Annotated in this window: 95 protein-coding genes and 2 tRNA genes (2 of these 97 only partly in view); 64 read left to right on the top strand and 33 right to left on the bottom strand. The window is 71.8% G+C overall.

Annotated elements, in window-relative coordinates:
* The 3 genes from AMOR_RS12785 to AMOR_RS12775 form a co-directional block, all read left to right on the top strand.
* Nucleotides 1–1,744, top strand: the 3' portion of a protein-coding gene (locus tag AMOR_RS12785; protein WP_248361633.1) for a S8 family peptidase. The gene continues 635 nt to the left of window position 1, outside the view; 1,744 of the gene's 2,379 nt are visible here — the last part of the coding sequence; its start codon lies off the left edge, out of view; the stop codon is at nt 1,742–1,744.
* Between the two features lie 285 nt (nt 1,745–2,029).
* Nucleotides 2,030–2,464 (top strand): ribosome-binding factor A, encoded by a 435-nt coding sequence (locus AMOR_RS12780; RefSeq protein WP_248361631.1) that lies wholly within the window; start codon nt 2,030–2,032, stop codon nt 2,462–2,464.
* Entirely contained in the window at nt 2,452–3,612 is a 1,161-nt protein-coding gene (locus AMOR_RS12775) for an RtcB family protein (RefSeq protein WP_248361629.1), read from the top strand. Before AMOR_RS12780 ends, AMOR_RS12775 begins: the two co-directional genes overlap by 13 nt.
* A gap of 101 nt (nt 3,613–3,713) precedes the next feature.
* Here the strand turns inward: AMOR_RS12775 and AMOR_RS12770 are convergent, their stop codons facing one another.
* The gene (locus AMOR_RS12770; RefSeq protein WP_248361628.1) at nt 3,714–5,378 is read right to left on the bottom strand and encodes a L,D-transpeptidase scaffold domain-containing protein; all 1,665 of its coding nucleotides are present in this window, start codon (nt 5,376–5,378) and stop codon (nt 3,714–3,716) included.
* Nucleotides 5,379–5,793: 415 nt separating this feature from the next.
* On the opposite strand from AMOR_RS12770, the gene AMOR_RS12765 reads away from it, so the two are divergent.
* A complete protein-coding gene (locus AMOR_RS12765) occupies nt 5,794–6,240 on the top strand; it encodes a hypothetical protein (protein WP_248361627.1) in 447 nt (148 codons plus the stop codon).
* A gap of 154 nt (nt 6,241–6,394) precedes the next feature.
* Here the strand turns inward: AMOR_RS12765 and AMOR_RS12760 are convergent, their stop codons facing one another.
* Complete coding sequence (locus AMOR_RS12760; RefSeq protein ID WP_248361625.1) at nt 6,395–6,856, bottom strand: hypothetical protein; 462 nt, start codon at nt 6,854–6,856, stop codon at nt 6,395–6,397.
* Between the two features lie 331 nt (nt 6,857–7,187).
* Here AMOR_RS12760 and AMOR_RS12755 point away from each other — a divergent pair, with 331 nt between their 5' ends.
* Nucleotides 7,188–7,574, top strand: coding sequence for a hypothetical protein (locus tag AMOR_RS12755; protein ID WP_248361623.1), 387 nt, complete (start codon nt 7,188–7,190; stop codon nt 7,572–7,574).
* Nucleotides 7,575–7,689: 115 nt separating this feature from the next.
* Here AMOR_RS12755 and AMOR_RS12750 read toward each other — a convergent pair.
* The 6 genes from AMOR_RS12750 to AMOR_RS12725 all read right to left on the bottom strand — a co-directional run bounded on the left by AMOR_RS12750 (nt 7,690) and on the right by AMOR_RS12725 (nt 13,871).
* Nucleotides 7,690–7,762: transfer RNA gene (locus tag AMOR_RS12750), tRNA-Phe, on the bottom strand.
* Nucleotides 7,763–7,871: 109 nt separating this feature from the next.
* A complete protein-coding gene (locus tag AMOR_RS12745) occupies nt 7,872–8,279 on the bottom strand; it encodes a hypothetical protein (protein WP_248361621.1) in 408 nt (135 codons plus the stop codon).
* 221 nt (nt 8,280–8,500) lie between these two features.
* Nucleotides 8,501–9,253 carry an MXAN_5187 C-terminal domain-containing protein gene (locus AMOR_RS12740; RefSeq protein ID WP_248361619.1) on the bottom strand — a complete coding sequence of 251 codons (753 nt, stop codon included), beginning with the start codon at nt 9,251–9,253 and terminating at the stop codon, nt 8,501–8,503.
* 59 nt (nt 9,254–9,312) lie between these two features.
* Nucleotides 9,313–10,395, bottom strand: a complete 1,083-nt coding sequence (gene lgt / locus AMOR_RS12735) for a prolipoprotein diacylglyceryl transferase (RefSeq protein ID WP_248361617.1) — start codon at nt 10,393–10,395, stop codon at nt 9,313–9,315.
* Nucleotides 10,396–10,413: 18 nt separating this feature from the next.
* A complete protein-coding gene (gene lspA / locus AMOR_RS12730) occupies nt 10,414–11,031 on the bottom strand; it encodes a signal peptidase II (protein WP_248361615.1) in 618 nt (205 codons plus the stop codon).
* Nucleotides 11,028–13,871, bottom strand: a complete 2,844-nt coding sequence (locus AMOR_RS12725) for an isoleucine--tRNA ligase (RefSeq protein ID WP_248361613.1) — start codon at nt 13,869–13,871, stop codon at nt 11,028–11,030. The genes lspA and AMOR_RS12725 overlap by 4 nt, the downstream gene beginning before the upstream one ends.
* 124 nt (nt 13,872–13,995) lie before the next feature.
* Between AMOR_RS12725 and AMOR_RS12720 the strand changes: the two genes are divergently transcribed.
* From AMOR_RS12720 to AMOR_RS12700, 5 genes are all read left to right on the top strand, one after another.
* Complete coding sequence (locus AMOR_RS12720) at nt 13,996–14,985, top strand: RimK family alpha-L-glutamate ligase (RefSeq protein WP_248361611.1); 990 nt, start codon at nt 13,996–13,998, stop codon at nt 14,983–14,985.
* A 97-nt stretch (nt 14,986–15,082) separates the two neighbouring features.
* Entirely contained in the window at nt 15,083–15,748 is a 666-nt protein-coding gene (locus AMOR_RS12715) for a DsbA family oxidoreductase (RefSeq protein ID WP_248361609.1), read from the top strand.
* 171 nt (nt 15,749–15,919) lie between these two features.
* On the top strand, nt 15,920–17,122 hold the full coding sequence (locus tag AMOR_RS12710; RefSeq protein WP_248362685.1) for a hypothetical protein: 1,203 nt from the start codon (nt 15,920–15,922) through the stop codon (nt 17,120–17,122).
* A 126-nt stretch (nt 17,123–17,248) separates the two neighbouring features.
* The gene (locus tag AMOR_RS12705; RefSeq protein ID WP_248361607.1) at nt 17,249–19,333 is read left to right on the top strand and encodes a (Fe-S)-binding protein; all 2,085 of its coding nucleotides are present in this window, start codon (nt 17,249–17,251) and stop codon (nt 19,331–19,333) included.
* A gap of 234 nt (nt 19,334–19,567) precedes the next feature.
* Nucleotides 19,568–20,029 (top strand): periplasmic heavy metal sensor, encoded by a 462-nt coding sequence (locus AMOR_RS12700; protein ID WP_248361605.1) that lies wholly within the window; start codon nt 19,568–19,570, stop codon nt 20,027–20,029.
* 692 nt (nt 20,030–20,721) lie between these two features.
* On the opposite strand, the gene AMOR_RS12695 is transcribed toward AMOR_RS12700, so the two are convergent.
* From AMOR_RS12695 to dnaA, 8 genes are all read right to left on the bottom strand, one after another.
* On the bottom strand, nt 20,722–21,528 hold the full coding sequence (locus tag AMOR_RS12695; protein ID WP_248361603.1) for a hypothetical protein: 807 nt from the start codon (nt 21,526–21,528) through the stop codon (nt 20,722–20,724).
* A gap of 47 nt (nt 21,529–21,575) precedes the next feature.
* The gene (locus AMOR_RS12690) at nt 21,576–22,097 is read right to left on the bottom strand and encodes an archaemetzincin (protein ID WP_248361602.1); all 522 of its coding nucleotides are present in this window, start codon (nt 22,095–22,097) and stop codon (nt 21,576–21,578) included.
* Between the two features lie 50 nt (nt 22,098–22,147).
* A tRNA-Gln gene (locus tag AMOR_RS12685) sits at nt 22,148–22,221 on the bottom strand.
* 106 nt (nt 22,222–22,327) lie between these two features.
* Entirely contained in the window at nt 22,328–23,323 is a 996-nt protein-coding gene (locus AMOR_RS12680) for a 3-oxoacyl-ACP synthase III family protein (protein WP_248361600.1), read from the bottom strand.
* A 47-nt stretch (nt 23,324–23,370) separates the two neighbouring features.
* Entirely contained in the window at nt 23,371–25,758 is a 2,388-nt protein-coding gene (gyrB, locus tag AMOR_RS12675; protein ID WP_248362509.1) for a DNA topoisomerase (ATP-hydrolyzing) subunit B, read from the bottom strand.
* Nucleotides 25,759–25,945: 187 nt separating this feature from the next.
* Nucleotides 25,946–27,055 carry a DNA replication/repair protein RecF gene (gene recF / locus AMOR_RS12670; RefSeq protein WP_248361598.1) on the bottom strand — a complete coding sequence of 370 codons (1,110 nt, stop codon included), beginning with the start codon at nt 27,053–27,055 and terminating at the stop codon, nt 25,946–25,948.
* 13 nt (nt 27,056–27,068) lie between these two features.
* A complete protein-coding gene (dnaN, locus tag AMOR_RS12665; protein WP_248361596.1) occupies nt 27,069–28,196 on the bottom strand; it encodes a DNA polymerase III subunit beta in 1,128 nt (375 codons plus the stop codon).
* A 361-nt stretch (nt 28,197–28,557) separates the two neighbouring features.
* Nucleotides 28,558–29,964, bottom strand: coding sequence for a chromosomal replication initiator protein DnaA (gene dnaA, locus AMOR_RS12660; RefSeq protein ID WP_248361593.1), 1,407 nt, complete (start codon nt 29,962–29,964; stop codon nt 28,558–28,560).
* 293 nt (nt 29,965–30,257) lie between these two features.
* Between dnaA and rpmH the strand changes: the two genes are divergently transcribed.
* From rpmH to AMOR_RS12610, 10 genes are all read left to right on the top strand, one after another.
* Nucleotides 30,258–30,407 carry a 50S ribosomal protein L34 gene (gene rpmH, locus AMOR_RS12655; RefSeq protein ID WP_248361590.1) on the top strand — a complete coding sequence of 50 codons (150 nt, stop codon included), beginning with the start codon at nt 30,258–30,260 and terminating at the stop codon, nt 30,405–30,407.
* A 9-nt stretch (nt 30,408–30,416) separates the two neighbouring features.
* Entirely contained in the window at nt 30,417–30,764 is a 348-nt protein-coding gene (gene rnpA / locus AMOR_RS12650) for a ribonuclease P protein component (protein ID WP_248361588.1), read from the top strand.
* Complete coding sequence (gene yidD, locus AMOR_RS12645; RefSeq protein WP_248361586.1) at nt 30,761–30,994, top strand: membrane protein insertion efficiency factor YidD; 234 nt, start codon at nt 30,761–30,763, stop codon at nt 30,992–30,994. The genes rnpA and yidD overlap by 4 nt, the downstream gene beginning before the upstream one ends.
* Nucleotides 30,995–30,998: 4 nt before the next feature.
* A complete protein-coding gene (yidC, locus tag AMOR_RS12640; protein ID WP_248361585.1) occupies nt 30,999–32,636 on the top strand; it encodes a membrane protein insertase YidC in 1,638 nt (545 codons plus the stop codon).
* A gap of 12 nt (nt 32,637–32,648) precedes the next feature.
* On the top strand, nt 32,649–33,149 hold the full coding sequence (locus AMOR_RS12635; RefSeq protein ID WP_248361584.1) for a Jag family protein: 501 nt from the start codon (nt 32,649–32,651) through the stop codon (nt 33,147–33,149).
* 5 nt (nt 33,150–33,154) lie between these two features.
* A complete protein-coding gene (locus AMOR_RS12630) occupies nt 33,155–33,370 on the top strand; it encodes a hypothetical protein (RefSeq protein WP_248361583.1) in 216 nt (71 codons plus the stop codon).
* An 18-nt stretch (nt 33,371–33,388) separates the two neighbouring features.
* Nucleotides 33,389–34,036, top strand: coding sequence for a 16S rRNA (guanine(527)-N(7))-methyltransferase RsmG (gene rsmG / locus AMOR_RS12625; RefSeq protein WP_248361581.1), 648 nt, complete (start codon nt 33,389–33,391; stop codon nt 34,034–34,036).
* Between the two features lie 522 nt (nt 34,037–34,558).
* Complete coding sequence (locus tag AMOR_RS12620; RefSeq protein WP_248361579.1) at nt 34,559–35,338, top strand: ParA family protein; 780 nt, start codon at nt 34,559–34,561, stop codon at nt 35,336–35,338.
* The gene (locus AMOR_RS12615) at nt 35,335–36,237 is read left to right on the top strand and encodes a ParB/RepB/Spo0J family partition protein (protein WP_248361577.1); all 903 of its coding nucleotides are present in this window, start codon (nt 35,335–35,337) and stop codon (nt 36,235–36,237) included. Before AMOR_RS12620 ends, AMOR_RS12615 begins: the two co-directional genes overlap by 4 nt.
* 182 nt (nt 36,238–36,419) lie before the next feature.
* Nucleotides 36,420–36,863, top strand: a complete 444-nt coding sequence (locus AMOR_RS12610) for a bactofilin family protein (protein WP_248362507.1) — start codon at nt 36,420–36,422, stop codon at nt 36,861–36,863.
* Nucleotides 36,864–36,972: 109 nt separating this feature from the next.
* Here AMOR_RS12610 and AMOR_RS12605 read toward each other — a convergent pair whose 3' ends face one another.
* The gene (locus AMOR_RS12605) at nt 36,973–37,389 is read right to left on the bottom strand and encodes an Hsp20/alpha crystallin family protein (RefSeq protein ID WP_248361575.1); all 417 of its coding nucleotides are present in this window, start codon (nt 37,387–37,389) and stop codon (nt 36,973–36,975) included.
* A 165-nt stretch (nt 37,390–37,554) separates the two neighbouring features.
* Here AMOR_RS12605 and atpH point away from each other — a divergent pair, with 165 nt between their 5' ends.
* The 15 genes from atpH to ychF all read left to right on the top strand — a co-directional run bounded on the left by atpH (nt 37,555) and on the right by ychF (nt 52,891).
* The gene (gene atpH / locus AMOR_RS12600; RefSeq protein WP_248361573.1) at nt 37,555–38,094 is read left to right on the top strand and encodes an ATP synthase F1 subunit delta; all 540 of its coding nucleotides are present in this window, start codon (nt 37,555–37,557) and stop codon (nt 38,092–38,094) included.
* A 50-nt stretch (nt 38,095–38,144) separates the two neighbouring features.
* Nucleotides 38,145–39,677 carry a F0F1 ATP synthase subunit alpha gene (gene atpA / locus AMOR_RS12595; protein WP_248361571.1) on the top strand — a complete coding sequence of 511 codons (1,533 nt, stop codon included), beginning with the start codon at nt 38,145–38,147 and terminating at the stop codon, nt 39,675–39,677.
* Between the two features lie 28 nt (nt 39,678–39,705).
* Entirely contained in the window at nt 39,706–40,581 is an 876-nt protein-coding gene (gene atpG / locus AMOR_RS12590; protein ID WP_248361569.1) for an ATP synthase F1 subunit gamma, read from the top strand.
* Nucleotides 40,582–40,598: 17 nt separating this feature from the next.
* Nucleotides 40,599–42,047: a F0F1 ATP synthase subunit beta gene (atpD, locus tag AMOR_RS12585; RefSeq protein ID WP_248361567.1), complete on the top strand. Its 1,449-nt coding sequence runs from the start codon at nt 40,599–40,601 to the stop codon at nt 42,045–42,047.
* A 3-nt stretch (nt 42,048–42,050) separates the two neighbouring features.
* Entirely contained in the window at nt 42,051–42,449 is a 399-nt protein-coding gene (locus AMOR_RS12580) for a F0F1 ATP synthase subunit epsilon (RefSeq protein WP_248361565.1), read from the top strand.
* Between the two features lie 269 nt (nt 42,450–42,718).
* On the top strand, nt 42,719–45,436 hold the full coding sequence (gene gyrA, locus AMOR_RS12575) for a DNA gyrase subunit A (protein ID WP_318653866.1): 2,718 nt from the start codon (nt 42,719–42,721) through the stop codon (nt 45,434–45,436).
* Nucleotides 45,433–46,284, top strand: coding sequence for a tetratricopeptide repeat protein (locus tag AMOR_RS12570; RefSeq protein ID WP_404800956.1), 852 nt, complete (start codon nt 45,433–45,435; stop codon nt 46,282–46,284). Before gyrA ends, AMOR_RS12570 begins: the two co-directional genes overlap by 4 nt.
* Before the next feature lie 105 nt (nt 46,285–46,389).
* Entirely contained in the window at nt 46,390–47,682 is a 1,293-nt protein-coding gene (gene hemL / locus AMOR_RS12565; RefSeq protein ID WP_248361563.1) for a glutamate-1-semialdehyde 2,1-aminomutase, read from the top strand.
* A gap of 7 nt (nt 47,683–47,689) precedes the next feature.
* The gene (locus tag AMOR_RS12560; RefSeq protein ID WP_248361561.1) at nt 47,690–48,835 is read left to right on the top strand and encodes an aminotransferase class V-fold PLP-dependent enzyme; all 1,146 of its coding nucleotides are present in this window, start codon (nt 47,690–47,692) and stop codon (nt 48,833–48,835) included.
* Between the two features lie 162 nt (nt 48,836–48,997).
* On the top strand, nt 48,998–49,264 hold the full coding sequence (locus AMOR_RS12555; protein WP_248361559.1) for an AtpZ/AtpI family protein: 267 nt from the start codon (nt 48,998–49,000) through the stop codon (nt 49,262–49,264).
* Nucleotides 49,261–49,629, top strand: coding sequence for a hypothetical protein (locus tag AMOR_RS12550; RefSeq protein WP_248361557.1), 369 nt, complete (start codon nt 49,261–49,263; stop codon nt 49,627–49,629). The genes AMOR_RS12555 and AMOR_RS12550 overlap by 4 nt, the downstream gene beginning before the upstream one ends.
* Nucleotides 49,626–50,753 carry a F0F1 ATP synthase subunit A gene (locus tag AMOR_RS12545; RefSeq protein WP_248361555.1) on the top strand — a complete coding sequence of 376 codons (1,128 nt, stop codon included), beginning with the start codon at nt 49,626–49,628 and terminating at the stop codon, nt 50,751–50,753. Before AMOR_RS12550 ends, AMOR_RS12545 begins: the two co-directional genes overlap by 4 nt.
* A 74-nt stretch (nt 50,754–50,827) precedes the next feature.
* A complete protein-coding gene (gene atpE, locus AMOR_RS12540) occupies nt 50,828–51,058 on the top strand; it encodes an ATP synthase F0 subunit C (RefSeq protein ID WP_248361553.1) in 231 nt (76 codons plus the stop codon).
* A gap of 90 nt (nt 51,059–51,148) precedes the next feature.
* A complete protein-coding gene (gene atpF / locus AMOR_RS12535) occupies nt 51,149–51,688 on the top strand; it encodes a F0F1 ATP synthase subunit B (RefSeq protein ID WP_248361551.1) in 540 nt (179 codons plus the stop codon).
* A gap of 90 nt (nt 51,689–51,778) precedes the next feature.
* A complete protein-coding gene (gene ychF / locus AMOR_RS12530) occupies nt 51,779–52,891 on the top strand; it encodes a redox-regulated ATPase YchF (RefSeq protein ID WP_248361549.1) in 1,113 nt (370 codons plus the stop codon).
* Between the two features lie 215 nt (nt 52,892–53,106).
* Here ychF and AMOR_RS12525 read toward each other — a convergent pair whose 3' ends face one another.
* The 6 genes from AMOR_RS12525 to mfd all read right to left on the bottom strand — a co-directional run bounded on the left by AMOR_RS12525 (nt 53,107) and on the right by mfd (nt 63,094).
* Entirely contained in the window at nt 53,107–54,339 is a 1,233-nt protein-coding gene (locus AMOR_RS12525; protein ID WP_248361547.1) for an alpha/beta hydrolase, read from the bottom strand.
* 602 nt (nt 54,340–54,941) lie between these two features.
* Entirely contained in the window at nt 54,942–56,009 is a 1,068-nt protein-coding gene (gene pdxA / locus AMOR_RS12520; protein WP_248361545.1) for a 4-hydroxythreonine-4-phosphate dehydrogenase PdxA, read from the bottom strand.
* Nucleotides 56,010–56,161: 152 nt separating this feature from the next.
* Nucleotides 56,162–57,166: a peptidylprolyl isomerase gene (locus AMOR_RS12515; RefSeq protein WP_248361543.1), complete on the bottom strand. Its 1,005-nt coding sequence runs from the start codon at nt 57,164–57,166 to the stop codon at nt 56,162–56,164.
* Complete coding sequence (locus AMOR_RS12510; RefSeq protein WP_248361541.1) at nt 57,163–58,110, bottom strand: peptidylprolyl isomerase; 948 nt, start codon at nt 58,108–58,110, stop codon at nt 57,163–57,165. The genes AMOR_RS12515 and AMOR_RS12510 overlap by 4 nt, the downstream gene beginning before the upstream one ends.
* Nucleotides 58,111–58,113: 3 nt before the next feature.
* Nucleotides 58,114–59,139 (bottom strand): peptidylprolyl isomerase, encoded by a 1,026-nt coding sequence (locus AMOR_RS12505; protein ID WP_248361539.1) that lies wholly within the window; start codon nt 59,137–59,139, stop codon nt 58,114–58,116.
* Between the two features lie 295 nt (nt 59,140–59,434).
* Nucleotides 59,435–63,094 carry a transcription-repair coupling factor gene (gene mfd, locus AMOR_RS12500; RefSeq protein ID WP_248361537.1) on the bottom strand — a complete coding sequence of 1,220 codons (3,660 nt, stop codon included), beginning with the start codon at nt 63,092–63,094 and terminating at the stop codon, nt 59,435–59,437.
* Nucleotides 63,095–63,502: 408 nt separating this feature from the next.
* On the opposite strand from mfd, the gene AMOR_RS12495 reads away from it, so the two are divergent.
* The 9 genes from AMOR_RS12495 to AMOR_RS12455 all read left to right on the top strand — a co-directional run bounded on the left by AMOR_RS12495 (nt 63,503) and on the right by AMOR_RS12455 (nt 74,903).
* On the top strand, nt 63,503–64,195 hold the full coding sequence (locus AMOR_RS12495; protein ID WP_248361535.1) for a tetratricopeptide repeat protein: 693 nt from the start codon (nt 63,503–63,505) through the stop codon (nt 64,193–64,195).
* A gap of 16 nt (nt 64,196–64,211) precedes the next feature.
* Nucleotides 64,212–65,282: a heat-inducible transcriptional repressor HrcA gene (gene hrcA / locus AMOR_RS12490; protein ID WP_248361533.1), complete on the top strand. Its 1,071-nt coding sequence runs from the start codon at nt 64,212–64,214 to the stop codon at nt 65,280–65,282.
* A 146-nt stretch (nt 65,283–65,428) separates the two neighbouring features.
* Nucleotides 65,429–66,145, top strand: a complete 717-nt coding sequence (locus tag AMOR_RS12485) for a nucleotide exchange factor GrpE (RefSeq protein WP_248361531.1) — start codon at nt 65,429–65,431, stop codon at nt 66,143–66,145.
* 34 nt (nt 66,146–66,179) lie between these two features.
* Nucleotides 66,180–68,003, top strand: a complete 1,824-nt coding sequence (dnaK, locus tag AMOR_RS12480; RefSeq protein WP_248361529.1) for a molecular chaperone DnaK — start codon at nt 66,180–66,182, stop codon at nt 68,001–68,003.
* Nucleotides 68,004–68,131: 128 nt separating this feature from the next.
* Nucleotides 68,132–69,268 (top strand): molecular chaperone DnaJ, encoded by a 1,137-nt coding sequence (gene dnaJ / locus AMOR_RS12475; RefSeq protein ID WP_449658179.1) that lies wholly within the window; start codon nt 68,132–68,134, stop codon nt 69,266–69,268.
* 100 nt (nt 69,269–69,368) lie between these two features.
* Nucleotides 69,369–71,453, top strand: a complete 2,085-nt coding sequence (locus tag AMOR_RS12470) for an ABC transporter substrate-binding protein (protein WP_248361525.1) — start codon at nt 69,369–69,371, stop codon at nt 71,451–71,453.
* A 70-nt stretch (nt 71,454–71,523) separates the two neighbouring features.
* A complete protein-coding gene (locus AMOR_RS12465) occupies nt 71,524–72,414 on the top strand; it encodes a site-2 protease family protein (protein WP_248361523.1) in 891 nt (296 codons plus the stop codon).
* Between the two features lie 33 nt (nt 72,415–72,447).
* The gene (locus AMOR_RS12460) at nt 72,448–72,873 is read left to right on the top strand and encodes a hypothetical protein (protein WP_248361521.1); all 426 of its coding nucleotides are present in this window, start codon (nt 72,448–72,450) and stop codon (nt 72,871–72,873) included.
* A 125-nt stretch (nt 72,874–72,998) separates the two neighbouring features.
* The gene (locus tag AMOR_RS12455) at nt 72,999–74,903 is read left to right on the top strand and encodes an ATP-dependent DNA helicase (protein ID WP_404800965.1); all 1,905 of its coding nucleotides are present in this window, start codon (nt 72,999–73,001) and stop codon (nt 74,901–74,903) included.
* A 182-nt stretch (nt 74,904–75,085) separates the two neighbouring features.
* Here the strand turns inward: AMOR_RS12455 and AMOR_RS12450 are convergent, their stop codons facing one another.
* Nucleotides 75,086–76,819 (bottom strand): sensor histidine kinase, encoded by a 1,734-nt coding sequence (locus tag AMOR_RS12450; RefSeq protein WP_248361517.1) that lies wholly within the window; start codon nt 76,817–76,819, stop codon nt 75,086–75,088.
* Nucleotides 76,820–77,046: 227 nt separating this feature from the next.
* On the opposite strand from AMOR_RS12450, the gene AMOR_RS12445 reads away from it, so the two are divergent.
* From AMOR_RS12445 to AMOR_RS12395, 11 genes are all read left to right on the top strand, one after another.
* Complete coding sequence (locus tag AMOR_RS12445) at nt 77,047–77,742, top strand: GTP-binding protein (RefSeq protein WP_248361515.1); 696 nt, start codon at nt 77,047–77,049, stop codon at nt 77,740–77,742.
* Nucleotides 77,739–79,130 (top strand): ATP-binding protein, encoded by a 1,392-nt coding sequence (locus AMOR_RS12440; RefSeq protein ID WP_248361513.1) that lies wholly within the window; start codon nt 77,739–77,741, stop codon nt 79,128–79,130. Before AMOR_RS12445 ends, AMOR_RS12440 begins: the two co-directional genes overlap by 4 nt.
* Nucleotide 79,131: 1 nt before the next feature.
* The gene (gene thiL, locus AMOR_RS12435; RefSeq protein WP_248361511.1) at nt 79,132–80,172 is read left to right on the top strand and encodes a thiamine-phosphate kinase; all 1,041 of its coding nucleotides are present in this window, start codon (nt 79,132–79,134) and stop codon (nt 80,170–80,172) included.
* Between the two features lie 83 nt (nt 80,173–80,255).
* Nucleotides 80,256–81,641, top strand: coding sequence for a methyl-accepting chemotaxis protein (locus AMOR_RS12430; protein ID WP_248361510.1), 1,386 nt, complete (start codon nt 80,256–80,258; stop codon nt 81,639–81,641).
* 13 nt (nt 81,642–81,654) lie between these two features.
* Nucleotides 81,655–82,071: a chemotaxis protein CheW gene (locus AMOR_RS12425; RefSeq protein WP_248361509.1), complete on the top strand. Its 417-nt coding sequence runs from the start codon at nt 81,655–81,657 to the stop codon at nt 82,069–82,071.
* A 100-nt stretch (nt 82,072–82,171) separates the two neighbouring features.
* Complete coding sequence (locus AMOR_RS12420; RefSeq protein ID WP_248361507.1) at nt 82,172–82,540, top strand: response regulator; 369 nt, start codon at nt 82,172–82,174, stop codon at nt 82,538–82,540.
* Nucleotides 82,541–82,654: 114 nt separating this feature from the next.
* Nucleotides 82,655–84,733, top strand: coding sequence for a chemotaxis protein CheA (locus AMOR_RS12415; protein ID WP_248361505.1), 2,079 nt, complete (start codon nt 82,655–82,657; stop codon nt 84,731–84,733).
* The gene (locus AMOR_RS12410; RefSeq protein WP_248361503.1) at nt 84,730–85,332 is read left to right on the top strand and encodes a chemotaxis protein CheC; all 603 of its coding nucleotides are present in this window, start codon (nt 84,730–84,732) and stop codon (nt 85,330–85,332) included. The genes AMOR_RS12415 and AMOR_RS12410 overlap by 4 nt, the downstream gene beginning before the upstream one ends.
* Nucleotides 85,333–85,344: 12 nt before the next feature.
* Nucleotides 85,345–86,088, top strand: a complete 744-nt coding sequence (larB, locus tag AMOR_RS12405) for a nickel pincer cofactor biosynthesis protein LarB (protein WP_248361501.1) — start codon at nt 85,345–85,347, stop codon at nt 86,086–86,088.
* A 12-nt stretch (nt 86,089–86,100) separates the two neighbouring features.
* Entirely contained in the window at nt 86,101–87,540 is a 1,440-nt protein-coding gene (larC, locus tag AMOR_RS12400) for a nickel pincer cofactor biosynthesis protein LarC (protein ID WP_248361499.1), read from the top strand.
* A gap of 43 nt (nt 87,541–87,583) precedes the next feature.
* Nucleotides 87,584–89,590: a two-component system sensor histidine kinase NtrB gene (locus tag AMOR_RS12395; protein ID WP_248361497.1), complete on the top strand. Its 2,007-nt coding sequence runs from the start codon at nt 87,584–87,586 to the stop codon at nt 89,588–89,590.
* Nucleotides 89,591–89,884: 294 nt separating this feature from the next.
* Here AMOR_RS12395 and AMOR_RS12390 read toward each other — a convergent pair whose 3' ends face one another.
* Complete coding sequence (locus AMOR_RS12390) at nt 89,885–91,558, bottom strand: hypothetical protein (RefSeq protein WP_248361495.1); 1,674 nt, start codon at nt 91,556–91,558, stop codon at nt 89,885–89,887.
* Between the two features lie 317 nt (nt 91,559–91,875).
* Between AMOR_RS12390 and AMOR_RS12385 the strand changes: the two genes are divergently transcribed.
* The 6 genes from AMOR_RS12385 to AMOR_RS12360 all read left to right on the top strand — a co-directional run bounded on the left by AMOR_RS12385 (nt 91,876) and on the right by AMOR_RS12360 (nt 97,660).
* Nucleotides 91,876–92,556 (top strand): MotA/TolQ/ExbB proton channel family protein, encoded by a 681-nt coding sequence (locus AMOR_RS12385; protein ID WP_248361493.1) that lies wholly within the window; start codon nt 91,876–91,878, stop codon nt 92,554–92,556.
* Nucleotides 92,557–92,639: 83 nt separating this feature from the next.
* Entirely contained in the window at nt 92,640–93,125 is a 486-nt protein-coding gene (locus AMOR_RS12380) for an ExbD/TolR family protein (protein WP_248361491.1), read from the top strand.
* Nucleotides 93,126–93,134: 9 nt separating this feature from the next.
* Nucleotides 93,135–93,716, top strand: a complete 582-nt coding sequence (locus AMOR_RS12375; protein ID WP_248361489.1) for an ExbD/TolR family protein — start codon at nt 93,135–93,137, stop codon at nt 93,714–93,716.
* Between the two features lie 189 nt (nt 93,717–93,905).
* Nucleotides 93,906–96,338: a sodium-translocating pyrophosphatase gene (locus AMOR_RS12370; RefSeq protein ID WP_248361487.1), complete on the top strand. Its 2,433-nt coding sequence runs from the start codon at nt 93,906–93,908 to the stop codon at nt 96,336–96,338.
* A gap of 88 nt (nt 96,339–96,426) precedes the next feature.
* Nucleotides 96,427–97,035, top strand: a complete 609-nt coding sequence (locus AMOR_RS12365; protein WP_248361485.1) for an LON peptidase substrate-binding domain-containing protein — start codon at nt 96,427–96,429, stop codon at nt 97,033–97,035.
* 151 nt (nt 97,036–97,186) lie between these two features.
* Nucleotides 97,187–97,660 (top strand): four helix bundle protein, encoded by a 474-nt coding sequence (locus AMOR_RS12360; protein WP_248361484.1) that lies wholly within the window; start codon nt 97,187–97,189, stop codon nt 97,658–97,660.
* Nucleotides 97,661–97,697: 37 nt separating this feature from the next.
* On the opposite strand, the gene AMOR_RS12355 is transcribed toward AMOR_RS12360, so the two are convergent.
* Both AMOR_RS12355 and AMOR_RS12350 read right to left on the bottom strand, forming a co-directional pair.
* Entirely contained in the window at nt 97,698–99,005 is a 1,308-nt protein-coding gene (locus AMOR_RS12355) for a UDP-glucose dehydrogenase family protein (RefSeq protein ID WP_248361481.1), read from the bottom strand.
* Between the two features lie 122 nt (nt 99,006–99,127).
* Nucleotides 99,128–100,051 carry a nucleotidyltransferase family protein gene (locus tag AMOR_RS12350; RefSeq protein WP_248361479.1) on the bottom strand — a complete coding sequence of 308 codons (924 nt, stop codon included), beginning with the start codon at nt 100,049–100,051 and terminating at the stop codon, nt 99,128–99,130.
* Between the two features lie 188 nt (nt 100,052–100,239).
* Between AMOR_RS12350 and AMOR_RS12345 the strand changes: the two genes are divergently transcribed.
* A complete protein-coding gene (locus tag AMOR_RS12345) occupies nt 100,240–101,499 on the top strand; it encodes a baeRF10 domain-containing protein (protein ID WP_248361477.1) in 1,260 nt (419 codons plus the stop codon).
* 46 nt (nt 101,500–101,545) lie between these two features.
* Here AMOR_RS12345 and AMOR_RS12340 read toward each other — a convergent pair whose 3' ends face one another.
* The 6 genes from AMOR_RS12340 to AMOR_RS12315 form a co-directional block, all read right to left on the bottom strand.
* Nucleotides 101,546–102,436, bottom strand: a complete 891-nt coding sequence (locus AMOR_RS12340) for an NAD-dependent epimerase/dehydratase family protein (protein WP_248361475.1) — start codon at nt 102,434–102,436, stop codon at nt 101,546–101,548.
* A gap of 90 nt (nt 102,437–102,526) precedes the next feature.
* Nucleotides 102,527–104,077 carry a glycosyltransferase gene (locus AMOR_RS12335; protein WP_248361473.1) on the bottom strand — a complete coding sequence of 517 codons (1,551 nt, stop codon included), beginning with the start codon at nt 104,075–104,077 and terminating at the stop codon, nt 102,527–102,529.
* Nucleotides 104,078–104,448: 371 nt separating this feature from the next.
* Nucleotides 104,449–105,912, bottom strand: coding sequence for a phosphomannomutase (locus tag AMOR_RS12330; RefSeq protein WP_248361471.1), 1,464 nt, complete (start codon nt 105,910–105,912; stop codon nt 104,449–104,451).
* A 37-nt stretch (nt 105,913–105,949) separates the two neighbouring features.
* Entirely contained in the window at nt 105,950–106,972 is a 1,023-nt protein-coding gene (gmd, locus tag AMOR_RS12325) for a GDP-mannose 4,6-dehydratase (RefSeq protein ID WP_248361470.1), read from the bottom strand.
* Nucleotides 106,969–107,919: a GDP-L-fucose synthase family protein gene (locus AMOR_RS12320; RefSeq protein WP_248361468.1), complete on the bottom strand. Its 951-nt coding sequence runs from the start codon at nt 107,917–107,919 to the stop codon at nt 106,969–106,971. The genes gmd and AMOR_RS12320 overlap by 4 nt, the downstream gene beginning before the upstream one ends.
* A 114-nt stretch (nt 107,920–108,033) precedes the next feature.
* Complete coding sequence (locus AMOR_RS12315; RefSeq protein ID WP_248361466.1) at nt 108,034–110,568, bottom strand: tetratricopeptide repeat protein; 2,535 nt, start codon at nt 110,566–110,568, stop codon at nt 108,034–108,036.
* A 130-nt stretch (nt 110,569–110,698) separates the two neighbouring features.
* On the opposite strand from AMOR_RS12315, the gene AMOR_RS12310 reads away from it, so the two are divergent.
* Nucleotides 110,699–112,891 carry a GumC family protein gene (locus tag AMOR_RS12310; RefSeq protein ID WP_248361464.1) on the top strand — a complete coding sequence of 731 codons (2,193 nt, stop codon included), beginning with the start codon at nt 110,699–110,701 and terminating at the stop codon, nt 112,889–112,891.
* Between the two features lie 466 nt (nt 112,892–113,357).
* On the top strand, nt 113,358–115,343 hold the 5' portion of the coding sequence (locus AMOR_RS12305; RefSeq protein ID WP_248361462.1) for a choice-of-anchor D domain-containing protein. 2,625 nt of this gene lie beyond the right edge of the window; 1,986 of the gene's 4,611 nt are visible here — the first part of the coding sequence; its start codon is at nt 113,358–113,360; its stop codon lies off the right edge, out of view.

Raw genomic sequence — 115,343 nt, 5'->3', positions numbered from 1 at the left:
CGCTGAGCTACGCCTAGCCAAGGAGACCCCCTACGAGTTCCTGGAACTCGCCGTCAAGGAGCAGGGCGACTGGGCGAGGGAATTCGCACGGCGAACCACGCCCGCGCCGGCGGACAGTCCTGCGGTCTGTATCCTCGACACTGGAATAAACCGAGGGCATCCCCTGCTGGCAGGCTCCCTCGCGGCAGTCGACTGCCACGCGCACAATCCCGCTTGGGGAACAGCGGACCACAACGGGCACGGCACGCAGATGGCGGGGCTCGCGTTGTATGGCGACCTGCTGGCGCCGCTGCTCTCGAGTGAGCGGATCATGCTGTCCCACCTCCTTGAGTCCGTGAAGGTTCTCCCGCCGGCGGGCAAGAACAACCCCGAACTCTACGGCGCGATCACCGCTGGTGCGATCGCGCGCGCTGAGGTGCAGGCACCCGCCCGCCACCGGGCTGTCTGCATCGCGGTGACGACCACCGACTTCCGTGACCGAGGCCAGCCGTCATCTTGGTCGGCAGAGATCGATAAGCTCGCCAGCGGATTCGACGACGACAGGCGGCGGCTCATCTTGGTATCGGCCGGGAACACCGATCCTTCGAAGCGGCACCATTACCCTGTGAACACGCTGAGCGAGGGAGTGCACGACCCTGGGCAGGCCTGGAATGCCGTGACGGTCGGCGCGTTCACGAACAAGGTGTCCATCAAGGAGAAGGACGCGAAGAAGGGATGGAAGCCCGTTGCGCCTGCAGGCGGGCTCAGCCCAAGCAGCACAACGGCACTGATCTGGGACCGAGAGTGGGCCAACAAGCCCGACGTCGTCTTCGAAGGAGGAAACGCCGGCCTCGATCCCTTTTCGGGGAAGGCCTTCTCGCTCGACAGCTTGAGTCTACTGACGACCGGCGCTCGATTCGCGCCGCCTGAACCGCGTCCGTTCATGGCCATGGGAGAGACGAGTGCCGCGGTCGCTCAGGGCTCGCGGTTCGCTGCCACGATTCACGCTCGGTACCCGCACTTCTGGCCGGAGACCATCCGCGCGCTCATGGTCCACTCGGCTCGCTGGACACCGCCGATGCTTTCGCTCGCCAAAGGCAAAAAGCTGAACTTGCTAAGGACGTGCGGCTTCGGTGTTCCGGACCTGCAGAGGGCTTCATGGAGCGCGTCGAACGCCTTGACGCTCATCGTTCAAGACGACCTGCAGCCATTCGAACGAGACGAGATGAAGGAGCTCAAGGTCTTCCCGCTTCCGTGGCCCAGGGCTGAGTTGTTGCGCTTGGGACCCGTCGACGTCGAGCTCCGAGTCACGCTCTCGTACTTCATCGAGCCGAATCCTGCGCGCCGCGGATGGCGCGATCGGCACCGCTACGCCTCCTACGGCCTGCGATGGGAGGTGATCCGACCCGCGGAAAAGCACGCGACCTTCCTGCAGCGCGTAAACAAGGCCGCACGCGAAGACAAGGCAGACCGCTCCCGGCAACGCGACACGGACAAGTGGACGTTGGGCCCGACGCTCCGGGAGCACGGGTCTATCCACTCGGATGTGTGGACCGGTTCGGCGGCCGAGCTCGCCACTCGCAATCACATCGCCGTCTTCCCGACTGGCGGCTGGTGGCGCGAGCGGCGCAAGCTCGGCCGGTCGGACCGGCGCGCCCGGTTCGCTCTCGTCGTCTCGATCGATACTGCGGCAACCGACGTAGATATCTACACGCCCGTCGAGGCGCTTGTCGGCGTGCCGGTCGCGCAGCCGATTCTTACTTAGGCACAACGCGTCCGAGGCAACGGCCCGCCCCCCGACAGACGACCTTGACTGTCCGATGGCGGGCGCAGTAGATCCCGCCGCGTCTCGGCGGTATCCGCGCCGGAGGAGGTGTCCCATGCCGATTCAGCTCGACGGTGTCCCGGGATGCTCCTCGGAGTGCGCGTAGCCGTCTCCCCGCTCGATCCTCGCTGACGGGTTCCGGTTCGCGCGCTCCGCTGGAGCGCTGCGTCCAGTGCACGTGTACCCGCGCCCTCGCTGGCGACGGCGCGGCAGGGAACCGTCTTCATGTCAAAAAGAACGCACCGATCCGGCGCGCGGTCGTCGCGCGCCCGGCAGTCCCCTCTCTACCCAGGAGATCCCGACGCCGATGCCACGGGGCATCGGCAAGCACGACTCGAACGCATCCTCCTCGAAGAGCTCCAGACGCTCATTCGCGACGAGGCCGCCGATCCCGCTCTCGACGGGGTGAGGCTCGTCTCCGTCCACCTGTCCGTCGACGACGGCCACGCACGCATCGGCTACGTCGTCCAGGCGGCGCTCGCGGCCCAGCGGCAGGTCGAGGGAGCGTCGCGTGATGCGCTGGCGCGCGCGACCGGATTCCTCCGCGCGCGCCTCGCGTCGCTCCTCGAGCTGAAGCGGCTCCCGAAGCTCTCGTTCACGTTCGTCGGCGTTCAGGAGCCCGGAGCGAGCACGCCGGGAGGTGAGCCATGGCACGAGTGATCCTGTCGCCCCCGGGGCGCCCGGCCGTTCCGGTCCACGTGTGGAGCCGCGAGCCGCCACCGGCTGCCGTCGCGCAGCTCGAGCGCATCGCTGCGCAGCCCTACGTCATCGGGCATGTGGCCGGAATGCCTGACCTGCACGTCGCCCACGGCGTCGCGGTGGGCACGGTGTTCGCGACTGACGGCGTGGTCGTGCCGTCGGCTCTCGGCGGCGACCTCGGCTGCGGTGTCATGGCGGTCCAGCTCGACCTCCCGGCGCAGGCACTCGGTCGCCGGGGCCTGCAGCGCATCCTGGCTGGCTGGGTCGCTCGCATCCCGGTGGGCGACGCCGTGCACCGCGGGAAGGGAGCGACCGCGCCGTCGGACCTCCTGACCCAGCCGCTCTCGACGAGCTCGCTCGAGCACGCACGGGAGCGGCTCGTGCGCCGCCAGCTCGGGACGCTCGGGGGCGGAAACCACTTCGTGGAGCTCGACCGCGACATGAGTGGAGCCGTCTGGCTGCTCGTCCACTCCGGCTCGCGCGGCCTTGGATCGGCGGTCGGCGCCCACCACCTCAGGGCCGCCGAGTCGTCGGGCCTCGGGGACGTCCCCGGCCTGTCGGTGGACTCCGACCCCGGACGCGCGTGCCTGGCGGACATGAGCTGGGCCCTCGCGTTCGCGTCGGCGAACCGGGAGGCACTCTTGGCGTCGGCCGCGTTGGTCGTCCAGGAGGTGGCTGGCGCGACCCCTGACCCGTCCACCCGCATCGACGTCCACCACAACTTCGTGCGGGAGGAGGAGCATCTCGGCTGCAAGGCGTGGATCCACCGGAAGGGCGCCATCGCGGCTCCTGCGGGCGCGCGTGTGCTCATTCCGGGCTCGATGGGCACGGCGTCCTACCTCGCGCTAGGGCTCGGCGAGGCGACGTCGTTCGCGTCGGCATCGCACGGCGCCGGCAGGGTGATGACGCGTCGGGAGGCCCGCGAGCGCATCCGCGTGGACCGTCTCGCGCGCTCGATGCGCAGGGTTGTCCACGACGAGCGTCGTGCCCCGGCACTCGTCGAGGAGGCGCCCGAAGCGTACCGGGAGATCACGGAGGTCCTCGAAGACGAGGTGGACCTCGTCCGGCCGATCCAGCGGCTCGAGCCGCTGGTCGTCCTCAAGGGCTAGTCACCGACCCGGGCCGTACAGGTTGCCGGCAATGTGCATGAACCCGCCGTGGACGAACTGGGCTCGACGCGGCCGGCGAGCCGATCCGCGACGGCCGCGGGTCAGCCGCCGCCACCCACGTCGACTGCCCCTGGATCCGCCTGGAACGTCGCTTCCCCGGGCTGCGCGTCCGCGGCGGCCGCGCCCTCGCGCGCCGCCGCCGCATCCCCGCCTTGCGCCGTGGCGGCGTCGCGCGCGCGGCGGCGTACGATCTCGCGCACGCGCGGCGGGTGCGCGCCGGGAGGGGGCCTCGACCGCGAGCGATCGCCGGAGAGCGCCCGCTCGAGCTGCGCGTCCGCGCCGTACAGGTCGGGCCAGAACCGGAGCGTGCCGTCCTCATCCGCCGTGGCGGTCGCGTACACGAGCAGCACCGTGGCCGGCGTCGCGAGCGAGACGCGCAGCGGCTCTGCGCGCATCATCGCCGCCTCGATGCGCGCGCGGTCATAGCCGGGCTGCCCCGCGAGCAGAAAGGCCGCGAGCGCGGCGGGCTCCGGTACGCGGATGCAGCCGTGCGACAGCGCCCGATCGTTCCGGTTGAAGAGCCTCGGCCTCGCGGTGCCGTGCAGGTACACGTCGCTCGGATTGGGCATCACCACCACCAGCGGACCGAGGGAGTTGCGCGGCCCGGGGCGCTGGCGCAGGCGCGCCTCGCCCCTGCGGACGAGCGCGAGCGTGCGCCGGCCGACCGGGAGCCGCGCGCCGTCGACCTCGACGAAGAACCCGTCTCCCTCGGCGAGGTCCAGTCGGCGAGCGAGCAGCCGCACGAGCTCCTGCGCGGCGAGCTTCTCCGGCACGTCCCAGTACGGGCTGAACATGAGCGCCTCGACTCGCGCGGCGAGGACGGGCGTGCGCCGATCCTCCTCCGTCGCGCCGACGATGACCTCCATGGCGAGGGTCACGCGGAGCGGCTCCGCCTCGACCGCCTCGAGCCGCTGCGCCGGTACGTTCACCACGATCCAGCGCGGCCCGAGATCGCGCGGCATCCAGCGCCATCGCTCGAGTGCGAGCTCCACCTGCGCGACGCGCCGGTCGAGCGGGACGTTCAGTGCCTCCACCGTGCGCCGGCCGACCACGCCGTCCTGGGGGAGGGCGTGCCTCGCCTGGAACCTGCGCAGCGCGTCGGCGAGCTCGGGCGAGAGAACCTTCGACGCCGCCGCAGCACGCTGCGGTTCCTCGAGATCGCCGAGCGTGGCGAGGAGCTCGGCGAGGCGAGGGGCGGCCGCGTACCGCTCGCCCGGGCGCAGGGGCCGCGTCGGGACCGGCAGCGGCGGCTGCCGGCGCCGGCGCTCGGCGAGCTCGCGCAGCCGCGGCAGCGCGCGGACGAGCCGGTTGTACGCCGGGTCGCGCGGCGCGAGGCTGTCGAGGAGCACGGCGGGGTCGGCGGCGATCGCGAGCGCGTCGACGAACCCCTTGGCATCGAACGGCTCAGGGGGAAGGGCGTACCCGAGCGTCTGCGGCCTGACGCGGCCGTGCCGGAGGGCCTCCACGAACCGGAGCGCTGCGGAGCGCAGGTCGGTCTCGAGCCGATCCGCTTGCTCGGGCGTCGCGTGACCGTCTTCGAGCGCCCGGAACCGCTCCGCCCACGCGGCGCCGCCGTACTCCGCGGGATCGAGGCCCACGTCCGCCGCCCCGGCGAGCGCGGCCGCGACGAGCCGCGCCTGCCGAGTCGACGCGCCGTCCCGCACGAACCTCGCCGGCACCGGGTCTGCGGCCGCGGCGGGGGTCACCGGCGGTGACGTGTCGCGCGAGACGAGGACCTCCTCCGGAGCCTCTGATCTCGCGCCTCCCGCCACCGCCTCGCTGCCTGGCGCCGGCGACGCATCGCCCGATCTCGCCGACGCGAGCGCCTCGGCCGCTCGGTCCGCGGCGCGGGCGGTCGCCGGGCGTTCCGGGGGCTGCTGCCCGCACGCGGCGAGAAGGACTGCGGCGAGGACTTGGACCCTCAAGGGCGCCAGGATCGCCCAGCCTCGCCGTGAAGGAAACCCGACAATGTGCGACGACCGCTACGCCGAGACGCGACCTGACGGCGCTCGTCATCCGGCTGCTGCACGGGTACCTGACGGACCTTCCATCGCAGTCTCGAGGTCCGCGAGCAGGGGCCCGGGTACGATGCGCCCGGGCGCGAGCGGGAGGCGTCGAAGCGTGGCGACTAGCTTCCAGAAGCTGAACGACGGCTGGAACGCGGACCCGAACGCACCTGCCGAGTCCGTTCATGTCCGCGGCGACACCGTGTTCCTCGAGTTCTACCTCAACGCATTCGTGTTCAAGGCCTTCGCAGAGGGCGATCGAGCGCGCCTGACGTTCACGCGGTGCTCTCGGTACCGGCTCGGCTCGACGAACGACGAGGGCTGGTACCGCGGCCAGTGCAGGGTCAGCAAGCTCGCGCCGGCGTGGGGCGAGCTCTACGAGGTCACCGGCGATCTGTTGGACCAGCAGGTCTCCGACTGGGTAGCGGTGCCGCCCGCGGCGCCCGGAGAGCGGCGCAGGTTCTTGTTCTACCTCCGAGACAGCACGTTCGAGGTCGACGCGCAGGACTGGAAGTTCGAGGTCCTCGGCCCGGGACCGCGGGTCCGACGCGAGCCGCGGTGAATGCCGATGACGTATTCGTCTCGTTCACGGAGGTCCGCCGCGCGCCGGTGGAACAACCTCCGCGTATCAGCCCGGATCCCGCGCACTCGGCGGACGAGACGGACACGCCGGCGCCGCCGTGGGGCCCCCGGCCTGTGCCGGCGGGGGCCCTTGTTCAACGCCGCTCCGTGAAGAGCGACGTGAGGCGAGTCACGCGGGCAACTAGATCCGGCAGAAGGCCCGGGTCGAGCTCGAACCCGCCGGTGAGCTGAACCGAGAGCGGACGCCCTCGGTCGCCGACGACGGTGAGGCGGGTCACCTTGAACTCCAGCAACATGTGCCCGACGCGATCCAGCGCCGACACCTTGAGCTCCAAGTCGTCCGGGTCCTCGCCTTGAAGTAGCGCCTCGCCGTTTCGGGTCTCCTCAAGGTTCCTCAAGGCGGAGGCGAAGTCGGCCACGGCCTGACGCTCGACCCACACCTCACAGCGGGCGCTGAATCCGTGAAGCTGCGCGTCGAGCCGCAGCTTCAAGCTGACAGCCTCGCCCAGCTTGTCCGTCGTCGGCACCACGGTCAGGAACTCGGACCGCGTCGGCGACCGGAACTCCACGATCCCTTGGTCGGCGTCCTGTTGCATGCGCGCGAAGCATACAACTCGGCGAAGGCCCCCGCTCATCGTGAGCGCGGGGCCTTCGTCGTTCATGGGCGCGCCCGCGCCCGAGGAGCAGCACGATGACACCCGATGGGAAGAAGAAGCTGTACCAGCAGCTCTGCGCTCCGTTCCCGCCGGAGGCGGTCGAGCGCACGAACGGGAAGCAGACCGGGCGCGGCTACGACACCGCCGGCGTGAAGGTGCAGTTGATCATCGACCGGCTGAACGAGGTCGTCGGCGTGGGCCGCTGGCGCGTGACCCGCGAGACGTTCGTCCACGCCACGACCACGGGCTCCGGCCGCAAGGTGTACGAAGCGTGGTCGGACGTGGCGCTCCAGCTCGGGAGTGGAGCGGGGACGCCTTCGTCCCGTTCGCCGAGGCGCGCGCCTACGGCGCCCACACCGCCTACCGCGGCGAGCTCGACGACGACAATGACTTCGGCGACGAGCCCGCCGAGCACGTCCACCAGTCGCCGTCGCGCCCCGTCCAGCAACAGAACGGGAATCGCCGCGTCGAGACCTCGCCCATACCCCGGCTTCCGAGCACGCCCAGGCCGAGGCTGACCAGCAAGCAGCTCGCCGCGCTCATCGCCATCTCGCGGAAGCTGGGGATGGACCTCGCCCAGTTTCGACAGGAGGTCCGCTCCCGGTACGGGACGCAGATCGAGTTCATCACGAACCGCCGCCGTCCGGGAGCGTCGTGAGAGCCGGGAGAACGCCCGTTGCCTCGACCGGCATGTCGAGCACGAGGGCCGAAAACAGTGAAGCCCCGCGGACTTTTCAGTCCACGGGGCTCCGGATGTTCGAGCTGGGATGGTGTGCCTGGGGGCGGAATCGAACCACCGACACGGGGATTTTCAGTCCCCTGCTCTACCGACTGAGCTACCCAGGCGTGCTGCGCTCCGCGCCCACCGGGTCGGCTGGGCGGGGTGCCCTTTTACGATCGCTCGGGCCCGAACGCAAACCGAAAACGCCCGCTTCGCCCGGGCGCGCCCGGAGCGCTACGGCGCCGGCGCGGTGGCGGCCCGCGCCGCCGGCGGCGGAGGGGCCGGCGCCTCGGCTGCCGCCGGGTGCACGCTCGCCACGCGCGCGCGATCGAGCGAGGAGCGGCGCGCGACCTCGCGGGACGAGCCGTCCCTGAGCCGCTTCAGCGCCATCTCCGTGGCGTGCTCCTCCATCGACGCGCACGCGATGGCGGTGACGCTCTCGTGCCGCTCCTTCATCTCGTTCCAGAAGCGGACGCGGGACTGGTTGAGGACGAGCCGATCCTCGAGCCGGTCGAGCGCGTTCTCGAGGTTGCGCCGCTCCGCCGTGACACGCGCCCTGCGGATGTCCGCGTCGCGGGGAGCACACGCGACGGCGAGGAGGCAGGCGGCGACGAGCGCCGGCATGGCGGCTTTCGATTGCATGGCGGTGGAACCCCCGCTCCTGACCGCTCCGTGGAGGGAGCTTGCGCACTTGCCCCTCCAGAGGAAACCTCCTCGCGGGAGTCCACACCCCGAGGGTGAGGCGAGGCGCGCAAGCGCTCTTCACGGCAGGCAAAACGCGATCGCGTGCGATCCGCTGTCGCGCGACCGTGGGATGCTTGGTGCACCAGTGAGGGGCGCGCGAAGGACTCGCGCGGGTTGGCCTAGAGCTTCGGGATGGCCTTCAGCACGGCCTTCCCGTCCCTGACCTCGACCTTGAAGTCCACCGACTTCGCCTTGTACTTCGCGATCAGCTCCGGAACCTGCTTCGACACGCTTCGGGCGACCGCGTCGTAGGTGAGCTTCGAGACGTCCTCGTTGCAGCGCTTCTTCGCGGCGATGTACGCGTCGTAGAGCGCGCGGAGCTGCGGATCGCTCGCGGCGGCCGAAGCGGTCGGCTTCACGGACGGTGACGCAGGCGCCGCCGGCTTCGCGGCGGGCGGCGCGGGAGGTGCCGCGGACGTCGCCGTCGCGCTCGCCGCCGGTGCGGCCGCAGCCGACGGCGCGTCGGGTGCCGGCGCGGCTTCCGGGTCGCGGGAGCGGAGCCGCGCCTTGAACACGTCGCGCCGGTAGGTGCCCTCCTCCTTCTCTCGCGCGCTCCGGAGCCAGAGCCGCTCGTACGAGAGATAGCGGGCGTGCAGCGACTGGATCTTGAACTTGAGCCCGGTGTTCCGGGTGAAGGCGCCCTTGAGGCGCAGCACCTTCTTCTTCACGTCGTCGCGCCACTTCGCGGGCTCGCGCCGCTCGACGCCGAGGAAGTACTGCTCGTACCGCGCCTTCAGCGCCTCGAGCTCCTCCTCGATCCGCTGCGCCTCGTCACCGAGCTCGTCGGTCTGGTGGCGGCGCGCCTGCGCCTGCTCCTCCGCGGACGGCGCGAGGCCCGGCCGGCCGGGCGGCTTCTGCGGGGGGAGCGGCACGCCTGCGAGTGTATCGGCGGGAGCGGCCGGCGATCAACGTTCGCGCCGCGCGGACGCGCCTACACCGCGCCGGCCGGCGCGAGGGATGCCTGGCGCCGGCGCAGGCCCGCCCAGAGCGCGGCGCCGACGGCGAAGATCACGAGCGACGTCCACTGCCCGGCGCCGAGGCCGAGCCACACGCCGCGCTCGACGTCGCCGCGGAACGTCTCGACCGTCCAGCGGAGCACCGCGTAGAGAAGGAGCCAGCTCGCGAGCACCTGCCCGTGGAACCGCTTCCGCGGCCGCACCAGGAGGACGAGGAGCAGGAACAGGCCGAGCTCGCCGAACGACTCGTAGAGCTGCGTGGGGTGGAGCGGGAGCGTGGTCGCGCCGCCCGGCGCGAGGAAGTCGGCGGGGTGGGCGCGCGCGGCGAACGTCTGGTACGCGAGCGACTCGGGCGGGAACCGCGCCGCCCAGGGCAGGTGGCCGTGAGCGACGCCGCCCCAGCAGCACCCGGCGCAGAAGCACCCGAGCCGTCCGAAGAAGTGGCCGATCGCCACCGACGGGATGAGGGTGTCCGCGTGGGCGAGGAACGGCATCCGGTGCCGCCGCATGTAGAGGAAGGCGGTGAGGGCGGCGCCGATGAACCCCCCGTAGAAGACGAGCCCGCCCTCCCAGACCGCGAGGAAACGCGGCATCCGTCCGAACGGCGTCACCGCGAGGAACCGCCCCGGGCCGAAGTAGTCGTCGAAGTTGACGAGGATGAAGTAGACGCGGCTGCCGACGAGGGCCGCGACGAGGATCCAGAAGGCGAGGTCCGCGATCCGCTCACCGTCCTGGCCGCGCCGCCGCGCCTCGCGCTGCGCGAGGAAGATGCCGGCGAGGAACCCCGTCGCGATGAGGAGGCCGTAGGCGTGGACGGGGAGCCGGATCTCCCCGTCGAGGAGGCCGCTCCGGAAGAGCGCGGCCGCGAGCACGACGAGGCCGCCGATCACCCACGCGTCGCCCTTGAGCGCCTCCCGGAAGGACACCTTCTCGCCGTCCCGCGCCGACCGGCGGACGTAGCCGACCGCCCGGGCGAGGACGACGGCGAGCGCGACGAAGACGAGGGCGGGCTTCCCGAAGCCCGCCGGGATCACGATGCGGAAGAGGACGGGCAGCATGGAGGTCCCGCTCTCCGATCAGGCGCGCGAGGCCGCGCCGCCGTCACCCGCCGCGCGCGCCGGCTCCTTCTTCGGGCCGGGGTGCAGCACGAGCATCGCGACGCCCACCACGATGAGCGAGTCGGCGATGTTGAAGGTGGGCCAGCGGATATCGGTCCGGTTCCACCAGTACCACTCGATGAAGTCGATCACGTAGCGGCGGGCGAGCCGGTCGACGAAGTTGCCGACCGCGCCGGCGAGCACGAACGCGAGCGCCACCTGGAGGAACCGCTGATCGTCCCGGAGCCGCCGGTAGTAGTAGAGGATGAACCCCACCGCCGCGACCGAGATCAGGGTGAAGAACCCGTTCCGCACGTCGGGCGGCAGCGAGCGGAACATCCCCCACGCCGCGCCCGGGTTCTCGACGTAGTTCATCCGCCAGAGGGGCCGGTACACGTAGTACGGGTCGGTCGCGAGCGGCTCGAGGTGCCGGTACCCGTAGAACGCCCGCACCTTCTCCGCGAGCGACTGCTCGCCGCCGCGGTCGAACGCGACGGTGAGGCGCTCGACGGCGAGGAACTTCGTCCACTGATCGGCGACGACGCAGAGGACGAACAGGAGGCCGAGGAGCCTCCACTTCGAGAGCGAGGTGGTCATGAGAGCGCGTCCGCGCACTTGCCGCACAGGGTGGGGTGCTTCGGGTCGCGGCCGACGTCGTCGCGGTAGATCCAGCACCGCTCGCACTTCACGCCGTCGGCGCGCACGACCTCCGCCGCGAGCGGCCCGTCGGCGAGCGTCACCCGGGAGACGATGAACAGGGCCGGCAGCTCCGCGCGCGCCTCCTCGAGGAGCTTCCGCTGCTCGCCCTCGGCGCGGATCGTCACCGCCGCCTCGAGCGGCGCGCCGATGAGCTTCGCGCGGCGCGCCTCCTCGAGCTTGCCCTGCACGACCGCCCGGACCTCGAAGAGCTTGCCGTAGCGCGCCTCGAGCGCGTCCGCGTCGGCCGGCCGCGCGCGGCGCGGCAGCCCGGCGAGGAAGACGCTCTCGGCGGACCGGCCGGGCAGGTACCCCCAGGCCTCGCTCGCCGTGAACGAGAGGATCGGCGCGAGCAGCCGGATCAGGTCCTCGGCGACGGCGTACAGGACCGTCTGGGCCGAGCGCCGGGCCTTCCCGTCCTTCTTCCAGGTGTAGAGCCGGTCCTTGATGACGTCGAAGTAGAGCGCGGAGAGCTCCACCGCGCAGAACTGCATCGTCGCGTGGTAGGCGAGGTGGAACTCGTAGTCCTCGTACGCCTTCGCGACCTTCTCGTCCCACGCGGCGAGGCGCGCGAGCGCCCAGCGGTCGATGGGGAGGAGCTCCTCGACCGGCACCGCGTCCCTCGCCGGGTCGAACCCGTCGAGCGCGCCGAGCGCCCACCGGATCGTGTTCCGGATCTTCCGGTAGCCCTCGGCGAGCCCGGCGAGGATCTCGTCGCCGATCCGCACGTCGTCGCGGTAGTCCACGGCCGACACCCAGAGCCGCAGGATGTCCGCGCCGTACCTCTTGATGACCTCCTCGGGCGCGACGGTGTTCCCGAGGCTCTTCGACATCGCCTTGCCCTGGCCGTCGAGCACGAAGCCGTGGGTGAGCACCGCCTTGTACGGCGCGGCGTCCCGCAGCGCGACGGAGGTGAGGAGCGAGGAGTGGAACCAGCCGCGGTGCTGGTCCGAGCCCTCGAGGTAGAGGTCGACCGGGACCCCGAGCCCCTCCTTCTCCGCGACGGCGGCCCAGGACACGCCCGAGTCCCACCACACGTCGAGGATGTCCTGCTCGCGCCGGAACTCGGTCCCGCCGCACTTCGGGCACGCCTCACCCTGCGTGTAGTCCTTCGGGGCCCGCCGGTACCACGCCTCGATGCCCTCGGCCTCGAACGCGGACGCGACGCGCTCCATCACCGGCTGCGAGAGGAGCGCCTCGTTGCAGCCCTCGCAGTAGAAGACCGGGATCGGTACGCCCCAGGTCCGCTGGCGGGAGAGGCACCAGTCCGGGCGGTTCTCGATCATGTTGTAGATGCGGTCGCGCCCCCAGTGCGGGATCCAGCGGACCCGGTCGATCTCGCGGAGCGCCGTCTTCCTGAGGCCGCCGTGCTCGAGGGAGAGGAACCACTGGTCGGTCGCCCGGAAGACCACCGGGTTGTGGCAGCGCCAGCAGTGCGGGTAGCTGTGCTTGAGCGACGCCCTCGGATCCGAGAGCAGGTGGCCCGAGGCGTGGAGGTCCTTCACGATCTCGGGGTTCGCCTCGAAGATCTTCCGGCCCACGTACTTCCCGGCCTCGGCGGTGAAGCGGCCCGCCGCGTCGACGGGGTTCAGGACCGGCAGCCCGTACTTCAGGCCCACCTCGTAGTCCTCCTGGCCGTGACCGGGGGCGGTGTGGACGAGGCCGGTGCCGGCCTCGAGCGTCACGTGCTCGCCGAGGATCACCGTGCCGTCGCGGTCCATGAACGGATGGCGGTAGACGAGCCCCTCGAGCGTCTTGCCCTCGAGGTACGCGAGCACCTTGTCCGGGTGGACGAGGTGCGCGGTCGGGACGGTCCCGCCGCCGCCGGTGGCCGCCTCGTGCGCCTGGGGCGAGTGCGGCACCGGGACGTCGTTCACGGCGAGCTCGCCCGGCGCCACGTCGGCGAGGAAGGACGCGAGGAGGTCCTTCGCGACGACGACGATCGTGCCGTTCAGATCGTAGGCGACGTAGGTGAGCTCCGGGTGCGCGGCCACCGCGAGGTTCGCCGGGAGCGTCCAGGGGGTCGTGGTCCAGATGACGAGGCGCGCCTTCCTCCCGGCGAGCTTCGGATCCGGGAGCGGCGAGACGAGGTCGAAGGCGACGTAGATCGACGGCGAGGTGTGGTCCTCGTACTCGACCTCGGCCTCGGCGAGCGCGGTCCGGTCGGTGACGCACCAGTAGACCGGCTTCTTGCCGCGGAAGAGGAAGCCCTTCGCCGCGGCGCGCGCGAACGTGCGGACGATCTCCGCCTCGTACCCGCGGGACATCGTCGCGTACGGCGTCGCCCAGCGGCCGAACACGCCGAGCCGCTTGAAGGACTCGCGCTGCTTCTCGATCCACTTCTGGGCGTACTTCCGGCAGGCCTCGATGATCGCCGGCCGGTCCATGTCCTTCTTCTTCGGACCGAGCTCCTTGTCGACCTTGAGCTCGATCGGGAGGCCGTGGCAGTCCCAGCCCGGGATGTAGTCCGCTACCTCGCCGTTCAGGTTGCGGTACTTCACCACGATGTCCTTCAGGACCTTGTTGAGCGCGTGGCCGATGTGGATGTCGCCGTTCGCGTACGGCGGCCCGTCGTGCAGGACGAACCGCCTCGCGGCGGGGCGCCCCGCGTTCAGGGCGACGAGGCGCTGGAAGATCGCCTGCTCCTCCCACTGACGCAGGATCTCCGGCTCGCGCTGCGGGAGGTTCGCCTTCATGGCGAAGTCGGTCTTCGGCAGGTTGACGGTATCTTTGTAGTCCACGGGTCTTTAGCCTCGGAAAGTCAAGGGTTCTAGCAGCCGGGGGGCCCCCGATCAACGAACCCGTGTGGCGGCCGCCGCGGCGCGTTGCGGGGCGCTCGCCCGGTGTTAACCTTCGGCACCCCAGATGCCGCCCGGAAAGAAGACCCCCGCACGCACCAGGCGTGGAAAGGCGCGCGCGCAGCCCGCGCCGGGCGCCCTGGGGATCGTGATCCTCTCGCGGAACGAGAAGCTCTACTCGACGCGCCGGCTCGTCGAGGCGGCCCTCGCGCTCGGGCACGCGCCGCGGGTCCTCGACACGCTCCGCTGCAACATGGTGCTCGGGCGGGATCGGCCCCGGATCCTCTACCGGGGCGAGGAGGTCCTCGCGACCGACGTCCACGTGGTGGTGCCGCGCATCGGCGCGTCGATCACCGGGTACGGGCTCGCGGTGGTGAACCAGTTCGACCTCATGGGCGTGCCGGTGCTGAGCAACGCGATCCCCATCGCCCGCTCCCGCGACAAGCTCCGGGCGCTGCAGCTCCTCTCGCGCTTCGGCATCGACATCCCGCGGACGGTCATGTGCCGCTACCGCGAGGAGGTGCTCCAGTCCGTCGAGATGGTCGGCGGCCTCCCCTGCATCATCAAGCTCATCCAGGGGACGCAGGGGGTGGGCGTGATGATCGCGAACACGATCTCCGAGGTCGAGGGCCTGCTCGACACGCTCTGGACGCTCGGGCAGGAGATCCTCCTCCAGGAGCTGGTCGCCGAGTCGAGGGGAAAGGACGTGCGCGCCCTCGTCGTCGGCGATCGCGTCGTCGCCGCGATGCGCCGCACCGCGCGCGCGGGCGAGTTCCGGTCGAACATCCACCGCGGCGGCGTCGCGGAGGCGCTCGAGCTCGATCGCGAGTACGCGGAGACCGCGGTGAAGGCGGCCCGGGTGATGGGGCTCGAGGTCGCCGGCGTCGACATGCTCGAGGCGCGCACCGGGCCGAAGATCATGGAGGTGAACTCGTCCCCCGGGTTCGAGGGGCTCGAGGCCGCCACCGGCCAGGACGTCGCGAGGGCCTACGTCGCGCACGCGGTGGAGTACGCGCACGCGCGCCACTCCGGTTACGGCGGCGGCCACCTCGTCTGACCTACACGCACCGCGTGGGTGCGCCGCGGCCGGGCGGGCGGGCGGGCGGCCGGCGCTTCTTCCGGCGTCGATCGAGCAGGTACAATCCGCGCCGACCGTGTCGCCCCGGACCCGCCCGACCGAGCCCGTGCGGCTCGTCCTCTACGAAGATCCGCTCTCGCCGTGGTGCCTCGTCGCCGAGCGTCGCGTCGTCGCGGCGATGGACGATCTCGCGGGCGCATTCACTCTGCGTCTGGAGCCGTTCCCGACGCGCCTCGAGGCGCGGGCGATGACGAAGACGGAGCGGCGCGAGCTCGCCCGCGCCGCGCGGAAGGCCGCGAAGGAGCCGGAGGCCGCCGGCACCACGCCGGACCTCTGGCTCTCGTCCGACCCGCCGCTCACCTCGCTCCCGGCGCTCAGCGCGCTCGCCGCCGCGCGGCTCCAGGGCGTGACGCGCGAGGCCGCCCTCCGCGCCGCCATCCGCGAGGCCGCCCTCGTCCGCGGGCTCAACGTCGCGCGCACCGACGTGCTCCTCGAGCTCGCCGAGCGCGCCGGGCTCGACCTCGGCCGCTTCTCCGGCGCCCTCTTCGCGCCCGCCACCGAGGCGCGGGTCCGCGAGGCGCTCGAGGAGGCGCAGGACAAGGGAATCCGCGACGCGCCCGCCCTCGTCATCGCCGACGAGTGGCTCGTCGCCGGCACCCGGAGCGCCGACGAGTACCGGGCCGTGCTCCTGCGCTACGTGACGGCGCGGGTCGGGCTCCCACCCGTGCGCACCTTGCACTAGCTCCGGAGACCGTGCCGGCACGGCACGGTTCGTGGCGCGCCGCGGCGCGGCCGCCACCAGCTTCCGCGGAGTTGGACGTGGCACGCGCGCTGCTAACATGGCCCGTGAATGCCGCGCGCGGCTGCTCCGTCGCTCCATCGCGTGCGTCCTCTCTGCCGTAGGAGCCTCCGCATGAAGCGACTGCTGCTGTTCATCCCGTTCCTCCTCCTCGCCGCGGGCTGCGTGGTCGTGCCCGCGCGCTACGGCACCACCACCACGACGACTGCGTACGTCCCGCCCCCGCCGCCTCCGCAGCGCGTGGAGGTCTGGTACGCGGGTCCGCACTTCATCCCCGAGGCGAGCGGCGGCGGGTGGTGCTACGAGGAGGGCGGCCACCGGCACGACTACTACCCGGACCAGCCCGACTACTACGTGCAGGAGAACGGCTACTACTACTACCGCGGCCCGTGGGAGTTCACGTTCTACGAGGGCCATCCGGTGCCCGGCGGCGGCTGGTGCTACGTCCGCGGCCCGCACGTGCACGAGTACAACCCGCCATCCGGTCGCGACTTTGCGTGGCGGCGCGGGCAGGGCTGGGTCTACCAGGGCCAGTACCGCGCGAACCGTCCACCCCCGGTGACGTACTGGCCGAGCCCCGCGCCTCGCCCCGTCCCGCGCCCGGTCGTCGCTCGCCCCGCCCCGGCGCCGTACCCTGGCTACGATCAGCGGCCCGCACCGCAGCCCGCGCCGCGCCCCGCGCCCTACCCGTACCCCGGGCAGCGCCCGCCGCCGGCGCCGGCCCCCGCTCCGGCGCCGTCGTACCCGCCGCGCGACGATCGCGGTCACTCCGGCGACGCGATCGGCCACGGCAACCTCCCGCCCGGCCACGGCGGCACGCCGCCCGGCCAGGTGGACCGCGACGACCGCGATGGCTCCCCCGGTCACGCGCGCTGGGAGGACCGCCGCGACGATCGGCGGGACGATCGAGGTGACGATCGGCGGGAGGATCGCCGCCACGACTGGCGGAACGATCGCGGCCGGAGCGACGAGGCACCGGGTCACGGCGGGAACCTTCCGCCGGGTCAGGGCGGCACGCCGCCCGGCCAGGTGATGCCGCCTCCCTCCGCCCCGCCTCCGTCCGCGCCGCCGTCCACGGGTCCGGGACGGAGCGGCGACGCTCCAGGCCATGGCGGCAACTTCCCGCCCGGCCACGGCGGCACGCCGCCCGGGCGCGCCGGCGCTCCGGTCGCCACCCCGGCCCCGGCCCCGGCCCCGGCCCCCGCGCCCGCGCCCTCGCCCTCGCGCGGCGGCGACAAGAAGAACGACAAGAAGGACAAGGACCAGAAGGACGACGACAAGGACAACGGCCGCGGGCGCTTCGGCCGCGGGCGCTAGGCAGCGCGCCGAGCCACATCCTGCCGTCCGCGAGGGCCGCCCGGCGACGGGCGGCCCTTCGCGTTGGCGCCCGCTCCCTTTCCGATTCCTTGCCGTCCCTCCGACGGGAGGGCTAGCGTCGCGGACATGAGCTTCGTCCTCACCGCCGGCATGCTCGTCGTCGCGGGCCTGGTGTTCGCGTTCACGATGACCCGTCGCATCGCGCCGCTCCTCGCGCTCCGCCGCGAGGACCGGCTCGACCGCCCCGGCGAGCGGCTCCGGACGCTGCTCCGCTTCGGCCTCGGCCAGAAGCGGCTCGTCGACCCGGAGGAGCGCGGCCCGGGCCTCCTGCACGTCGTGATCTTCGCGGCGTTCCTCGTCCTCGCGATCCGGACGATCACGCTCTTCGGCGTCGCGCTCGCCGGCGACGCGTTCCACCTGCCTCTGCTCGCGCCGGAGTCGGAGCTCGGGCAGGTTTATCTGTTCGTGAAGGACGTGGTCGTGCTCGCGGCGCTCCTCGCCGTCGCGGGGTTCCTCTGGCGCCGGCTCGTCACGAAGCCGGATCGCGTCACCCGCTCGGCCGAGGGGGTGGTGATCCTCCTCTTCATCGCCGGGCTCATGGTGACCGAGATCGCTTTCGACGGCGCGCTCCGGGTCTCCCGCGGGGAGGCGGCCACGTGGGCGGCGCCCGCGGGCTCGCTGGGCGCGACGCTCCTCGGGGGGTTCGCGAGGGACGCGGGCGCGCTCGCGGCGATCGCCACCGCCTCCCTCCTCCTCCACCTCGCCCTCATCCTCGTCTTCGGGAACGTCCTCCCGTACGGCAAGCACTTCCACATCATCACCGCGCTCCCGAACGTGTGGTTCGCGCGCCTGCCGCCCACCGGCGCGCTCGCGAAGCTCGACCTCGAGGCGGAGGATGCGCGGTTCGGCACCGCGACCGTGAAGGACCTCTCCTGGAAGGAGGGCTGGGACGTCTACAGCTGCACCGAGTGCGGCCGGTGCCAGACGCACTGCCCGACGTACGTGACGGGGAAGCCGCTCAGCCACAAGGAGGTGAACCGCGCGATCCGCCACCACCTCGTCGAGGAGGCGTCGCCGCTCACGGCGCTCGCGCGCGCGAAGGAGCCGGCGGCCCGGGAGGCCGCGCTCGCGGCGCTCCCGCCCATCACCTCGGTGGTCCCGCCCGACACGTTCTGGGCCTGCACGACCTGCGGCTGGTGCGAGACCGCCTGCCCCGTCCTCATCGAGAACGTCCCCCGGCTCGTCGACATGCGCCGCCAGGCGGTCCAGGTGGACGCGACGTTCCCCGACGAGGCGCAGCGCGTGTTCAAGGGGATCGAGACGCAGGGGAACCCGTGGGGCATCGGGTCGAACAAGCGGACGGAGTGGTGCGAGGACCTGGACGTCCCGCGCGCCGCCGCCGGCGGAACGTTCGAGTGGCTCTTCTTCGTCGGCTGCGCGGGCGCGTTCGACGATCGGCAGAAGAAGGTCTCGCGCGCGATCGTGAGGATCCTCCGCGAGGCGAACGTGTCCTTCGCGATCCTCGGCGAGGAGGAGACCTGCACCGGCGACGCCGCTCGCCGCCTCGGCAACGAGTACCTCTTCCAGATGCAGGCGACCGCGCTCGCCGAGACGCTGAACGGCCACGGCGTGACGAAGATCCTGGTGCAGTGCCCGCACTGCCTCAACACGCTCGCGAACGAGCTGCCCCAGTTCGGGGGCCGGTACGAGGTCGTCCACCACGCCGAGCTCATCGCCCGGCTCGTCGCCGACGGGAAGCTCCGCCCCGGCGCCGCCGCCGGCCTCGGCGAGGTGACCTTCCACGATCCGTGCTACCTCGCGCGCTGGAACGGCATCACCGAGCCGCCCCGGGCGGCGCTCGCCGCCGCGGGGGTCTCGGTGAAGGAGATGCCGCGGAACCGTCGCGAGGGCTTCTGCTGCGGTGCGGGCGGCGGACGCTTCTGGCTCGAGGAGCGGCTCGGGACGCGGGTGAACCAGAACCGGATCGCCGAGGCCGCCCTCACGCTCGGCGACGCGGGGGGCGTGGTCGCGACCGGCTGCCCGTTCTGCCTCACGATGATGAAGGACGCGGTGAACGAGACGGGCCGCGAGGAGAAGCTGAAGGTCCTCGACGTCGCGGAGATCGTCGCGCTCGGGTTGCCCGACCGGACCGCGCGCGCCTCCGCCGAGACGACGCCCGCAGTGCTCGCCGCGCCGAAGCAGGACCCGTGAAGGCGCTCGGCGGGCGACCCGCCGGTACGCCTCCCCGGGGCAGCATGTTCGCCGTGCGACAGCCGCTGCACGCGCGTGGAGTCCCCCCTCTCCCCCACCGGGGGAGAGGGACGGGGTGAGGGGGCCGATCTCCGGGGTTCACGCTTCTTCATCGGCGCTTCGCGCCCGCGCGACGCCCGGGAGGCATCTCTCCGATCGCGCGCGGCCGACCCGCGCGCCCGAAAGGAGCCGTTCATGTCCCCGTTCGTCTCCGGCGCGCTCGGCGCCGTCACGATCCTCCTCCTCGCCGGCCTGGCCCGCCGCGCCGTCTGGCACCGCCGCTTCCGGCGGTTCCAGGGAGGCCGGCCATTCCTCCTCCGCGGGCTCTTCCGCCGCCTCGGCACGCGGCCCGAGCAGGAGCAGGTGGTGACCGCCGAGGCGGACGCCCTCGCCGCCGCGCTCGGCGCGCTCCGGGGCGATGCGGTCGCGCTCCGGACCGATCTCGCGGCGCTGCTCGCCGAGCCGGCGCTGGACTCCGCCCGGCTCGACGCGGCCCTCGACGCGCGGCTCGCCCGCCTCGCCGAGGTGAAGGCGCGCCTCGCGGGCGCCCTCGCGCGGATCCACGCCACGCTCGACCCGGAGCAGCGCACCCGGCTCGCCGAGCTGGTCCGGTCGGGCCCGCACCGCCGCCACGCGCACGCGGGCGGCGCGTGCTGATCCGGCGGGTCCTCCGTTCACGGTGAGTGGCGAGTCCCCTCACACTGGCCCTCGCCCCCGCTGCGCTGCGCGGGGGAGAGGGAGGGATCTGGTGTCGGGCGAAGAGGACCAGCGCGAGGTCGGCGTCGGCGTCCGAGCCCGGAGTCGGGCGCGTGGTCGAGTCGGGCCGGGATCGCGAACGCCAACAGGCGCCGCGCCAACAGTCGGGGAGGCCCCCTCGCCCGCGCGCAGCCGCGTCGCTGCGTACGGACCCGATCGACAGTACTTCAGCCGCGGTGCACGCGACGTGACACGCGAGCGCCCCACGGAACCATTCGCCTCGCGCGACGCACGCCACGCCCGGGCGCGAGCGTGGCGCGTCCGGGCGTGCCGCGGCCCCGCGCGCTTCGGCGCCCGATCGACCTACGGCGCCCGGTCGCGAGTTCCGCGGCGAGCACGGACGAGGGGGCCTCCACGCCGGCGCGGCGCCGTACCCCGGAGCGCCCGGCCCCCGTCGCCGGGCGGAAGTGAAAGTGAATGGGGGGGAGAGGGAAGGATCCAGGCCTGGCTCGCGGCGGCGACCGCGCGTCCTGGAAACCCCTCGCGCTCGCGTCCTCGCGTCAGTGAAAGGCGGCCGCTCCCGTGTCCTCTCGAGACCCGTGGCCCGGCGCGTCCGCGCGGACGCCGCCTCGGCGCGAGCCTCCAGGGCCTGCTCAGCTCCCGTGCGTCCCGGCCGCGGGGAACGCACGCGCGCACGCGTCGAGCCGGGCCCGGACCTCGTCCTCGAGCGCGTCCAGATCGTTCCCGGATCGCGGATCGGCACCGACGCAGGTGAGGATCGTGTCGTACGGGGACGAGGCCCGGCCGAGCGCCTCGTAGTCGATCCGGCGCGGGACCTCGCCGCCGTCCGTGCCCGGCCGGAAGGCCCCGAAGAGCCCGTCCGATCCGGGCGCGAGCTCCTCCTTGAGCGCGAGGAGCCTCCGGAGCGCTGCCTTGAACGGCGCGTGATCCAGGTGCCGGAGCAGCACCGTCGCGCCGGTCCGCGCCGCGACGCCCTCCAGCGCGGCGCGGAGGAACGGCACGTCGGTGACGACGAGGCCGTACAGGTGGAAGTCGCCGGTCGCCGCCGACGCGATCTCCGCTTCCTCCTCGGTGAGCCAGGCGTGGCTCGGACAGAGGAACGCGTCGCAGGTGAGGACGTCGTAGACCCCGCAGTCGCGGAGGTCGGGGCCGCCCGTCGCCTTCGGGTGGGCGAGGCAGCCGATCCGGGTCTCGGCCGCGTCGAGGAAGCCGAGGAGCGGGCAGATCCGGACGGAGGGGAAGAGCGGCGCGGGCCCCGACGCGGCGAGCGCGCGGGCCGCGGCGCCGAAGGCCTCCGGCGTGCGCGGCACGCCCGCGAGCGCGCGCGTGCGCCGGGAGAGCTCGGCGCGGATCGCGGTCCGGGAGAGATCCTCGCGGTTGTAGAGCCCGCAGCAGGCGCCGCAGCTCGTCGTCCGGCGCTGGCACAGGTTGATGGGCATCGGCGTGAGCGAGGGCGCGCCGCGCGGGACCGGCGGGTCGCGCGCTCCTACGAGAGCCCCAGCGCCGCGCGGCAGGCCGCGCACAGCCCCGGCCCCTTCCGGTCCGAGTCGGCCGCGTCCTCCGACAGGAACATCGCGCACCGGAAGTCGCTGCAGTGCGAGAGCCCGAGCAGGTGACCGGCGGCGTGGACCGCCTCCACCTGCGCCCGGCGGCGGATCACCGGCACGTCGGGCGAGCCGAGGCGGAAGAGCGAGAAGATGGCCGAGCCCGCGTCGCGATCGGCGTCGCCGATCACGAAGCGGGCGTCGGGGAGGAAGAGGTCCACTTCGGCGATGCCGACGACGGGCGCGCCGCCCGCGCCCCCGCGGAGCGACGAGAGGCGCCGGAGGATCGCCGGCGTGTGGTACTGGGCGCGATCCTTGTTGAACGCGTACTCGGGGCGGTCGAGCGACGGGCCCGCGCGCGGCGAGACGGCGAGCACGTCCCGGAGCGCCTGCCCCGCCTCGGCGAGCACGCGGGGCGGGAGCGCGCCGAGCCCGACCAGCAGGATCTGCGTAGGCCTCGACAAGCTCTTCACCTCCGCGCGCTGGTTCACGGCCCGCTGCGCCGGCGAGGAGGTGGCTGAGGCGGAAGGATTCGAACCTTCATGAGCGGATCCAAAGTCCGCGGTCCTGCCATTAGACGACGCCTCAGAACCGTTGCGAGACACGGAGCGACCTGCCTCCCGAGAAACGCGTGCGCTCCCCCTGCGCGTTGCTTCCCGAGCGGGCCCCTCACCCGCTGACGGAGATCAAGCGCCTACCAGCGTACCAGGGCGCTCGCCCAAGTAAAGCCGGCCCCGAACGCGCACAGACCCACGAGGTCGCCCCGCTGGATGCCCCTCTCCTCGACGGCCTCCGCGAGCGCGATCGGAATCGAGGCGGCGGTGGTGTTCCCGTACTTCTGGATGTTGTTGAACACCTGGTCGTCGCGGAGCTCGAGCGACCGCTGCACCATCTGGGCGATCCGGAGGTTCGCCTGGTGCGGGATCAGGATCTTCAGGTCCTTCGGCTCGAGCCCGCTCTTCGCGAGCGCCTCCCGGAGCACCTCGGGCATCCGGACGATCGCGTTCTTGAAGACCCTCTGCCCTTCCATCCGCGGGTAGACGCTCCCGTCCTCGATCATCCGGGCCTGCACGCGCGGATGGTACTTCGACCCGGGCGCCTCGCAGGACAGCTCCGCCGTGTACCGCCCGTCGGCGTGGAGGTGGCAGGAGAGGACGCCGCGGTCCGGATCGTCGGTCGCCTCGAGGAGGGCGGCGCCCGCGCCGTCGCCGAAGATCACCGCCACGTCGCGTCCGCGCGTGGACACGTCGAGCCCGGTCGAGTGGATCTCCGAGCCGACGAGGAGGACCCGCCGGTACATCCCGATCCGGATCCAGGCGTCGGCGACCGCGAGGCCGTAGACGAACCCGGAGCACTGGTTGCGGATGTCGATGGCGGGGACGCCGGGGATCCCGAGCTTCGCGTTCAGGTAGCAGCCGTCGCCGGGGAACATGTGATCCGGCGAGAGCGACGCGTAGACGATCGCCTCGACGTCCTTCGGCTGCCAGCCCGCCTTCGCGAGCGCCTTCTTGGTCGCCTCGTAGGCGAGGTCCGAGTTCTCGGTCCCCTCGCGCACCCAGCGCCGCTCGCGGATCCCGGTCCGCTCCTGGATCCAGGCGTCCGAGGTCTCCATCACCTTCGTGAGGTCGTCGTTCGTGACGACGCGGTCCGGCACGTGCGCGGCGACGGCGGCGAAGGCGGCGCGGGGCATGGTTCGTTCCTTTCCTGCGATCGGCCGTCCGCTCCTCGGCGAGCGTCTCAGATGTCGAGGTTCTGGACGTCGAGCGCGTGCTTCTCGATGAACTCGCGGCGCGGCTCCACCGCGTCGCCCATCAGGATGGAGAACACCTCGTCGGCCTCGACGGTGTCGTCGACGCGGACCTGCAGCATCGTCCGGCGCGCCGGGTCCATCGTGGTCTCCCAGAGCTGCTCGGGGTTCATCTCGCCGAGGCCCTTGTACCGCTGGATGACCTGGCCCTGGGCGGCGGCCTTCTTGAGCGCCTCGACGGCGGCGAAGACGTCGTCGACCTCCTCGGTGCCCTCGGGCGTCTCGAGCTTGTACGGGCCGGGGCCGATCTCCGCGAGCGCGGCGTGGAGGGCGGCGAGCTCGCCCCACTCCGGGCCGGAGAGGTAGTCGAAGTCGAGCTTCGTGTCGCGCGGCGCCCCCGCCATGGTGGTCTGGTACACGAGCGCGTCGCAGCCGTGCTCCTCGTCCCGCTCGATCTTCGCGATGCGGACCTCGAGCTCGGGGTGGAGCTTCTGCGCCTTGTCGAAGATCTTCTGGACCTGCTCCTTCACCTGCTCGTGGTGCTTCAGGAGCTCGAGGTCGAGGTCACCGAGCTGGATCGCCGCGTCGATGATCCGGCTGTCGCGGCGCCGGTCGGCGCGGGCGAGGAGGGCCCGGTACGCGATGGCGTCGCGGGCGAGCCGCGCGAGGTCCTTCGCCTCGAGGACGAGGTCGCCGCTCGTGAGCTTCGCCCGATCGGTGCCGAGGGCGAGGAGGAACTCGTCGAGCGCCTCCTGGTCCTTCATGTAGCTCTCCTTCTTCCCCTTCGCGACCCGGTAGAGGGGCGGCTGCGCGATGTAGAGGTAGCCCTTCTCGACCACCTCCGGCATCTGCCGGAAGAAGAAGGTGAGGAGCAGCGTGCGGATGTGGCTCCCGTCCACGTCCGCGTCCGTCATGATCACGATCTTGTGGTAGCGGATCTTCTCGATGTCGTACTCCTCGGGGCCGATCCCGGTCCCGAGGGCGGTGATCATCGTCGCGATCTCCGCCGACGACAGCATCTTGTCGAAGCGCGCCTTCTCGACGTTCAGGATCTTGCCGCGGAGCGGGAGGATCGCTTGCGTGCGCCGGTCGCGCCCCTGCTTCGCGGAGCCGCCTGCGGAGTCGCCCTCCACGATGAAGATCTCGGACTCCTTCGGGTCGCGCGACTGACAGTCGGCGAGCTTGCCGGGGAGCGAGGCGCCGTCGAGGGCGCCCTTGCGGCGGACCGTCTCGCGCGCCTTCCGCGCCGCGATCCGGGCCCGCGCCGCCTCGGCGACCTTCCCGCAGATCCGCTTCGCGACGTTGGGGTTCTCCTCGAGGAACGCGCCGAGCCGCTCGTTGAGCATGGTCTCGACCATGCTCTTCGCCTCGGTGTTCGAGAGCTTCGTCTTGGTCTGGCCCTCGAAGCTCGCGCCCGGCAGGCGGATCGAGATGACCGCCGCGAGCCCCTCGCGCATGTCGTCGCCCGAGGGCAGCTCCTCCTTGAGGTCCTTGAAGAGGTTGTTCTTCTGCCCGTACGCGTTGATGGTCCGGGTGAGCGCGGTCTTGAAGCCGATGAGGTGGGTGCCGCCCTCGTGGTTGTGGATGTTGTTCGCGAAGGCGAAGACCTTCTCGTCGTAGCCGTCGTTCCACTGGAGGGCGATCTCGACGAGCGCCGTGCCGCGCTCGGTCTCGACCTCCTGGCGGAGCGCGATGGGCGGCTCGAAGAGCGGGACGCGGGCCTTGTTGAGGAACGCGACGAACTCGCGGATGCCGTCCTTGAAGAGGAACTCGTGCTTCTTGCCGGTCCGCTCGTCCTCGACGGTGATCTTGAGGCCGGCGTTCAGGAACGCGAGCTCACGGAGGCGCCCGGAGAGCGTCTCGAAGGAGAACTCGGTGATCTCGAAGATCGTCGCGTCCGGCTTGAAGGTGATCTTCGTGCCGCGGCGCTGCGTCTCGCCGATCGCGGTCACCTTGCCCGCCGGGTTGCCGCGCTCGTAGCGCTGCGCCCAGACCTTGCCCTCGCGGTAGACCTCGGCCTTCAGCCACTCGGAGAGCGCGTTCACGCACGTGACGCCCACGCCGTGGAGGCCGCCCGAGACCTTGTACGCGTTGGACTCGAACTTGCCGCCGGCGTGGAGCTTCGTGAGCACCACGTCGAGCGTGTCCATGCCCTTCACGGTGGGATGAGGGCCGATCGGGATGCCCGATCCGTTGTCGATCACGGTGATCGAGTTGTCGGCGTGGATCGAGACGTTGATCTCGTTCGCCCGCCCGGCCATCGCCTCGTCGACCGAGTTGTCGACGACCTCGTACACGAGGTGGTGGAGCCCGCGCTCGCCCACGTCGCCGATGTACATGTGCGGGCGCTTGCGGACGGCCTCGAGCCCCTCGAGCACCTTGATCGCGTCGGTCCCGTACTCCTCGCCCTCGGGCTTCGGCGGGGGCAGGCTCTTCTCGGCGGTTTCCAGGGGGGCCTCGCTCACGTTTCCGGAAGGGTTCTCGCGGGTTAACGAACGGTTGGATATAGCAGGCGCGGGTCCCCGGGGCAACGAGACAGTTCAACACCGAAGCCCCGGGTTTCATTCAAGAAACGAGCGCGGTGACGACCCCTTTCTCCACCCTGTAAAAGGCCGTGTCCGGGCCGGCCGCCGGGTCGAGGAGCCGGCGGTCGGTGGTGGTGAGGAAAGCCTGCGCCGCGAGCCCTCCCAGGTAGGCGAGCAGGTACCGGTTCTTGGCGGGATCGAGCTCGGACGACACGTCGTCGAGCAGGAGGAGCGGCGGGCGCCCCAGCGCCGCCCGCAGGTTCTCGATCTCGGCGATCTTGAGGGCGAGGACGAGCGCGCGCTGCTGGCCCTGGCTCCCGAAGAGCTTCGCCCCCTTGCCGTCGAGGGCGAGGGTGAGCTCGTCGGCGTGCGGGCCCGCCGAGGTGAAGCCCTTCTCGCGGTCGCGCTCGAGGCGCTGCCCGAGGATCCCGGAGAGCCCCGCCGCGATCTCCGCCTCCGTTCCGTCGATGCGGACGCCGTGCGCCGGCCGGTACGCGAACCGCACCTCGGGCGCGCCCGGACCGGAGATCTCGGCGAAGGCGACCTGCACGCGCGGCGCGAGCTCCAGGACGAGCTCGCGGCGGCGGACCAGGAGGCGCGCCGCGGCGCGGACGAGCGGCCCGCGGAAGCTCTCCTCCACCTCCGCCGTCCCGGTGCGCAGCGCGGCGTTCCTCGCCCGGAGCGCCCGCACGTAGTCGCGCGCCTCGGCGAGCACCGCCGGCCACCGGTTGAACGCGGCCCGGTCGAGGAAGCGCCGGCGCCCGTCCGGCCCGCCCTTCACGAGGAGGAGGTCGTCCGGCGCGAAGCAGACCGCCGCGAGCCCCTCGAAGTACGAGTCGAGCTTCTCCTGGGGCTTCCCGTCGAGGAGCGCGGTCCTGCCGCCGGGCTCGACCCGGACCGCGACCCGACGTACGCCGCCCGGGCCGTCGAAGTCGCCCGCGACCTGGGCGTGCGCGGCGCCGAACCGGACGAGCTCCTGCAGGCGCGAGGCGCGGAGCGGCTTCAGGGTCGCGAGGAAGTAGACGGCCTCGAGGAGGTTCGTCTTCCCCTGGCCGTTCTCGCCCACGAGGATGGTCGCTCGCGGCGACGGCGCGAGCTCCACCGCCGCGAGGTTCCGGAAGTCCTGGACGTGGAGCGAGAGGAGCCGCAACGGTTCCTGCGTCTCAGATCCGCATCGGCATCACGACCGCGGTGAAGCCCTTGTCCTCCTCGCCGGCGCCCTTCATGACGCCCGGCGAGAGGTCGTCGGCGAGCTCGAGCACGACGTCCTGGGACTTCACCACCGCGAGGACCTCCATGAGGTACCGCGCGTTGAAGCCGATCTTGAGGGGCTCGCCGGCGTAGTCGACCGGGACCTCCTCCTTCGCCTCGCCGAGGTCCGGGTTCTGCGACTGCACGCGGAGCACGCCCTTGCCGAGCTCGAGCTTCACCGCGTGCGCCTTGTCGGAGGAGAGGAGCGAGATGCGGCGGAGCGTCTCGAGGAGGCGGGCGCGGCCGACCTTCACGATCTTCTCGCCCTGCTTCGGGATGACCTGCTTGTAGTCGGGGAAGAGCCCCTCGATGAGCCGCATCACGAGGACGACCCCGGGACGCCGGAAGATGGCGCTGTTCTCGACGAACCCGAGCTTCGCCTCCGGCTTCTCCTCGCCGGACTCGGCCGCCTCGGAGAGAAGCTTCCTGAGCTCCTGGAGCCCCTTCTTCGGGAGGATCACGCCGCGCTTCAGGCCGAAGGTGGCGTCGAGCTGCTTCTCCGCGAGCGAGAGTCGGTGTCCGTCGGTCGCGACGAGGCGGAGCGCCTCGGCGGAGGGCTCGAAGTAGACGCCGTTGAGGTTGTAGCGGGTCTCGTCCGTCGAGACGGCGAAGGAGGTCCGCTCGATCATCTCGAGGAGCGCCGCGGGCGCGACGTCCGCGAACGGGACCTTGTCGAACTTGGGCAACGCCGGGAAGTCCTCGGCCGGCAGCCCGACGATCTTGAACTCGGAGGGGCCGCTCCGGACCTCGAGGTAGTTGTTCGAGGCCTTCTTGAGCGTGACGGTCTGCTCGGGCAGCGCCTTCACGATGTCGTAGAGGTGCCTGGCCGACACCGCCACGGCGCCCTCCTTCAGCACCTCGCACTTGTGCTCGGAGGAGACGGCGAGGTCGAGGTCGGTCGCGGAGACGATGAGGTCCGTCCCCTTCTTCGCCTCGAGGAGGACGTGGGAGAGGATCGGCATCGTGCTCTTCTTTTCCACGATGCCCTGCGAGCGGCCGAGCGCACGCGTGAGCTCGGAGACGCCGATCTTCAGTTCCATGGGAGATCCTCTTTATTCTTTGAATCGTCGCCGAAGCAGGGGCCGGGACGCTGTGGAAAAGAGGCCTTCGCGTTCGGATCCACTGACGTTTTCCCCCTGGATAAAACCGGGGATCCGCGCGGGTCGAGTTTGTGTAGCGCGGCGCGTGAAAGAGTGTCAACAGCCGCCCACACCCCGTCCCCAGCCGGAGCGACACGCGATCCACACGTGATCCACAACGTGCGGAGGCCGTCGATTCCCGCGTCGATCGGGCAGGTGGGAGAAGGACGCACCGGCAGCGAACGGGCGACGATCGGACGCGCCCGCCCGTCCGGCGCGGGCGAGGGGCGCCGGCGCTCGCGGACGAGGGCGGGAGCGGAGATCACGGGGCGAGCTTGCTCGTGAGCGCCCGGAGGGCGCCCTTCACGCCTTCGTCCGTCTCGCGGAGCGTGTTCACCCGCTCGATCGCCGAGATGACGGTGGTGTGGTCCTTCTTGTTGAACTTCTCGGCGATGGACTGGAGGGTCTCCTTCGCGAGCTCGCGGCAGAGCCACATCGCGACCTGGCGGGGCAGCGCGATCTTCTGCTCGCGCGAGGCGCTCGTGAGCTTCGCGACGGTGAGGCCGTAGTACCCCGCGACCTCCTCCTGGATCCGCTCGATGGACGGCCGGTAGCCCTCCGGCGGGATCACGTCGGAGAGGACGTCGCGCGCGAGCTGGATGGTGATGGGCTCGCTCTTCAGGGAGGCGAAGGCGGCGAGGCGCATGAGGGCGCCCTCGAGCTCGCGCACGTTCGACCGGATGTGCTGGGCGAGGAGCTGCGTCACCTCGTCCGGCAGGTCGATGGTCTCGACGTCCGCCTTCTTCTTGAGGATGGCGGCGCGCGTCTCGAACTCGGGCGCCTCGATCTGGACGCGCATCCCCCACTCGAAGCGGGAGCAGAGCCGCTCGTCGAGGCCCTTCAGCTCCTTCGGCGACCGATCGCTCGAGAGCACGATCTGGACGTGGTGATCGTGGAGCTCGTTGAACGTGTGGAAGAACTCCTCCGCGGTCTTGTCCTTGCCGGCGAGGAACTGCACGTCGTCGACGAGGAGGGCGGAGCACTCGCGGTACTTGCGGCGGAACTCGTCCATCGTGCCCTTCGAGAGGGCGGCGACGAAGTCGTTCGTGTAGCGCTCGGAGGAGACGATCGCGACGCGCCCGCCGCTCTTCTCGAGGATCGCGTGGGCGACCGCGTGGAGGAGGTGCGTCTTCCCGAGGCCGGAGTCGCCGTGCAGGAAGAGCGGGTTCCAGGTCCGGCCCGGGTTCGCCGCGACCGCCTGCGCCGCGGCGAAGGCGAAGTGGTTGGACGCGCCGACGACGAAGGTGTCGAACGCGTAGCGCGGGTTGGGGCGCGAGTCGCGCGGGTCGATGGGCCCGCCGTCGGTGCGGGGAAGGGGGACCGGGGTCAGCGCGGGCGTCGAGGAGGGCGTGAGCGCGGGCGCGGCGGCCGACGGGCTCGGCATCGGCCGGGGGGCGTCGTCGACGGCGAAGACGATCCGGATGCGCTCGCCGACGAGGGACGGCACGCAGTCCTCGAAGAGCGAGCGGTAGTGATCCTCGACGAAGTCCCGGTGGAAGCGATCCGGGGCGCCGATCTGGAGCCGTCCGTCACCGAGCGCGATGGGCCGCAGCGGCGAGAACCAACGCTCGTACAGATCCTGGCGCAGCCGCGCGCGCAGGATCGAGTCGATCCGGGACCAGAGGTCATCGAGCGGCGTGAGCATCTTGGCGCTCGTGGGTGCGTCCATCCCTAGTCCCCCCCATCCCTCTCGAAGACAAAATGCCCCCCGACCATTCTCTCGCCTGGGAGAGAGCGGCTTTCTCGCTGTTCGGGCTGCGAGGAGTCGGACGGGCCCGTGATGCGTGAGGGCGGAAACTAGCGAAGGTCGGCTCGGAGGATCAAGGCCGTCTTCGATCACTCGCGAAAGGACGGACTTTTCCGGTGACGCCCGAGAGGCGGATCTCGAACGAGACCGGGTCGGACCTCCGAAGTGTGCGTAAACCTTGACATCCGTGGCCTGATCGGTGAGGTTGCCGCGCCATGAAGCGGACTTATCAACCGAAGAAGAAGCGTAGGAATCGCACGCACGGCTTCCGGAAGCGGTCTCTGACGCCGGGCGGGCGCAACGTTCTCAAGCGGCGCCGGGCGAAGGGGCGCAAGCGCCTCACGACCAAGGCGCCGACGAAGTAGCCGATCGGAGTGAAGCTTTCGAAGGCGGCGCGGCTGCGGCGCCGCCGTGATTTTCTCCAGGTCCAGCAGCGCGGCAGGCGGCTCTTCTCCGGGGACGTGCTCGTCGTAGCGCGCGACTCTGGAGGAGCCCGGCCGCGGATCGGGATCACGGTGTCATCGAAGGTCGGAAACGCGGTCGAGCGCAACCGGGTGAAGCGCTGGGTCCGAGAGGCCTGGCGTTCCCTGGGCGGCGATCTCCCCGCGGTCGACCTCGTCGTGATCGCGAGGCCCTCCGCCCGCACCATGGGGCTCGAGGGCGCGCGCCAGGCGCTGCTCGCCGCGCGCGCCGCGCTCTCTCCACCGGGAGGCCGCGGGTGATCCGCCGGGCGCTCGTTCTCCTCGTGCGCCTCTACCAGCGGCTCGTCTCGCCGCTCCTCCCACCCGCCTGCCGCTTCTATCCGAGCTGCTCGGCCTACGCCGTGACCGCGCTCGAGCGGCACGGCGCGGTGCGCGGCTCCTGGCTCACGCTCCGGCGACTTTGCCGGTGCCATCCGTTCCATCCGGGAGGGGTCGATCCCGTCCCCGAGATGATGACCCGAAAGAGGTAGACCCTTGGGAGCTGATACCCGCCGCCTGATCATCGCGATGGTCCTCATGACGGCGCTCGTGGCCGTCTGGTCCTTCCTGCAGCCGAAGCAGAAGCCGCAGCCGCCGAAGCCCGCAGCCTCCGCGGAGACGCAGGCGAAGCAGGAGCCGGCCGCGCCGAGCGCGCCGAGCGCACCGGCCGCGCCCGCGCCCGCGCCGGTCCCCGACGCGCCTGAGGAGGTCGTCGCGTTGAACGGCGACGGCTTCCGCGCGACGCTCACCTCGCACGGCGGCGCGCTCAAGCACCTCGTGCTCGAGGGCTCGAAGTACCAGCGCGGAGAGCACGGCAAGGAGGAGCCGATCGACCTCGTGCACGTGGCCGGCGGCGAGCCCTACCCGCTCTCCGTCGTCGCCTCGCCCGAGCTCGGCGGCGCGAAGGACGCGCTGACCGATCCCGCGGCGCGTGCGCCGATGCGGATCGTCTCGCGAGACGCGAAGTCGGTGGTGTTCGAGGGCCGCGCGGGCGCGCTCACCGTCAGGAAGACCTTCCGCCTGACCGGCAAGCCGTTCGAGCTCGCGTTCGACGTCGAGGCGACCGGGGCCCAGGGCGCCGGCGCGCTCACGATCCTCTACCCCGGGTTCATGCCGCCGACGACGAAGTCGGGTGGATTCTTCTCCGGGCCGCCGCTCGACTTCGTGCGCCCCATCTGCCGCGCCGGGACTGACACCGAGCGCTTCGACCTCTCCGGCGACAAGCCGCCCGCGACGGTCCCGGGCCAGGTCGCCTGGATGGGCATGGACCAGCATTACTTCGTCGCCGCGGTGCTGCCCGCCGAGCCGGTCGGGACCTGCGTGCTCGCCCGCGGGCAGCTCGCCGGCACCGGGGTCGCCGCGCTGTCCGTCCCGCTCGAGAACGGCGGCCGGGAGCTCTCGACCACGGTCTACGCCGGCCCGAAGGAGCTCGACACCCTCCGCAGCTACGGCCGCTCCTTCGACAGCGCCATCGACTACGGCGCGATGGCCCGCCCGTTCGCGCTCTTCGCGCGCGGGCTGCTCTACGTGATGCGGTGGCTCGAGGGGCTCGTCCGGAACTGGGGCGTCGCGATCATCCTCCTCACGCTGCTCGTGCGCATCGTCCTCTTCCCGCTCACGTACAAGTCGATGCAGTCGATGAACGAGATGCGGAAGCTGCAGCCCGAGGTCGAGAAGCTCAAGGCCAAGTTCGGCGACGACCGCGAGAAGCTGAACATGGCGACGATGCAGCTCTACCAGCAGCACAAGGTGAACCCGCTCGGCGGGTGCCTCCCGATGCTGCTGCAGATGCCGATCTGGTTCGCGCTCTACGCCGCGCTGCAGACCTCGGTCGAGCTGTACCGGGAGCGGTTCGTCTGGATCCAGGACCTCACCCTCAAGGATCCTTACTACGTGCTGCCGATCCTGATGGGCGCCTCGAGCTTCCTCACGCAGAAGCTCTCGCCGCAGCCGGCCGACAACGCGCAGGCGAAGATGATGCTCTACTTCTTCCCGGCGTTCTTCACGATCCTGATGCTGAACGTCCCGTCCGGCCTCACGCTCTACATCTTCGTGAACAACCTCGTCTCCATCATCCAGCAGCAGGTGATGATGCGGCGCCAGGCGCTGCCGGTGCCGGCCGTCAGCAAGTAACCGGAGGAGCCCATGGAAGACCGGAACGAAGGCGCGAGCGCGCCGCCCCCGCGGGAAGCGCCGGAGAAGGTCGAGAAGGCGAAGGCCTTCTGCGGGGAGCTGTTCCGGCGGCTCGGCGCGGAGGTCACCGTCGAGGTGAAGGAGACCCCGGAGGCGATCGGGGTTTCCCTCACGCCCGGCCCGGCGAACGCGGTCGAGCTGTCCTCCGCGCTCGTCGAGGCCGCGCAGTACCTCGTGAACCGGGTGGTGAACCCGCGCTCCGAGGGCCGGAAGTGGGTGAACCTCGACGTCGGCGGCTTCCGGGAGGAAGGCGACCCCGCCGTGAAGGCGATGGCCGAGCGGCTCGCCGAGAGCGCCAAGCGGATGGGCAAGGTGATCGCCATCGCGCCCATCAGCGCCCGCGAGCGCCGGCAGATCCACCTCGCGATGGTCGGCGTCGAGGGCGTCGCGACGCGGAGCGAGGGCGAGGGCATCTTCCGCCAGCTCCTCATCGTCCCGGCGAAGCGGAGCTAGGCGCCTTGGCGAAGCCGAAGACCAGGGCGGAGCGGCTCTTCTCCGCGGCGGTGCTCCGGCGCTCCTTCGAGCTGCAGGAGCCGCAGTACCAGGCGGGCTTCAAGTTCGTCTACGAGGGCGTCCTCCGCGATCTCGACCTCACCGACGACGAGGTCGCGACCTTTCTCGACGGCCACCGGCCCGAGGTCGAGGCGGCCATCGGCCGGAAGGACCGCGGTTAGTCTCCGCGGACGGCCGCGATGGACCGCGCCTTTCACGAGGCCCTGGCGCTCGGGATCGAGCGACTGCGGCTCCCCGTCGACGCCACCGCTCTCGCGCTTCTCGAGCGGTACGCCGACCGGCTCCTCGCCTGGAACCGGAAGGTGAACCTCACCGCAATCACCGACGCGGCGCAGGTCGCGGAGAAGCACCTCGTCGACAGCCTCGCGCTCCTGCCCGCGCTCGGCGGTGCCCGCACGCTGCTCGACGTCGGGAGCGGCGCCGGGATCCCCGGAGTCCCCCTCGCCTGCGCGCGGCGCGATCTCGCCGTCACCTGCTGCGACTCGGTGACGAAGAAGATCGCCTTCGTGAAGGCGGTCGCGGTGGAGCTCGGCGTCGACGTGCGGGGGGTGGTGGCGCGGGCCGAAGGGAAGCCGGAGGACGAGAGGCTTCCGCGCGCCGAGGCGGTCGTCTCGCGGGCGCTCGCAGATCCCGAGCGCTGGGTGCCGCTCGGAGCAGCCTACGTCGCGGAGGGCGGACTGCTCCTCGCGATGCTCGGGCGGGACGCGGACGAGGCCGCCCTCACCGCGCTCGGAGCGGCCCACGGGCTCGCCTTCGCCGGCCTCGACCGGTTCGAGCTGCCGCTGTCCCGGTCGGCCCGGGCGATCGCGCGCTGGCGCAAGCAGTAGACGGCAGGCCGGCTTCCGGTCGCCCCGGGCCTGCGAAGGCCTATCCCCGGGTCCGGTTCGTGGTTCGACCGGCACACCACGAGCGGATCGCGTCGACCGGCGCCTCTTCCCCGCCTGTTCCACGTGGAACACGGCCAGTCGTGGCGGCAGGCATCAGGCTTCCGTCAGCCCCCGAGCGTGGAGAGACCGGTTCGTCCCCGAGCCAGCCGAAGTCCACCGGTGGCGCCGCTCGAGATCCGGGCGCCTCGCCGGGCACCGTGAATTCTGGGACCCCCGTCCGCGCGCTGTTCCACGTGAAACACCGCCTGCCGGAACAGGCGGGCGGGTGGCGCGCGTTCCACGTGGAACATTGCCCCGAGCCCGGGCCCGCAGGCAGCGAACGTTCCACGTGGAACGTCCTGTCAGAGGGATCGGGCATCCTCCGCGCGCTCGCGGCCCGTAGCGGCCGCGGGTCACTCGGAACGGGGTCAAACGGTGCACGACACGTCGGCGGGGGGCTCGCCCCCCATGGAAGTGGAATCCATGAGCCGCATCCTCACCATCGCCAACCAGAAGGGCGGGGTCGGAAAGACCACCACCGCCGTGAACCTCGCCGCCTCGCTCGCGGCCGCCGAGCGGCGCACGCTCCTCATCGACGTCGACCCCCAGGGGAACGCCGGGAGCGCCCTCGGGATCCGCCGCGACGAATCCGAGAAGTCGATCTACGAGGTGCTCCTCGACGACCTCCCGCTCGGCGACGCGGTCCGGAAGACCGAGCTCAAGTTCCTCGATCTCGTTCCGGCGTCCCGCCACCTCGTCGGTGCGGAGCTCGAGCTCGCCGAGATCGACCGCCGCGAGTACCGGCTCAAGCAGGCGGTGGACTCGCTGGCGTCGTCGTACGAGTACGTCGTCATCGACTGCCCGCCCTCGCTCGGCCTCCTCACCCTGAACGGCCTGGTGGCGGCGCAGGGCGTGATGATCCCGCTCCAGTGCGAGTACTACGCGCTCGAGGGGCTCGCCGACGTCCTCAAGACCATCGAGCTCGTCCGCGCGAGCGCGAACCCCGGCCTCAAGGTCGACGGGATCGTCCTCACGATGTTCTCGCCGAACAACCTCTCGAACCAGGTGGCGGACGAGATCCGGAAGACCTTCTCGAAGCAGGTGTTCAACACGGTGATCCCGCGGAACGTCCGCCTCTCGGAGGCGCCGAGCCACGGGAAGCCGATCCTGCTCTACGACGTGTCGTCGAAGGGCTGTCAGAGCTACCTCGAGCTCGCCCGCGAGGTGACGAGCCGGTTCCGGCCGGCGGGAGGTGTCGCGTGACGATGGCCGAGAAGCGGAGGCCCGCGCTGGGCCGCGGGATGGCGGCCCTGCTCTCGAACGCGCCGCCGCCCCCGAGCGCGGCGCCCGTCGCGTCCGTCGCGCCCGCCATCCCCGGGCGGACGCTGCTCTCGCTGCCCATCGAGGCGATCGAGCGGAACCCGGAGCAGCCCCGCAAGCGCTTCGAGGAGCAGAAGCTCGAGGAGCTCGCCGCGTCGATCCGCGAGCACGGGATCGTCGAGCCGATCCTGGTCCGCAAGGACGGCGGCAAGTACCGGATCCTCGCCGGCGAGCGGCGCTGGCGCGCTGCGCAGCGCGCGGGCCTGAAGGAGGTCCCGGCGGTCCTCCGGGAGGCGACGGATCGCGAGGCGTTCGAGCTCGCCCTGGTCGAGAACCTCCAGCGCGCGGACCTGAACGCGATCGAGGAGGCTGAGGCGTACGACGTCCTCCTCTCCGACCACGGCCTGACGCAGGAGGAGATCGCGAAACGTGTCGGGAAGGAGCGCTCGACGGTCGCGAACGCCCTCCGGCTCCTGAAGCTCCCCGAGGAGGTCCGCGAGGCTGTGCGGGGTGGGCAGCTCGACATGGGCCACGCCCGGGCGCTCCTCGGGCTCGAGGACGTCGAGGCGATCCGGAAGGCAGCCCAGCGCGCGGTCCGGGAGGGGCTGTCGGTGCGCGCGACTGAGGCCTTGGTCCGGGGCCTGACCCAGAAGCCGGGGAAGAAGGGGCCGTCGGACGGAACGTCCGATACGCCTGCGATCCGGGACCTTTCGCATCGGCTCCAGCGTCGCCTCGGAGCACGCTGCCGCGTCGTCCCCAAGTCCGCGGTCGCCGGGAAGCTGGAGGTTGAATACACCTCGCTCGACGAACTCGACGGAATACTCGCCAAGATCGGAGCGTAACAGTAGGGTTCGCCGTCCCCAGACCCGGGGACAACGACCCTGGGGCAGTCAACCCCGGAAACCACCTGCGAGGAAGGATGTCCTTCTGGAGCAAGCTGCGGGATGAGGCGCCGAATCCCGGCGCGGACGCACCGGCAGCGCCCACGCCCAAGAAGCCATCTCGGAACGAGGAGCCCATTTCCATGGCGATGCTGAAGCGCGAAGAGCTGACCTCCGTCCCCACTGCCTCGGGCGATCTCAATGCCCTGCTCGGCCGCGGCTCGGAGTTCGAAGGCAAGCTGACGTTCGAAGGGACCGTCCGGATCGACGGCAAGTTCACCGGCAACATCGTGACCAACGACGTGCTGGTCGTCGGCGAGGGTGCCAAGATCTCTGCGGAGATCACCTGCGGCACGATCATCGTTCACGGTGAGATCACCGGGAACGTCCGCGCGAAGAACGCGGTCGAGCTGCATCACCCCGCGAAGATGCGCGGCAACCTCGAGACCCCCTCGCTCATGATCGAGAAGGGCGTGATCTTCGAGGGTCAGTGCAAGATGGAAGGCATGGAGAAGGGCGGGATCGAGAAGGGCGGCGCGTCGAAGCCCGCCCCGGCGCCCGGGCCCGTCGCCGCCGTCAAGTCGTAACGCGACGCGTCAGCGTCTGAATGCGAGAAGAGCGGGCGCCCGCGAGGGTGGCCCGCTCTTTCCTTTCCCGGTTCGGGGTTCACGAACCGCGCAGTCACCGAACGGCGCGCTAGGTGACCTTCACCTGGATCGCGCGCGGCTTCGCCTCGGCCTTCTTCGGCAGGTAGACGTTCAGGATCCCGTTCTTCGACTCGGCCTTGATCTTCTCGGGGTCGACGGTCGACGGGAGCGTGAACGAGCGCGTGAACGTGCCGTACTCGAGCTCTACGCGGTGGTAGTTCTCCCGCTTGTCCTCGCGCTCCAGCTTCCGCTCGCCCCGGAGCGTCAGCACGCCGTTCTCGAACCGGACATCCACGTCCTTCGGCTCGACGCCCGCGAGCTCGAACCGGAGCGTCACCCCGTCCTCGTCCTCGTAGATGTCGCAGGAGGGAGTCCAGCCGACCGACTCACCCGACCGATACAGCCGGTCGTCGAACAGGCGGCCCACCTCGTCCTGCAGCCGAGCCAGATCACGGAAAGGGTCCATTCGGGTCAGCATCGCCATGATTTTCGTCCTCCTTTTCAGCCCAGCGAACGTAAGGCGGGTTCGAGGGGTGTCAAAGACGGCCCCTGGAGCGCGTAAGTCCACGTAAGTCCGAGGGCATCGACCCTTGACCGGTATACCCACACCGTGCTACGGAGCGCGTCCCTTATGATCATGGGTTCCATTGCCCGCCGGTACGCCAAGGCCTTGTTCGCCCTGGCAGTTGAGATGGGTCGAGTCGAGCCGTGGAGCGACGCGCTCCTGGCCCTGAAGCAGGCCGTAGAGAGCTCGCCCGATCTCCGCGACGTTCTGTCCAACCCGGTCTACTCGCGCGAGCAGCGGCGGGCGATCGTCGAGAAGCTCGCGAGCGCGCTCCGCCTCGACGCCGAGCCGTCGAACCTGCTCTTCCTCCTCGGCGACCGGAACCGCCTCGCCTACCTGTCCGGGGTGGTCGACGCCTTCCGCGAGCTGGCCGACCAGCAGCTCGGCCGCGTGCGCGCGAAGGTCACCTCGGCGGTGCCCCTCGACGTCGGCACCGCGCAGGCGATCGCCGACAAGCTGTCGCAGGCCACGAAGGCGAAGGTCCTCCTCGATCGCGCGGTGGACCCGGCCCTCCTCGGCGGCGCCGTCGCTCAGGTCGGCAGCCTCGTCTACGACGGATCGGTCCGCACGCAGCTCGAGGACCTCCGCAAGACCTTGAAGCAGTAGCCCCTCTTCTTCACCAAGCGTTCAACGCAGCAGCCCCGGAGATTCGATCGATGGAAATCCGCGCCGACGAGATCAGCCGCATCATCCGCGAGCAGATCAAGGACTACGGGAAGAAGGTCGACGTCGCCGAGACCGGCACCGTCCTCAGCCAGGCCGACGGCGTGGCCCGCATCTACGGGCTCGCGGGCGCGGCGGCGGGCGAGCTGCTCGAGTTCCCCGGCGGCGTGCGCGGCCTCGTGCTGAACCTCGAGGAGGACAACGTCGGCGCCGCGATCATGGGCGAGTTCTCGCACATCCGCGAGGGCGACCCCGTGAAGCGGACGGGCAAGATCGCTGAGGTGCCGGTCGGCGAGGAGCTGCTCGGCCGCGTGGTCGACGGCCTCGGCAACCCCATCGACGGCCGCGGCCCGATCAACGCGAAGCAGACCCGCAAGATCGAGATCAAGGCCCCCGGCATCGTGAAGCGGAAGTCGGTGCACGAGCCGATGCAGACCGGCCTCAAGGCGATCGACGCGCTCGTTCCGATCGGCCGCGGTCAGCGCGAGCTCATCCTCGGCGACCGCCAGACGGGCAAGACGGCCGTCGCGATCGACACGATCATCAACAACAAGGGCAACAACCTCCACTGCTTCTACGTGGCCATCGGCCAGAAGCAGTCGACGGTCGCCCGCGTCGTCGACACGCTCAAGAAGTACGGCGCGATGGAGTACACCACCGTCATCGCGGCGAACGCGTCCGACCCCGCCCCGATGCAGTACCTCGCGCCGTACACCGGCGTGACGATGGCGGAGTACTTCCGCGATTCCGGCCGGCACGCGCTCATCATCTACGACGACCTCTCCAAGCAGGCCGTCGCGTACCGGCAGCTCTCGCTCCTCCTCCGCCGCCCGCCGGGCCGCGAGGCGTACCCGGGCGACGTGTTCTACCTCCACAGCCGCCTGCTCGAGCGCGCCGCGAAGCTCTCCGACAAGGAGGGCGCCGGGTCGCTCACCGCGCTCCCCATCATCGAGACGCAGGCCGGCGACGTGTCGGCGTACATCCCGACGAACGTCATCTCGATCACCGACGGCCAGATCTTCCTCGAGTCGAACCTCTTCTACCAGGGCGTCCGGCCGGCCATTAACGTCGGCATCTCGGTCTCCCGCGTCGGCGGCTCCGCGCAGATCAAGGCGATGAAGCAGGTCGCGGGCTCCCTCAAGCTCGACCTCGCCCAGTACCGCGAGCTCGCCGCCTTCGCCCAGTTCGGCTCCGACCTCGACAAGTCCACCCAGGAGACGCTCGCTCGCGGCGAGCGGCTCGTCGAGGTGCTCAAGCAGGGCCAGTACCAGCCGATGCCGGTCGAGAAGCAGGTCATCCAGATCTACGCCGCGACGCAGAAGGACGAGAACGGCCAGGGCTGGATCCGCGCGGTCCCGACCGAGCAGGTCGGCCGCTACATGAAGGAGCTCCTCGAGTTCCTCGACGCCCGCCACCCCGCGATCGCGAAGACGCTCGCGGAGAAGAAGGCGCTCGAGGACGGCATCAAGAAGGACCTGGACGGCGCGCTGCGGGAGTTCCGCGGCATCTTCCAGATCGAGGGTTAGCCGCCCGCGGTTCACCGGGAGTCCTCTAGTGCCTTCCCTTCGCGACATCCGAAACCGCATCGGCTCCGTCAAGTCGACGCGGCAGATCACCAAGGCCATGAAGATGGTGTCCGCGGCGAAGCTCCGCCGCGCCCAGGACGCCATCCTGAAGACCCGGCCGTACGCGCTGCTCCTCGAGCAGGCGCTCGGCCGCGTCGCGGCGCGCGCTGCCGCCGACGAGGCGGCGACGCACCCGCTCCTCGCGCCGCGCGTCGAGCGCCGGGCGGAGGTGGTGGTCGTCACGAGCGACCGCGGCCTCGCCGGCGGCTTCAACTCGAACATCTGCCGCCGCGTGCAGCGGTTCCTCGTCGAGAACGGCGACCGCTTCGAGGAGATCGCGCTCGCGACCATCGGCAAGAAGGGCCGCGAGTACTTCAAGGCTCGCAGGATCCACGCGAGGAAGGACTTCCCCGGCGTCACCGCGAACCTCCGCTACGAGCAGGCGGAGGGGATCGCCGTCGAGTACCAGGAGCGCTTCCTCTCGGGCGAGGTGGACGCGGTCTTCCTCGCCTACAACGAGTTCAAGAGCGCCATCTCGCAGAAGCCCGTCGTCGTCCAGCTCCTGCCGATCCAGACCGCCGCCGAGGCGGAGACGACCGGCGCGAGCATCGACTTCAAGTACGAGCCGTCCCGCGAGGCCCTCCTCGCGGACCTGCTCCCGCGCCACGTCGGCATGCAGGTGTGGCGCGCCCTCCTCGAGTCGGCGGCGTCGGAGCACGGCGCGCGCATGAGCGCGATGGAGTCGGCGACGAAGAACGCCGAGGAGATGATCGCGGCCCTCACCCTCCAGTACAACCGCGCGCGCCAGGCCTACGTGACGAAGGAGCTCATGGAGATCGTGAGCGGCGCCGAAGCGCTCAAGTAACGGTCTGAAAGGAAGACATGGCCACCGCTACGAACGTTCAGAACGGCAGGATCACCCAGGTCATCGGCCCCGTGGTCGACGTGGAGTTCCCGGCGGGCGCGCTGCCGGACATCTACACGGCGCTCGCGGTGACGAACCCCGGCGTCGACGAGCGCCAGGACAACCTCATCATCGAGGTCTCTCAGCACCTCGGCGAGAACACCGCGCGCTGCATCGCGATGGACTCGACCGAGGGTCTCGTCCGCGGCATGCCGGTGAAGAACACCGGCGCCCCCATCTCCGTGCCCGTGGGCAAGGAGGTGCTCGGCCGGATCCTGAATGTGGTCGGCGATCCCGTCGACGAGAAGGGCATCGTCGCCGCGACCCGGAAGTTCCCGATCCACCGCGCCGCCCCGACCCTCGTCGAGCAGAACGTGAAGATCGAGGCGTTCGAGACTGGCATCAAGGTCATCGACCTCCTCGCCCCGTACCTCCGCGGCGGCAAGATCGGCCTGTTCGGCGGCGCCGGCGTGGGCAAGACGGTTCTGCTGATGGAGCTCGTGAACAACGTCGCGAAGAAGCGCGGCGGCTTCTCGGTGTTCGCCGGCGTCGGCGAGCGGACGCGCGAGGGGAACGACCTCTACCACGAGATGATCGAGTCGGGCGTCATCAACAAGGACGACCTCTCGAAGAGCCAGTGCGTGCTGGTGTACGGGCAGATGAACGAGCCGCCCGGCGCCCGCGCGCGCGTCGCCCTCTCGGCCCTCGCCATCGCGGAGTACTTCCGCGACGAGGAGAACCGGGACATGCTCCTCTTCATCGACAACATCTTCCGGTTCACGCAGGCCGGCTCCGAGGTGTCCGCCCTCCTCGGCCGCATCCCCTCGGCCGTCGGTTACCAGCCGACGCTCTCGACGGAGATGGGCGAGCTGCAGGAGCGCATCACCTCCACGCAGAAGGGCGCCATCACGTCGGTGCAGGCGATCTACGTGCCCGCCGACGACCTCACCGACCCGGCCCCCGCGACCGCGTTCGCCCACCTCGACGCCACCACCGTGCTCAGCCGCAAGCTGACCGAGATCGGCATCTACCCGGCCGTCGACCCGCTCGACTCCACCTCGCGAATCCTCGACCCGCTCGTCGTCGGCGTCGAGCACTACACGGTCGCCCGCGCGGTCCAGGAGACCCTGCAGCGCTACAAGGACCTCCAGGACATCATCGCCATCCTCGGCATGGACGAGCTCTCCGAGGACGACAAGCTCACGGTCGCGCGCGCCCGCAAGATCCAGCGCTTCCTCTCGCAGCCCTTCACCGTCGCCCAGCAGTTCACCGGCAACCCGGGCAAGTACGTCGAGCTCAAGGACACGATCCGCGGCTTCAAGGAGATCGTGGACGGCAAGCACGACGACCTCCCGGAGCAGGCGTTCTACATGGTCGGCGGCATCGAGGAGGCGGTCGAGAAGGCGAAGAAGCTCGCCGCGGGGTAACCCATGCCGCTCAGCCTCGACATCGTCACGCCGGAGCGACGGGTCCTCTCGGTCACCACCGACGAGGTCCGCGCGCCCGGCGCGCTGGGCGGGTTCGGTATCCGCCTCAACCACGAGCCGTTCATGACCGCGCTCGAGCCGGGCCGGCTCACCTACCTCGAGGGCGGGCGCGAGCACCACTACGCCGTCGGCGGCGGGTTCCTGCAGGTCGCCGACAACAAGGTGATCGTGCTCGCGGACACCGCCGAGGCGGCCGGGGACATCGACGTCTCCCGCGCGCAGAAGGCGTTCGAGGACGCGCAGAACCGGCTCCTCAAGCTCACCGAGCAGGACGAGCACTACGCGACCGAGTCCGCGCGCGTGAAGCGGGCGACCGCCCGGCTCACCGTCGCCGGCAAGTAGCCGTCGGATCGCTTCGCAGAAACGCGGGGAGGGCGCTCCGGTGCCCTCCCCGTCGTCTTTTCCGGGTCCGGGACGGGGCGGCGCCGCCCGCCGCCGGGGCGGACGCTGGCGACGCAACGTGAAAGCGGCGGGCGCGCGGAGCGGGGCCGGGAAACGCGGGGCGTCAGCGTGCAAACACGTTGAAACCAAAGGGAGAAACGGCTAAAAACAACCCCTCGCGCAGGCCCGCTCGTCCAGGCCGTCCCCGCGAGCTCCCACGCGAGATCCCGATGGCCGAAGAGACCACGCCCCCGCCGCCGCCAGACGATGCCGCGCCGCCGCCGCCCGGCGGCGACGGCCACCGCGCGCAGGTCAACATCGAGTACGAGATGCGCAAGTCGTATCTCGACTACTCGATGTCGGTCATCATCGGCCGCGCGCTCCCCGACGTGCGCGACGGCCTGAAGCCCGTGCACCGGCGCGTGCTCTACGCGATGCACACGGAGGGGCTGCACCACAACAAGCGTTACTCGAAGTGCGCCGGCGTCGTCGGCGAGGTGCTGAAGAAGTACCACCCGCACGGCGACGCCTCGGTCTACGACGCGCTCGTCCGCCTCGCCCAGGAGTGGAACCTCCGCTACCCGCTCATCGACGGGCAGGGCAACTTCGGCTCGGTCGACGGCGACCCCGCCGCCGCGTACCGGTACACGGAGTGCCGCCTCGAGCGGCTCGCCGACTTCCTCCTCGCCGACATCGACAAGGAGACCGTCGACTGGGGCCCGAACTTCGACGACTCGACGCTCGAGCCGAAGGTCCTGCCCACCCGCTTCCCGAACCTGCTCGTGAACGGGTCCGCCGGCATCGCCGTCGGCATGGCGACCAACATCCCGCCGCACAACATGGGCGAGGTGATCGACGCGGTCTGCCACCTCATCGACAACCCGAAGGTCACCATCCCCGAGCTGATGCGCTTCATCCCGGGGCCGGACTTCCCGACCTCCGGCATCATCCTCGGCCGCGACGGGATCCGCTCCGCCTACGAGAAGGGGCGCGGCACGATCCAGGTCCGCGCCCGGACGTCGATCGAGGTCCACCCGAAGACCGAGCGCGAGGCGATCGTCGTCACCGAGATCCCCTACCAGGTGAACAAGGCGAAGCTCGTCGAGCACATCGCCGAGCTCGTGCGGGAGAAGAAGGTCGAGGGGATCAGCGACCTGCGCGACGAGTCCTCCCGCGAGGGGATGCGGATCGTCATCGAGCTGAAGCGCGATGCGGTCGCGCAGGTGGTGCTCAACAACCTGTACGCGCACACGCAGATGCAGACCGGCTTCGGCGTGACGCTCCTCGCCATCGACGGCGGGCAGCCGCGGATCCTCACGCTGAAGGAGATGCTCGAGCGCTTCCTCGCGCACCGGCGCGACGTGGTGACCCGGCGGACGCGCTACGAGCTCCGCAAGGCGCGGGAGCGCGAGCACATCCTCCTCGGGCTCCAGATCGCGCTCGATCACATCGACGAGATCATCGAGCTCATCAAGAAGGCGAAGGACCGCGACATCGCGCGCGACGGCCTCATGACGCGGTTCGCGCTCTCCGAGATCCAGGCGAAGGCGATCCTGGAGATGCAGCTCCAGCGCCTCACCGGCCTCGAGCGGCAGAAGATCCTGGACGAGCTCGCCGAGGTGCAGAAGCTCATCACCCGCCTCAAGGAGATCCTCGCGTCCGAGAAGGTCCTCATGGACGTGATCGTCGGCGAGCTGAAGGAGGTCCGGCAGCTCTTCGCCGACGAGCGCCGCACGGAGATCCAGGGCGAGTCCGACGACCTCTCCACCGAGGACCTCATCGCCGAGGAGGAGATGGTGGTCACCGTCTCGCACCTCGGCTACGTGAAGCGGAACCCCGTGTCGCTCTACCGCGCCCAGAAGCGTGGCGGTCGCGGCCGGACCGGGGCCGCCACGCGCGACGAGGACTTCCTCGAGAGCCTCTTCGTCGCGTCGACGCACAGCTACCTGCTCGTCTTCTCCGACAAGGGGAAGGTGTACTGGCTCAAGGTGCACGAGGTCCCGCAGGCGGGCCGGACCGCCAAGGGGAAGCCGATCGTGAACCTCGTCCAGCTCGCGCCCGGCGAGAAGGTCGCGGCGATCCTGCCGGTGCGCCGGCTCCCCGAGCCGCCCTCGTCCTCGGACGACGGCGCCGAGGCGACCGACGGCGAGGAGAAGGCGGAGGCGGCGCCGGGGACGGACGCGTTCGTCTTCATGGTGACGCGCAAGGGCATCATCAAGCGGACGCGCCTCGACCAGTTCGCGCGCCCGCGCGGCGCCGGGATCATCGCCCTCGGGATCGAGGAGGGCGACGAGCTCATCGCCGCCCGGATCACCGACGGGACCAGCCACATCCTCCTCTCCACCGCGCAGGGCATGGCGATCCGGTTCGAGGAGTCGGACGTCCGAGTGATGGGGCGGACCGCCTACGGCGTGAAGGGCGTCACCCTCGAGGCGGGCGACGCGGTCGTCGCCGGCGAGGCCATCGCGCTCCCGAAGGAGGGCGAGGCGGCGCCGACCATCCTCACCGTCACGCAGAACGGCTACGGCAAGCGCACCGAGCTCGCCGAGTACCGGGTGCAGACCCGCGGCGGGAAGGGGATCATCACCATCAAGACCACCGAGCGGAACGGGCCGGTGGTCGCCGCGGCGACGGTCACCGACGCCGAGGAGGTGATGCTCATCACCAACAAGGGCATGCTGATCCGCATGCCGGCGAAGGGGATCAGCGTCATCGGCCGGAACACGCAGGGCGTCCGGCTCATCACGGTGGAGTCGAAGGACGAGCAGGTCGTCGGCGTCGCCCGGGTGGCGGAGACCACCGCGGAGGCGGAGGCGGCCGGCGTGCGCGAGGCGCCGGAGGGCGCCGCGCCCGTCGAGACCGCGCCGGAGGACGGCGAGCAGGCCGAGACCGCGCCGGAGGACGGCAGCGAGGGCGACGGAGGCGAGGGGCCGGAGGAGCAGGGTTGATCCGTCTCTCCCGCCGCGCGCGCGGGGCCGGGGTCGCGCTCGGCCTCGCGCTCGCCCTCGGCCTCGTCGCGTGCAGCTCGAGCGAGGGTCGGCTCGAGGCCGCGAACGCGCTCCGTCACAAGGGCGAGAAGAAGGACGCGCTCGAGGGGTACAAGGCGCTCCTCGCCGATCTGGGCGAGGGGCCGCTCGCGGGCACCGACGCGGCCGTCCGCTGGAAGGCGCTCCGGTACGCGGGCGACGTCTCGTACCTCGAGCTCGGCGACTACTCCGGCGCGATGGCCTACTACCGCCGCCTCGTCTCGCTCTACCCCGGCACGAAGGAGGCGCACGAGGCGCGGGTGATCATCGGCGAGATCCTCCGCGATCGCTTCAACGACCGGCTCGGCGCCATCGCGCAGTGGGCGGACGTCGCGCAGTCCGACGCGCCGGACGCGCCGAAGTACCAGCTCGAGATCGCCCGCGCGTACCTCGAGCTGCACCGGTACGACCAGGTGCGGGCGGAGGCGCGGAGGCTGCGGGAGCGGTGGCCGAACCACGAGCTCGCCGACGAGGCGCAGCTCCTCATCGGCCAGGCGCTCGCCCTGGACAAGCGCGACGACGAGGCGCTCGGCGCGCTCCAGGCGCTGCTCGAGCGCCGGCCGCGGCCCGACGTCGCGGCGCGCGCCTTCGAGGCGGAGGCCCACATCTGCGCGCAGCGCGGCGAGCTCGACCGCGCCCTCGAGCTATACGCGCAGGCCCTCCCGACCCACCCGAACCCGGACTCCGTGCGGACCGCCATCGAGGCGGTCCGCGACCGCCGCGAGCGGGCGAAGATCGCGCGGCCCGGCCGCACCGATGCGTTCAAATGACGAAGATCCCGTTCGCCCCGAGCCTGTCGAAGGGCCCGGCGCTCGCGCTCGTGGTTCGACAGGCTCACCACGAGTGGCAGCCGCGATGAGCAGAGGAGAGACGAGATGAAGACCGAACTGTCCGAGAAGCTGTTCGCGAAGGCGAAGGACCTCTTTCCCGGCGGCGTGAACAGCCCCGTGCGCGCGTTCAAGGGCGTGGGCGGCACGCCCCGCTTCATCGCGCGCGGGAAGGGCAGCCACATCTTCGACGTCGACGGGAACGACTACGTCGACTACGTGCTCTCCTGGGGCCCGCTCATCGTCGGCCACTGTCACCACGAGGTGATGCGCGAGGTGCAGGACGCGATGAAGGACGGCTCGTCGTTCGGCGCGCCGTCGCCGCGCGAGATCCAGCTCGCCGAGCTCGTCCGCGAGCGTATGCCCTGGGTGGAGAAGATGCGGTTCTGCTCGTCGGGCACCGAGGCGACCACCGCCGCGATCCGTGTCGCCCGTGGGTTCACCGGTCGCGACGACATCCTCAAGTTCGACGGCTGCTACCACGGCGCGGGAGATCCGCTCCTCGTGAAGGCCGGCTCCGGCGTCGAGACGCTCGGCCTGCCGGACTCGCCCGGCGTGCCGGCGGACCTCGCCCGCCACACCCTCACCCTCCCGTTCAACGACCTCGCCGCGGTGGAGAAGCTCTTCGCCGAGCGCGGCGGAAAGATCGCGGCGATCATCGTCGAGCCGATCGTCGGGAACATGGGCGTGCTCGTCCCGAGGGCGGGCTACCTCGAGGGGCTCCTCGCCACGTGCCGCAAGCACGGCGCGCTCCTCATCATCGACGAGGTGATGACCGGCTTCCGCGTCTCCTCGGGCGGCGCGTGCGGCCTCTACGGGATCCGGCCGGACCTCGTGACGTTCGGGAAGGTGATCGGCGCGGGGCTCCCGGTGGGCGCGTTCGGCGGCCGCGCCGACGTGATGGACCGGGTCGCGCCGGCCGGGCCCATCTACCAGGCGGGCACGCTGTCCGGGAACCCGATGGCGATGGCGGCCGGCTTCTCCTCGCTCCGGCTCATGACGCCCGCCGCCTACGAGAAGCTCGAGCGGACCTCGGCGGCGCTCGCCGAGGGGCTCGCCAGGGCCGCCGCCGCGGAGAAGGTGCCGGTGCAGGTGAACCGGGTCGGCTCGATGCTCACGGTGTTCTTCTCCGAGAAGCCGGTCTTCGACGCGGCGAGCGCCCGCGCGTGCAACACGAAGCGGTTCGCGGCCTGGTACCACGCGCTCCTCGAGGGCGGCGTCTACTTCCCGCCGTCGCAGTTCGAGGCCGCGTTCCTCTCGACCGCCCACACGGACACCGACGTGGAGCACACGCTCGCGGCGGCGCGGACCGCGTTCGCCGCGGCAGCGAAGGTGGCGTAACCCTCCCGTGAGCGCGTCCCCCTTCGCCGACCGCTTCGCGCCGTCCGAGGGGATCGCCTACCTCGACGCCGCGAGCCAGGGGCCCATCCCCCTCGCGGCGTCGCGGGCCGGCCGGGACGCGCTCCGGCTCAAGGAGCAGCCGTGGCGGATCACGAGCGCCACCTACGTCTCGGCGGTCGCCGAGGCGCGCGCGCTCGCCGCGCGGCTGCTCGGGGCGCGCGAGGAGGCCGTCGCGCTCGTCACCGGGGCCGGCCAGATCGTGAACGTCGCCGCGCGCGGGCTCGATCTCGGCGAGGGCGACGAGGTCCTGCTCGCCCGGCACGAGTTCCCGTCGAACGACTTCCCCTGGCGCTGGCTCGCCCGGCGCGGTGTGCGGATCCGGGTGGCGGAGCCGGATCACCCGGTCGGCGCGGTGTCGCCGGAGCGCCTCGCCGCCGAGGTCGGGCCGCGGACGAGGGTGGTCGCGTTCGCGCACGTCTCCTTCCTGCACGGCGGGCGCATCGATCCCGGCCCGGTGGTCGAGGCGGCGCGGAGGGTCGGCGCGCTCACCGTCGTGGACGGCTCGCAGGCGGCGGGTGCCCTGCCCTTCGACTTCGGGGCGTCCGGGATCGACGTCTACGCGGCGAGCGGCTACAAGTTCCTGCTCGGTCCGTACGGCACCGGGCTCGGGCTCTTCTCGCCGCTCGCGCTCGACCGGCTCCACGTCGGCGACGTGAACTGGTGGTCGGTCGTCGGCGCCGAGGACTTCAACCACCTCCCCGCCGGGATCGAGCTCCGGCCCGGGGCGCAGCGCTACGACGCCCACGAGACCGCCGCGTTCTTCAACCTGCTCCCGCTCGCCGAGTCCCTCCGGTTCCTGCTCGAGGTGACGCCGGCGGCCGTGTCGGCGCACGCCCGCGCTCTCGGCGACCGCCTCCTCGCCCGGCTGCCGGCAGGGTGGGAGGCCGCGTCGCCGCTCGAGCCGGGCGCGCGCTCCCACATCCTCTGCGTGCGCGCCGCCACCCCGGCGCTCACCGCCGCGGCCCACGACGCGCTCCGGGAGGCGAAGGTCGCGACCGCGCTCCGGGGAGACCGGATCCGCGTCTCTCCGCACCTTTACAGCTCAGCCGAGGACGTCGACCGGCTCGTCGCTGCGCTCCCGGCGCGAAGGTGACCGGCGCGGCTCGGCCGGGGGTGTAGGGCATTGACGTCACAGAGCGCGCCTGCTATACGGGCGTGCCTTTCTTCTCGTCTCAAGCCCCGGAAACCCGGACCGAATTGGGCAGGATGGTCATCCGGGCGCAGGGCCGAAGGCGAGAGCAGGCGGAGGTGGTTCTTGGGTCCGAGCGATCGAGAGCGCCGGACACGGGACGACGAGCAGGGCCTCTCGAACCTTGCGATCGGATACCGCAAGGCGGCGCCGTATCTCGGAGCGGCCTACACGCTGGTCGCCTCCATCGTCGTCTTCGCCGGCGCCGGGTACTGGCTGGACAAGAAGATGGGCAACAAGACGCCCTGGTTCACGCTGGTGGGCGCCCTGGCCGGCATCACCGGTGGGTTGATCAGCTTCCTGAGGCTGGCCCTCAGGATGGGGAAAAAGTGAAGCACCAGACGGTCGCCGCCCTCACCGCCCTCGCCTTCGTCGCGATCGCCCTGCTCACGGGCGCGCACCGGCGCGGCGCGGTCATCGGCGCGACGATCTCGGGGCTCACCGGCGTCGGCTCGATCTTCGCGATGGGCCGGTTCGCGCGCGGCGGCGGCAAGGTCGTCCAGCGCGCCCTCGCGGTGATGGCGATCGCCTTCCTCCTCCGGATCCTCCTCGTCGGCCTCGGGACCTTCGCGGTCGTCCACGCGGGCGAGAGCGTCGTCGGCTTCGTCGCCGCCTTCTTCATCCCTTACTTCGTCTTCAGCGCCATCGAGGGCGCGTACGTCAACACCCTCAGCCGAGGAACGGGTCCGACCGCATGACCGCCGCCACGCTCGTCACGCTCGCCTTGAGCCTCACCCTCTCGCAGCACGAGGGCCACGCGACCCCGGCCGCCGGCCAGGAGGCCGCGCCCGCCGCGGAGCATTCCGCCGCCGCGCCGCAGCACGACGCCGAGGCCGCCGCCGGCGCCCCCCAGGAGCACGGGGCCGAGGCGCACGCCGCGGCCGGCGAGGGCGAGCACGCCGGCGCCGCCGAGCACGACGAGAGCATCGGCGCGGTGATGCTCCACCACGTCTCGGACAACTACGTCCTCGAGTACCCCGGCGTCTGCCACGGCGGCTTCCGGTGGAACTGCGAGGTCGACATGCGCGAGGTCTTCGGCGACAAGCTGAAGTTCGGCGCGCTCGACATGACGCCGACGAAGCACGTCGTGATGATGTGGATCGCCTCGCTGCTCCTCCTCGTCGTGGTGCTCGCGGCGGTCCGGAAGAAGAGCGTCGTCCCGCGCGGCCTCTACAACTTCATCGAGGTCCTGGTCGCGTTCGTCCGGAACGAGATCGCCGTGAAGAACATCGGCGAGAAGGACGCGGACCGCTTCACGCCGTACCTCGTCACCGCCTTCTTCTTCATCCTCTTCCTGAACCTCTTCGGCCTCCTGCCGTTCGCCGCCACCGCCACCGCGAACATCTCGGTGACGGTCATGATGGCGATCTTCACCTGGGTCATCACCCAGTACGCGCAGATCAAGGCCCAGGGGATCGGCGGCTACTTCGCCCACCTGACCGGCGGCGTGCCGAAGTCGCTCTTCCCGCTCTGGTTCATCATGATCCCGGTCGAGTTCCTCGGCCTGTTCACGAAGCCCTTCGCCCTCACCGTGCGACTCTTCGCGAACATGGTGGCCGGGCACTTCGTCATCCTCGCCCTCCTCGGCCTCATCTTCGTGATCTCGCCGTGGGTGGCATTCGGCGCGGTGCCGATGGCGCTCTCGATCTTCATGCTCGAGCTCTTCGTCGCCTTCGTGCAGGCGTACATCTTCACCATGCTCTCGTCCCTCTTCATCGGCTCGGTCGTCGCCACCCACGGCCACGAGGAGCACGGGCACGAGGGGCACGAGGAGCACCAGCACGGTTCTCACGTGGCCGGGGCGTCCCCGGGCCATGGGTAGTCGAGCGCAGCACGCGCCCCGGGAACTCGCGGCCCGGCCAATCCCGCACCCGCTGAACGATCAGGAGTAGTGAAATGACCTCGACCGCTCTCGCCTTCCTCTCCGCCGGCTTCGGCGCCGGCCTCGCCGTCCTCGGCGCCGGCCTCGGCATCGGCAAGCTCGCCGCCGCCGCGATGGAGGGCTCCGCCCGCCAGCCGACCGCCGCCGGCGACATCCGCACCTCGATGATCATCGCCGCCGCCCTCATCGAGGGCGCGACGCTCTTCGCGATCGTCGTGTGCCTCCTCCTCGGCCTCAAGGCGTAGCTTCATCCCGGATCGCCCCCGCTTCCTCGGTTGGGAGCGGGGGCACCCCGGGCCTGCCTCACCTGAACCGCTAGAGACGGAGCTCTTCGAATGGCCTCGTTCGCGACCGTGATGCCGGTCTTCGCCGCCGGCGGGATCACCTCCATCAACCCCGGCCTCACGCTCTGGACGGGAATCACCTTCCTGCTCCTCCTCCTGGTCCTGGCGAAGTTCGCCTGGGGCCCGATCGTGAAGCAGCTCGCCGATCGCGAGCGCTCCATCCGCGAGGCGATCGACTCGGCCAAGAAGGAGCGGGCCGAGGCCGAGAAGCTCATGCTCGCGCAGAAGGACGCCCTCGCCCAGGCGCAGCGCGAGGCGGCGGAGCTCGCCCGCCGGAACCAGGCGGAGGTGGAGACGCTCCGGCAGGAGCTCACCGCCCGGGCCCGCAAGGAGGCGGACGATCTCGTCGCCGACGCGCGCCGGCAGATCACCGAGGAGATCTCGAAGGCGAGGGCCGAGCTCAAGGCTCAGGTCGTCGACCTCGCCATCGACGCCGCGGCCCGCCTCGTGAAGGCGAACCTCGACGAGAAGTCGCAGCGCGCGCTGGTCGAGGAGTACATCGCGCAGCTCCCCACGAACCGCGCCGCCTAGGGCGGCCGGTCCACCGGCAAGAGCGCGCTCCGGCTGGCCCCGCGGCCGCCGGAGCGCTTTCGTTTTTCGCGGGTTATCCAGGAACGCGTCATGGGTCTCTCCATCGGCATCGTCGGGCTCCCCAACGTGGGGAAGTCCACCCTCTTCAACGCGCTCCTCGGCGCCGCGCAGGCGGCGGCGGCGAACTATCCGTTCTGCACGATCGAGCCGAACGTAGGCGTGGTGCCCGTGCCGGACGCCCGGCTCGAGGCGCTCGCCGCGCTCTTCAAGCCGAAGAAGAAGACGCCGACCACCCTCGAGTTCGTGGACATCGCCGGCCTCGTCGCCGGCGCCTCGAAGGGCGAGGGGCTCGGGAACCAGTTCCTCGCGAACATCCGCGAGGTCGACGCGATCGCCCACGTCCTCCGCTGCTTCGAGGACCCGGACGTCGTGCACGTCGCGGGGAAGGTCGACCCGAGGGGCGACCGCGACGTGGTCGAGACCGAGCTCATGCTGAAGGACCTCGACTCCGTCGAGAAGAAGCGCGACCGCTCGCTCAAGAACTCGAAGGCGGCGGGGAAGCCCGGCGAGCAGGCGAAGCACGAGGTGGTCGTCCTCGACAAGGTGAAGGCGGGGCTCGAAGCGGGCACGCCGGTGCGGATGCAGAAGCTCTCCGACGAGGAGAAGGCCGTCGTCCGGGACCTGTTCCTCCTCACCTCGAAGCCGGTCCTCTACATCGCGAACGTGGACGAGTCGCAGCTCGGCAAGGAGTCCTCCGACCCGAGCATCCTCGCGGTGAAGGCGCTCGCCGAGGCGGAGGGCGCGCCGATGGTGGAGATCTCCGGGAAGGTCGAGTCGGAGCTCGTCGCGCTCGCGGAGAGCGAGCGGGAGGAGTACCTGAAGTCCCTCGGGCTCGAGGAGCCCGGCCTCGACCGGCTCGTGCACGCCGGTTACCGGCTGCTCGGGCTCATCACCTTCCTCACCGCCGGCGAGGACGAGTGCCGCGCCTGGACGGTCCGGAAGGGCTCGACCGCGCCGCAGGCGGCGGGCGTCATTCACACCGACTTCGAGAAGGGCTTCATCAAGGCCGAGGTGATCCGGATCGAGGATCTCCTCGAGCTCAGGACCGAGGCGGCCTGCCGGGAGAAGGGCAAGCTCCGGATCGAGGGCAAGGAGTACGTCGTCCAGGACGGCGACGTGATGCACTTCCGGTTCAATGTCTGACGGGGGCTGCGCCCCCGCCCCGCCGGCAAGGCCGTCGGGGCCCCACCCCTGCTACGCGGGGCCCGTGACCTCGCGCGGCCCGCTTCGCGGGCTGCGCGCGAGGTCCCCGCGCGGAGGGGTTCCACCCCTCCTCCACCCGGCTTGCCGCTGGCCGGCCGCGGACGCGGGCGTACCCCCGCGATCCGCATCGCGTGACCGGTGGCGGTACGTCGCGCTCACCTTCGACCGCTCGCTTCCGGCGGATACAGGAAGGCGAGGACGTCTGCGACCGTGGCGCGCCAGTGGCCCCACGAGTGCCCGTCGTGCACCTCACGGTAGCTGACCTCCGCCCCGCTCTCCTCGAACGCGTGGCGGAGCGCGCGCGCGTCTCGCAGGAACTGCTCCTCGTACGTCCCGACGTCGATGGCGACCCTGCATCCCGGCCTCTTCGCGCCGGCGATCGCGGCCGGTAGCCAGGCCTGCGGCCCGAGGCTCGGACTCTGGATCCCGGCGAGCGGGAAGCGGTCCGGGTACCGGTACGTCATGAACGCGGCGAGGAACCCGCCGAGCGACGTGCCGAGGATTCCGCGGCGCGCCGGGTCGATGCGGAGCCGCGCCTCGACGATGGGGGCGAGCTCGTCGACGAGGAACGTGCAGAACCGGCAGGCCTCGATCGGGGTCCCGGGCGCTCGCGCGTTCGGGACGAGCTCCTCGTCACGGCGATTCCTCGCGTGGGCTGCGTCCCACGGATCGACGAACACGACCACCACCGGCGCGATGCGCCCCTCCGCGACGAGGTTGTCGAGCGCGGTGGAGAGGCCGCCCATGGCCTCGTGCCAGTAGTCCGAGCCGTCGGTGACGTACAGGATGGGCAGCACCGCGCCGGCGGTACGGGCGGGGACGTAGACGCGGACGTTCACGGAGTATCCGAGGCTCTTGCTGTGGATCGCCTCCGCGGGCGGGAAGGCGCCGCGCGGCACGCCCGGCCTCCAGACTGCGTGCGCCGGCGGCTTCCACCCCGGCATCCGGAGCTCGGAGTTGGGGCCGTACCCGCCGAGCTGCTGGAACGGATTCAGCGGATCGACGCGCCACGTCTCGCGGGTCTCGACGATCTTGTAGTCGAGGCGGGCGTCCCGGTCGAAGGTCCGGCGGAACGTCCAGATCTCGCTCGCGCCGATCTTTCGTCCCCGAGCGCTCGGCGCGGAGCTCCAGCCCGTGAAGTCGCCGCGCCACTCGACCCGGTCCGCGTTGCTCCGGTGGAAGAAGATGGCGGTGTCGCCGAAGACGAGGGGCATGCGGCCGCAGGCGCGAACGCGCGCCCAGAACGGCTCGACGGGGCCGCCGCGCTCCAGCTGAGCGACGGCAACGTCGAGCGCGGCGAGCGAAGGAAAGCACGCCGGAGCCGAGGATCGAGCGGGCGCGGCGGCCAGGACGGTCGCCACGATCGCGAGCGAGAGGGGCGTGATCAAGCGCGACCTTCCGGGGCGACGGGGATGCGCTGCACTGCGACCGTGGCACGCGCGCTCGACCCCGGCAACGCACCGGGCGGGGGTGTCGCAGCAGCGCGGGGACCGGACCGATCCCCGGGGCAGTCGTTCATGCGGCCCGGGGGTCGCCCCTCGATCGTGGAGGGGCGTCCTGCGAGCGTCCTACCTACAGCACCTTCGCGGTCCCGAGCTCGCACTCAGACGTCACTCGAGGACCCGCTCCGCGACATGAGCAGCACGCATGAATCCGCGTGGGGGAGAGGGAAGACGTCAGGATGAGCTTGGGCTCGCGGCCGGGAGCGGCGCAGGCACGAGCGGGCGACTCGTCACCGGTACGACGCGGGAGCGCCGACGCGTCAGGCGCGGTTCACGGATCGTCGAGCCACAGGAGTCGGCTCTCGGGCCACGTCGCCGGCGTCCAGCCTGGGTCCACCGCCGAGTTGCCACGGGAGCCACAGGGCAAAGCCCTCGGGTTCGCGTTCAGGATTCCGCAGAGCCCGACCAGCTGCCACATCGAGAGCGCGCCGTAGCGGCGCCAGGCTCGCGCGTATCGCTGCGCCCCGGCGCTCCGTCGGTAGGCGCGATCACCGCCGCGCGGTACGCCCCGCCCGGACGCCCGCGATCCGCGCCGCGAGCCTGAGCGCCGCGATCATCGACGCCGCGCTCGCGACGTTCTCTCCCGCGATGTCGTACGCGACGCCGTGATCCGGGCTCGTCCGCACGATGGGGAGCCCGAGCGTCACGTTCACCGCCGGATCGCCGCCCACCGCGTCGAGGAGCTTCACCGGGATGAGGCCCTGGTCGTGGTAGAGCGCGACCACCGCGTCGAACTCGCCGAGCGCTGCGCGGAAGAAGATCGAGTCCGCCGGGAACGGGCCGGCCGCCGGGGCGCCGGCGCGGGCCGCCGCCGCGAGCGCGGGCCGGAGCAGCCGGTCCTCCTCGTCGCCGAACTGGCCCTCCTCGCCGGCGTGCGGGTTCAAGGCCGCGAGGGCGAGGCGGGGGCGCGCGAGGCCGAGGTCGTCCTTGAGCGCGCGGTGCGTGATCGCGAGGGTCTCGACGATGCGCGCCTCGGTGATCGCGCGGCGGAGGCCCGCGAACGCCACGTGGTTCGTCACGAGCGCGATCCTGAGCTTCTCGCCGGCGAGCATCATCACCGAGCGGCGGACGCCGCAGCGGGCCTCGAGCCACTCGGTGTGCCCGACGAAGCCCGGGAGGGCGCGGGCGATCTGCGCCTTCGACACCGGCGCGGTGCAGAGCGCGGCGGCGCCGCCGCTCCGGACGCACTCGAACGCCGCCTCGAGGTAGGCGAGCTGGGCGGCGCCCGCCTCGGGGGCCGGCCTCCCGGGGCGGATCGCGCCCTTCGGGAGGCGCGTCACCGCGACCCGCGCGCCGCTGGCGGGCAGGTCCTCGCCGAGGGCGACGAGCGGGAGGTCGAGGTGGCCGAGGTCGCGCTCGAGGACGCGCGCGTCGCCGAAGACGAGCGGCGAGAGCCCGCCCGTGAGCGCGGCGATGGCCTTCGCGGTCACCTCCGGACCGACGCCGGAGGGATCGCCGAGGGAGATCGCGATGCGGGGAGCGGGCGACGTGGCGCGGGCGCGACGGCGCGAGGGCGAGACCGACGGCTTGGCAGGGGTGCGCGAGAAGGTTGGCATCCGGTCGCCCTGAGCGTAGCGGCGCGGCGCGCCGCGGAGTCGAAGGGCGCCCCTCGACTTCGCCTGCCCTGAGCGTAGGCGCGAAGCGCCGGAGCCGAAGGGCTCGGGGCGACTGGGTGAGCTCTGGTGCCGCTGGCTCACCGCGTCCTGCTTCACTGCTTCAGCTCGGGGATCTTCACGTCGATGAGCGCGTCGCGGCGGAGCTCGGCGACGTACTGCTTGCGGTAGCTCTCGCCCTGCTCCTCGAGCAGGCGCGCCCGGATCTCGTCCTTGGCCTCCTCGAAGGTCTTCCCGCCGCCGCGGCGCCGCTCCTCGGCCTTGAGGATGTGGAAGCCGGGGCCGAACCGGACGAGATCCGAGACCTGGCCGGCCTTGAGCGCGAACGCCTTCTCCTCGAGGACGCGGTCGAGGGTGCCGCGGCGGACCCAGCCGAGGTCGCCGCCGTCCTCGGCGGCCGGCCCCTTCGAGACCTGCTTCGCGACCTTCGCGAAGTCCTCGCCGGCCTTGAGGCGCTGCACGATCCGCTGCCCCTCCGCCTGGACCTTCGCGAGGTCGGCGTCGGAGCCGCCCGCGATGGGCAGGAAGATGTGCCGGACGTGGACCTCCTCCTCGCCCTGGAACTCCTGCGGATGTGACTGGTAGTAATTCCGGAGGTCCTCGTCGGAGGCCTTCACCTTGCTGCCCACCTTGTACTGGAGCAGCGCGAAGTTCTGGAGCTGCGCGCGGATCTGGGCGCGGAAGGTCTGCAGGTCGAGCCCCTCCTGCTTGAGCGCCTCCTGGAAGGCGGCCTCGTCGAAGTTGTTCCGCTTCTTGATGTCCTCGAGCTGCGCGTCCACCTGCGCGTCGGTGATCTCGAGGTCGAGGTCCTTGGCCTGCGCCTGGAAGAGCTTGTCCGCGACCACCTGGTCGAAGGCCTTCCGGAGCACCTCGGCGATCGCCTCGTCGCGGGCCTTCCCGGGGGCGAGCTTCGTCGCTTGCTCGTAGGCCGGGCCGGAGCGGCGGATGAGCTCGATGAGGGTCACGACCTCGCCGTTCACGGTCGCGGCGACGCGATCGACGGTGAGGCGGTTCGCGGGACGGGCCGCGGCCGCCGGCGCGGCGGGCGGCTGCGGCGCGGCGGCGAGGGCGAGGAGAGCGAGCGGAAGCGAGAGGGTCACGGGGTCACCGCGGCGAGGGTCTTCTCGTCGATCGTGATCTTGGCGCGCTTGCGGAGCGCGTCCACGTACTCGGCCTGCGCCTGGGTCCGCTTGTCGCGTCCGAGCTTCTCCATGATCACGGGCCGGGCCTGGTCGAGGGTGCGCCGCTGCGCGGGCTTCTTCTCGACGACCTTGAAGACGTGGAAGCCGTAGGGCGAGGGGGTCACGTCGGAGATGGCGTTCAGGGGGAGCGTGAAGCAGACGTCGAAGACCTCGGGGAACCCGGAGCCCTTGCCGATGAAGCCCAGATCGCCGCCGTTCTTGCCTTCCGGCCCGATGGAGGACTTCTTGGCGACCTCGGCGAACGTCTGGGGGTGCATGCGCAGGCGATCCCGGATCTGCTGCGCCTCGTCCTTCGTCGCCACCACGATCTGGAGCACGCGGACCTTCTCGGGCTCCTGGAACTCGGCGGAGTGGTCGGCGTAGTACCGCTCGACCTCGGCGTCGACGACCTGGACCTGCGGGAAGACCTCCTGCTCGAAGAGCCGCTCGAGGGTGAGCTGCTCCTTGAGGCGATTCTTGAGCTCGGCCTGGCTGAGGCGCTCCTGCGCGAGGAGATCCTCGAAGTGGCTGCCGGGGTACTCGGCGCGCAGCCGGAGGAACGCGCGCTCGACCTGGTCCTGGCCGACGACGATGGACCGGGCGCGCGCCTGCTGGAGCAGGAGCGCCCGGTCCACGAGATCGTCGAGGACGCGCTTGCGGAGCACGTCGCCCTGCACCTGCGCCCCACCCTCGGCGCCCGCCTGCGCGTCGCGGAGCTCGCGCGCGAGGGCGTCGGCCGGGATCGGCTCGCCGTTCACCACCGCGACCGTCTTCGGAGGAGGGGCGCCCGGGGCGCTCCCTCCGCCGCACCTTCCGCAGCCACTCGCGAGGGCGGCGGCGAGGATGAGGGGCAGGAGCTTCACGCGCTACTTCGCGGCCGGGGCGGGCGGCGGCTGGGACGGCGCCACCATCGGGCCACCCATGCCGTGACCGGCGGGCATCCCACCGCCCATCATGCCGGGCATGCCGGGCATGCCGGCCGGAGCGGCCGCCACCTCGACGCCCTCGAGCACCTTCTCGTCGACCTGGACGTTCGCCTGGTCGCGGAGCTTCTTCAGGTACTCGTCGAACTCCTTCGTCTTCTTCTCGCGCGTGAGCTTGTTCGCGATCTGGGCCTTCACCTGCTCGAAGGTCCGGTTCATCTCCTCCTGCTGCCCGGTCACCTTCGCGATGTACAGGCCCGCCTTCGTCTCGACGACCGGCGTGGTGTCGCCCGGCTTCGCGGCGAACACGGCGTCCGCGAGCTCCTTGCCGTACGCCTTCTCGAGCTCGTCCTGGCTCTTGAAGTTGAGGTCGCCCGCGGTCGCCTTCGAGGCGGCGTCCTCGGAGAACTCGTTCACGATCTGGGTGAAGGCGAGGGTGTTCTTCTTCTCCTCGACCTTGAGCTTGGCGAGCGCCTTCTTCGCGAGCTCCTTCTTCTTCGCGCGCTCCGGCGTACCCTCCGGCGCGTTGAAGATGACGGCGGCGACGCGGACCTTCTTCGGGCGGAAGTAGTCGGCCTTGTGCTGGTCGTAGTAGGCCTGCAGCTCGGAGTCGGGCAGCTGGGCGCCGGCCGGATCCTGGAAGCTCTTCTGCACGAGCTTCTGGACCATGATCTTCTTCATCGTGAGCTGGACGTCCGGGTCGTTCTGGAGGCCCTGCTTCTCCGCCTCGCGGGCGAGCACCTCGAAGCGGATCAGGCTGTCGAGGAACTCCTTCTTCCGGTCGAGGCTCGAGTAGCGGGCCCGGATGAACGGCGACTGCTCGTCGAGGCGGGCCTTGAACTCGTCCGCGGTGATCGTGATGCCGTTGCCCTTGGCGACCGCGGGACCGGTCTTGCGCGGGCCGCTCTGGGGGTTGCAGGCGGCGATCGCCGACGCGGCGACACCGAGGAGGGCGAAGCGACGCAGCATGGGGGACGTGCTCCTTTGCGAGGGCGTGAGAGACCTGGCGTGCGAACGCGCGGACCGGTGCCCTTGTTCCGCCGAGCGCGGTCCGTCGAACCGTCCGGGCCCGAGAAAAGAGCACGGAATGACCCGGGGATCAAGGACTCGGGCCCCCGCCCGGACTCCCGCCAAGATGCGAGGCCGGCTGGGTTCGGACGCGGTGCGGCGAGGTACCGCAAGCGCCGCTCGCGGTGAGCCGTTCGCGCGGCGAACGGCGTCGTTCCCCCGGGTCCGTCGAAGGGTCCGGGCTACCGGAGGAACGTCACTCCGGGCGCGCGCACCGGGCGAGCTCGGCGAGCACCGTCCGGGCCGCCTGGAGGAGCTCCCGCCCGGACGCCGCCTCCTGCGCCGGGGTGGCCGGCGTCGGCGGCGCGACCTTGGCGACGGGCCGCTTCCCGGCAGTCCCCTTCGCGCCCTTCGCCGGCTTCGCGGCCGGCTTCGGCGGCGGCGCGACGAGCTGCGCCACGAGCTTCATGTCCGGGGTGAGCCGGAACCGGCCCTGCGAACCCTGCACCTGCTTCGCGAGCAGGAAGGGATCGAGCGCGGCGGTCTCGCCGAGCGTGAAGACGAGGCGGCCCGGGCCGGCCTCGAGGGCGCGCATCCGGAGCGCGCGGAGGCGAACCTTCACCGCCATGAGCTCGCAGAGGGCGTCGAGCTCGTCCGGTGGATCGCCGCAGCGGTCGACGATCTCCGCCCGGACCTGATCCAGCTCCTCGTCGGTCCCTGCCTGGGCGAGCCGCTTGTAGAACCAGAGCCGCTGGTGCACGTCCGGCATGTACGGGTCGGGGATGAACGCCGGGACCGGGAGCTGCACGTCCGGGTCGATGTCCTCGCGCGGCGCCTCGCCCTTGAGCTCGCGGACCGCCTCGTCGAGCAGCTCGTTGTAGAGCTCGAACCCGACCGCCTCGATCTGGCCGGACTGGTCCTTGCCGAGGAGGTTCCCGGCGCCGCGGATCTCGAGGTCGTGGCTCGCGATCTTGAAGCCGGCGCCGAGCTCGCTGAAGCGCTGGAGCACCTCGAGCCGCTTCTGCGCGTCCTTCGTCACCGGCCGGCGCGCCGGGACGAGCAGGTACGCGTAGGCGCGCTCGCGGCTCCGGCCGACGCGGCCGCGGATCTGGTAGAGCTGCGCGAGGCCGAAGTGGTCCGCGCGGTTCACGATGATCGTGTTCGCCGCCGGGATGTCGAGGCCGGACTCGATGATCGAGGTCGCGACGAGGACGTCCAGCTCCTTGTTCACGAACCGGCTCATCACCTCCTCGAGCTTCCCCTCGCCCATCTGCCCGTGCGCGACGCCGATGCGCGCCTCCGGGACGAGGTCGTGGAGGAACTTCTCGATGGCGGCGATGGACCGGACGCGGTTGTGGACGAAGTAGACCTGCCCGCCGCGCTTCAGCTCGTTCTCGATCGCCTCCTTCACCGCGCCCGGATCGAACTTCATCACGAAGGTGCGGATCGCCCGGCGGTCCTCGGGAGGGGTCGCGATGATGGAGAGGTCCCGCACGCCCGCGAGGCTCATGTGCAGCGTGCGCGGAATGGGCGTCGCGGTGAGGGTGAGGACGTCGACGAGCTTGCGCAGCTTCTTGAGCCGCTCCTTGTGGGCGACGCCGAACCGCTGCTCCTCGTCCACCACCACGAGCCCGAGGTCCTTGAACGACACGTCCGCGGCGAGGAGCCGGTGCGTGCCGATCACGACGTCGACCCTCCCGGTCGCGGCGTCCTTCAGGATCCCCTTCGACTCCTCCGGCGACTTCATCCGCGAGACGGCGTCGATGCGCACCGGGTAGCCCTTGAAGCGCTCCCGGAAGGTCCGCTCGTGCTGCGACGCGAGGACGGTCGTCGGGACGAGGACCGCGACCTGCTTCTTCGCGAGCACCGCGAGCATCGCCGCCCGCATCGCGACCTCGGTCTTGCCGTACCCGACGTCGCCGCAGACGAGCCGGTCCATGGGCGCGGCCTGGGCCGGGCCGGAGCGGCCCTTGCGCATGTCGCGGAGCACGTCCTCGATCGCCTTCGCCTGGTCGGGCGTCTCCTCCCAGGGGAACTCCGCCTCGAACTCGCGGAACACCTCGTCCGGATCCGGGTACTTGAAGCCGGGGTGGGCGGCGCGCGCCGCGTAGATGTCGAGGAGCTCCGCGGCCATCTTGAGGAGCTGCTCCTTCACCCGCGCCTTGCGGAGCGCGAAGGAGGAGCCGCCGAGCTTGTCGAGGCGGATCGCGTCCGGCGACGCGCCGGTGAACTTCTGGACCTGGCGGAGCTTGGCGACCGGGAGGTAGAGGCGGTCCGCGCCGTCGTAGGCGAGGACGAGGAAGTCGCCCTCGACCCCGCGGATCTGCATCTTGGTGAGGCCCTGGTAGCGCGCGATCCCGTGCTCGACGTGGACGACCAGGTCGCCCTCGTTGAGGTCGCGGAACGCGGCGGAGAAGGCGTTCTCGTCGGCCGCCCTCCGCGCCTTCTTCCGCACCCTCCGGCCGAAGATCTCCTCGTCCGACAGGAGCGCGAGGCCGGCCTCGACGTCCACGAAGCCGGCCGAGATCTCGCCCCCGAACACGTGGGCGTGCACGGCGGCCTCGTAGATCTCCTTCGGGTCGCCGAGGGCGCCCACGTGCACGCGCGAGTGCTGGCGCCGGTCGTCGAGCAGGCGCCGGAGCCGCTCGGAGGCCGACGCCGAGCCGCACGCCACCACCGCGGCGATGCCGCGCCGGCGCCAGTCCTCGAGGCGCCGGGTGAGCGGCGCGAGCGCGCCCTCGTCGCCGTGCGCCGCCTCGATCTCTCCGCGGAGCCCGGAGGTCTCGCCGAGCTCGAAGCGGATCGGCTCCCCCGTGCCGAGCCACACCCGGTGGCGCCGCACCGTCGGGCGCTCCGCTGCGCGGGCGAGCGCCTCGTCGGCCCCGAGGAAGTGCGCGTCCGGCGGCAGCACCAGCTCCTCCCGGCGGAGCGCGCCCTCGTGCTCGCGGGCGAGCTCCTCCGCGAGGTCGCGGAGGGCCTCCTCGACGCCCGACGCGTCGTCCAGGTACACGGCGGTCTGGGCCGGGAGGTACTCGAACAGCGTCCCGAGGCCGCCCGGGTGGAAGCCCGGGAGGAGCGCCTCCATCCCGAAGAACGGCGTCCCGGCGTCGATGGCGTCGAGCACCTCGCGGACGCGCGAGGTCGGGCGGTTCACCCGCTCCGCCGCGTCGCGCACCGTCGCCTTCGCGGCCTCCCGCCCCTCGTCGGAGAAGAGCGCCTCGCGGGCCGGGCAGAGCAGCACCTCGGCGACGTCGCCCTCGCTCCGCTGCGTCTGCGGGTCGAAGGCGCGGCAGCTCTCGATCTCGTCGCCGAAGAACTCGAGCCGTACCGGCCGGTCGTCCGCCGGCGTCCAGAGGTCGACGATCCCGCCGCGCACCGCGAACGTGCCCGGGTCCTCGACGAGCGGGGTGCGGGTGAAGCCGAGGAGGACGAGCTTCCGCGCGAGCGCCTCCCGCTCGATCTCGATGCCCTTCCCGAGCAGGTCCGAGCCCGCCTCGAAGATCCGCCGGGGGACGAGGCGCCGCGCGAGCCCGCGGGCGGAGACCACGACCGCCTTGGCCGCCTCCGGCGCGAGGTGCAGCCGCGCGAGGGCCGCGAGCCGCTCCATCTCCACGCCGCGATCGGGCGAGAGGTCGTCGTACGGCAGCACCGCGTCCGCCGGGACGCGGAGGACCGCCCCCGCGCCGAGGAAGAAGGAGAGGTCCCTCGCGAGCGCCTCGGCCTCCTCCTCGTCGACCGCGACGGCGAGGACCATCCGCGCGCGGTCCGGACCCGGCGCGAGGAGGTCCCGCGCGAGGAGCGCGCGCGAGGCGCCGACGAGCCCGGTCACGTCGGCCCGGCGCTGCTCCTCGAGCGCGCGGCGCACGCGCGCCCGCGGGGAGGTCAGGGTGGTGGTCTTCTCTGCGGTGGTGTCCATCGGCAAGGCGAAGGGCGGCATCTTAGGGGCGGTCCGTCCCACGCGCCACGCGAGATGAAGGGACGCGCCCCGAACCCGAACCGCGCCTCCGTGCCCGTGGCCCGTGGGCCCTGGCCCGATCCCTTGCCGATCCGGTGAACGAGAGACGGACGCCGGGCCGCGATCGACCTTCGCCGCGCCCGCGCCTCCGACGTCGTCAGGACACCGCGACACCCTCGAGGGGAGCCTCGGTGGACTTCGGAGGCGCGCCCGCGCCGATCCTCGTCGCGCCCGGCGTCCGCGGATAATGTAATTTCCGGAAGCGACGCGCGCCTGCGGGACGCTTCGCTTCCTTGATCGGTCGAGGGGTAGTCACTAGACTCGCCCAGCCCCCTGGGTAGCTGCCGAGGGGACCCCGTGCGGTATCGGATGCCACGCCCTGCCCACCTCGCCGCGCTCGCCGCGGTCGCCCTCGCCGCCTGCGGCGGCGCGGATCCGCGCGTCGCGGACGAGGCGGTGCCGCTCGTGGCGACGCTGTCGGCGACCGCGACCCCCGGTGCCCAGAAGCTCCTCGCCGGAGACCGGGCGGGTGCGCGCGGCGCGTTCGAGTCTGCGCTCGGCGCGAACCCGGACGACCTCGGCGCCCTCAACGACCTCGCCGTCTCGTACTTCCTCGAGGGACACGCCGAGGCGGCGCGCCGGCTCCTCGACGAGGTGGTCGCGGCCGGGACGCCCCGCGCGCAGCAGGCGGCCCTCGTGAACCTCGGCGAGCTGTACGCGCTCGAGGGCTACCTCACCGCGGCGCAGGCGTACCTCGAGACCGCGCGGGGGATCGACCCGTCGCGGCCCGAGCCCTGGTACGCGCTCGCGCTCCTCGCCGACGCGCGCGGCGACGCGACCGCGGCGAGGGAAGCGGTCCGCGAGGCGCTCCGGCTCGACGATGGCGCTGCGGCCCGGGCCGGCTTTGCTTACCTCTATGCAGAAGAGCGTGCGCACCTCGAGGCCCTGATCGCCGAGCAGGCGGGCGACCGGGCCGCCGCGGCCACGCGCTGGCGCGAGGTCGGCCAGGGCCGCTTCGGAACCCTCTCCCAGGCGGCCGAGAGGCACCTCGGCGCGGACTGAAGTAGGGTGGACGTCGATGCCGCTGCCCTCGGGCGAGCTCGACCGGCGTGAACGCGAGATCCTCCGCGCGCTGGTCCAGGATTACATCCACACCGGCGAGCCCGTGGCGAGCCAGCCGCTGCTCGCGCGGCACGAGCTCGACTGCTCCCCGGCGACGATCCGGAGCGTGATGTCGGACCTCGAGGCGCTCGGGTTCCTCGAGAAGCCGCACGCGTCCTCCGGCCGGATCCCCACGTCGAAGGGGTACCGGCTCTACGTCGATGCGCTCCTCAAGGTGCGCCCGCCCTCGCTCGCGGACCGGGACCGCATCGAGCGGCTCGCGCAAGGGAGCTCCGATGTCGCGTCCCTGCTCGAGGGCACCGCCGACCTGCTCCACTCGCTCTCGCACCACGCCGGCGTGGTGACGACGCCCCGGCCGAAGGCCGATCCCGTCCGGCAGCTCGAGTTCGTGCGGCTCCGCGAGAACCGGGTCCTGGCCGTGTTCGTGTCGGAGGCCGGGATCGTCACGAACAAGCTCGTCCAGCTCGAGTTCCCGATGGAGGTCTCCGAGCTCGAGCGCGCAGCGAACTACCTCACCGAGAAGCTCGTCCGCGCCGCCGCCGCGGAGCAGGACCTCTCGCAGCTCCGCGACGGGATCCTCGCCGAGATGCGGGCGGACCAGAGCGCGCTGCAGGACCTTCTCCAGAAGGCGCTCGCGCTCGCCGAGCAGACCTTCTCCGCGGCGCCCACCGCCGGGAAGGTCCTCGTGGACGGCGAGGACAGCTTCCTCGACGCGCCGGAGTTCGCGAACGTCCAGAAGGCGCGGGCGCTCCTCCGCGCGTTCGCCGAGAAGGACCGGATCCTGCGGGTGCTGGATCGCGTCCTCACCGCGCAGGAGGTCCAGATCTTCATCGGCGCGGAGAGCGAGTTCGCCGCGGTGCCGGACGTCTCGATGGTCGCGGCACCCTACGGCCTCGGTGATCACGTCCTCGGCACCCTCGCGGTGGTGGGCCCGACGCGCATGAACTACGCGCGGGTGATCCCGCTCGTGGACCTGACCGCTCGCCAGCTCTCCCGGGCGCTGTCGGCGCTCTCCGACGGCGGCTGACACCCGACCACAGCGGGTCGCGCGGAGCGGGTGGCACCGCTTGTTCGCGGCCTTTGCCGTGTGCCATGATGTGCGCCCGGTGCGATCGCACCACCCGTCGCTCCTCCTCCAGGGGGCGCACCTCCGCTAGAGCGAGCACGACCGCGATGGCCGACAGCCACGAGAAGGGCGCATTTCAGGCCGACATCCCCGCGAACGCGGTGGAGGAGGCGCTCCGTTCCGTGGAGCGCGCGACGCGCGGCGAGGGCCCGCCCGCCGGAGGCGTGCCGGTCGAGGTGGAAGGGGCCGTCGCCGACCCGGGCGCGCTCGCGGAGCAGGTGACCCGCCTCGAGGCGCAGCTCGAGCTCTCGCAGGCGAAGTCGCGCGAGACGATGGACCGCCTGAAGGACACGCACGAGCGCTACCTCCGCGCCGCGGCCGACCTCGAGAACTACCGGAAGCGGGCGCTGAAGGAGAAGGAGGAGGTCCAGAAGTTCGGGGTCGAGAAGCTCCTCAAGGACCTCCTGCCGGTGGTGGACGGTCTCGACCGCGCGCTCGTCGCGGCGGCGTCGGACGATCCGCTCCGGAAGGGAGTCGAGCTCGTGCGCGCGAGCTTCGAGCAGGTCCTCTCGCGCCACGGCGTGAAGGCCTTCTCGGCGATGGGCGAGGTCTTCGATCCGGCGCGGCACGAGGCGCTCCTGCAGGTGCCGACCGCGGACGAGGCGCCCGGTACGGTCGTCCTCGAGCACGCGCGGGGCTTCACGCTGAACGACCGGCTGGTCCGGCCGGCGATGGTCGGGGTGGCCGTTGCGCCGCCGCCGGCGGGGGCCGGGCCGTCCGTCGCGGCAGACGGCTCCGGCGATGGAGGGGCGGGGGCGCCGTAACGTAGGCGCTCGCCGGGCTTCCGAGGAAGACGAGATGAGCAAGGTCATCGGCATCGATCTCGGGACGACGAACAGCTGCGTCGCGGTGATGGAGGGCGGCGAGTCCGTCGTGATCCCGAACAGCGAGGGATCGCGCACCACGCCGTCGATGGTGGCGTTCACCGACGGCGGCGAGCGGCTCGTCGGCCAGATCGCGAAGCGCCAGGCGATCACGAACCCCGAGTCGACGATCTACGTGGTGAAGCGGCTCATCGGCCGCAAGTTCGAGGACGCCGAGGTGAAGCGGTCGGTGGGCCTCGTGCCGTACCGGATCGTCTCGGCGGGGAACGCCGACGCCTGGGTGGAGATCTCGGCGAAGAAGTACTCGCCGTCCGAGGTCTCCGCGATGATCCTCGCGAAGATGAAGCAGACGGCGGAGGACTACCTCGGCGAGCCCGTCACCGAGGCGATCGTCACCTGCCCCGCCTACTTCAACGACGCGCAGCGCCAGGCCACCAAGGACGCGGGCCGCATCGCCGGACTGAACGTGCTCCGCATCATCAACGAGCCGACCGCGGCGGCCCTCGCCTACGGCATCGACAAGCAGCAGGCCGGGAAGAGCGAGAAGGTCGCGGTGTACGACCTCGGCGGCGGCACCTTCGACATCACGATCCTCGAGCTGAACCAGGGCGTGTTCGAGGTGAAGGCGACGAACGGCGACACGTTCCTCGGCGGCGAGGACTTCGATCAGCGGATCATCGACTGGCTCGCGAAGCGCTTCCTGGAGCAGACCCGGATCGACCTGAAGCGCGACCGGATGGCGCTCCAGCGCCTCAAGGAGGCGGCGGAGCGCGCGAAGCACGAGCTCTCCTCCGCGGGCGAGACCGAGGTGAACCTCCCCTTCATCACCGCCGACGCCTCCGGCCCCAAGCACCTCGCGGAGACCATCGACCGCGCCACGCTCGAGGAGCTGGTCGGCGACCTCATCGAGAAGACCATCGGCCCGTGCAAGACCGCGCTCAAGGACGCCGGGCTCGCGGTCCACCAGCTCGACACGGTGATCCTGGTCGGCGGCATGACGCGCATGCCGAAGGTGCAGGAGGTGGTGAAGCGGTTCTTCGGGAGGGAGCCGCACAAGGGCGTGAACCCCGACGAGGTGGTCGCGGTCGGCGCGGCGATCCAGGGCGGCGTCCTCAAGGGCGAGGTGAAGGACGTCCTCCTCCTCGACGTGACCCCGCTCTCGCTCGGCGTCGAGACCGCCGGCGGCGTGTTCACGAAGATCATCGACAAGAACACCACCGTCCCCTGCAAGAAGTCGCAGGTCTTCTCCACCGCCGTCGACAACCAGCCCCTCGTGTCCGTGCACGTCCTCCAGGGCGAGCGCGAGATGGCCCCCGACAACAAGACGCTCGGCCGGTTCGAGCTCGTCGGGATCCCGCCGGCGCCGCGCGGCGTCCCGCAGATCGAGGTCACCTTCGACATCGACGCGAACGGGATCGTCCACGTCTCCGCGAAGGACCTCGGCACCGGCAAGGTCCAGCAGATCCGGATCACCGCGTCGTCCGGGCTCTCCGAGGACGAGATCCAGCGGATGATCCGCGACGCCGACACGCACAAGGCCGACGACAAGGTGAAGAAGGAGCTCGCGGATCTGAAGAACAACGCCGAAGGGCTCATCTACACGACCGAGAAGAGCCTCGAGGAGTACTCGAGCGCGCTCAAGCCCGAGGACCTCCAGGAGATCCACGCCGATCTCGAGGCGCTGAAGGCGGTCCTGCCGGGCGCCGACCTCGCCGCGATCAAGGAGGCGCTCGCCCGGCTCGAGGGCTCCGCCTACCGGATCGCGGACGCGATCTACGCCCAGCAGGGGACGACCTGATCGAGGGCGGCTCGCGAGGGGCCGCTCGCGGATCGCCCTCTTCGGCGCACTCCTTCCGTCCGCGCTGAATTGTCAGCCGGCGCTCGTGCGTTATATTCCGCACGGACCAAGAGCGGACGGACGCCTAAATGCCCGGGAGCACGGTGGAAAAGCGAGATTACTACGAGGTCCTGGGCGTCGCGCGCGACGCGGATGCGCAGGTCATCAAGAGCGCCTACCGCAAGCTCGCCCATCAGTACCACCCGGACAAGAACCACGGCGCCAAGGACGCGGAGGACAAGTTCAAGGAGGCGTCCGAGGCGTACGCGGTCCTCTCCGATCCCGAGAAGCGAGCCAAGTACGACCGCTTCGGCCATCAGAACGGTGGCGGCTTCGAGGACTTCGGGTTCGCCGGCGGCGCCTCGATCAACGACATCTTCGGCGACATCTTCGGCGAGATGTTCGGCGGGGGCGCGCGGCGCGGCCGGGCCCGCACCCGCGGCTCCGACCTCCGCTACCACCACGAGCTCTCGTTCGAGGAGGCCGCCTTCGGCGCGACCGCGCGGATCACCATCCCGCGCTCCAAGCTCTGCGAGACCTGCCGCGGCTCGGGCGCGAAGCCCGGCACCGGGCCGCGCACCTGCCCGACCTGCCACGGTCAGGGCGAGATCCGGCTGACGCAGGGCTTCTTCTCCATCGCGCGGACCTGCCACCACTGCGGCGGCTCCGGGCAGGTCGTCGTCGACAAGTGCCCCACCTGCGCCGGCCAGGGCTCGACGCGGGACCGCGCGACGTTCGAGGTGAAGATCCCGCCCGGCGTGGACACCGGGACCGCGGTGAAGATCGAGGGCGGCGGCGAGGCCCCGCCCGTCCCGAACGGCAGCCCCGGCGATCTCTACGTCGTCATCCAGGTGCGCGATCACCCGATCTTCAGCCGCGAGGGCACCGAGGTCCTCTGCGAGATGCCGATCTCGTTCGCGCAGGCGGCGCTGGGCGGCCAGATCGACGTCCCGACCCTCGACGGCCCCGACACGCTCAAGATCCCGTCGGGGACGCAGACCGGGAAGGTCTTCCGGATGAAGGCGCGCGGCATCCCGTCGCTCGGCGGCGGTGGACGCGGGGATCAGCACGTGCGCGTCGTGGTCGAGACCCCGACCCACCTGACGAAGGAGCAGAAGGAGCTGCTCGAGCGCTTCGCGGCGCTCTCCGGCGAGGAGACCCACCCGCGGGCGCGCTCCTTCTGGGAGAAGGTCGGGGATCTGCTCCGGGAGAAGACGAAGGCGTAGGCCACGCCTGGGCCACGGGTTCCGGTTGGCGATGGTTGACCGTGCATGCGGGGAAGCGTTCTTCCCCCTTCGGCGTTTCCGCAGTAGATCCCCGGGATCCATGCGCGTCCGTCGAATGCTCGCCGCCGCCCTCCTGCTCATGCTCGCCGCGTGCCCGAACCGGGTGATCGTGGTGAACGGGCAGGAGATGCCCGTCACGCAGGCGAACGACGTGGCCCGCCAGGACCTCGAGGCGGTGCGCGCCGAGGCGCGCGCGCTCGCGCCGGAGCCGGCGGCGGAGAAGCTCCTCGCGTTCGCGAGCCGCTACCGCGGCGTGCCGGTCGCGGCGGAGGCGCTCCACGAGGCGGGCGACCTGCTCCTCGCGGCGCACCGGCCGGACCGGGCGGCGCAGACGCTCGGGACGCTCCTCACCGAGTACCCGCTCTACCCGCGCGCGAACGAGGCGAAGTACTCGCTCGCCCTCGCCGACATCGGCATGGGCCGCGCCCGCGACGGGCTCTCGACCATCGACTCCCTCTACACGCACCTCCCGGACGAGAAGAAGCTCCAGGCCGCGGCGCAGGCCGCGGCCGCTGCGGAGGCGGCCGGCGCGATCCCCGAGACGGTCCGCTGGATGAACGAGGTCGCCGCCCGGTCGAGCGGGGACGCGCGGACGCAGGCGCTCGCGCGCGCCGCGGACGCGGTGGACCGCCTGCCGTTCGTCGACGTGGCGAAGCTCCGCGAGTCGCTCCCGCCGGACGCGCCGGTGCAGCAGGCGCTCGCGATGAAGCTCGCGCGGATCCAGCTCCACCTCCGCGACTACCCGCGCGCGGAGGAGCTCGCGCGCGAGGTCTTCTCGCGCTGGCCGGACGGCCCCTACGCGAAGGACGCGCAGGCCATCGTGCAGCGCATCTCGCGGCTCACCTTCGTCCGCCCGAACGTGATCGGCCTCGCGGTCCCGCTCTCCGGCAACTACAAGCGCTGGGGCGAGGCCATCCTGCAGGGCGTCGGCGTCGCGCTCGAGGGGACGCCCGGCCTCCGCCTCGCGGTGCGGGACACCCGCGGCGAGCCGGACGGGGCCGCCGCCGCGCTCGAGGCGCTCGCCCTCGAGGAGGGCGCCGTCGTCGTGCTGGGCGGCGTGACGAACGCCGAGGCGGAGCGCGCCGCCGCCACCGCCGAGGAGCTGCAGCTCCCGTTCGTGTCGCTCTCGAAGCAGGAGGGGCTCACCGACGCGGGCCCGAACGTCTTCCAGAACATGCTCACCGCGAGCGCCCAGGCGCGTGCGCTGGTCGAGCTCGCCATGGGCCGCCGCGGGATGAAGCGGTTCGCGATCATGTACCCGCAGATCCCGTACGGCGTGGAGCTCGCGAACGCGTTCTGGGACGAGGTCGAGGCCCGTGGCGGCGAGGTGCGCGCCGCGGAGACCTACGCGGCCGACCGGACCACCTTCACGCCGCTCGTGAAGGACATGGTCGGGAAGCTCTACCTGGACGAGCGGACCGACTTCAAGGACACGGTGAAGGAGATCGCGCAGAAGGAGAAGGATCCCTTCCGGCGACGGAAGGCGATCGAGAAGGCGCGCGAACGGCTCGATCCCGTCACCGACTTCGACGCGATCTTCATCCCCGACTTCACGAAGAACGTCCGGCTCATCACCCCCGCGCTCGCGGTCGAGGACGTCGTGACCCAGACCTGCCTGCCGGAGGAGGTCGCGAAGATCCGGAAGACCACCGGCCGCCCGGACCTGAAGCCGGTGCAGCTCCTCGGCGGGAACGGCTGGGGCGCCGATCCGTCGCTCTTCGACACCGTGACCGGCCAGGGGATGCGGTACGTCCGCTGCGCGATCTTCGTGGACGGCTTCTTCGCGGGCTCGTCGCGGCCGGCCACGAAGGCCTTCGTCGAGGCGTTCGAGAAGAAGTACCGGGGCCCGAACGGCGAGCCGCAGGTCCCCACGATCCTCGAGGCCTCCGCCCACGACGCCGCCCGGATGGCGCGCGACCTGATCGTCGACCGCAAGGTCCAGACGCGGGCCGCCTTCCGCGACGGGCTCGCCTCGGTGAAGGGCTTCAAGGGCGCGACCGGCGACATCACGATGGGGCCGAAGCGGACCCCCGAGAAGGAGCTGTTCTTCCTGACGGTCGACAAGGACGGGCTGCGCGAGCTCACGAAGGACGAGCTGGCCGGCTTCGGCGCGGGCGGGCCGTAGGCCGAGGGGCCTCCGCCCGCGCTTCCTTCCAGGTGGCCCTGCCGGCGCCCTCGGATTAGGTTTCGCTCCGATGGAGGACGTCCTCGTACGCGCGCCGCCGCGGGCCCGGTTCCCGGCGCTCCCTGCGACGCTCTTCGTCGCGACGTTCGCGACCACCGCGTTCCTCGGCGGCCTCGCGTTCTCTCTCGCGCTCCTCGCGATCCTCGTCTCCCACGAGATGGGGCACTACGTGCTCGCGCGGCGGTACGAGGTCGACTCGTCCCTGCCGTACTTCATCCCCTTCCCCTTCGGCTTCGGCACCCTCGGCGCGGTGATCCGGATCCGCTCGCGTCTCCCCTCGCGCCGCGCGACGCTCGACATCGGCGCGGCCGGCCCGATCGCCGGGTTCGTCGTGGCCCTGCCGCTGCTCGCCTGGGGCTACGCCCACTCCGAGATCCGCGCCCTCGACCTGTCGGCCCAGGCGCATGGCGCGGTGGCGCCGTTCGGGATGCTCCTCGACTGGCTCGCCGGGCGGCCGGTGCTCGGCGGGGCCGCGGGGCCGATGTCGCTCGGGGACAGCCTGATCACGCGCGCGGTGGAGCGGCTCGTGGTCGGGTCGCATCCGGCCGGCACCGAGATCTTCATCCACCCGGTCGGCCTCGCCGCCTGGCTCGGGCTCCTCGTGACCACGCTGAACCTCATGCCCGTCGGGCAGCTCGACGGCGGCCACGTGCTCTACGCGTGGCTGGGCCGGCGCCGGGCTCGGGCCGCAGGTGGCGTGGTCTCCATGGCGCTGCTGGTCGCCGGGATCTTCCTGTCCTTCAACTGGATCGTGTGGTGGGCGCTGGTCCGTTTCTTCATTCGCCTCGACCACCCGCCGGCGCTCGTCGAGGAGTCGCTCTCGCCGGGGCGGCGAGCTGTCGCGCTCCTCTCGCTCGCGATGTTCCTCGTGACCTTCGTCCCCGTCCCGGTCTCGTTCTAGGCCGGCGCCTGCGGTAGACTCGGCCGCTCCACGATGCACCCCGAAGACCTCCAGAGCGCGCCCGGCGCGGGCGAGCCCGCGTCCGGCGCCCCGGCGACCGGGCCCGGCGAGGCCGAGCCCGAGGCCTGGGCGCGCGTGCTCGCCGCGTGGGAGGACGATGCCGCCCACCACGCCTACCTCGCCCGCTTCGGGGACCTCGAGGGCCTCGCGGTCGCGGGGGGCCGCTACCGCGCCGTCCTCGCCGAGCGCCCCGGTGATCCCGTCGCGCTCCGGTACCGCGACGAGGTCGTGAAGCGCGCCACCGTGGCCGGCCTCGCGCAGCTGCCGCGGACGCGCCCGCGGCCGCCGATCCCACGCGCCGCCCAGGTCCTCCTCGTCTGGCTCCTCGTCGCCGCGGCCGCCGCGGCGGTGGTCTACCTCTGGCGCGGCGCCGCCCGACTCATCCCGGACCTCAAGTGATCCCGCTCCCCGAAGCGCTCACCGTCGACCACGTGCTCGGCGCGGGAGGCCGCCTCGCCGAGGCGCTCCCCGGCTACGAGCACCGCGAGGACCAGCTCGCCCTCGCGCGCGCGGTCGAGCGCGCCATCGCCGATCGCGGCTATCTGGTCGCCGAGGCCGGCACCGGGACCGGGAAGACCCTCGCCTACCTCGTCCCGGCGGTGCTCTCCGGCCGGCGCGTGATCGTCTCGACCGCGACGAAGACGCTCCAGGAGCAGATCTGGGGCAAGGACATCCCCCTCCTGCGCGAGCAGTGCGGGCTCGAGTTCTCCGCCGCGTACCTGAAGGGCCGCTCGAACTACTACTGCATCGAGCGGGGCGAGGCGTTCGCGCGCGCGCCGACGTTCGCCGCGCGCGACGAGGCGGCGCTCTGGCCGCGCATCGAGGCGTGGGCGCGCGAGACCGAGACCGGCGACCGGAGCGAGATCGACCTCCCGGACCAGTTCCACACCTGGCGGGACCTCTCCGCTACCACCGAGAACTGCCTCGGCCGCGAGTGCCCCCACCACGAGGCCTGCTTCGTCACCCGGGCGCGGGCGCTCGCGGCGCAGGCGGACGTGCTCCTCGTGAACCACCACCTCTTCTTCGCCGACCTCGCGATGCGGACCTCGCGCGCCGGCGTCGAGATCCTGCCCGAGCACGACGTGGTGGTGTTCGACGAGGCCCACGCCATCGAGGACGTCGCGACCGAGTACTTCGGCCTGCAGGTCTCGTCGTTCCGGGTGGACGAGCTCTCGCGCGACGCGCTCCGCGCCGTGTCCGATCGGCCCGACCTCGGCACGATGATGAAGGAAGCGACCGGCGAGCTCCGGAAGGCCGGCGAGCGCTTCTTCCAGGCCGTCGCGGACGGGCTCCGGGCGCCGGCGGCCGCGCCGCCGTGGGCGCGCGCGAGCCGCCCTTCGACTCCGCGGCCGCGAGGCGGCCGCTACGCTCAGGGCGACCGGGGGTCGCAGGACGAGGCGGTCAAGGCCGCCCTCACCGAGGACGTGCTCGAGCCGGCCGGCCGCGAGTATCACCGCCTCGACGGCGCGCTCGCGACGCTCCGCGACCTGCTCGCCGACGCCGAGAACCCGCCGCTCCAGCAGATCGCGCGGCGCGCCGGGGAGCTCCGGGTCGAGCTCGCGGCGGTCACGGCCATGAAGGAGCCGTCCCGCGTCTACTTCGGCGAGGTGCGCGGGCGCGGCGTGTTCCTCCGCGCCGCCCCCATCGACGTCGCCGAGGAGCTGCAGGAGCGGCTCTACCGCCGGACGGACACGGTCGTCTTCACGAGCGCGACGCTCGCGGCCCAGGGCCGGTTCGACTACTTCCGCCGCCAGGTCGGCCTCGCCCCCGAGTTCGACGTCGCGGAGGCCCGCTTCGCCGGGCCGTTCGACTTCACGCGCCAGGCGGCGCTCGTCTCGCCCGCGACGCTCCCCGAGCCGAACGCCCCCGGGTTCGTCGACGCCGCCGCCGAGGTCATCCGGGAGCTCACGTCGATCACCGGCGGCCGCGCCTTCGTGCTCTGCACGTCGAACCGGAACATGCTCGCGTTCCACAAGGCGTGCCGCGGGCTCCCGTACCGCATCCTGCTCCAGGGCGAGCGGCCGAAGTCGCGCCTCCTCGAGGACTTCAAGGCCGAGCCGAGCGTGCTCTTCGCGACGGCGAGCTTCTGGGAAGGCGTCGACGTGCCCGGCGAGGCGCTGTCGCTCGTCGTCATCGACCGGCTCCCGTTCGCGCCGCCGGGCGATCCGGTGATCGCGGCGCGGCTCCGCGCGCTCGAGGAGGCGGGCCGCGACGGCTTCAGCGAGCTGCAGGTCCCCGCGGCCGCGCTCGCGCTCCGGCAGGGGTTCGGCCGGCTCGTGCGCACGCGGGAGGACCGGGGGCTCGTCGCCGTCCTCGACCGGCGGCTCGTCACGAAGGGCTACGGCCGCGCGTTCCTCGCGACGCTCCCGAAGACGCCGCTCCTCAAGACGGTGGACGAGGCGCGGCGCTGGTGGGAGCGGGGGGCCTGATCGAGTCGGGGCGTGCCGCCCCGCCCCGCCGGCAAAGCCGTCGGGGCCCCACCCCTGCTACGTGGGGCCCGTGACCGCTCGCGCCCGCATTCGCGGGCGCGCGAGCGGTCCCCACGTAGAGGGGCTGCGCCCCTCCCCCGCTGCGCGGGGCCCCCACCCCGCGATCGGCGTTCTACGCCCGACTACCGGTTCGCCGCAATCGGCGCGACCTGGTCGAGCTCGAGCGCGGGCAGCCGCACGGTGAACGTCGAGCCGACGCCGATCTCGGACGAGACGTCGATCGAGCCGCCGTGGGTGAGGACGATCTTCCGCGCGAGGGAGAGGCCGAGCCCGGTGCCCTCGCCCGGCGCCTTGGTCGTGAAGAACGGCTCGAAGAGCCGCTTCATGTGCGAGGGCGCGATGCCCTTGCCGGTGTCGGACACGCGCACCACCGCCGCCGCGCCCTCGCGGAACAGCTCGATGCCGATCCGGTTCGGCCGCCCCTCGTCGCGGGCCTGGACCGCGTTCACGACCAGGTTCAGCACCACGTCGACGAGCTCGCCGCGGTGCCCGAGCACGTGCACCGGGCCCTGCACGTCCACCTGGGCCGCCGCGGCGCGGAGGTCGGACGCGGCGGTGCGGACCACCGCCTGCACCACCTCGCCGAGATCGACCGCGGCGGCGGGCTCGCCGGCCTGATCGCGCCGCGCCAGCGAGCGGAGGTTCGTCACGATCTGCCGGATGCGCTCCATCCCGACGAGGCTCTCGGTGATCGAGGAGGTCGCCTCGCGACGCGCGAAGGCCACCTCCGGCCGCGCGAGGAGCGTGCGCACCTCGTTCGCGCGCCCCGCCTGCATCCCCAGCTCGGACATGTCGGAGACCAGGCCCTCGTAAGCCGCGAGGTAGCCCCTCAGCTCGGTGAGGTTCGAGGAGACGAACGCGGTGGGGTTGTTGATCTCGTGGGCGACGCCGGACGCGAGCACGCCGACGGCGGCGAGCTTGTCCGCCTGGACCAGGCGGGCGTAGAGCCGGCGCTGCTCGCCGACGTCCCGGGCGACCCGGATCACCCGGTCGCCGACGCGCGTCGACGCGACCTCGAAGAGCGTGTCGAAGAGGGGATCCTCGATCTCGACGATCCCGTCGCCCGCCACCGACCACCACCGTTCCGGGTGGCCGGCGAGGACCTCGGCGACGCGGCGGCCGGCGAGCTCGTGGGGTCGCGCGCCGAGGGCCTTCGCGAAGGCGCGGTTCGCGCGGAGGATCCGGCCCTCGCGGTCGGTCGTGAAGACCATCTCGTGGAGGCCGTCGAAGGTCGCCTCCCACTCGGCCTTCGCCTGCTCGAGCCCGGCCTGCGACGTCCGGAGCCCCTGCAGCGCCCACTCGCGGGTGGAGTGGAGGTGGCCGGCGATCACCGCGACCGTCACGATGATGCCGCTCTCGATCGCCCAGCGGGCGACGGTGCCCTGCTGGATGCGCGCGGGGTCGAACCCGGCCGCGACGGCGTCGCCCACGATGAGCGCCGCGACCGCCCACATCCCGACCACCGCCACCTCGGAGGTGCGTGGCAGGACCGCGGCGGCGCCGACGACGCCCACGAGGACGCCGTACCGGATCGCGTTGGCCGAGTCGCCGTGGAGCAGGACCACCACGACCGGGACGACCACGACCACCGCCGACTCGATGCGGGCCCAGGCGAGGAGCGCCCGGGCGGAGTACTTGCGGGCGAGGAGGAACGAGTAGATGCCGTTCGCGCCGAGGAGGACCACGCCCACGACGAGCGCCGTCCAGGGCGCGCGCCGGCTCATCAGGAGATCGTTCGCCAGGTCGACGGCGATGAAGACGGGGACGATGAGCCAGCGGAGGCGTAAGAGCCACCGCAGTCGCTCCGCGATCTCCGCCTCGGCCACGTCTTTGCCACGTGGCTGGACGGTGTCCATGTTCGGGCGCCTGCTCCTTCCCCCGCCTCGGAGTGTAGACCAAAGGGCGCCTCCGTGAAACGGCGCACGCCGTCGAAACGGCGTCGGGCCCGTCGGCCCCCCGCGCCGGGCGCCCGCCCGTCCGCCCCCCACCGGAGGGCCCGAGGGCGGAGCGAGCCAGCCTGCGATCGGGTAGAGTACCGGGTCACCCGGCGTCGCGAGGTCCCCAGGTCCCGCCAGAACCCCGCATGGTCCAGTTCAACTCAGAGAGCCGCGAGATCGCCGTGAAGGTCGTCTATTACGGCCCGGCGCTCTCCGGAAAGACGACGAACCTCCAGGCGCTGTTCCAGAAGATCGATCCGCGCGTCCGCGGGCGTCTCATGACGCTCGACACCAAGGACGACCGGACCCTCTTCTTCGACATGATGCCCGTCTTCTTCCGCACGAAGTCGGGCGTGAAGGTGAAGCTCAAGCTCTACACGGTGCCGGGCCAGGTGATGCACGAGTCCACCCGGCGCATCGTGCTCCAGGGCTCGGACGCGGTGGCGTTCGTCGCGGACTCGCGGAGGAGCGAGGCCGCGTCGACGCTCGCGTACTGGAACAACATGCTGAAGAACCTGGAGGCGAACGGGCTCGACTACCGGACCCTGCCGATCGTCGTCCAGATGAACAAGCGCGACCTCCCCGACGCGCGCGGCGACGACGAGCTCGAGGACCTGCGCCGCGTGATCCAGCCGCCCATGATCCCCGCGGTGGCGATCCGGGGCGAGGGCGTCGTCGAGACGCTCTACGCGATCCTGCAGCGCTGCTACCGGAGCCTCGACCGCACCTTCTCGCTCGAGCAGGAGTGGCAGATCCCCGAGAAGGAGTTCCTCGGGCAGATCTTCTCGCACGTGGACCTCCGGGGCACGCGCCTCACGGCCGAGGGGGTCGCGGGGCGATGACCCTCTCGCCGTCGTTCCTGAACCAGCGGCTCCCGCTCGGCGACCTCCTCGATCTCCGGTCGTTCGGAGAGGTCTGCCACTCGTTCGCCGAGCTGTACCGGGTCGGCCTCAAGGTGTTCGACACCGAGGGGAACCGCCTCGTCGACGTGAAGGTCGGCAACGCCGACTTCTGCGGCTACATCTGGTCCAAGCCGGCGGGCCGCGAGCAGTGCATGGACACGGTGGGCCGGGTGAAGTCCGAGCCCATCCCGGAGGAGCCGAGGCCGGTCGTCTTCCCGTGCTTCTCCGGCTGCCGCTACGTGGTCCAGCCGATCCTCTACGAGGGCGATCTGCTCGGCCGCGTCGTCTTCGGCCCGTTCGTGCCGGACGACCAGCGGGAGCTCCCGGCCTCGCTCATCGAGGTCGCGGCGGATCTCGACGCGCGGCTCGCGACGAACTACCAGACCAAGATCCGCCGGGTGCCGATGGGCACCGCCGAGAAGATCCTGAAGCACTTCATGGACCTCCTCGACGTGATGATCTTCACCGGCCACAAGAACCTCATCGCGGCGAAGCTCCACATCGAGGCGGTGCAGGAGAGCTACCGCGAGCTCTCCGACAAGAACCAGAAGCTCGAGGACAGCTACTCGAAGCTGAAGGAGCTCGACCGGCTCAAGTCGAACTTCCTCGCCACGATGAGCCACGAGCTCCGGACGCCGCTCACGAGCGTGATCGGCTACTCCGAGATGATGCTCGAGGGGCTCGGCGGCCCGCTCACCGCGGAGCAGCGCGAGTACCTCGGCATCATCATGGAGAAGGGCGAGAACCTCCTCCAGCTCATCACCTCGATCCTCGACATCTCCAAGATCGAGGCGGGCCGGGTCCGGCTCGTGCTCTCCGAGGTCGACGCCTCGCAGCTCATGCGCGACGCCGTGGCGACGCTCCTCCCGCTCGCGCGGAAGAAGGGGCTCAAGGTCTCCTGCGAGCCGGCGATCCTCCCCCGCGTCAACGCCGACCGGGACAAGCTCCGCCAGTGCCTCGTGAACCTCTGCTCGAACGCGGTGAAGTTCACGCCCGCGGGCGGGAACGTCGTGGTCCGCGCGGAGGCGCTCCCGGACGACCGGCTCGCGATCCACGTGGCGGACACCGGGATCGGGATCGCCGAGGAGCACCTCCCGAAGGTCTTCGACGTCTTCTACCAGGTGGACGGCTCCTCCACCCGCGAGTACGGCGGCGCGGGGCTCGGCCTCGCGATCGTGAAGAGCTTCGTCGAGGCGCACGGCGGCGAGGTGCGGGTCCGGTCCGCGCCGGGCACCGGCTCCACGTTCAGCGTGGTGCTCCCGCTCCGGCCTGCGGTGGCGCCGCTGCTCACCCCGTCCGCGCCCGCCACGGCGGTGAGCGGGCGGTAGCGTGGCGCGGCGTCCGTACCGCGCCGCCCCGAAGGGCGGCGAGTTCGCCCTCATCGACCGCTTCACCCGCGCCCTCCCGCAGGGCGGCGAGGGGGTCGTGCTCGGGATCGGCGACGACGCGGCGGTGCTCCGGGCGCCCGCCGGCGAGGACCTCGTCGCCACCGTCGACGCGGTCGTCGAGGGCGTCCACTTCGACGCCCGCCATGCGCCGGCCGACGTGGGCTGGAAGGCGCTCGCGGTGAACCTCTCCGATCTCGCCGCGATGGGCGCGCGACCGCTCTGGGCGCTCGTCGCCCTCGGCGTCCCGCTGGGCACGCCGGAGGCGCGGCTCGCCGGCGTCGCGCGCGGGCTCGCGGCCTGCGCCCGCCGGCATCGGATCGCGGTCGCGGGCGGGAACGTGTCGCGCGCCGCGGAGCTCTCGCTCACCGTGACGGTGCTCGGCGCGGTCGAGCCGGGCCGGGCGCTCACCCGCTCCGGTGCGGCGGCGGGCGACCTCGTCGCCGTGTCCGGCACCTTCGGCGAGGCGTCGCTCGGCCTCCGCCCCGGCGCGCCGCCCGCGTTCACGCGCCGGCAGCGCCGGCCTGCGCCGCGCCTCGCCCTCGGGCGCGCCCTCGCGGGCATCGCGAGCGCGGCCCTCGACGTCTCCGACGGGCTCGTCCAGGACCTCGGCCACCTCTGCGCCGCCTCGGGGGTGGGCGCGATCGTGGACGCGGTCGCGGTGCCGGTCTCGGGTGCGTACCGTCGGGCGGTGGCGGGCGCTCCGCCGGAGGACGCGCTCGCGCCGGCGCTCACCGGCGGCGAGGACTACGAGCTCGTCGTCGCGATCCCGCCGGCGCGGCTCCCCGAGGCGGAGGCGGCGGCGCGGGCGACCCGGACGCCCCTCACCGTGGTGGGCCGGCTCGTCCGCGGCCGCGCCGTGCGGGTGGTCGGCCCGGACGGCCGCGAGCTTCCCCTGCCCGCGGGACACGACCACCTCCGCGCACCGCCGCCCTCTTTGACTTCGCGGAGGGGCCGTCTAGGATCGACCCGGCGTCGTCGCTAGCACCCCCGCCTCGGACCGTCTCCACGGCCGCGGGGGGCCATGACGCCGCACTCCCGAAGAGCCCGAGCGAAGCGAGGCCCGACGTGGCGAGAAGAGGGGAAGACCGGCTGTCGACGCGCCCGAGCGCGCGCTACTCGGACGCGCCGCACCTCGTCGCGGTCCGCGGCCGCGCCGCCGAGCCGGCGCTCCGCCCCGCGCCGGCGGCGGGGGGGCTCACCGTCTCGCTCCAGACCAAGATCCTCACCTCCTACTTCATCGTGGGCGGGGTGCTCCTCTTCGCGGTGCCGCTCGTGCAGGAGCGGGTGCAGAGCCGCGCCGTCGAGGTGGTGATCGTCCTCGGCCTCACGCTCGCGCTCGGCTTCGGGCTCACCGTCGCCATCGCCCGCGTCTCTCGCGTCGGCCGCCTCAAGGCGAGCGCCGTCGAGATCAGCCGCGGCGACCTCTCCCGCGCGGTGGTCTCCGAGGAGCAGAAGGCGTTCCACGACGAGATCGACGACCTCACCACCGCGATCCGGACGATGCAGGAGAACCTCCGCGACCTGGTGTCCCGGATCCAGCGCACCGCGCAGTCGGTGTCCGACTCCGCGACGGAGCTCCAGAACTCCGCCGAGGAGGTGAACGCGTCCACGGACGAGGTCGCCTCCTCGATGGAGAAGATCGCCGAGGGCGCCGGCCAGCAGTCGGAGCTCGTCGAGCGCACCTCGAAGGTGATCGGCGAGATCGCCGCGTCGATCGAGCGGACCGCGAAGAGCGCCGAGGAGGCCGCGCGGGCGTCGGCCGAGACGTCGTCCTCCGCCGCCAGCGGCGGCGAGGCGGCGCGGCTCGCGGGCGAGAAGGTGAAGAAGGTCTTCGCGCGCATCGAGGCGGCGAGCGAGCAGGTGTTCGCCTTCGGGGAGCGGACGAAGGAGATCTCGAAGATCGTCGAGGCGATCACCCAGGTCGCGAACCAGACGAACCTGCTCGCGCTGAACGCCACCATCGAGGCGGCCCGCGCCGGCGAGTACGGCCGCGGGTTCGCGGTGGTCGCGGAGGAGGTCCGCAAGCTCGCCGAGTCCGCAGGCCGCTCCGCCGAGCAGATCTCGTCGCTCGCCACCGACATCTCCGGGCGCGCCGCGAAGGTGGTCGAGACGATGAAGGAGTCCGTCTCGGAGCTCGGCGACGGCCGCGAGGACCTGAACGCGATCATCCGCGCCCTCGCCGACATCGCGAAGATCGCCGCGACCGGCGCGGACAAGGTGGGCGTCATCTCGCGGTCCGCCCGCGAGCAGCTCGAGGGCTCGGCGGACATGGTCCAGGCGATGGACCACATCTCCGACGTCGCCTCCTCGAACGCGAGCGCGACCGAGCAGGTGCGCAAGGTGATGGGCGAGCAGACCGCCGCCGTCGCGCAGATGGCCAGCGCGGCCCAGGAGCTCACGAACCTGTCGGTGGAGCTGCAGACCGTCGTCTCGCGCTTCCGCCTCGGCTAGGAGCGAGCAGCCCGTGCGGCACGTCGTGTTCCGGGTCGCGACCGAGCGGTACGCGCTGCCGCTCGAGGCGGTCCGCGAGGTCGTGCTCCCGCTCCCGCCCTTCGCCCGGGTGCCGCGCGCGTCGGAGGCCGTCCGCGGGGTCATGAACCTGCGCGGCCGCGTGATCGCGGTCGTGGACCTCGCCGTGCTCGTCGGCCTCGCGCCGCAGCGCCTCGCCGAGGGGGCGGGGCACGTCCTGATCCTCGATCAGGGGCGGCGCACGCTCGGCTTCCTCATCGGCGGCATCCTCGGCGTCGAGCCGATCACCGCGCCCGCGGACGCCGGGTCCGGGCTCGTCCGCGGAGTCGCGACGGCGCGCGCCGGCGCGGTGACGCTGCTCGGCCCGGCCGCGCTCGCCGAGGAGGCCGTCGCGCTCTTCGGCGGCCGATAGGCGACGAGTCGGCGAAGGTGCGCACGGGGGCCGCGTTCTTGTCCGCGAAGCGAAACCGGTGGTAGCTTTTCACGATTCACCCGGGAGGAGCCCCGTCCCCATGTCGAAGCGAGTCCTGATCGTCGACGACGCGATCTTCATGCGAAACATGATCAAGGACATCTTCTCGGGCTCCGGCTTCGAGGTGGTGGGCGAGGCGGCGAACGGGCTCGAGGCGGTCGAGAAGTACAAGGAGCTCAAGCCCGACCTCACCACGATGGACATCGTGATGCCGTTCAAGAGCGGCATCGAGGCGACGCGCGAGATCATCAAGCACGACGCCCGCGCGGTCGTGGTGATGTGCAGCGCGCTCGGCCAGGAGTCGCTGGTGATGGAGGCCATCGAGGCCGGCGCGAGCGACTTCATCGTGAAGCCGTTCAAGTCGGAGGACGTGCTCTCCGTCGTGAAGAAGGTCCTCGGCGACGCGTAGCCGCCGGTCCGAGGCGCTCCGTTCGCCCTGACCCTTCGACAGGCTGAGGGGAAGGGCGACCGCCCTTCGTGGTTCGACGGGCTCACCCCGAACGGAGAGGAGCGAGAGGCGAGCGTGGATCTCTCCAGGTACCTCTCGCTGTTCGTCGCCGAGGCCGGCGAGCACCTCGCCGGCTACGGGCGCGACCTCGTCCAGCTCGAGCAGGCGGTCCGGGACGGCCGCGCCGCGCAGGCCACCATCGACAGCCTGTTCCGCCACGCGCACAGCGTGAAGGGGATGTCGGCCTCGATGCAGCTCGAGGGGATCAGCGCCCTCGCCCACAAGGCGGAGGACCTGGTCGACGTCTTCCGGAAGGACCCGTCCCGGCTCGACGGCGAGGCGGTGGACGTGCTCCTCGCCGCGGGCGACGCGCTGCAGGTGATGGTGCAGGCCGCGGCGCGAGGCGAGAAGCCGGACGCGGAGCCCGCGCTCGTCGAGCGGCTCGTCGCCGCCGCGCGGCGGACGCGGGAAGAGCGGGCGGCGACGCCGGGCGCGGCCGAGCCCACCTCGGACGGCGCCCCTCGGCTCCGCGCCCGCTCCGCGGGCGCCACGCTCAGGGCGGCCGGGGAAGCTGCGCCCGAGCCGGTGTCCGGTACGCAAAGGGCGAACGTGGAGACGCCGGCCGCGGCCGCGCCGCCTCCCGGCCCGGTCGACGCGGGCCCGCGCACGCCGCGGCGCGTGTCGATCGACGTCGAGATCGCCGCGAGCTGCCCGGTGCCCGCGGTCCGCGCCTTCCTGGTGGTGAAGAAGCTCGCCGCCCTGGGCGCGGTGGCCCGGAGCGCGCCGTCCGTCGACGAGCTCAAGGCGGGCCGGATCCCCGGGAAGAAGCTGCAGGTGCTCCTCGACACCGCCGAGACGCTCCAGGCCATCGAGAAGGCGCTCGGGCAGATCTCGGACCTCGGGGGCGTGCTCCTGAAGGAGGCCGAGCCGGAGCGGCCCGGCGCAGCCGCGCCCGGCGCGCCGGCGGCGCCCGCCGCGAAGGAGGCCGCCGAGCCCGCGCGCACGGTGCGGGTGAAGACCGAGATCCTGGACGGGTTCCTCGACGCGGTGGGCGAGCTCATCCTCGCCACGGCGCGCATCCGCGAGATCGGCAAGGCGATCCCGGCCGCGAGCCGCCCGCACCTCGACGAGGGCGTGGACCGGCTCTCCGCCATCGTGAAGGACCTGCACGACAAGGTGATGGCGGTCCGGATGACGCCGCTCGCGCTCGTGACCGAGGGGCTCCCCCGCGCCGCGCGCGACCTCGCCCGCAGGGTGGGCAAGCAGGTGGAGGTGGAGATCCGCGGCGCGGAGATCGAGATCGATCGCGCGATCCTGGAGGAGCTCTCGGATCCCCTCCTCCACGTCCTCAGGAACGCCATCGACCACGGCGTGGAGGCGCCCCACCTCCGGCTCCTCGCCGGGAAGCCCGCCACCGCCCGGGTGATCCTCCAGGCGCGGCGCGAGCGGGACCGGGTGATCCTCGAGCTCTCCGACGACGGGAAGGGCATGGACCCCGTCCGGCTCAAGGCCGCCGCGGTCGCGCGCGGTGCGATCTCGGCGGACCAGGCCGCGGCGCTCTCCGACCGCGAGGCCCTCCTCCTCTGCTGCCTCCCGGGCGTGTCCACCGCCGAGGCCGTCACCGACGTCTCCGGGCGCGGCGTCGGCATGGACGCGGTGAAGCGCACGGTCGAGGGGCTCGGCGGCACGCTCGAGATCGAGAGCGCGCCCGGCGCCGGGAGCCGGTTCACGTTCTGGCTGCCCCTCACGGTGGCGGTGCAGCCGGTCCTCCTCGTCCGGGTCGGCGAGGAGGTGCTCGGGCTGCCCATCGCGAAGGTGCACGGTGCGGCGCAGGTGGAGGTCTCTCGCCTCGACCGGAGCCAGGGCGGCCCGGTGCTGCTCTACGACGGCGAGCTCGTGCCGGTGCACGACCTCACCCGCCTGCTCGGGTTCCCGGACGCGCCGCCGCGGGACGACCGCGCCGTGGTGGTCGCGGAGGGCGGCGAGGCCGGCCGGATCGGCCTCGCGGTCGACGCGCTCCTCGGCCAGCAGGAGGCGGTGCTGAAGCCGCTCGGGAGCCCGCTCGAGGAGGTGCCCGGCCTCTCCGCCGTGACGGTGCTCGGGAACGGCCGCCCGGTGTTCATCCTCGACGTGCAGAGGCTCCTCGCCGCATGAACCCCGGCTCGTTCGGCCCGCGCGAGGTGGACGCGCTCCAGGAGCTCGCGAGCGTCGGCTGCGGCCAGGCCTTGACCGCGCTCGGGAAGCTCGCCGGTCGGCGCATCGACATGGACGTGCCGGAGGTCTGGGTGGGCGCGGAGGCGGGCGCGATCGCCGCGTTCCTCGGCGGCCTCGGTCAGGACCTCGTGGCGGTGGGCGTGAAGCTCGAGGGCGCGCTCGAGGGCGATCTCCTCCTCGCCCTGCCGGAGCGGGACGCCGAGGGCCTCGCGGCGGTGCTCGGGTTCCCGGTGGGCGGCTCGTGGGCCGGCATGGCCGAGAGCGCGCTCCTCGAGTCCGGGAACATCGTCGGGAGCGCGTTCGTGTCCGCGGTGGCGGCGCTCGTCGGCGAGCGGCTGCTCCTGTCGGTGCCCACGTTCGCCCGCGGCTCGGGGAAGGAGTGCGTGGAGCGGCTCGTCGCCCACGCGGGGTCGATCGCGCTCGCGACCCGCTTCACCTGCGCGGCGCAGGCCGGCGGCCCCGCCCTCGAGGGGCTCATCCTCGTCATGCCAGAGCCGGCGCGCGTCGCGGAAGTGCTCAAGCGGCTGGATCTGCGCTAAGTACGTCCCCGCATGGACGAGAAGACCCTGCGCCGGCTCCTCGGCCGCGTGAAGGCGGGCGACGCCTCGCTCGACGACGCCATCGAGGCGCTCAAGGCCGCGCCCTTCGAGCGGCTCGGCGACATGGCCACCGTGGACACCCACCGCACGCTGCGGGTCGGGATGCCCGAGGTCGTGCTCGCGGAGTCGAAGACCGCCGCGCAGGTCGCGGCGATCGCGCGGAAGCTCGCGGGACACGGGCCGCTCCTCGTGACCCGCCTCGCGCCGGACAAGGCCGGCCCGGCGCGCCGCGCGGTGCGCGGGAGCGTCTACGACCCGGTCTCGCGGACGCTGCGGAAGGGCCGGATGAACCTCCCGGCGAGGGGGCCGGTCGCGATCTGCTGCGCCGGGACCTCGGACATCCCGGTCTGCGAGGAGGCGGCGGTCACGCTCGACGTGATGGGCGTCGAGGTGGTGCGGGTCTACGACGTGGGCGTGGCCGGCATCCACCGGCTCCTCGCGCGCCGGCACGACCTCGCCACGGCGCGCGCGGTCATCGTGGCGGCGGGGATGGAGGGGGCGCTCCCGTCGGTGGTGGGCGGGCTCGTGGGGCGCCCGGTGATCGGGGTTCCGACCTCGGTCGGCTACGGCGCCTCGCTCGGCGGGCTCGCGCCGCTCTTCACGATGCTGAACTCGTGCGCGCCGAACGTGACGGTGGTGAACGTGGACAACGGGTTCGGCGCCGCGTTCGTGGCGGGGCTCATCGCGCGGGAGTAGACCGGGAGAGACATGGCGGCCCCACTCCTCGTCCTCGAGCCGGTCGGCGGGATCGCCGGCGACATGTTCATGGCGGCCGCGCTCGATCTCGGCGTCGACCGCGCCGCGCTCGTCGCCGCGCTCGAGACCCTGCGCGTCCCCGGCTGGCGCCTCGAGACGACGGCGAAGACCGAGCACGGGATCCGCGGCACGCACGTCGACGTGGTGGTCTCGGGCGAGCAGCCGCACGCCCGCGGCCTCGCCGAGATCCTCGCGCTCGTCGACGGGAGCGGGCTCCCGCCGCGGGCGAAGGCGGTGGCGCGGGCGATCTTCGAGCGGATCGGGCGCGCCGAGGCGAAGGTCCACGGGATCCCGGTCGCGGAGGTGCACTTCCACGAGGTCGGCGCGGTGGACTCGATCGTCGACGTGTGCGGCGCGGCGGTGGTGCTCGAGCTGCTCGGCTGGCCGCGGGTGGTCGCGGCGCCTCCCGAGCTCGGCCGCGGGATGGTGCGCACCGCGCACGGCGTGATGCCGGTCCCGCCGCCCGCGGTCCTCGAGCTGCTCGCCGGGAAGCCGGTGCGGCCCGGCGGCCCGCCCGGCGAGGCGGTGACGCCGACGGGCGCCGCGCTGCTCGCGGAGCTCGCGCAGCTCGGGCCGCTCCCGCCCTTCGTGCCGGGGCGGATCGGCTACGGCGTCGGGACGGTGGCGTGGCCGGACCGGCCGAACGTGCTCCGGATGACGCTCGGCGAGGAGGTCGCGGCCAGCGCGCCCTTCGACTCCGGCCCTGCTGCGCAGGGCCTACGCTCAGGGCGACCGGGAAGTGAAGCCGTTCGCCCTGAGGGCAGCGGCGGCGAGGCGGGCCCGGAGTCGAAGGGCTCAGGGCGACCGGGAAGTGAAGCCGTTCGCCCTGAGGGCAGCGGCGGCGAGGCGGGCCCGGAGTCGAAGGGCTCAGGGCGACCGGAAGGTGAAGCCGTTCGCCCTGAGCGTAGCGGCCGCGAAGCGGCCGCGGAGTCGAAGGGCGAGCCGCAGGACGCGGAGACCCTCTGGGTCCTCGAGGCGAACCTCGACGACTGCCCCGGCCAGCTCGTCGCGCGCGCGATCGAGGCCGCGCTGGAGGCGGGTGCGCTCGACGCGTGGGCGGCGCCCGTCACGATGAAGAAGGGGCGCCCCGGGATCCTGCTCGGCGCGCTCTGCGACGAGGCAGGGCGCGGCGCCGTCACCTCGGCGCTGTTCGGGGAGACGACCACGCTGGGCGTCCGGCGCCACGCGGTGCTCCGCGACGTGCTCGACCGCCGCCTCGTCGAGGTCGAGACGGCGTACGGCGTCGTCCGCGTGAAGGTCGCCTCGCAGGGGGGCCGCGAGCTAGGGGCGCACCCGGAGTACGAGGACTGCCTCGCGCGCGCCCGGGAGCGGGGCGTGGCGGTGCGCGAGGTGATGGCGGCCGCGCTCGCTGCCCACCGCGCGGGCCGGTGACGCCCGCGCCCGTGCTAGAGTGCGCGGCGCAGGGGGCTCGCACGTGGGACGGAGCACCACCAGGAAGGCGCCGTCGCGCGGCGGCAGGCGCCCGGCCGCCGGGAAGACGCCGAAGCAGCCGAAGCGGGCCGTGAGCCCGCGCCGGCGCGCCCCGGTGGCGATCTCGCGGGCGGGCGTCGCCGCGCCGACCCCCGAGGATCTCTGGGCGGCGTTCCAGGCGGCGCCCTTCGCGACCTTCGTCCTCGCCGACGGCCTGGTCCTCGCCGCGAGCGACGCGTTCCACCACGCGCTCGGCCTCGCGCCCGGCTCCGCGCCGGCGCAGCGGCTCGACGCGCTGCTCCCGCCCGACGAGGGCCAGCTCCCCACCCCGCGCCCGGGCGGCACGCGGACCTACCGCACCCGCGTCGGCGGCGTCCCCGCCCGCGTGGACCTGAGCGCCGCGACCGCGCCGCGCGCCGACGGCAGCACGCTCGTCTCGGGCGTCCTCACGGTCGTGCTGGACGCGGCCGACACCGCCGCGGAGCGGGCGCTGCTCGACCTGTCCCGCGCCCTCGCGGACGCGCGCTCCGAGGACGAGGTGACGGCCGCGCTCTCCCGCGCGCTCGAGCTGCTCTTCCCGGGGCGCGCGTTCTCGATCCGGCTCGTCGATCCGCGCACGCTCTCGCTCACGACCTTCTACGGCCGCGGCCGGCTCCGCGCGGGCGCGACCCGGCGGCTCGCCCTTAGGCGCGAGGCGGCCGAGCGCGCCGGGCTCGACCCGGGCGCGCTGCAGGAGGGCGGCGCGACGCTGGTCGCGATGGACGAGCCGCTCTTCGAGGGCTGCCAGCGCGCCCTCGTCGAGCCGCTCGCGGTCTCCGGCGAGCTGTTCGGCCTCGTCGGCCTCGAGTACGCGGTGGGCGAGCCGGGCGACCGCGCGTCGGACGCGCCGCTGCTCCTGCAGGTCGCGACTCACGCCGCGCTCGGCGTCCGGAACCTCCGCTCCGTCGAGGAGACGACCCGGCTCAAGACCGAGCTCGAGCACCTCGTCGAGCACGCGAACGCCCTCATCCTCGCGGTGGACCGCGACCGCCGCGTCACCATCTGGAACGCGGCGCTCGGCCGGCTCACCGAGTGGCGGCGGACCGACATGCTCGGCCGCGACGCGCTCCTCGCCCTCGATCCGGACGACCGCGCCCGGGCGCGGGACGCCATCGACCGCGCGCTCGCCGGCGAGACGGTGGACGGCGTGGAGGTCCGGCTCCTGCGGCGCGCGGGCGGCGAGGCCCGCGTCGCGGTGAACCTCGCGCCGCGGCTCGGCGCGGCCGGCGAGGTGGAGGGCGTGGTCGCGATCGGCCAGGACCTCACCCTCCTCCGCACGCTCCAGGCCGCCGCCGAGCACGCCGAGCGGCTCGCCGCCATCGGGCGGCTCGTGGCGGGCGTGGTGCACGAGCTCAACAACCCGCTCACCGCCGTCACGATGTACTCGGACGCGCTCGTCGAGCGGCTCGCCGCGCGGGGCCACGACGCCGCCGACGTGGAGAAGCTCCGGGCCATCAAGGACGCCGGGCTGCGGATCCAGCGGCTCGCGCGCGACCTCGTGACCTACGCGCGCCCCACCGGGGCGCGGACCGAGCCGGTCGACCTCGCGCAGGTGCTGGACGAGGCGCTCCGGATGGCGAAGCCCGCGCTGAAGGAGTCCGGCGCGGTGGTCGAGCGCGAGGGGGTCGCGGTGCCGCCCGTCGAGGCGAACCGGCCGAGCCTGGTGCAGGTGGTCCTCGCGCTCCTCACCAACGCCACGCAGGCGCTCCCCCCGGGCGGGACGATCCGCGTCCGGCTCGGGCACGACGGGGCGCAGGCCACGATCGCCGTCGAGGACACCGGCAGCGGGATGACGCCCGAGATCGCGGCACGCGCGTTCGAGCCGTTCTTCACGACGCGCCCCGGGATCGGGATCGGGCTCGGGCTGCCGATCGTCTCCGGGATCGTCCAGCGGCACGGCGGGACGGTCGCGCTGGAGAGCGCGCCGGGCACGGGGACGAAGGTCGTCGTGCGGCTGCCGGTGAAGAGCTGATCGTCGTCGCGTCGGACGATCGGTTCGTCAGAGGCCCGGGGCACGGGGCCCGGCCACGGGACACGGGTCCGGTAACGGCAACGGTAACGGCACACGCGCATCTCGCGTAATGCCCGTTCCCGTTTACGTTTACGTTACCGTTTCCGCTCATTCGTTCCCGTGTCCCGCCTCCCGTGTCCCGCTCTAGTGCACGCTCGGTGCACGGGAAACGGGACACGGGACACGGGTCACGGAGAACGGGATCGACAACGGAAACGGTGAACGGCAACGGCAACGGCAACGGCAGCCTGCCGTTCACGCCTGCAGCGACAGCACCGCGTACCCGCGGAAGCTCGGGAGCACCGTCGAGATCGAGTAGCCCGATGGGTTCATCGGGATGCGGAGGTCCTGACCATCGGCGGAGACGAAGCGGCCGCGGCGGACGCCGCCCGCGACGTGCATGCCGAGGAACAGCGTGGTGCCCTGCGCCTTCTCCGCGCCGAGGGCGACGAGGTGGGCGTCGAGGGTGTCGCCGCTCCGGTGCAGCACGACGAGCAGCGGCGAGCGGCCCGCGACGCCGGCGGCGCGGCGCCCCTTCCCGAGGAGCGCGGCGAGCGCCTTCGACAGGCGCTCCGCGTCGGGCGGCGCCGGGGTGCCCTGCTCCGGCGAGAGCGGCGGCAGGACCGCGAGCAGGCCCGCGCCGACCTTCACGCCGCCGGGCTTGCCGTTCGGCAGGAACGTGCCCGCCGGCCGGCCCGCCTCGTCGACGTGGGCGGGCTCGCCGAACGCGAGCACCGGCGCGCCGCCCTCGATCCTGCGGCGGACCTCCTTCATCTCGAGCCACGAGAGCGCGCCCGCGTCGGCGAGCACGAGCGCGGCCTCCGGCGGCGCGTCGGAGAGCCGCGTCACCACCGGCGCCTGGACGTGCAGGGCCGCGAGCGCGTCGCCGGCGCGCTCGACCGCGAGCCGGTGGCGCCCGCCGGTCCAGAGGTCCGCCTCGGCGGAGTAGAGGATCGCGCACTCCGCGACGGGGTTGCCGAGGGCCGGGGAGCGGCCGGCGCGCTGCGCGAGCTGCCGTGCGAGCCGGCGCACGCTCGCCACCTCGGCGCCGGCCTCACCGGCGGGCTCGAGGCCGGAGATCTCGATCCCGCAGGTCGCGACCACCGCGGCGAACCGGGAGAGCGCGGCGGGCGTGGCCGCCCCCGGCGCGGGGGCGATGGCGATGGGGCGCCGCCCCGCCGCGGCCCGGAGCAGCCGGGCGAGCCCGACGCCGGTCGCGGTCGCCGGGACGGGGGCCGGGAAGACCGCCGCGTCGACGAGGCGTGCGGCGCGGAGCTGGGCGGGCCCGATCGCCTCGAACTGGGCGATCACCTCGAAGGGCTTCGCCGCGGCCCGGGAGGCGTCGCGCGCCGCGCGGGCGTAGCCCCGCACGGCCCGGTCGAGCATCTCGTTCCGCACGCGCCAGAAGTCGCGGCCGAACGGGAGCTGATCGAACGAGACCGCGCCCGAGGCGGAGGCGACCGCCTCGCGCGCGAGCGCGAGGTAGTCGATGGGCTGGAAGTGATCCCCGTACTCCCGCTCGAGGTGGCGGGCGAGCGCTCGCTGGCAGTCGGTGCAGAAGCCGGCGCCGAGGAGCCCGAGGGCGAGCGGCGCGTCGGGGCGATCCAGGCAGACCCCGGCGAAGCCGGCGGCGAGGGCGGCCCGGGCGAGCTCGCCGACCCGCGCGCGCTGGCGCTCGGAGGAGAGGCATGCGCGCGGCGGCCCGGAGAGGCCCGACGGCGTGCCGTCCGCGGCGCGGCAGGCCTCGGACGCGGTGGCGGCGCGGCCCGCGGGCAGGTCCGCCAGGGCACGGTTCACGAGGGGTGCGGGGAGCGGCTCCGCGGGCGGAGCGAGGAGCGGCTCCGCCGCGAGGGCCTCGGCGGCGCGGGCCGACTCCTCCGGCAGCGCGCCCGGAGCGAGTCGGTACGGTGCGAAGGCGGCGTCGAGCATCGGCGTGTGCGGGGATGTCGGCCCCGCGGCGACGGTCCCGCCTGCGGCGGGGCTGCGCTCGGGGCGAATGGATGGGGAGGAGGGTACGACGACGCTCGCGGACGGGCAATTGCCACCCCGGATGTCCAGATCCACGATCGATCGGATGCGGCGCGCCCGCGCGCTCTCACCGAGGGTGGGAGTCCCGGGGTGCGCGGAGCGCATACCCCGACGCGTTGACGCCCTCGAAAACCCCGTGATAGGGGAACGAGGTCCCGAGCAAGCGCCTTGACCGAGGGACGACGCGCGCGCACCCACTCCGGAGGAAGACCAAGGCCATGGGCGAAACGTTCGGAGCGATCGTGAAGCACTACCACGAGGGGGGATGGATGATGCACGCCATCTTCGCCTCGCTCGTGGTCGTCATCGGGCTCGTCATCGACCGGACGATCGCGCTCTACTTCCAGGCCTCGGTGAACAAGGAAGCGTTCCTGAAGGGCCTGAAGGAGCACATCTACCGGGGCGATCTCGATCGCGCGATCAGCTTCTGCGCCTCGCAGAAGAAGACGCCGCTCGTCTCGGTGATCAAGGCCGGCCTCATCAACGTGCCGAAGGGCGAGGCCGACGTGCAGGCCGCGATGGACGAGGCGACGCTCCGCGAGTCGCCGAGGATCGAGAAGCGCACCGGCTACCTCGCGATGCTCGGCAACGTCGCGACGCTGCTCGGGCTCCTCGGCACCATCATCGGCCTCATCAGCGCGTTCGGCGCCGTCGCCGACGCGCCGCCCGCCGAGAAGGCTCGCATCCTCGCCTCGTCGATCTCCGAGGCCATGAACTGCACCGCGTTCGGCCTCCTCACCGCGATCCCCGCGCTCGTCGCGTACTCGGTGCTGCAGGGCCGCTCCCAGCACATGCTCGACGAGATCAACGAGACGAGCGTCTCCGTGCTGAACCTCATCGTCGCGAACAAGGACAAGATGAAGCTTCCGGCGTCGGTCGGCGCCGAGGAGCAGGGCTAGTCGCCGCGCACGATCGCCCTCCGGCACCGGCGCGCTCGCGCGCCGGCGACCGGGGCGAACTCTTCTCGGGAAGGAGGTAACCGATGGGCGGCGGCGCGATGCCCGAGCAGGGCGGAGGCGGCAAGAGGAAGAAATCGCTCGACGCGGTGATCAACGTCGTGCCCGCGATCGACCTCCTCTCCTGCCTCATCACCTTCCTCCTCTACACGGCGGTCTGGACGCAGATCTCGCGACTGCAGGTGCAGCAGTTCGGCTCGGGCGCGCCCGAGCCGCAGCCGACCGAGCAGCAGAAGCAGATGATCGTCACGCTCGCGATCGGCGAGCGCGGCATGAACCTCACCACCACCTCCGGCCTCGCGTTCGAGATCCCGCTCGACCGGACCGCCGGCGCCGTGAAGCAGGACTACAGGTCCCTCTCGGAGCGGCTGAAGCAGCTCCGCGCCGACTACCCGGAGACCGCGGCCATCACGGTCTCGGCGGAGGACACGGTGCCTTACGGCGATCTGGTCGAGGTGATCGACACCTGCATCGGGCAGGGGCTCACCGCCGTGTCCGTGTCCGGAGCCTAGAGGCGAGACATGCCCATCGTCACGCCCGGCAAGCGCCCCGCGAAGCGGTTCCTGAAGTCGAAGATCATCGGCGGCAAGATCTCCCGCGGCCGCAAGGCGACCAACGCGGAGATCAACGTCATCCCGATGGTCGACATGATGACGATGCTCGTCATCTTCCTCCTGCAGCAGTACTCGTCCACGGGCGAGGTGCTGTACATGCAGAAGGACATCAAGCTCCCCGACGCGCACCACGGCCAGACCATCGAGGTCGCGCCGGTCGTGGCGATCAGCGGCTCGGAGATCGTGGTGACCGGCGTGAAGGTGGCAGACGTCCCGGACCTCGATCGCGATTCGGGCTACCTGAACATCCCGGGGCTCGAGGAGCGGCTCCGCGACGAGAAGAAGCGGTGGGAGTACCTCCACCAGCAGGACCCCGAGAAGAAGTGGGATGGGCAGGTGAACATCCAGGCGGACAAGGGCGTGCCCTTCCGAATCGTGAAGCGGGTGATGTACTCGTGCGGCGTCGCCGGGTACTTCAGCCTGAACTTCGCCGCGCTCGATCTCGGCAGCGCCGCCGCCGCCCCCGACAAGGCCCCCGGAGCGGGGTAGCGCCACCCCGTTCCGCCCCCTCGGCCGCGGGGCCGGGGTTGTGGCCGGAGGTCCGGCGTCCACTTGCCAAAAGTCCTGGCAGACCGGTAGTATCCGCCGACCCAGCCGTCCAGCGGCCGGCGCAACTTCGCCCAACGCGCGGCTTTTTCCCGGTTTCTCCGATCCTCAGTTGGAGGGGCAGTCCCTGCCATGAACCTGACCAGCATCCTCTCGTCCCTCGCGCTCGCGGCGGGTGGACACGGCGGCGAGGCGAACCTCGTCCTGCCCGACCTCCGCTCCCAGCAGTTCCTGGGGATGAGCGGCCACAACCTGCTCCTCGTCGGCATCCTCGTGTCGATCGCCGGCCTCGTCTTCGGGCTCGTGGTCGCGAACCAGCTCAAGAACCTCGCCGTGCACCGGTCGATGCGCGAGATCTCCGAGCTGATCTACGAGACCGCCAAGACGTACCTGGTCACGCAGGGCAAGTTCATCGCGATCCTCTGGGCCTTCATCGCGGTGATCATCGTCGCCTACTTCGGCTTCCTCACCACCGGCCCGGACGGCGCCCGCGGCCTCGGCGCCGCCCGCGTGGTCCTGATCCTGGTGATGAGCCTCGTCGGCATCCTCGGCTCGTCGGGCGTCGCCTGGTTCGGCATCCGCGTGAACACCTACGCGAACAGCCGCGCCGCCTTCGCCTCCCTCGGCGGCAAGCCGTTCCCGACCTACGCGATCCCGCTCAAGGCCGGCATGTCGATCGGCACGATGCTCATCAGCGTCGAGCTGCTCATCATGCTCTGCATCCTCCTCTTCATCCCCGTCGACCTCGCCGGCCCGTGCTTCATCGGGTTCGCGATCGGCGAGTCCCTCGGCGCGTCCGCGCTCCGCATCGCCGGCGGCATCTTCACGAAGATCGCCGACATCGGCTCGGACCTGATGAAGATCGTCTTCAAGATCAAGGAGGACGACGCCCGGAACCCCGGCGTGATCGCCGACTGCACCGGCGACAACGCGGGCGACTCGGTCGGCCCCTCCGCGGACGGCTTCGAGACCTACGGCGTGACCGGCGTCGCGCTCATCTCCTTCATCCTGCTCGCGGTCTCGAGCGGGGCGACGCAGGTGAAGCTCCTCGTCTGGATCTTCGCGATGCGCATCATGATGGTCATCGCGTCGGTGGTCTCCTACTGGATCAACGAGGCCCTCGCATCCGCCAAGTACAAGGACGCGGACTCGATGAACTTCGAGGCGCCGCTCACGTTCCTCGTGTGGCTCACCTCGATCGTCTCGGTGGTCCTCACCTTCGTCGTCTCGAGAGCGCTCATCGGCGACCTCGGCGACGGCACGATGTGGTGGAAGCTCTCCGCCATCATCACCTGCGGCACGCTCGCCGGCGCGATCATCCCCGAGGTGGTCAAGGTCTTCACCTCGACTTCCTCCGGTCACGTGCGCGAGGTCGTCACCGCGTCGAAGGAGGGCGGCGCCTCGCTGAACGTGCTCGCCGGCCTCACGGCGGGTAACTTCTCCGCGTTCTGGATGGGCCTCGTCATCATCGCGCTCATGGGCGCCGCGTACGGCGTCTCCACGACCGGCCTCGAGAGCCTGATGCAGGCGCCGGCGGTGTTCGCCTTCGGCCTCGTCGCCTTCGGCTTCCTCGGCATGGGCCCGGTCACCATCGCGGTCGACTCCTACGGCCCGGTGACCGACAACGCGCAGTCGGTCTACGAGCTCTCGCTCATCGAGAACGTCCCGAACGTGAAGGCCGAGGTGAAGAAGGACTTCGGCTTCGACCTCAACTTCGACAAGGCCAAGCACTTCCTCGAGGAGAACGACGGCGCCGGCAACACCTTCAAGGCGACGGCGAAGCCGGTGCTCATCGGCACCGCGGTGGTCGGCGCGACCACGATGATCTTCTCGATCATCTTCGTCCTCACGAACGGCCTCTCGGCTCACATCGAGAAGCTCTCGATCATGAACCCGATGTTCCTGCTCGGCCTCATCATGGGCGGCAGCATCATCTACTGGTTCTCGGGCGCCTCCACGCAGGCGGTCTCCACCGGCGCCTACCGCGCGGTCGAGTTCATCAAGCAGAACATCCGCCTCGAGGGCGTCGAGAAGGCGAGCGTCGAGGACTCGAAGAAGGTCGTCGAGATCTGCACGCAGTACGCGCAGAAGGGCATGTTCAACATCTTCCTCGTGGTGTTCTTCGCCACTCTGTCCTTCGCGTTCGTCGACGAGTTCTTCTTCATCGGCTACCTGATCTCGATCGCGATCTTCGGCCTCTTCCAGGCGATCTTCATGGCGAACGCCGGCGGCGCCTGGGACAACGCGAAGAAGGTCGTCGAGGTGGAGCTCAAGGCGAAGGGCACCGACCTGCACGCCGCCACCGTCGTCGGCGACACCGTGGGCGACCCCTTCAAGGACACCTCGTCCGTCGCGATGAACCCCATCATCAAGTTCACGACGCTCTTCGGCCTCCTCGCCGTCGAGGTCGCGATCCAGATGGAGGGGACGCCGCGCATGATGCTCGCGGGGCTGTTCCTCCTCGTCGCGCTCGTCTTCGTCTACCGCTCCTTCTACAAGATGCGGATCGAGTCGGGCGTGAAGGCCACCCAGGCCGCGACGTCGGCGTCCCCGGCGACGCACTGACATGTGCGCGGAGCGCATCGCTCCGCCGACCCCGAGGGCGGCGCTAGAGAAGGCGTGCGCCGCCCTCAAGGTGTTTCCCCTCCACGGCGTGGCCGTCCTCCCCGGGACGCCCACGCCGTTTCACGTCTTCGAGCCGCGCTACCGCGCGCTGGTCGAGGACGCGCTCCGCGGGGACCGGGTGCTGGCGGTGCCCGGCCTCGTGTCGAAGGAGGGGGCGCACCAGCTCCACCCGCCGCTCCTCCCCGTCGCCGGCGCCTGTCTCATCGAGAAGGACGAGCGCTACGAGGACGGCCGCTTCGACATCGTGGTGCGAGGCATCGCCCGCGTGCGCCTGCACGAGGAGCTCGCTGCGGTGCACCCGTACCGCGAGTTCCGCGCGGAGATCCTCGAGGACGTCTGGCCTGCCGGAGGTCCCGACCGCCTGCAGCCGGAGCTCGAGTCGCTTCGCCAGCTCGTGTATCAGCTCGCGCAGCGGCTCCCGTCGGAGTCCGGAGCGCCCGCGCTCGCGGAGGCGGTGGCGCAGATGAGGGATCCGTCCCAGATCGCGGACCTCGTCGCGGCGGCCGCGGTCAGCGAGCCGGAGGCGAGGCAGAAGGTGCTGGAGCAGCTCGACGTCGCGCGCAGGCTCGAGATGGTGCTCGAGGAAGTCGCGGGCGTCGTGCTGGTGCTGTCGAAGGGGCAGAATCCGCGGGCGTAGGGACGGATCGGCAGGACGGTGGGACCGTTCCCGTTGCCGTTCTCCGTTTCCGTTACCGCCCCCCGTTCCCCGTGACCCGCCTCCCGTGTCCCGTGGCCCGCCCCCGTTCCCGAGCTGGTCGCGGGCCCGTCTCCTGCAACGCCTCTTGCTCATGGCGAGCGAACCGGAAGCGTTCCTCGAGCACGAGCGCCTGGACGTCTACCGCGCTGCACTCGAGTTCGTACCGCTGGCGCTTTCGCTCGTCCCGCGACAGGGTGAGCGTGCCGTCCTCGACCAGCTGGAGCGAGCAAGTCAGAGCATCGTCCTGAACATCGCGGAGGGCGCGGGACGACACGCCAGCGGCGACAAACGCCGCTGCTACGAGATCGCGAAGGGAAGCGCGCTCGAGTGCGCTGCGATACTCGATGTCCTCCGCGTGCGAGGGCTCGGGACGCCGGAGAGACACGCGGTTGCCCGGCGTCTGATCGTCCGGATCGCACAGATGCTGAACGGCTTATGCGGCGCGCGCGACCGCGGCGGTCGCGGCGCGGCTGGCCGGCCGAACGGCGGACGTCCCCGGTCGGGCGCGGGACAGGGGACACGGGAGGCGGGTCACGGAAACGGGGACGGAAACGGAGAACGGTAACGGAGAACGGTAACGGACTCGATCCCCGACCGAACCCCTACTCCCCGTTCCTACCCACCCCGTAGTACGTGAACCCCGCCGCCCGGCACTTCTCCGCGTCCCACACGTTCCGCCCGTCGATCAGCACCGGCTGGCGCATGATCCCCTTCAGCCTCGCCAGGTCCGGCTGCCGGAACTCGTTCCACTCCGTCACGAGCAGGAGCGCGTCCGCGCCCTCCGCCGCCGCGTAGGGCTCCTCCGCGAGCTCGACGCCGCGCCCGTGGAAGAGCTTCGCCGCGACCTCGCGGGCGACCGGATCGTGGGCCCGGACCTTCGCGCCGTTCCCGAGGAGGCCCTCGACGACCGTGATCGCCGGCGCCTCGCGCATGTCGTCGGTCTTCGGCTTGAACGCGAGGCCCCAGACCGCGAGGGTCTTCCCCGCGAGCGATCCGAAGTGGCGGGCCGCCTTCTCGACGAGCCAGCGCTTCTGGCGCTCGTTCACGCGCTCCACCGAGCGGAGCAGGTCGAAGTCGAGCCCGACGTGGCGGGCCATCGTCATCACGGCCCGGACGTCCTTCGGGAAGCAGGAGCCGCCGAAGCCGACGCCGGGGAAGAGGAACGGGTGGCCGATCCGTCTGTCCGAGCCGATGCCCCGGCGGACCATGTCCACGTCGGCGCCGAGCTTCTCGCAGAGCGCCGCCATCTCGTTCATGAACGAGATGCGGGTCGCGAGCATCGCGTTCGCCGCGTACTTCGTGAGCTCGGCCGAGCGGATGTCCATGAACAGCACCGGCTGCTCGGCGCGGACGAACGGCGCGTACAGCTCGGCCATGACGGCGCGGGCGTGCTCGGAGGCGACGCCCACCACCACGCGGTCGGGCCGCATGAAGTCGTCGATCGCCGCCCCTTCCTTCAGGAACTCGGGGTTGGAGCAGACGTCGAAGGGGTGCTTCGCGGTGTCCTTCAGGACCGCCGCGACCCTCTCCGCGCTCCCCACCGGCACGGTGGACTTGTCCACCACCACGCAGGCGCGGGTCATGTGCCGGCCGATGTCCGCGGCGGCGGCGAGCACGTACTGGAGATCCGCGTCGCCGTTCTCGCCGGGGGGCGTGCCGACCGCGATGAACGCGACCTCGGCGTCCTTCATCGCTTCCGCGTACGAGGTCGTGAAGAGGAGCCGCTTCTCCTTCACGTTCCGGTGGACCAGCTCCTCGAGCCCCGGCTCGTAGATCGGGACCCCGCCCGCGTTGAGGAGCGCGATCTTCGCGGGATCGATGTCGAGGCAGGTGACCCTGTGGCCCGACTCGGCGAAGCAGGTGCCGGTGACGAGGCCGACGTAGCCGGTTCCGACGACGGTGATGTTCACGTGGAATGCCCCCGGAAAGGACTGGGGAATCTAGCACAGGGGCGGGCGCTGGATCACCTGCACCCCTGCGCCGCTCGCCTGCGCAGGGGCGGGCGCGACGGGCGGCCCGCCGCGCGCGCCCGCTACGGCGCGACCACCGCCCGCGCCGCCGCGTCCACGCCGCGCAGGTGACGGAGCTTGGCGGGATCGCGCCCCGCGTCGACCACCCGGTCCACCGCGACGCGCTCGGCGAAGCCGAGCTCGGGCGAGAGCGCCGCCGCAGGCTCCGCGACCTCGGGATAGAAGTGCGCGAGGAGCGCCATGGCGCCGTGGAGCGCGCGCGAGAGCCCGAGCGCCGACGCGCGCGCCTTCACGTACGCCGCGTCGAGCGGCTCGCCTACGAGCTCGCGGAGATCCACGAACGTGATGAGCGGCGCGAAGAGCCCGAGCTGCGCCTGCTCCGCCACGGTCGAGAGCACCGCGTCCTCCGGCGACGGCCGGGCGGCCAGGGGGCCGAACGCGCGGTAGGAACGCGCCCGCTCGAACAGGGGCGCGTCCGCCGGCCCGCCGCTCCAGAGCCCCTCCTGCGCGGACAGCGCGATCTTCCCGTCGGTGAACACCGCCACGCGGCCGCCGTGCTCGGTCCGGTCGAGCGTGAGCGCCGGCTTCACCGCGGCGGCGAAGCGCGCGCCGTCCTCGGCGCGGAGCGCGAAGCGGACGTCGCCGACGGGCCGCCACGCGGCGTGCGGGTAGAGCCAGTCCACGTACGCGGCCGCGTCGAGGAGCACGACCGGAACCTCGCCGGCGAGCTTGAGCGCGCCCCGGAGCGTCACGAGCTTCATCACCGTGTCGTTCACCACGCCCTGGTAGTACCCGAGCAGCTTCTCGCGGAAGGACGCGGGGAGGCCGTAGCCGAGGCGCGTGTGCTCCACCTGGTACGAGGCGAGCGGGGCGAGCCCGTGCGCGACGAGGACGTCCGCGAGGAGGTCGAGGTCGGCCCCCGGCGCGGGGAGCGCCGTCGGGGGCGTGAACGAGGTCAGGGCGCGGACGGCGTCGAGGAGGGCCAAGGCGCACGCGATGTAACCCACCGGGCGCCCGGCGGCAATGGCGCGCCCCGCTCCCGGGCTACCCCGCGCGGACGTGGCGCCGGGCACCACCGGAGGGAAGGGCCGGTGGTAGAGGGACCGGCCGGGCCTCCGCGGCGGCCCCGTGTGCAGGGTTTTCGGAGCAAGGCCACGCACCAAAGGAGCGAATAATGACCCAGCTCGACGGGACGCTGTCGGAGCTCGCGAAGCTCAGGAGCGGCAGCGAGCCGATCGTGAGCCTCTATCTCGACACGCGATGGAGCGACGAGCACCAGCGGGAACGCGTCCGTCTGTTCGTGCAGGAGAAGATCCGGAAGACGCTCGGTCACTACGCCGACGGAACCCCGGGGAAGGAGGGCCTCGAGCGCACCCTGCGGAAGATCCAGGACTTCGTGTCCGGCCTCACCGGCCAGGTCTACGAGAAGGAGAAGAGCGGGCTCGCCCTGTTCGCGTGCGAGTCGAGCGGGCTGTGGCGGACGTTGTTCTTCGCGCGCCCGTTCCGGCCCGAGCTCTGCACCGACGGGTTCCCCCACCTCACGCAGCTCGCGCGCCTCGCCGACGACTTCGAGCCAGCCATCGTGGTCGCGCCGAGCCAGGCGGGCGCGGACATCTTCCACGTCTCGCTCGGCGACCTCGCGCTCGAGTCGCACCTCCGCGGCTTCGTCCCGCGGCAGGAGGAGGACCAGTTCAACTCCGGCTCGGGGAGGCCCGGGCAGCACTACTACGAGCGGCAGTCGAAGGACGAGCGGCACCAGGAGGCGTTCGTCCAGAAGAACCGGAAGGCGGCCGTGCAGGAGGTGCAGGCGGTCTTCGACCACAACCCCGGGTGCCACCTGGTCCTCGTCGGGCCGAGCGAGACGGTCGCGGCGTTCGAGCGCGAGCTGCCGGAGCGGCTTCGGGAGCAGGTGATCGCGCGGATCCCGCGGCCGCGGCAGTGGGACAACGGTGACGGCGTGCGCGCGGACGGGGTGGTCGCCGGCGCCGCGGAGGCGGTGGCCGACCACGAGAAGCAGAAGGAGCAGCAGGTGATCGACGCGGTCGTCGGGCAGTCGCTCCGCGGCGGCCTCGCGGTGATGGGCCCGGACGACGTGGTGGAGGCGCTCAATCAGGGCCGCGTTCACAAGCTCGTGCTCGAGGAGGACTTCACGCTCACCGGCTGGCGCTGCGACAACTGCGACGCGATCGGCGCCAACGCGGAGACGCAGGAGGTCTGCCCGTACTGCCGCGGCGACCTGAAGGTCCTGCAGCACCTCGGCGAGGCGATGGTGACGCGAGCGCTCGCCGAGGGCGCGGAGGTGGAGATCGTCGCGCACGCGAACAAGCTCCACAGCTACCGGAGCGTCGGCGCGTTCCTCCGGCAGACGGCGCAGACCGGCCTCCGCGGCGCGAGCCAGCCGTGGCCGAGCGCGCCGGGGGCGAGCCAGTCGTGAAGTTCTCCCTCTCCCCCGCGCCCTCTCTGCGCGGGGGAGAGGGCGCCTACCCGCGCCACTCCCGGTACGCGTTCTCCGCGTCCTTCACGAAGGGCGGATGCTTCGGCGCCCAGCCGACGTCGACGCCGCGCGTGCTGATCACCACCTGATCCATCGCGAACGCGTCGGCCATCGGCCCCATCGTCTTCCGGGCCTCCTCGACGGGGGTCGCCTTCACGGCGCCGCCCTTCCCCGCCGCGCGGCTCGCGGCCGCCGCCGCCTCGCTCACCGCCGGCGACGCGCCGTCGACGCCGTGGAAGATCCCGCGCGCGCCCTTCTCGACGATCGCCCGGTACAGCTCGGCGAGATCGCTCCGGTGGACGAGCGCCCAGCGCTGGGCGCCGGTGCCGACGAACCGGGCGGCGCCCTCTTTCGTGGCCGAGTCGAACCACATGTTCACGAGGCCGCGCTTCTCGCCGTAGACCATGCCTGGCCGGACCACCGCGGTGTGGAGCCGGTCGGTCGCGGACTCGAGCACCCGCCGCTCGTGCGGCGGCCGCCACGCGACCGCCGCGGCGGGCCGGATCAGCGGCGACCCCTCGCCGGCGGGCGTACGCGTCTCGCCGAGCACCCAGACTCCGGACGTGTAGACCACCTGCATCGTGCGGCCGGACTCGCCGGCGGCCGCGAGCATCGCCTCGATCGCCTCGAGGTCCGCCGGCGGCCCGAGGCCGTAGTCCATGGCGGCGTGCACGAGGGCGTCGTGCTCGGACATCTGCCGCACGAGCGCGCGCAGCTCGCCGAGCGCGCCGCGGACCGGGCGCGCCCCGAGCTTCGCGACCACGCCGTCCTTCTCGCCGTCGCGGGAGAGGCCGGTGACCTCGTGCCCGCCGCGGACGAGCGCCTGGACGAGCGCACCGCCGACGTACCCGGTCGCCCCGGTGACGAAGACCTTCATGGAACCCTCCGTTCCGTTCCGGACTAACCCGGCCCGGAGGGCGGCGCACGCCTCGCGAGGAGCGGCGGACGGTCGCGCGACCGTGAGCCGCTACGCCGTCGCCTGGGTGGAGGCGGACGGCTCGCCCGGCTCGACCGGCGCCTCGGCTGCGCCGGCCGTCGTGGGGCGCAGGATCGCGATGAGCGAGAGCGGCGGGAACGGGAGCAGCTTGTCCACGAGCCGGAAGACCGGGGTGAGCGCGTTCAGGGTCAGGATCTGGAAGAGCCCGAACTGCTTGCGGCGCAGGACCTTCCCGTTCAGCCACCACGCCGGCCAGCCGACGCGGTTGAACCGGAGCACCTCGGCGACCTCGAAGCCGGCGTCCTTCGCGAGGCGGCGCAGCGTCTCCTCCGTGTAGCGGCGCTTGTGGCCGAGCACCTCGTCCAGCGTGCCGAGGAGCCCCGGACCGTGCGGGACGAGGATGATCGCCTTCCCGTCCGCCGAGAGGACGCTGCGGATGTTCCGCAGCGAGCCATGGTCGTCGTCGACGTGCTCGATCACGTTGAGGCACACGACGGTGTCGAACCCCCCGGGCACCTGCGGGAAGGAGTCGCCCCGGGTGACGTCGGTGAGCGTGACGTCGAGGTAGGGCCGGTCGACCGTGAGCCCGTTCAGGGTCTGGAGGTAGAGCGGGTTGATGTCGGAGGCGACGTACGTCTGTCGCGGGACGAGGCGGCGGGTGAGGTTGCCGGTGCCGCTCCCGATCTCGAGGACCCTCTGGCCGCAGAACGGGCGGATCGTGTCGGCCATCCAGGCGTTGAACCGCGGGGCGCGCGCGAGCCGGCCGAGGATCTGCGAGCCGTAGGCGTCGTCGGTGTAGACGCGGTCCGAGATGGCGAAGCGGAGGATCGCCCAGAGCGCCTTGAAGCCGTCGCGCCAGTTGATCTTCTTGCCTTCCTGGTACGTCCGGCCCGAGTAGCTGATCGGGACCTCGAAGATCCGCGCCTCGCGCTTCGCGAGCTTGATGGTGAGCTCGGGCTCGAGCCGGAAGTCGTTCGAGATGATGGGGATCGACTTCAGGAGATCCGTGCGGACGGCCTTGTAGCAGGTCTCCATGTCGGTGAGGTTCACGTTGGTCACCCAGTTGGTGAGGAACGTGAGGAACCGGTTCCCGAGCTCGTGGCGGAAGAGCAGTGCGCGGCGCGCCTCGGCGCCCGCGAACCGCGAGCCGAACACCGCGTCGGCCTGCTCCTCCACGAAGACCTTCACGATGCGCGCGAGGTCCTTCGGGTGGTACTCGAGGTCGGCGTCGTGGATGACGGTGAGCTCGCCGGTCGCCTCGGCGAGGGCGGTCCGGATCGCCCTGCCCTTGCCGCCGTTCAGGACGTGGCGGAGGAAGACCCACTCGATCTTGCCGCTCCGGCCGTGGCCCTTCAGCTCGACGCCGCTCTCGATGGGGCCGTCCTCGAGCCACTGGACCCCGCGCTGCTCCGCGAAGGCGCGGAGGACGGCGGCGGTGCCGTCGCGGGACGAGTCGTCGACGACGATCGCCTGGATGCGCTCGAGGTGTGGCGAGCCCTCGAGGACCTCGAGCCGCGCGAGCGAGGTCGCGACGAGGTGCTGCTCGTTGTAGACGGGGACGAGGACGGAGAGCGAGGTCATGCGAACGCAGGTTCTATCAGACGCTCACCGACGGCGGAACCAGGCGGGCCGGGGAGCGGCCGCTCGGCGATCCCGGTCGCCCTGGGCGCGCCCTTCGACTCCGGGCGCGGAGGGTGGCGACAGCGGACGGAGACCGCGCCCTACGCTCAGGGCGAACGGACGGAGCTCTCCCGTTCGCCCTGGGCGTAGGGCCGCTTCGGGGTCGCCCGGCCATCCCGGTCGCCTTGGGCGTAGGGCCGCTTCGGGGCCGCCGCCCCCGCCCATCCCGGTCGCGTTGGGCGTAGGGCCGCTTCGGGGCCGCCGCCCGCCCATCCCGGTCGCCCTGAGCGTAGCGGCCGCACAGCGGCCGCGGAGTCGAAGGACGGGCCGGACTACGCGCTCGCGAGCGCCTGCCGGAGTCCCCAGGCGCAGAGCTCGCGCGCCTTCTCCGGGGCGTCGCTCTCGGCGTAGCAGCGCAGCTCGGGGGCGTTGCCCGACGGCCGGAGGTGAACAACGTCGCCGCTCGCCAGCGTGACCCTCACGCCGTCCACCCGGTTCACCGCGGCGACCGTGCCGACGGGAGCGAGGAACCGCGCCAGGACTGCGGGATCGCCGAGCCGGTCCAGCAGGGTCCGGCTCCGCGCCGTCTCGAACTCCTGGATGCGGTCGCTGTGCGTGTACCGCCGCGGGAGGTCGGCGGTGACCGCGGACACCGGGCCGGACCGCTCCGCGGCGAGCGCGAGCACCGAGAGGATGGGCAGCACGGCGTCGCGCGTGGGCAGGGCGGCCAGCGCGGCAGCGCGATCCCCCGTGCGCACGAGGTCGCTGCCGACGAGGAACCCGCCGTTCGCCTCGTAGCCGACCACGCACCTCGCCCCGCCCCGGACGGCCTGCTGCATCGCCTCGATGACGTAGGGGGAGCCGATCCGCGTCCGCTCGACCCTCGAGAACCTCCCCCACCGCTCGACGGCCGTGTTGCTGCTCACCGGCGTGACGACCACGTCGGCGCCGGCGAACCCGGCGCAGAGCAGGCCGACCACGTCCCCGCGGAGCCACGTGCCGCGCTCGTCGGCGACGAGCGGCCGGTCGGCGTCGCCGTCGGTCGAGACGATCGCGTCGAGCCGGTGCTCGGCGGACCAGCGCCGCGCCTGGAGCTGATCGGCCTCGCTGACGGCCTCGGTGTCGACGGGGACGAAGGTGTCCGTCCGTCCGAGCGGCACGACGTCGGCGCCGAGCGCGGCGAGGAGCTCCTTGAGGAGGTCGCGCGCCACGCTGGAGTGCTGGTACACGCCGATCCGGCGCCCGCCGAGCATCCCGGCCGGGAAGAAGCCCAGGTACCTCCGCCGGTACAGCTCCCGGCCGGCGGGCTCGACCGGGCCGAGCGCCGGCGGGCTCCGCAGCGCATCCCCGTCGAACGCCGCGTCGTCCAGGTCGACGGTGGCCCCGGCGATCGCCGCCTCGTCGGCCTTCAGGATCTCGCCCTGCGCCGTGTAGAACTTGATCCCGTTCCGGTCGAACGGGATGTGGCTCCCGGTGATCACGATGGCGGGGACGCCCGACTGGATCGCGTAGTGGGCGAGCGCCGGCGTGGGGATCGCGCCGAGGAACACGACGCGCCATCCCAGGCTGTGGGCGGCGGCGGCGCACGCCGCCGTGATCCGCGGGCTGCTCGGCCTGAGGTCGTGCGCGAGCGCGACCGTGTGGGGTCCCCCCGGCGAGGACCGGGAGAGGTGCTCCAGGAACGCGAGGGTGTACGCGAAGCAGGCGCGGTCCGACAGGGCGTCGACCTTGCCGCGGACGCCGCTCGTCCCGAAGCCCACGCCCACGCGGGCGAGCTCACTCACTGCCAGCTTCATGGAGGCTCCGTGCTCGTATCGGAAAGCTAGGCCCGTCTCAGCCGTGCCGGGAGACCGCCGGGCCGGCTCCGGCGCGCAGCTCGCGCTCGGCGAGCTCCAGGTCGGCCTCCATCATGATCCGGATGAGCTCCTTGAAGCTCGTCCTGGGCTTCCACCCGAGCTGCTTCACCGCCTTCGAGGGATCGCCGAGGAGGTAGTCCACCTCGGTCGGGCGGTAGTAGCGCGGGTCCTTCTCGACGAAGTCGCGGTAGTCGAGGCCGACGTGCCCGAACGCCTCGTCGCACAGCTCGCGGACCGAGTGCGCCTCGCCGGTGGCGATCACGAAGTCGTCGCCCTTCGGCTGCTGGAGCATGAGCCACATCGCCTCGACGTAGTCCTTGGCGTAGCCCCAGTCGCGCTTCGCCTCGAGGTTGCCGAGGAAGAGCTTCTTCTGGAGGCCGAGCTTGATCCGGGAGACGGCGCGCGTGACCTTGCGCGTCACGAAGGTCTCGCCCCGCCGCGGCGACTCGTGGTTGAAGAGGATGCCGTTCGAGACGTGCAGGTCGTACGCCTCGCGGTAGTTCACGCCGATCCAGTAGGCGTAGACCTTCGCGCAGCCGTACGGGCTCCGCGGGTAGAACGGAGTCTGCTCGTTCTGCGGCGGCGGCGAGGCGCCGAACATCTCCGACGACGACGCCTGGTAGATCCTGGTGTCCTTGAGGCCGAGCTCGCGGGCGGCCTCGAGGAGGCGGCACGCGCCGAGGCCGGTGACCTCGCCCGTGTACTCCGGCACGTCGAACGACACGCGGACGTGGCTCTGCGCGCCGAGGTTGTAGATCTCGTCGGGGCGGAGCTTCTTGAGGAGCAGGTTCAGCGACGAGCTGTCGTTCAGGTCGCCGTAGTGCAGGAAGAGGCGGCAGCCGGGCTCGTGCGGGTCCTGGTAGACGTGATCGATCCGCTGCGTGTTGAACGAGGACGAGCGGCGGACGATGCCGTGGACCTCGTAGCCCTTCTCGAGCAGCAGCTCCGCGAGGTAGCTGCCGTCCTGGCCGGTGATGCCGGTGATGAGCGCCTTCTTCACTTGATGTTCCCCCGGTTCTTCTCGAACCACTCGACCGTTTCCTTCAGGCCTTCCTCGAACCCGATCCGCGCCTTCCACCCGAACTCGCGGAGCGCCCTCGAGGTGTCGAGCATGCGCCTGGGCTGCCCGTTCGGCTTCGAGGTGTCCCAGACGATCTCGCCCTCGAACCGGCAGGCCCGCGCGACCATCGGCACGAGGTCGCGGATCCTGATCTCGAACCCGGCGCCGAGGTTCACGGGCTCGGACTTGTCGTACCGCTCGGCGGCCGCGACGATGCCCTCGGCGGCGTCCCGCGCGTGCAGGAACTCGCGCGAGGCCGAGCCGTCACCCCAGACGACGATCGTCTTCTCCCCGCGCTCGCGCGCCTCGACGCACTTCCGGACGAGCGCCGGGATCACGTGCGAGCTGTGCAGGTCGAAGTTGTCCCGGGGGCCGTAGAGGTTCACGGGGAAGAGCACCACCGAGTCGAACCCGTACTGCTGCCGGTAGGCCTGGCTCTGGACGAGGAGCATCTTCTTCGCGAGGCCGTAGGGCGCGTTCGTCTCCTCGGGGTAACCGTTCCAGAGGTCCTCTTCCTTGAACGGGACCGGGCAGAACTTCGGGTACGCGCAGATGGTGCCGAGGGCGACGAGCTTCTTCAGGCCGACCTGCCGGCCCACCTCGATGAGCTGAACGCCCATCATGAGGTTGTCGTAGAAGAACTTGCCCGGGTTGTCCCGGTTCGCCCCGATGCCGCCGACCCGCGCCGCGAGGTGCAGCACCAGCGTGGGCTGCGTGTCGCGGTAGAGCGCGCGGACCGCGGCCATGTCCACGAGGTCGTAGTCCTTGGAGCGTGGAACGAAGATCTCCCGCGCGCCGCGGCGGCGGAGCTCCTCGATGACGAAGGAGCCGAGGAAGCCGGCGCCGCCGGTGACGACGATGCGTTCTGTGGGCCAGAGAATTGCCATATGCGGCGACACCTTACGCAGACGCCCGGGGTCTCTTCAAGCGCAAGCGGACGGCGCCCCGCCGAGCGGCGGGTCCCGTCGGGTTCGAGGCGACACGGACGGGTGACCCGCGCGTCAGCGGCTTCCGGCCGGTGCGTCCGCCGCGGGGCTCACTGCCTGCTTCACGCGCGCGGTCTTGAGCGCGTCGATCCACTCGTCATACTTCCCGGCGGGGACAGCCGGCTTGTGAGAGGCGAGCTCGAGCGCCTGGATGGCGTCATCGAAGCGGCCGGCCTTCGCCGAGATCCGGGCGAGCGTCTCGAGCGGCCAGGGGCTGTCCGGAACCGCGTCGCGCGCATCGGCGATCACCCGGAGCGCCTCGCCGTACCGCTGCTGCCCCTCGAGCGCCTGCGCGATCCGGATCTTCTTCGTCATGATGGTGGGGGGATCGCGTGCCAAGATCTTGTCGAAGGTGGTACGCGCCAGGGAGAACTGGCGCTTCTGCATGAGGTGGAGGCCGAGGGGATCGAGAAGCTCCACGCTTCCCGGGAACCGCGCCGCCCCCCCCTGCAACTCCTGTATCGCCGCGTCGCCATCGCTCGCCGCGTCGAGGGCGCGCGCGGCGAGGACGAACCCGGCCGGATCGAGCGGTGCCGCCGCCTGGAGCTGCCGCGCGAGGGCGAGGGCTTCGTCTGCCTCGCCGAGATCGAGCGCCACCGCGATCAGACCGGAGAGAGCGTGCGGGTCGGCGTACTGCTCCCAGCCGCGTCGGAACGCCTCCCTCGCGCCGTCCCAGTCGTCGCGCATGATCCAGCCGGCCGCCAGGAGACCGGCCGGCGTGTCCGGCGCGATTTCCAGCAGGTCGCGCGCGCGAGGGAAGAACGGATACGCCTCCTTCAACGCGTCGCCGTCGCCGAGGATCGTCGCGAGCCGGTACTCCCGCTTTGCAAGGACGGTGTTGCCGCGGAAGACGTAGCACTGAGCCGCCCCGCGATGAGGTGCGAACGCGGTCGGGTTTCGCTCCATCGCGCGCGTCAACCAGGGCTCTGCCTCGTCGCAGCGGAGCACAGCAGCGAGCTTCGTGCCGACTGCGGCTGGCGTGACCCAGTCCGCCGGGTGCCACGGGAGGACCTCGCGCGCGATGGCGATCGCGTTGTCGGGCGTCTCGGCGCTCACCACCCGCTCCGCGTCGCGCTCGGGCGGATGGAGCGCGTACAGCGAGACGCCCAGCGCGGCGAGGCCGAGCGCGACGAGGGCGAATGCGCGAATGGCCAGGCGGGGGACGCGCACGGACGGCATGTCCCGCGCCGCGATCGCCAGCACGATGATGAAGGGAATCGCCACGCCGGAGATCTCGAGGGAGAAGTCGAAGACGTTCTGCGCCACGACAGCGCCGGCCGCGGCGAGCGCACCGACCATGGGGCGCGAGATCTCCCGCCGCCGCGCCGCGGCGAGCCACGCCCATGCGAACAGCGCGATCGCGAGGGGTCCGAGAATGACACCGAGATCCACCGGGACCTGCAGCCACTCGTTCTCGACGTGAGTGAAGGTGGCGAGGAGCGGGTCCCACTTGTACGAGGGAAACACGTTCGCGAAAGCGCCGCGCCCGATCCCGACGAGGGGGTGGTCGCGGATGACCTGGAGCGCCGAGGGCCACAGGGCGAGCTTCACCTCGGTCGTGGACGCCTCGCTGACGGTCCGCATCTCGGCGACGATCCGGTCGAAGGCGAGGAACGCGGCGAGGCCGAGCGCGACGGAGATCGCGACCGGTAGGACCGCGCCGGACCGGAAGAGGAGCGCGCGGCCGACGGCGCGGGGGCCCCGCCGCACGGTCTCGCGCCAGCTCACCGGCGGCGGCGCGTTCTCCGGGGCGTGCGCGCGCCGTCCCGCGCGCGCGTAGAGCGCGAGGAACAGCCCGGCCCCGATCACGAACGCGCCGATGCCGCCGCGGGACAGCGACAGGAAGATGCCGCTCGCCGTGAATGCGAACGCGAGAAGCCAGCCGACCCGCGCCGGCCCGCGCGCGCGGAAGGCGAACCCGAGCGCCGGCCATGCTGCGAGCTGCAGGAATCCCGCGAGGTGGTTCGGGTTCACGAACGGGAAGCGTGGTTCCAGGAGCGGCTGCGCGCCGGCAAGTCGCGCGCCGTACACCGCCGCCACCACCGCCGGCCCGGAGAGCGCGAGGGCGCGGAGAAGGAGGTCCCGCCCGCGCCGCTCCGCGGCGACGATCGCCGCCGTCGCCGCGATCGCGGTCCAGGTCGCCGTCTTCGCGAGCTCGAGCGCCGTCGCGCCGGGATCGAGCGACAGAGGCCGCGCGGTCCCGAGGAGGCCCACGCTCCCGAGGTGGCGCTCGAGCAGCGTCGCGCTCTCGCGCGAGAGGAGCCGGACGATCGCGAGCGGCAGCGGGACGAGCTGGAGCGCAACCGCCAGCGTGAGGAGGGCGGCGCCGGCGACGAGGAGCGGCAGCTCGATCGCGGAGATCGGCTCCTCTTGGCGCCGCCCCGATCGGCGGCGCAGCGTCGCGAGGAACAGCGCGCCAGCGGCCGCGAGCGCCGACACGGCGACGGTCGGGAGATCCACCCCGCCCCGGGCCAGCGCGTTCCCGGCGACGAGCGCGCAGAGCACGAGCGCCGCGCGAGACGGCCGGGAGCCGGGGTATCGGTGGGGCACGGGCGCCGATGCTATCAGCGGAGCCGGGCTCCGAAAAAGGGACCCCCAGGCTCGACGCGACCCGCCCGATCCCTCTAGACTCGCGCACGTTTTCCCGCGGCCGTCGCCGCGCGCCGAACGGCAGGAGCCCATGCCCCCGACTGCAGATCCGCAGGGACCCGTCCTCCGCGAGGAGGGTGATCAGCTCGACCTGCACGCGTACTGGCGCGTGCTCCTGCGCAGGCGCTGGACCGTCCTCGCCGTGTTCGCGGCGGCCGTGCTCCTCACGCTTGTGGTTACGCTCCGCCAGACCCGGATCTACGCCGGGACCGCGACGCTCATCATCGAGCTGCAGGCGCCGAAGGTCCTGAACAACAAGGACGTGCAGGACGTGGTGGAGACGGGCACCAGCAGCTTCTGGTCGTCGAAGGAGTACTTCGAGACGCAGTACAGGATCATCACCAGCCGGGCGGTCGCGCAGCGCGTCGTGGAGAAGCTCCAGCTCGCGCAGGACCAGCGGTTCCTCGGCCTCGACGGAATGAAGGACGAGGCGAAGCTCAAGGACGCTCTGCAGAAGGTCGATCCAGTCGAGACACTTCAGGAGCGGCTCTCCGTCGTGCCAGTGAAGGACTCGCGCGTCGTCCACATCATCGTCGAGGACCGCGATCCGAAGTGGGCGGCCACCATCGCGAACGCCGTCGCAGACGCCTACATCGCCGAGAGCCTCTCGGTCCGCTCGACGACGACCCAGAGCGCCTCCGACTGGCTCGAGCAGCAGCTCGCGGATCTCGAGGCGAAGCTCGCCCAGAGCGCCGACGCGCTCTTCGCGTTCAAGCAGTCGCACGACATCGTGTCGACGACCTGGGAGGACCGGCAGACCGTCGTCACGCAGCGCATCGCGGCGATCAACGACGCACTCACCAAGACCCAGGTGCAGCGGGCGACGCTCGCGGCCAGGAACGAGCTGCTCGCGAAGACCGTCGAGGGGCTGAAGGAGGACCCGCAGGCGGACGCGACCGTCCTCTCCAACCAGAACATGGCGATCCCGGAGCTCAAGGTCCGCTACCTCGACGCCAAGCTCGAGTGCGCCGACGTCACGAGCCGCTACCTCGAGAACCATCCCAGGGTCGAGGCGTGCGCCGCCAAGATGGCGGCGGCGCGGCAGAACCTCGACCGCGAGATCCAGAACACCGTCGGCGCCGCGCGGCGCGAGTACGACGAGACCGTGGAGGCCGAGCGGAAGCTCGGGCAGCTCCTGGAGCGCGCCAAGGCCGAGTCCTTCGGTCTGAACCAGTTCGAGCGGGAGTACCTGTCGCTCAAGCGCACGTACGACAACAACCAGCGCCTCTACGAGATGGTGCTGCAGCGGCTCAAGGAGACCGGCGTCACCGGGATGCTCCAGATGTCCAACGTCCGGGTGCTGGATCGGGCCGAGCCGCCCGAGTGGCCGGTGCGTCCGCGGCCGGTCCGTAACCTCGCCCTCGCCGTCCTCCTCGGCCTCGCGGGCGGCGTCGGGTTCGCGTTCCTCCTCGAGTCGCTCGACACGACCATCACCACCCGCGAGCAGATCGAGGAGCGGCTCCGGCTGCCGTTCCTCGGGATCATCCCGCGGATCGAGAAGGCCGCCGACCACAGCCCCGAGCTCGCGGTTCATTCCGCACCGACCTCCGCGGCCGCGGAGTGCCTGCGGTCGATCCGGACCAACCTCCTCTTCATGTCACCGGAAAAGCCGCTCCGGACGATCCTCGTGACTTCCAGCGGCCCCGGCGAGGGGAAGACCACCACCGCGGCGGCCCTCGCCGCCACGATGGCGAACAGCGGCAACCGCGTCCTGCTCGTGGACGCGGACATGCGCCGCCCGCGCGTGCACAAGGTGTTCGGCGTCCCGACGGGCTCGGGCCTGTCCTCGCTGATCCTGGGGGATGGCTCCCTGGACGCGTCGATCGTCCGGACCGACGTGCCGAACCTCGACGTCCTCCCCTGCGGGCCGGTGCCGCCGAACCCCGCCGAGCTGCTCCACACCGCGAACTTTGCGACGCTGGTCCAGGAGATGTCCCGCCGCTACGACCGCGTGGTGATCGATTCGCCGCCGGCCGGCGTGGTCGCGGACGCGATCGTCATCGCGACGAAGGTCGATGGCACCCTCGTCGTCGTGAAGGCGGGGCAGACCTCGCGCGACGTCGCCGCACGGACCGTCCGGAGCCTCGCGGACGTGAAGGCGCGCCTGTTCGGCTCGGTGCTGAACGAGCTGGATCTGCAGGACCGCCGGTACGCACAGTACTATTACTATCGGTCCAGCTACTACCGGGAAGACGAGCCCGGCTCCAGCGCCAAGGTGGCCTGATCCGCTCCGGCGCTCGCGCGCCGTCGCCAAGAGCGGCCGTCGTGACGTTCACCTGACGTGAACCGAGCGTGTTTGCCCCGAAGGGGCGTAAGCGCACGCTGACGCTCGCCGCGCTCTCTCCCAATCCCCCGGGAATCCTTGCCCTGTGGACTCGGCGCTCCTGCGCCGCGTCCTGCGTTCACGGGTCTCGCCCAGGGTGTACCGGTATCGGGCGACATGCCGTCTCCGCACGGGGCCACCAGTTTGCCCGCGGATAGGGAGGCGCGCGCCCGGCCGCGCGCCTGCAGGCACCGAAGAGGGAGAGTCCATGACGAGGAGTTCGTGGGTTGCGGCGCGCGTCGCCGCAGTCGCAGCAGTGTTGTCTCTCGGCGTCGCAGACGCCCGCACGACGAGCACGAGGGAGGGAAGCAGGATCGAGCCCGATCCCGCTCCGACCGCGGTCCAACCCGCCGGCAAGAAGGGCCAGATGCGGAGCATCACCGCTGCGGACCGGAAGGCGGCTGCCCAGCGCGCCGCGGCGGCGCGCGCGGCGGCAGCCGCCGCAGCGAAGAGCGCCAAGACCGCGCCGTCGCTGAAGGCGATCAGCCCGACCAGCCGGCTCGCGGCGCAGCCAACCACCACCGCGTCCGCCCTCGGCCCCGCGCCCGTCGGCGCCGGCATCGACTACCTGAGCGGCCTCACGCCGAACTACGCGAACAGCCCGCTTCCTCAGCTCGACGCGAGCGGCGCGGTCGTCCCGGGCACCGGGCTCCGCAAGTTCGTGGACACGCTGCCCGGCCTCGGCCTCCCGGGCTGCGATCCGGCCACGAGCTGCAACGCGAACGACCTCGGCCAGTACATCCCGGTGGCCGCGCCGAAGCCCGCGCCGCCCGGCGTGCCCGCGGACGGCGACTACTACGAGATCGGCCTCACCGACTACGCCCAGCAGCTTCACTCCGACCTGCCGCCGACGAGGCTCCGCGGCTACCAGGACCTCAACGGCGGGACCGGCAACCACTACCTCGGGCCGGTCATCATCGCGAAGAAGGGCCGCCCGGTCCGCATCAAGTTCTCGAACCTGCTCGGCACCGGCGACGCCGGGAAGCTCTTCATCCCGGTGGACAAGAGCCTCATGGGCGCCGGCATGGGTCCGCTCGACGCGAACGGTAACGCGTGCGATCCGATGACCCAGTCGTGCGCGAGCTACACCGAGAACCGCGCCGTGCTCCACCTGCACGGCGGCGACAACCCCTGGTACAGCGACGGCACCCCGCACCAGTGGTTCACGCCGGCCGGCGAGCAGACCGTCTTCAAGAAGGGCGTGAGCTTCCACGACGTGCCGGACATGCCGGATCCGGGCGACGGCTCCGCGACCTACTACTATCCGAACGGGCAGAGCGCGCGGTTGATGTTCTACCACGACCATTCGTACGGCATCACCCGGCTCAACGTGTACGCCGGCGAGGCCGCCGGCTACCTGCTCGTGGACGACGTCGAGGAGTCGCTCATCGATCGCGGCGTCCTGCCGAACCTCGGCGGCGTGTACCGGTACGGCATCCCGCTCATCATCCAGGACAAGACCTTCGTCGCGGGCGCGCCCGCCGATCCGGTCGCCGGGACGTCGGCCACCGGCACCTACGCGACCGATCCGACCTGGCCGTACGTCGTCCCGACCTCGAAGGCGGGCGATCTCTGGTTCCCGCACGTCTACATGCCGAACCAGAACCCGTACGACCTGAGCGGCGCGAACGCGATGGGCCGATGGGACTACGGCCCGTGGTTCTGGCCGCCCGTCACGCAGCTCACGAACGGGCCGCTGCCGCTCGTCGGCGACGGGCTGAACGGCTGCCCGGTGGGCGAGGTCTGCCAGGTGCCCGGCACCCCGAACCCCACCACCACGCCGGAGGCGTTCCAGGACACGCCCATCGTGAACGGCACCGCGTACCCGGTGCTCGACGTCGAGCCGAAGGCCTATCGCTTCCGGATCCTGAACGCCGCGAACGACCGCTTCTGGAACCTCCAGCTCTACTACGTCGACCCGGCGCACCCGACCGAGGTGAAGATGGTCGACGCCTTCCCGCGTCCGAGCTGCAGCGCGACGGTTGCGACGAACTGCGTCTGCAGCGCGACGGCCTCGCCGGCGGGCTGCTTCCCGTCCACCTGGCCGACTGACGCGCGCCAGGGCGGCGTTCCCGACCCCGCGACCGCGGGCCCGTCGATGATCCAGATCGGCACCGAGGGCGGCTTCCTCCCGAAGCCGGCGGTCGTCCCGCCGCAGCCGGTGAACTACGTCTACAACCGCCGCGACATCGTGGTCCTGAACGTCGCGGAGAAGTCCCTCTTCCTCGGCCCGGCCGAGCGCGCCGACGTGATCGTGGACTTCTCGAGCGTGCCGCCCGGCTCCGAGCTGATCCTCTACAACGACGCGCCGGCGCCGGTGCCCGCCATCGACCCGCGGTACGACTACTACACC

The organism is Anaeromyxobacter oryzae (assembly GCF_023169945.1).
In the GTDB taxonomy this organism is placed as follows: Bacteria; Myxococcota; Myxococcia; order Myxococcales; family Anaeromyxobacteraceae; genus Anaeromyxobacter; species Anaeromyxobacter oryzae.
Note: the sequence above shows the minus strand (reverse complement) of the source record. Positions and strands in the feature narration are given on the sequence as shown.

Coding starts and splice junctions, on each gene's coding strand:
- AMOR_RS12780 (WP_248361631.1), top strand. CDS start 2,030: ATGTCAAAAAGAACGCACCGATCCGGCGCGCGGTCGTCGCGCGCCCGG.
- AMOR_RS12775 (WP_248361629.1), top strand. CDS start 2,452: ATGGCACGAGTGATCCTGTCGCCCCCGGGGCGCCCGGCCGTTCCGGTC.
- AMOR_RS12760 (WP_248361625.1), bottom strand. CDS start 6,856: ATGCAACAGGACGCCGACCAAGGGATCGTGGAGTTCCGGTCGCCGACG.
- AMOR_RS12745 (WP_248361621.1), bottom strand. CDS start 8,279: ATGCAATCGAAAGCCGCCATGCCGGCGCTCGTCGCCGCCTGCCTCCTC.
- lgt (WP_248361617.1), bottom strand. CDS start 10,395: ATGCTGCCCGTCCTCTTCCGCATCGTGATCCCGGCGGGCTTCGGGAAG.
- lspA (WP_248361615.1), bottom strand. CDS start 11,031: ATGACCACCTCGCTCTCGAAGTGGAGGCTCCTCGGCCTCCTGTTCGTC.
- AMOR_RS12720 (WP_248361611.1), top strand. CDS start 13,996: ATGCCGCCCGGAAAGAAGACCCCCGCACGCACCAGGCGTGGAAAGGCG.
- AMOR_RS12710 (WP_248362685.1), top strand. CDS start 15,920: ATGAAGCGACTGCTGCTGTTCATCCCGTTCCTCCTCCTCGCCGCGGGC.
- AMOR_RS12705 (WP_248361607.1), top strand. CDS start 17,249: ATGAGCTTCGTCCTCACCGCCGGCATGCTCGTCGTCGCGGGCCTGGTG.
- AMOR_RS12700 (WP_248361605.1), top strand. CDS start 19,568: ATGTCCCCGTTCGTCTCCGGCGCGCTCGGCGCCGTCACGATCCTCCTC.
- AMOR_RS12695 (WP_248361603.1), bottom strand. CDS start 21,528: ATGCCCATCAACCTGTGCCAGCGCCGGACGACGAGCTGCGGCGCCTGC.
- AMOR_RS12680 (WP_248361600.1), bottom strand. CDS start 23,323: ATGCCCCGCGCCGCCTTCGCCGCCGTCGCCGCGCACGTGCCGGACCGC.
- dnaN (WP_248361596.1), bottom strand. CDS start 28,196: ATGGAACTGAAGATCGGCGTCTCCGAGCTCACGCGTGCGCTCGGCCGC.
- dnaA (WP_248361593.1), bottom strand. CDS start 29,964: ATGGACGCACCCACGAGCGCCAAGATGCTCACGCCGCTCGATGACCTC.
- rpmH (WP_248361590.1), top strand. CDS start 30,258: ATGAAGCGGACTTATCAACCGAAGAAGAAGCGTAGGAATCGCACGCAC.
- AMOR_RS12635 (WP_248361584.1), top strand. CDS start 32,649: ATGGAAGACCGGAACGAAGGCGCGAGCGCGCCGCCCCCGCGGGAAGCG.
- rsmG (WP_248361581.1), top strand. CDS start 33,389: ATGGACCGCGCCTTTCACGAGGCCCTGGCGCTCGGGATCGAGCGACTG.
- AMOR_RS12620 (WP_248361579.1), top strand. CDS start 34,559: ATGAGCCGCATCCTCACCATCGCCAACCAGAAGGGCGGGGTCGGAAAG.
- AMOR_RS12610 (WP_248362507.1), top strand. CDS start 36,420: ATGGCGATGCTGAAGCGCGAAGAGCTGACCTCCGTCCCCACTGCCTCG.
- AMOR_RS12605 (WP_248361575.1), bottom strand. CDS start 37,389: ATGGACCCTTTCCGTGATCTGGCTCGGCTGCAGGACGAGGTGGGCCGC.
- atpH (WP_248361573.1), top strand. CDS start 37,555: ATGATCATGGGTTCCATTGCCCGCCGGTACGCCAAGGCCTTGTTCGCC.
- atpA (WP_248361571.1), top strand. CDS start 38,145: ATGGAAATCCGCGCCGACGAGATCAGCCGCATCATCCGCGAGCAGATC.
- atpD (WP_248361567.1), top strand. CDS start 40,599: ATGGCCACCGCTACGAACGTTCAGAACGGCAGGATCACCCAGGTCATC.
- AMOR_RS12580 (WP_248361565.1), top strand. CDS start 42,051: ATGCCGCTCAGCCTCGACATCGTCACGCCGGAGCGACGGGTCCTCTCG.
- gyrA (WP_318653866.1), top strand. CDS start 42,719: ATGGCCGAAGAGACCACGCCCCCGCCGCCGCCAGACGATGCCGCGCCG.
- hemL (WP_248361563.1), top strand. CDS start 46,390: ATGAAGACCGAACTGTCCGAGAAGCTGTTCGCGAAGGCGAAGGACCTC.
- AMOR_RS12545 (WP_248361555.1), top strand. CDS start 49,626: ATGACCGCCGCCACGCTCGTCACGCTCGCCTTGAGCCTCACCCTCTCG.
- atpE (WP_248361553.1), top strand. CDS start 50,828: ATGACCTCGACCGCTCTCGCCTTCCTCTCCGCCGGCTTCGGCGCCGGC.
- atpF (WP_248361551.1), top strand. CDS start 51,149: ATGGCCTCGTTCGCGACCGTGATGCCGGTCTTCGCCGCCGGCGGGATC.
- ychF (WP_248361549.1), top strand. CDS start 51,779: ATGGGTCTCTCCATCGGCATCGTCGGGCTCCCCAACGTGGGGAAGTCC.
- pdxA (WP_248361545.1), bottom strand. CDS start 56,009: ATGCCAACCTTCTCGCGCACCCCTGCCAAGCCGTCGGTCTCGCCCTCG.
- AMOR_RS12505 (WP_248361539.1), bottom strand. CDS start 59,139: ATGCTGCGTCGCTTCGCCCTCCTCGGTGTCGCCGCGTCGGCGATCGCC.
- mfd (WP_248361537.1), bottom strand. CDS start 63,094: ATGGACACCACCGCAGAGAAGACCACCACCCTGACCTCCCCGCGGGCG.
- AMOR_RS12495 (WP_248361535.1), top strand. CDS start 63,503: ATGCCACGCCCTGCCCACCTCGCCGCGCTCGCCGCGGTCGCCCTCGCC.
- hrcA (WP_248361533.1), top strand. CDS start 64,212: ATGCCGCTGCCCTCGGGCGAGCTCGACCGGCGTGAACGCGAGATCCTC.
- AMOR_RS12485 (WP_248361531.1), top strand. CDS start 65,429: ATGGCCGACAGCCACGAGAAGGGCGCATTTCAGGCCGACATCCCCGCG.
- dnaK (WP_248361529.1), top strand. CDS start 66,180: ATGAGCAAGGTCATCGGCATCGATCTCGGGACGACGAACAGCTGCGTC.
- dnaJ (WP_449658179.1), top strand. CDS start 68,132: ATGCCCGGGAGCACGGTGGAAAAGCGAGATTACTACGAGGTCCTGGGC.
- AMOR_RS12470 (WP_248361525.1), top strand. CDS start 69,369: ATGCGCGTCCGTCGAATGCTCGCCGCCGCCCTCCTGCTCATGCTCGCC.
- AMOR_RS12465 (WP_248361523.1), top strand. CDS start 71,524: ATGGAGGACGTCCTCGTACGCGCGCCGCCGCGGGCCCGGTTCCCGGCG.
- AMOR_RS12460 (WP_248361521.1), top strand. CDS start 72,448: ATGCACCCCGAAGACCTCCAGAGCGCGCCCGGCGCGGGCGAGCCCGCG.
- AMOR_RS12450 (WP_248361517.1), bottom strand. CDS start 76,819: ATGGACACCGTCCAGCCACGTGGCAAAGACGTGGCCGAGGCGGAGATC.
- AMOR_RS12445 (WP_248361515.1), top strand. CDS start 77,047: ATGGTCCAGTTCAACTCAGAGAGCCGCGAGATCGCCGTGAAGGTCGTC.
- AMOR_RS12440 (WP_248361513.1), top strand. CDS start 77,739: ATGACCCTCTCGCCGTCGTTCCTGAACCAGCGGCTCCCGCTCGGCGAC.
- AMOR_RS12420 (WP_248361507.1), top strand. CDS start 82,172: ATGTCGAAGCGAGTCCTGATCGTCGACGACGCGATCTTCATGCGAAAC.
- AMOR_RS12410 (WP_248361503.1), top strand. CDS start 84,730: ATGAACCCCGGCTCGTTCGGCCCGCGCGAGGTGGACGCGCTCCAGGAG.
- larB (WP_248361501.1), top strand. CDS start 85,345: ATGGACGAGAAGACCCTGCGCCGGCTCCTCGGCCGCGTGAAGGCGGGC.
- larC (WP_248361499.1), top strand. CDS start 86,101: ATGGCGGCCCCACTCCTCGTCCTCGAGCCGGTCGGCGGGATCGCCGGC.
- AMOR_RS12390 (WP_248361495.1), bottom strand. CDS start 91,558: ATGCTCGACGCCGCCTTCGCACCGTACCGACTCGCTCCGGGCGCGCTG.
- AMOR_RS12385 (WP_248361493.1), top strand. CDS start 91,876: ATGGGCGAAACGTTCGGAGCGATCGTGAAGCACTACCACGAGGGGGGA.
- AMOR_RS12380 (WP_248361491.1), top strand. CDS start 92,640: ATGGGCGGCGGCGCGATGCCCGAGCAGGGCGGAGGCGGCAAGAGGAAG.
- AMOR_RS12375 (WP_248361489.1), top strand. CDS start 93,135: ATGCCCATCGTCACGCCCGGCAAGCGCCCCGCGAAGCGGTTCCTGAAG.
- AMOR_RS12370 (WP_248361487.1), top strand. CDS start 93,906: ATGAACCTGACCAGCATCCTCTCGTCCCTCGCGCTCGCGGCGGGTGGA.
- AMOR_RS12360 (WP_248361484.1), top strand. CDS start 97,187: ATGGCGAGCGAACCGGAAGCGTTCCTCGAGCACGAGCGCCTGGACGTC.
- AMOR_RS12345 (WP_248361477.1), top strand. CDS start 100,240: ATGACCCAGCTCGACGGGACGCTGTCGGAGCTCGCGAAGCTCAGGAGC.
- AMOR_RS12340 (WP_248361475.1), bottom strand. CDS start 102,436: ATGAAGGTCTTCGTCACCGGGGCGACCGGGTACGTCGGCGGTGCGCTC.
- AMOR_RS12335 (WP_248361473.1), bottom strand. CDS start 104,077: ATGACCTCGCTCTCCGTCCTCGTCCCCGTCTACAACGAGCAGCACCTC.
- AMOR_RS12330 (WP_248361471.1), bottom strand. CDS start 105,912: ATGAAGCTGGCAGTGAGTGAGCTCGCCCGCGTGGGCGTGGGCTTCGGG.
- AMOR_RS12320 (WP_248361468.1), bottom strand. CDS start 107,919: ATGGCAATTCTCTGGCCCACAGAACGCATCGTCGTCACCGGCGGCGCC.
- AMOR_RS12310 (WP_248361464.1), top strand. CDS start 110,699: ATGCCCCCGACTGCAGATCCGCAGGGACCCGTCCTCCGCGAGGAGGGT.